89 protein-coding genes and 1 pseudogene (1 of these 90 running past the window's edge) are annotated in these 115,343 nt (G+C 43.7%); 27 read left to right on the top strand and 63 right to left on the bottom strand.

From position 1 onward, the window contains the following. Both AC04NP_RS13160 and AC04NP_RS13155 read left to right on the top strand, forming a co-directional pair. Positions 1–1,561, top strand: the 3' portion of a protein-coding gene (locus AC04NP_RS13160; protein ID WP_482860222.1) for a glycoside hydrolase family 13 protein. It extends 107 nt beyond the left edge of the window; 1,561 of the gene's 1,668 nt are visible here — the last part of the coding sequence; its start codon lies beyond the left edge, outside the window; its stop codon occupies positions 1,559–1,561. Positions 1,562–1,565: 4 nt separating this feature from the next. Beyond that, entirely contained in the window at positions 1,566–2,492 is a 927-nt protein-coding gene (locus AC04NP_RS13155; protein ID WP_482860221.1) for an ROK family protein, read from the top strand. A gap of 213 nt (positions 2,493–2,705) precedes the next feature. Here AC04NP_RS13155 and AC04NP_RS13150 read toward each other — a convergent pair whose 3' ends face one another. Together AC04NP_RS13150 and AC04NP_RS13145 are read right to left on the bottom strand one after the other, a co-directional pair. Continuing rightward, positions 2,706–4,145, bottom strand: coding sequence for an amidohydrolase (locus tag AC04NP_RS13150; RefSeq protein ID WP_482860220.1), 1,440 nt, complete (start codon positions 4,143–4,145; stop codon positions 2,706–2,708). Positions 4,146–4,493: 348 nt separating this feature from the next. Next, the gene (locus AC04NP_RS13145) at positions 4,494–5,690 is read right to left on the bottom strand and encodes an MFS transporter (RefSeq protein ID WP_482860219.1); all 1,197 of its coding nucleotides are present in this window, start codon (positions 5,688–5,690) and stop codon (positions 4,494–4,496) included. Between the two features lie 261 nt (positions 5,691–5,951). On the opposite strand from AC04NP_RS13145, the gene AC04NP_RS13140 reads away from it, so the two are divergent. Both AC04NP_RS13140 and AC04NP_RS13135 read left to right on the top strand, forming a co-directional pair. Beyond that, entirely contained in the window at positions 5,952–6,701 is a 750-nt protein-coding gene (locus tag AC04NP_RS13140; protein ID WP_482860218.1) for a 3-keto-disaccharide hydrolase, read from the top strand. Positions 6,702–6,772: 71 nt separating this feature from the next. Continuing rightward, positions 6,773–10,150, top strand: coding sequence for a ThuA domain-containing protein (locus AC04NP_RS13135; RefSeq protein ID WP_482860217.1), 3,378 nt, complete (start codon positions 6,773–6,775; stop codon positions 10,148–10,150). 100 nt (positions 10,151–10,250) lie between these two features. On the opposite strand, the gene AC04NP_RS13130 is transcribed toward AC04NP_RS13135, so the two are convergent. Together AC04NP_RS13130 and AC04NP_RS13125 are read right to left on the bottom strand one after the other, a co-directional pair. Further along, a complete protein-coding gene (locus AC04NP_RS13130; RefSeq protein WP_482860216.1) occupies positions 10,251–11,456 on the bottom strand; it encodes a DEAD/DEAH box helicase in 1,206 nt (401 codons plus the stop codon). A 29-nt stretch (positions 11,457–11,485) separates the two neighbouring features. Beyond that, complete coding sequence (locus AC04NP_RS13125; protein WP_482860215.1) at positions 11,486–12,457, bottom strand: diacylglycerol/lipid kinase family protein; 972 nt, start codon at positions 12,455–12,457, stop codon at positions 11,486–11,488. Between the two features lie 127 nt (positions 12,458–12,584). Here AC04NP_RS13125 and AC04NP_RS13120 point away from each other — a divergent pair, with 127 nt between their 5' ends. Further along, positions 12,585–14,768: a bifunctional alpha,alpha-trehalose-phosphate synthase (UDP-forming)/trehalose-phosphatase gene (locus tag AC04NP_RS13120; protein ID WP_482860214.1), complete on the top strand. Its 2,184-nt coding sequence runs from the start codon at positions 12,585–12,587 to the stop codon at positions 14,766–14,768. 209 nt (positions 14,769–14,977) lie between these two features. Here AC04NP_RS13120 and AC04NP_RS13115 read toward each other — a convergent pair whose 3' ends face one another. Further along, positions 14,978–16,768, bottom strand: coding sequence for a glycoside hydrolase family 15 protein (locus AC04NP_RS13115; protein ID WP_482860213.1), 1,791 nt, complete (start codon positions 16,766–16,768; stop codon positions 14,978–14,980). An 83-nt stretch (positions 16,769–16,851) separates the two neighbouring features. Beyond that, entirely contained in the window at positions 16,852–18,792 is a 1,941-nt protein-coding gene (locus AC04NP_RS13110; protein ID WP_482860212.1) for a tetratricopeptide repeat protein, read from the bottom strand. A gap of 432 nt (positions 18,793–19,224) precedes the next feature. Between AC04NP_RS13110 and AC04NP_RS13105 the strand changes: the two genes are divergently transcribed. From AC04NP_RS13105 to ggt, 4 genes are all read left to right on the top strand, one after another. Beyond that, positions 19,225–19,929: a tetratricopeptide repeat protein gene (locus AC04NP_RS13105; RefSeq protein WP_482860211.1), complete on the top strand. Its 705-nt coding sequence runs from the start codon at positions 19,225–19,227 to the stop codon at positions 19,927–19,929. Between the two features lie 11 nt (positions 19,930–19,940). Further along, a complete protein-coding gene (locus AC04NP_RS13100; RefSeq protein ID WP_482860210.1) occupies positions 19,941–20,948 on the top strand; it encodes a glycosyltransferase family 2 protein in 1,008 nt (335 codons plus the stop codon). Between the two features lie 93 nt (positions 20,949–21,041). Then, entirely contained in the window at positions 21,042–23,417 is a 2,376-nt protein-coding gene (locus tag AC04NP_RS13095) for a S9 family peptidase (RefSeq protein ID WP_482860209.1), read from the top strand. A 276-nt stretch (positions 23,418–23,693) separates the two neighbouring features. Next, positions 23,694–25,397, top strand: a complete 1,704-nt coding sequence (ggt, locus tag AC04NP_RS13090) for a gamma-glutamyltransferase (protein WP_482860208.1) — start codon at positions 23,694–23,696, stop codon at positions 25,395–25,397. A gap of 21 nt (positions 25,398–25,418) precedes the next feature. Here ggt and AC04NP_RS13085 read toward each other — a convergent pair whose 3' ends face one another. Both AC04NP_RS13085 and AC04NP_RS13080 read right to left on the bottom strand, forming a co-directional pair. Beyond that, the gene (locus AC04NP_RS13085) at positions 25,419–26,729 is read right to left on the bottom strand and encodes an IS701 family transposase (RefSeq protein ID WP_482860276.1); all 1,311 of its coding nucleotides are present in this window, start codon (positions 26,727–26,729) and stop codon (positions 25,419–25,421) included. Between the two features lie 489 nt (positions 26,730–27,218). Then, on the bottom strand, positions 27,219–27,698 hold the full coding sequence (locus tag AC04NP_RS13080; RefSeq protein WP_482860207.1) for an aspartyl protease family protein: 480 nt from the start codon (positions 27,696–27,698) through the stop codon (positions 27,219–27,221). Positions 27,699–27,944: 246 nt separating this feature from the next. Between AC04NP_RS13080 and AC04NP_RS13075 the strand changes: the two genes are divergently transcribed. Next, entirely contained in the window at positions 27,945–28,853 is a 909-nt protein-coding gene (locus tag AC04NP_RS13075) for a LysR family transcriptional regulator (protein WP_482860206.1), read from the top strand. Between the two features lie 138 nt (positions 28,854–28,991). Here AC04NP_RS13075 and AC04NP_RS13070 read toward each other — a convergent pair whose 3' ends face one another. Together AC04NP_RS13070 and AC04NP_RS13065 are read right to left on the bottom strand one after the other, a co-directional pair. Continuing rightward, positions 28,992–29,759 carry a LytR/AlgR family response regulator transcription factor gene (locus tag AC04NP_RS13070; RefSeq protein ID WP_482860205.1) on the bottom strand — a complete coding sequence of 256 codons (768 nt, stop codon included), beginning with the start codon at positions 29,757–29,759 and terminating at the stop codon, positions 28,992–28,994. Then, on the bottom strand, positions 29,740–30,804 hold the full coding sequence (locus AC04NP_RS13065) for a sensor histidine kinase (RefSeq protein WP_482860204.1): 1,065 nt from the start codon (positions 30,802–30,804) through the stop codon (positions 29,740–29,742). The genes AC04NP_RS13070 and AC04NP_RS13065 overlap by 20 nt, the downstream gene beginning before the upstream one ends. 312 nt (positions 30,805–31,116) lie before the next feature. On the opposite strand from AC04NP_RS13065, the gene AC04NP_RS13060 reads away from it, so the two are divergent. Then, complete coding sequence (locus AC04NP_RS13060) at positions 31,117–33,486, top strand: TonB-dependent receptor (protein WP_482860203.1); 2,370 nt, start codon at positions 31,117–31,119, stop codon at positions 33,484–33,486. On the opposite strand, the gene araA is transcribed toward AC04NP_RS13060, so the two are convergent. From araA to AC04NP_RS13030, 6 genes are all read right to left on the bottom strand, one after another. Next, positions 33,483–34,970, bottom strand: coding sequence for an L-arabinose isomerase (araA, locus tag AC04NP_RS13055; protein WP_482860202.1), 1,488 nt, complete (start codon positions 34,968–34,970; stop codon positions 33,483–33,485). The genes AC04NP_RS13060 and araA overlap by 4 nt on opposite strands. Before the next feature lie 50 nt (positions 34,971–35,020). Further along, entirely contained in the window at positions 35,021–35,722 is a 702-nt protein-coding gene (locus tag AC04NP_RS13050; protein WP_482860201.1) for an L-ribulose-5-phosphate 4-epimerase, read from the bottom strand. Further along, a complete protein-coding gene (locus AC04NP_RS13045; RefSeq protein ID WP_482860200.1) occupies positions 35,715–37,415 on the bottom strand; it encodes a ribulokinase in 1,701 nt (566 codons plus the stop codon). Before AC04NP_RS13045 ends, AC04NP_RS13050 begins: the two co-directional genes overlap by 8 nt. 54 nt (positions 37,416–37,469) lie before the next feature. Beyond that, positions 37,470–38,207, bottom strand: a complete 738-nt coding sequence (locus AC04NP_RS13040; protein WP_482860199.1) for a ThuA domain-containing protein — start codon at positions 38,205–38,207, stop codon at positions 37,470–37,472. A gap of 36 nt (positions 38,208–38,243) precedes the next feature. Then, on the bottom strand, positions 38,244–39,395 hold the full coding sequence (locus AC04NP_RS13035) for an aldose epimerase family protein (RefSeq protein WP_482860198.1): 1,152 nt from the start codon (positions 39,393–39,395) through the stop codon (positions 38,244–38,246). Positions 39,396–39,520: 125 nt separating this feature from the next. After that, positions 39,521–41,020: a sulfatase family protein gene (locus tag AC04NP_RS13030; protein ID WP_482860197.1), complete on the bottom strand. Its 1,500-nt coding sequence runs from the start codon at positions 41,018–41,020 to the stop codon at positions 39,521–39,523. A 257-nt stretch (positions 41,021–41,277) separates the two neighbouring features. Between AC04NP_RS13030 and AC04NP_RS13025 the strand changes: the two genes are divergently transcribed. The 4 genes from AC04NP_RS13025 (at position 41,278) to AC04NP_RS13010 (ending at position 47,145) form a co-directional block, all read left to right on the top strand. Further along, a complete protein-coding gene (locus AC04NP_RS13025; RefSeq protein ID WP_482860196.1) occupies positions 41,278–41,583 on the top strand; it encodes a hypothetical protein in 306 nt (101 codons plus the stop codon). A gap of 181 nt (positions 41,584–41,764) precedes the next feature. Next, entirely contained in the window at positions 41,765–42,289 is a 525-nt protein-coding gene (locus AC04NP_RS13020; protein WP_482860195.1) for a response regulator, read from the top strand. A gap of 154 nt (positions 42,290–42,443) precedes the next feature. Next, positions 42,444–46,724 (top strand): PAS domain S-box protein, encoded by a 4,281-nt coding sequence (locus AC04NP_RS13015; protein WP_482860194.1) that lies wholly within the window; start codon positions 42,444–42,446, stop codon positions 46,722–46,724. Continuing rightward, positions 46,705–47,145, top strand: coding sequence for a response regulator (locus tag AC04NP_RS13010; protein WP_482860193.1), 441 nt, complete (start codon positions 46,705–46,707; stop codon positions 47,143–47,145). Before AC04NP_RS13015 ends, AC04NP_RS13010 begins: the two co-directional genes overlap by 20 nt. 12 nt (positions 47,146–47,157) lie before the next feature. Here AC04NP_RS13010 and AC04NP_RS13005 read toward each other — a convergent pair whose 3' ends face one another. The 10 genes from AC04NP_RS13005 to AC04NP_RS12960 form a co-directional block, all read right to left on the bottom strand. Next, positions 47,158–47,856: a LytR/AlgR family response regulator transcription factor gene (locus tag AC04NP_RS13005; protein WP_482860192.1), complete on the bottom strand. Its 699-nt coding sequence runs from the start codon at positions 47,854–47,856 to the stop codon at positions 47,158–47,160. Positions 47,857–47,940: 84 nt separating this feature from the next. Beyond that, on the bottom strand, positions 47,941–50,286 hold the full coding sequence (locus AC04NP_RS13000; protein ID WP_482860191.1) for a hybrid sensor histidine kinase/response regulator: 2,346 nt from the start codon (positions 50,284–50,286) through the stop codon (positions 47,941–47,943). Positions 50,287–50,685: 399 nt separating this feature from the next. After that, the gene (locus AC04NP_RS12995) at positions 50,686–52,314 is read right to left on the bottom strand and encodes a GMC family oxidoreductase (protein WP_482860190.1); all 1,629 of its coding nucleotides are present in this window, start codon (positions 52,312–52,314) and stop codon (positions 50,686–50,688) included. 398 nt (positions 52,315–52,712) lie between these two features. Continuing rightward, complete coding sequence (locus tag AC04NP_RS12990; RefSeq protein ID WP_482860189.1) at positions 52,713–53,618, bottom strand: alpha/beta fold hydrolase; 906 nt, start codon at positions 53,616–53,618, stop codon at positions 52,713–52,715. A 177-nt stretch (positions 53,619–53,795) separates the two neighbouring features. Continuing rightward, on the bottom strand, positions 53,796–54,908 hold the full coding sequence (locus AC04NP_RS12985) for an MBL fold metallo-hydrolase (RefSeq protein ID WP_482860188.1): 1,113 nt from the start codon (positions 54,906–54,908) through the stop codon (positions 53,796–53,798). 105 nt (positions 54,909–55,013) lie between these two features. Further along, entirely contained in the window at positions 55,014–55,907 is an 894-nt protein-coding gene (locus AC04NP_RS12980; protein WP_482860187.1) for a sulfurtransferase, read from the bottom strand. Between the two features lie 82 nt (positions 55,908–55,989). Then, positions 55,990–57,108: a M12 family metallopeptidase gene (locus AC04NP_RS12975; RefSeq protein WP_482860186.1), complete on the bottom strand. Its 1,119-nt coding sequence runs from the start codon at positions 57,106–57,108 to the stop codon at positions 55,990–55,992. A gap of 60 nt (positions 57,109–57,168) precedes the next feature. Next, positions 57,169–58,377 (bottom strand): RNA polymerase sigma factor, encoded by a 1,209-nt coding sequence (locus AC04NP_RS12970; RefSeq protein WP_482860275.1) that lies wholly within the window; start codon positions 58,375–58,377, stop codon positions 57,169–57,171. Positions 58,378–58,630: 253 nt separating this feature from the next. Further along, positions 58,631–58,978, bottom strand: coding sequence for a YciI family protein (locus AC04NP_RS12965; protein WP_482860185.1), 348 nt, complete (start codon positions 58,976–58,978; stop codon positions 58,631–58,633). A gap of 242 nt (positions 58,979–59,220) precedes the next feature. After that, positions 59,221–60,081 carry a M57 family metalloprotease gene (locus AC04NP_RS12960; RefSeq protein WP_482860184.1) on the bottom strand — a complete coding sequence of 287 codons (861 nt, stop codon included), beginning with the start codon at positions 60,079–60,081 and terminating at the stop codon, positions 59,221–59,223. A gap of 283 nt (positions 60,082–60,364) precedes the next feature. On the opposite strand from AC04NP_RS12960, the gene AC04NP_RS12955 reads away from it, so the two are divergent. Beyond that, positions 60,365–63,232 carry a S8 family serine peptidase gene (locus AC04NP_RS12955; protein ID WP_482860183.1) on the top strand — a complete coding sequence of 956 codons (2,868 nt, stop codon included), beginning with the start codon at positions 60,365–60,367 and terminating at the stop codon, positions 63,230–63,232. 44 nt (positions 63,233–63,276) lie between these two features. Here AC04NP_RS12955 and eutC read toward each other — a convergent pair whose 3' ends face one another. From eutC to AC04NP_RS12940, 3 genes are read right to left on the bottom strand one after another with little or no spacing between them, the layout of a single operon-like run. Beyond that, positions 63,277–64,017 (bottom strand): ethanolamine ammonia-lyase subunit EutC, encoded by a 741-nt coding sequence (eutC, locus tag AC04NP_RS12950; protein WP_482860182.1) that lies wholly within the window; start codon positions 64,015–64,017, stop codon positions 63,277–63,279. Position 64,018: 1 nt separating this feature from the next. After that, on the bottom strand, positions 64,019–65,404 hold the full coding sequence (locus tag AC04NP_RS12945; protein ID WP_482860181.1) for an ethanolamine ammonia-lyase subunit EutB: 1,386 nt from the start codon (positions 65,402–65,404) through the stop codon (positions 64,019–64,021). Between the two features lie 33 nt (positions 65,405–65,437). Then, the gene (locus tag AC04NP_RS12940; protein WP_482860180.1) at positions 65,438–67,480 is read right to left on the bottom strand and encodes a prolyl oligopeptidase family serine peptidase; all 2,043 of its coding nucleotides are present in this window, start codon (positions 67,478–67,480) and stop codon (positions 65,438–65,440) included. A gap of 202 nt (positions 67,481–67,682) precedes the next feature. Between AC04NP_RS12940 and AC04NP_RS12935 the strand changes: the two genes are divergently transcribed. The 4 genes from AC04NP_RS12935 (at position 67,683) to AC04NP_RS12920 (ending at position 74,614) form a co-directional block, all read left to right on the top strand. Next, the gene (locus tag AC04NP_RS12935; RefSeq protein ID WP_482860179.1) at positions 67,683–68,288 is read left to right on the top strand and encodes an RNA polymerase sigma-70 factor; all 606 of its coding nucleotides are present in this window, start codon (positions 67,683–67,685) and stop codon (positions 68,286–68,288) included. 100 nt (positions 68,289–68,388) lie between these two features. Further along, complete coding sequence (locus AC04NP_RS12930) at positions 68,389–69,423, top strand: FecR family protein (RefSeq protein WP_482860178.1); 1,035 nt, start codon at positions 68,389–68,391, stop codon at positions 69,421–69,423. A 198-nt stretch (positions 69,424–69,621) separates the two neighbouring features. Then, positions 69,622–73,041 carry a SusC/RagA family TonB-linked outer membrane protein gene (locus AC04NP_RS12925; protein WP_482860177.1) on the top strand — a complete coding sequence of 1,140 codons (3,420 nt, stop codon included), beginning with the start codon at positions 69,622–69,624 and terminating at the stop codon, positions 73,039–73,041. A 46-nt stretch (positions 73,042–73,087) separates the two neighbouring features. Beyond that, on the top strand, positions 73,088–74,614 hold the full coding sequence (locus tag AC04NP_RS12920; RefSeq protein WP_482860176.1) for a RagB/SusD family nutrient uptake outer membrane protein: 1,527 nt from the start codon (positions 73,088–73,090) through the stop codon (positions 74,612–74,614). Positions 74,615–74,848: 234 nt separating this feature from the next. Here the strand turns inward: AC04NP_RS12920 and AC04NP_RS12915 are convergent, their stop codons facing one another. Beyond that, the gene (locus AC04NP_RS12915) at positions 74,849–75,517 is read right to left on the bottom strand and encodes a YceI family protein (protein ID WP_482860175.1); all 669 of its coding nucleotides are present in this window, start codon (positions 75,515–75,517) and stop codon (positions 74,849–74,851) included. A 347-nt stretch (positions 75,518–75,864) separates the two neighbouring features. Between AC04NP_RS12915 and AC04NP_RS12910 the strand changes: the two genes are divergently transcribed. After that, positions 75,865–77,349 (top strand): SLC13 family permease, encoded by a 1,485-nt coding sequence (locus AC04NP_RS12910; RefSeq protein WP_482860174.1) that lies wholly within the window; start codon positions 75,865–75,867, stop codon positions 77,347–77,349. A gap of 52 nt (positions 77,350–77,401) precedes the next feature. On the opposite strand, the gene AC04NP_RS12905 is transcribed toward AC04NP_RS12910, so the two are convergent. From AC04NP_RS12905 to AC04NP_RS12865, 9 genes are all read right to left on the bottom strand, one after another. Further along, complete coding sequence (locus tag AC04NP_RS12905; protein WP_482860173.1) at positions 77,402–78,043, bottom strand: 3'-5' exonuclease; 642 nt, start codon at positions 78,041–78,043, stop codon at positions 77,402–77,404. A 41-nt stretch (positions 78,044–78,084) separates the two neighbouring features. Beyond that, on the bottom strand, positions 78,085–80,004 hold the full coding sequence (locus tag AC04NP_RS12900; protein ID WP_482860172.1) for a DUF294 nucleotidyltransferase-like domain-containing protein: 1,920 nt from the start codon (positions 80,002–80,004) through the stop codon (positions 78,085–78,087). A 7-nt stretch (positions 80,005–80,011) separates the two neighbouring features. After that, positions 80,012–81,916: an acetate--CoA ligase gene (gene acs / locus AC04NP_RS12895; RefSeq protein WP_482860171.1), complete on the bottom strand. Its 1,905-nt coding sequence runs from the start codon at positions 81,914–81,916 to the stop codon at positions 80,012–80,014. Between the two features lie 20 nt (positions 81,917–81,936). Next, positions 81,937–82,296, bottom strand: a complete 360-nt coding sequence (locus tag AC04NP_RS12890) for a response regulator transcription factor (protein ID WP_482860170.1) — start codon at positions 82,294–82,296, stop codon at positions 81,937–81,939. A gap of 35 nt (positions 82,297–82,331) precedes the next feature. Then, positions 82,332–85,046, bottom strand: a complete 2,715-nt coding sequence (locus AC04NP_RS12885) for a sodium:solute symporter family transporter (RefSeq protein ID WP_482860169.1) — start codon at positions 85,044–85,046, stop codon at positions 82,332–82,334. A gap of 295 nt (positions 85,047–85,341) precedes the next feature. Continuing rightward, a complete protein-coding gene (locus tag AC04NP_RS12880; protein ID WP_482860168.1) occupies positions 85,342–87,042 on the bottom strand; it encodes a sodium:solute symporter family protein in 1,701 nt (566 codons plus the stop codon). 25 nt (positions 87,043–87,067) lie between these two features. Continuing rightward, a complete protein-coding gene (locus tag AC04NP_RS12875; protein ID WP_482860167.1) occupies positions 87,068–87,325 on the bottom strand; it encodes a DUF4212 domain-containing protein in 258 nt (85 codons plus the stop codon). A 16-nt stretch (positions 87,326–87,341) separates the two neighbouring features. After that, positions 87,342–88,622, bottom strand: coding sequence for a porin (locus AC04NP_RS12870; RefSeq protein WP_482860166.1), 1,281 nt, complete (start codon positions 88,620–88,622; stop codon positions 87,342–87,344). Positions 88,623–88,748: 126 nt separating this feature from the next. Next, on the bottom strand, positions 88,749–89,168 hold the full coding sequence (locus AC04NP_RS12865; protein ID WP_482860165.1) for an IS1/IS1595 family N-terminal zinc-binding domain-containing protein: 420 nt from the start codon (positions 89,166–89,168) through the stop codon (positions 88,749–88,751). Between the two features lie 159 nt (positions 89,169–89,327). Here AC04NP_RS12865 and AC04NP_RS12860 point away from each other — a divergent pair, with 159 nt between their 5' ends. Then, positions 89,328–90,017 (top strand): membrane or secreted protein, encoded by a 690-nt coding sequence (locus tag AC04NP_RS12860; RefSeq protein WP_482860164.1) that lies wholly within the window; start codon positions 89,328–89,330, stop codon positions 90,015–90,017. 67 nt (positions 90,018–90,084) lie between these two features. On the opposite strand, the gene AC04NP_RS12855 is transcribed toward AC04NP_RS12860, so the two are convergent. The 3 genes from AC04NP_RS12855 to AC04NP_RS12845 form a co-directional block, all read right to left on the bottom strand. Continuing rightward, a complete protein-coding gene (locus AC04NP_RS12855; RefSeq protein WP_482860163.1) occupies positions 90,085–90,549 on the bottom strand; it encodes a hypothetical protein in 465 nt (154 codons plus the stop codon). Between the two features lie 165 nt (positions 90,550–90,714). Next, positions 90,715–93,171, bottom strand: a complete 2,457-nt coding sequence (locus AC04NP_RS12850; RefSeq protein ID WP_482860162.1) for a S9 family peptidase — start codon at positions 93,169–93,171, stop codon at positions 90,715–90,717. Positions 93,172–93,228: 57 nt separating this feature from the next. Then, on the bottom strand, positions 93,229–93,489 hold the full coding sequence (locus tag AC04NP_RS12845; RefSeq protein ID WP_482860161.1) for a hypothetical protein: 261 nt from the start codon (positions 93,487–93,489) through the stop codon (positions 93,229–93,231). A gap of 155 nt (positions 93,490–93,644) precedes the next feature. Between AC04NP_RS12845 and AC04NP_RS12840 the strand changes: the two genes are divergently transcribed. Next, positions 93,645–93,797 (top strand): hypothetical protein, encoded by a 153-nt coding sequence (locus tag AC04NP_RS12840; protein WP_482860160.1) that lies wholly within the window; start codon positions 93,645–93,647, stop codon positions 93,795–93,797. 4 nt (positions 93,798–93,801) lie between these two features. Here AC04NP_RS12840 and AC04NP_RS12835 read toward each other — a convergent pair whose 3' ends face one another. From AC04NP_RS12835 to AC04NP_RS12800, 8 genes are all read right to left on the bottom strand, one after another. Beyond that, a complete protein-coding gene (locus AC04NP_RS12835; protein WP_482860159.1) occupies positions 93,802–94,386 on the bottom strand; it encodes a HupE/UreJ family protein in 585 nt (194 codons plus the stop codon). Position 94,387: 1 nt separating this feature from the next. Then, positions 94,388–94,918: a DUF6702 family protein gene (locus tag AC04NP_RS12830; RefSeq protein WP_482860158.1), complete on the bottom strand. Its 531-nt coding sequence runs from the start codon at positions 94,916–94,918 to the stop codon at positions 94,388–94,390. Further along, on the bottom strand, positions 94,899–96,209 hold the full coding sequence (locus tag AC04NP_RS12825; protein WP_482860157.1) for a dipeptidase: 1,311 nt from the start codon (positions 96,207–96,209) through the stop codon (positions 94,899–94,901). Before AC04NP_RS12825 ends, AC04NP_RS12830 begins: the two co-directional genes overlap by 20 nt. Positions 96,210–96,389: 180 nt before the next feature. Beyond that, positions 96,390–97,607: an ABC transporter permease gene (locus AC04NP_RS12820; RefSeq protein ID WP_482860156.1), complete on the bottom strand. Its 1,218-nt coding sequence runs from the start codon at positions 97,605–97,607 to the stop codon at positions 96,390–96,392. Continuing rightward, a complete protein-coding gene (locus AC04NP_RS12815; protein ID WP_482860155.1) occupies positions 97,604–98,230 on the bottom strand; it encodes an ATP-binding cassette domain-containing protein in 627 nt (208 codons plus the stop codon). Before AC04NP_RS12815 ends, AC04NP_RS12820 begins: the two co-directional genes overlap by 4 nt. A 260-nt stretch (positions 98,231–98,490) precedes the next feature. After that, on the bottom strand, positions 98,491–98,664 hold the full coding sequence (locus AC04NP_RS12810; protein WP_482860154.1) for a hypothetical protein: 174 nt from the start codon (positions 98,662–98,664) through the stop codon (positions 98,491–98,493). Beyond that, a complete protein-coding gene (locus tag AC04NP_RS12805; RefSeq protein ID WP_482860153.1) occupies positions 98,661–99,629 on the bottom strand; it encodes a hypothetical protein in 969 nt (322 codons plus the stop codon). The genes AC04NP_RS12810 and AC04NP_RS12805 overlap by 4 nt, the downstream gene beginning before the upstream one ends. A 359-nt stretch (positions 99,630–99,988) precedes the next feature. Further along, positions 99,989–103,693 (bottom strand): carboxypeptidase-like regulatory domain-containing protein, encoded by a 3,705-nt coding sequence (locus AC04NP_RS12800; protein WP_482860152.1) that lies wholly within the window; start codon positions 103,691–103,693, stop codon positions 99,989–99,991. 410 nt (positions 103,694–104,103) lie between these two features. Between AC04NP_RS12800 and AC04NP_RS12795 the strand changes: the two genes are divergently transcribed. Continuing rightward, complete coding sequence (locus tag AC04NP_RS12795; protein ID WP_482860151.1) at positions 104,104–104,559, top strand: Lrp/AsnC family transcriptional regulator; 456 nt, start codon at positions 104,104–104,106, stop codon at positions 104,557–104,559. Positions 104,560–104,583: 24 nt separating this feature from the next. Here AC04NP_RS12795 and AC04NP_RS12790 read toward each other — a convergent pair whose 3' ends face one another. The 3 genes from AC04NP_RS12790 to AC04NP_RS12780 form a co-directional block, all read right to left on the bottom strand. Then, the gene (locus tag AC04NP_RS12790; protein ID WP_482860150.1) at positions 104,584–104,940 is read right to left on the bottom strand and encodes a nuclear transport factor 2 family protein; all 357 of its coding nucleotides are present in this window, start codon (positions 104,938–104,940) and stop codon (positions 104,584–104,586) included. 133 nt (positions 104,941–105,073) lie between these two features. Beyond that, positions 105,074–105,994, bottom strand: a complete 921-nt coding sequence (locus AC04NP_RS12785) for a DUF4249 domain-containing protein (RefSeq protein ID WP_482860149.1) — start codon at positions 105,992–105,994, stop codon at positions 105,074–105,076. Positions 105,995–106,033: 39 nt separating this feature from the next. Beyond that, positions 106,034–108,424 carry a TonB-dependent receptor gene (locus AC04NP_RS12780; RefSeq protein WP_482860148.1) on the bottom strand — a complete coding sequence of 797 codons (2,391 nt, stop codon included), beginning with the start codon at positions 108,422–108,424 and terminating at the stop codon, positions 106,034–106,036. Between the two features lie 722 nt (positions 108,425–109,146). On the opposite strand from AC04NP_RS12780, the gene AC04NP_RS12775 reads away from it, so the two are divergent. After that, positions 109,147–109,359 carry an addiction module protein gene (locus tag AC04NP_RS12775; protein WP_482860147.1) on the top strand — a complete coding sequence of 71 codons (213 nt, stop codon included), beginning with the start codon at positions 109,147–109,149 and terminating at the stop codon, positions 109,357–109,359. Between the two features lie 223 nt (positions 109,360–109,582). Here AC04NP_RS12775 and AC04NP_RS12770 read toward each other — a convergent pair whose 3' ends face one another. The 3 genes from AC04NP_RS12770 to AC04NP_RS12760 all read right to left on the bottom strand — a co-directional run bounded on the left by AC04NP_RS12770 (position 109,583) and on the right by AC04NP_RS12760 (position 110,377). After that, complete coding sequence (locus tag AC04NP_RS12770) at positions 109,583–109,711, bottom strand: hypothetical protein (protein WP_482860146.1); 129 nt, start codon at positions 109,709–109,711, stop codon at positions 109,583–109,585. Between the two features lie 113 nt (positions 109,712–109,824). Continuing rightward, on the bottom strand, positions 109,825–110,157 hold the full coding sequence (locus AC04NP_RS12765; RefSeq protein ID WP_482860145.1) for a DUF5615 family PIN-like protein: 333 nt from the start codon (positions 110,155–110,157) through the stop codon (positions 109,825–109,827). Then, positions 110,141–110,377, bottom strand: coding sequence for a DUF433 domain-containing protein (locus AC04NP_RS12760; protein ID WP_482860144.1), 237 nt, complete (start codon positions 110,375–110,377; stop codon positions 110,141–110,143). Before AC04NP_RS12760 ends, AC04NP_RS12765 begins: the two co-directional genes overlap by 17 nt. An 80-nt stretch (positions 110,378–110,457) precedes the next feature. Between AC04NP_RS12760 and AC04NP_RS12755 the strand changes: the two genes are divergently transcribed. Then, on the top strand, positions 110,458–110,811 hold the full coding sequence (locus AC04NP_RS12755; RefSeq protein ID WP_482860143.1) for a helix-turn-helix domain-containing protein: 354 nt from the start codon (positions 110,458–110,460) through the stop codon (positions 110,809–110,811). 9 nt (positions 110,812–110,820) lie between these two features. Here AC04NP_RS12755 and AC04NP_RS12750 read toward each other — a convergent pair. The 5 genes and pseudogenes from AC04NP_RS12750 to AC04NP_RS12730 form a co-directional block, all read right to left on the bottom strand. After that, positions 110,821–111,072 (bottom strand): annotated as a pseudogene (locus tag AC04NP_RS12750) (RHS repeat-associated core domain-containing protein); the annotation flags it as partial. A 643-nt stretch (positions 111,073–111,715) separates the two neighbouring features. Beyond that, positions 111,716–111,937 carry a hypothetical protein gene (locus tag AC04NP_RS12745; protein ID WP_482860142.1) on the bottom strand — a complete coding sequence of 74 codons (222 nt, stop codon included), beginning with the start codon at positions 111,935–111,937 and terminating at the stop codon, positions 111,716–111,718. A gap of 281 nt (positions 111,938–112,218) precedes the next feature. Continuing rightward, complete coding sequence (locus AC04NP_RS12740) at positions 112,219–112,425, bottom strand: hypothetical protein (protein ID WP_482860141.1); 207 nt, start codon at positions 112,423–112,425, stop codon at positions 112,219–112,221. A gap of 383 nt (positions 112,426–112,808) precedes the next feature. Continuing rightward, the gene (locus AC04NP_RS12735) at positions 112,809–113,159 is read right to left on the bottom strand and encodes a DUF5615 family PIN-like protein (protein ID WP_482860140.1); all 351 of its coding nucleotides are present in this window, start codon (positions 113,157–113,159) and stop codon (positions 112,809–112,811) included. Next, positions 113,156–113,389 (bottom strand): DUF433 domain-containing protein, encoded by a 234-nt coding sequence (locus AC04NP_RS12730; RefSeq protein WP_482860139.1) that lies wholly within the window; start codon positions 113,387–113,389, stop codon positions 113,156–113,158. The genes AC04NP_RS12735 and AC04NP_RS12730 overlap by 4 nt, the downstream gene beginning before the upstream one ends. 187 nt (positions 113,390–113,576) lie before the next feature. Between AC04NP_RS12730 and AC04NP_RS12725 the strand changes: the two genes are divergently transcribed. Next, positions 113,577–113,915 carry a helix-turn-helix domain-containing protein gene (locus AC04NP_RS12725; RefSeq protein WP_482860138.1) on the top strand — a complete coding sequence of 113 codons (339 nt, stop codon included), beginning with the start codon at positions 113,577–113,579 and terminating at the stop codon, positions 113,913–113,915. A gap of 68 nt (positions 113,916–113,983) precedes the next feature. On the opposite strand, the gene AC04NP_RS12720 is transcribed toward AC04NP_RS12725, so the two are convergent. Further along, on the bottom strand, positions 113,984–114,379 hold the full coding sequence (locus tag AC04NP_RS12720) for a hypothetical protein (protein ID WP_482860137.1): 396 nt from the start codon (positions 114,377–114,379) through the stop codon (positions 113,984–113,986). A gap of 2 nt (positions 114,380–114,381) precedes the next feature. Then, positions 114,382–115,343: RHS repeat-associated core domain-containing protein (locus AC04NP_RS12715; RefSeq protein WP_482860136.1), on the bottom strand; the 962-nt coding region annotated here is incomplete at its 5' end.

Here is a 115,343-nt window from a genome sequence, read left to right as displayed (position 1 = left end):
ACTGGATTATATCAGGGATCTCGGGGTCGATGTTATATGGCTTTGCCCTGTTTACCGGTCCCCTAACGATGACAACGGCTATGACATCAGTGACTACACTGATATCATGGAGGAATTCGGCACCTTGGATGATTTTGATGAATTGTTAAAGGAAGCCCATAGCCGGGATCTGAAAATCATTATGGATCTGGTAGTCAATCATACTTCTGATGAACATCCGTGGTTTGTAGCCTCTCAAAAATCAAAAAACAGTCCATACAGGAATTATTACCACTGGAGAAAAGGCCGTGCAGGCAAGGCACCCAATAACTGGCCATCGTTTTTCAAAGGCTCAGCCTGGGAACGAGGCAAAAACGACAGTGAATACTATCTACACCTTTTCTCCAAAAAACAGCCGGATCTCAACTGGGAGAATCCAGCGGTCAGGAAAGAAGTTCACCGTATCATGAAATTCTGGCTTGACAAGGGGATTGACGGCTTCAGAATGGATGTCATTTCACTGATCTCCAAGGATACCGGATTCCCTGACACTGATTACGAAGATTTTTATGATGTCATAGACCATGTATATGCCAATGGTCCCCGCGTACATGAGTTTATCAGGGAAATGTATGAAGAAGTGCTTTGCCACTATGATGTTATGACCGTAGGCGAAGGCCCGGGCATCACACCCGATACAGCCAATTTGTATGTTGGCCATAGCAGGAAAGCACTAAACATGATTTTCCATTTCGGTCACTTACACCTTGGAAGCAACAAAAACGGCAAGTACGATGTGGTACCCTGGGACCTCAGGGAGTTTAAAAGTGTATTTAATATTTGGGATGAGGCGCTGGCCGGTGAGGGCTGGAATAGCATTTTCCTGGGCAATCACGATTTTGCCAGGATGGTCTCCAGGTTTGGTAATGACGCCCGATACAGAAAAGAATCCGCTAAACTACTGGCCATACTGTTGCTTTCCATGCGTGGCACAGTCTTCCTGTATCAGGGCGATGAAATTGGCATGACCAACGTCGCCTTTCCCTCCATTGAAGATTACAATGATATTGAGACTATCAGCAGTTACCGGGAAGCCGAGCGGGCCGGCAGGGATATGGACGAATTTTTGAAAATCATCCATGATCGAAGCCGCGATAACGCCAGAACCCCTATGCAATGGGACCATAGTGAAAATGGTGGCTTTTCTAAAACAACCCCCTGGCTTAAGTGTAACCCTAATTACAGGCACATCAACGTGGCTGAAAATGAGGGTGATCCCGATTCAATTTTAAATTTTTACAGAAGAATGATCAGGTTTCGTAAAAATCACAGCCTGTTGGTTTACGGTGGGTTCCAACTGCTGATGGAAGACGATCCGGATTTATTCGTTTACAAAAGATTTGATAAAAACCTTGAGATACTAGTGGTTTTAAATTTTTCTAATAAAAAAAGAGAATTAACTTTGGACGCCCATGGGTCTCGGGAGTCGATTTGTCTTTTGTCAAATTACGACAAACCGGTTAGCCAACAAGGTAATACTTTCCTGCTAAGACCCTGGGAAGGTAACATTTACAAAGTTTAAACCTATGAGCAACGGTAACGATTTATTATGGGGCATTGATCTGGGCGGAACCAAAGTGGAGGGAGTGGTCATCAAACAATGTAATCCGCCAGAGGTGATTTTCAGAAAACGGATCGCTTCGGAGTCGGCCAAAGGCTATCATCATATAATGGGGCGAATCCGGACTTTGATTAACCAGATAGCCGAAGAGGTAAATGCCCGCCCTGAAGCCATCGGAATAGGCACGCCAGGCACTTTGGATCCACAGGAAGGGGTGATGAAAAACAGTAACTCCACCAGCCTCAATCAGCAACCACTTAAAAGGGATTTGGAAGATCTGCTGGGCATCCCGGTAAAAATGGCCAACGATGCCAACTGCTTTGCGCTCGCTGAGACCAGAATGGGGATTGTTCCCGAACTAATGCCCGATGCCCGTGTTGTTTTTGGTGTAATCATGGGAACAGGCGTCGGAGGAGGCATTGTAGTTGACAATAAAGTTATCAATGGCAGGCAGGGTATTGCCGGTGAATGGGGGCATATTTTTCTGGACGAATCCGGTGGGAAGTGTTATTGCGGGAAGTCGGGCTGTGTTGAAACAGTGCTGGCAGGGCCATCGTTGGAAAAATATTATCATGAACAAAGCGGTAAAAATACCAGTCTGAAAGATATACTTACAGGCTATGAAGACGGAACTGATCCGGCCGCAAAAAAAACGATGGATAGACTCATTCATTATTTTGGCTTAGGGTTATCGAATGTTGTAAATATCCTCGATCCTGATATCATCGTCATTGGTGGCGGTGTAGGCAATATCGACTTATTGTACAAGGACGGCCCCAAAGCCATTAAGAAGCATGTATTTGATACAAATGAGGGATTTCATACGGTGATTGCCAAGCCTAAGCTGGGAGACAGTGCGGGGGTGTTTGGGGCGGCATTTTTGGTGGAGTGAGAGGGGGTGGCAATTGACAGTGAACAATTGACAATCGGTAAGTGAGATGGGGCATGAGTGTAGGTATATTTTTGGTGACTTTTTGTGGCTTGGTGCCTCTGTGGTGAAAAATGGTTAACCACAGAGGCACCAAGGCACAAAGAGATACCAAGTATTTTGTCGAAAATGTTGTGTAACAGCCATGGGACGCTTGCGCTATTTAAAGCTTCTTTTTTAGTCGGCGGTTGGAGGGGGGCCGTCGGGTAATATGGGGTTGTATTTGTAGTCACCTTTTCTTTCATTGAACTCTGCCCGCATGTCTTTCAGGAGTTGTTCATCTTCAAACAGGTCTACCATGGTCATGGCTAATGCTTTGGAGGCATAGATCATTCCTTTGTGACCGATGGACATTCCTCCACAGGCGACCACTGCCCAGGAGTGCCAGGGGGTATCTTTAGGGGCGGTGGTGACTGACAAGCGTATCTCAGGCACCAGCCAGCTTACATCACCCACATCGGTGGAGCCACCCCGGGGGTGTTCTTTGGTAGCTTCCAATGGTTTGATGGTAGCATCCATGCCTACCTGGGGTTTATTCGTGGCTGCCTGGATTTTTTTACCAAATGCGATTTCCTCATCAGTGTAAGTGATATCCCCCAGGTACTCGAGGTTTTTCTGAAGGGCAGTACCACCTGCACGGTTGACCAGCACTTCGTGCAAACCTGACACCAGGGTGATTTTGTAGTCGACGTTAGCCATGATGGCGGCGCCTTCCGCGATTCTTTCCACCCGTTTCCAAACTGTTTCCATGCCTTCTCTTTTGGTATCTCTGACCCTCGTCCAGATTTTTGTATAATCGGGCACCACATTCACCACATCACCTCCATGCTGGATATGATAATGAATACGTACTGTCGGCTGAATATGCTCGCGGAGGTAGTTAATCCCCGTGGCATAAAGTTCCAGACCATCTGAGGCACTTCTTCCATTCCACGGGTCTGAAGAAGCGTGCGCAGCCTGACCGTAGAATTCCACGACGAAATCGACCAGGGCAAGTGAGCTTTGAACATTACTTTTGGTTTCCGCAGCAGGGTGCCAGTCGAGACAGGCGTCCAGGCCGTCAAACAAGCCTGCCCTGGCCATCCACAACTTGCCAAAATATTTTTCTTCTGCCGGTGTACCATAAAACTTTACGGTACCTTTCAGTTTTCCTGTTGCCATCATCTCTTTGATAGCAACAGCCGCCGCAAGACTCCCCACCCCAAAAAGGTTATGGCCACATCCATGCCCGGCCCCTCCTTCATTGATGGGTCTTTTTTCGGGTACCGCCTGTTGTGAAAGGCCCGGTAAGGCATCGTATTCTCCCAGTATGCCAATAACCGGCCTCCCGGATCCATACGTGGCGACAAAGGCAGTAGGCATATCTGCCACTCCCCGATCGACTTCAAATCCCATTGACTCGGCATAATCCGCCAAAACTTTTGCTGATTCGGTTTCTTCAAAGGCCGTTTCTTCAAACGCCCATATCTGATCACTCATCCTGATCAGCTCCTCTGATTTACTATCCAGCCATGCGATAACCTCTTTCTTCTTGGGTGAAGTTTTTGATTTTTTCTGAGCATAGGTGCCAGTAAGTGATAAGAAGATCAATGTAGTGGAAATCAGGACTTTTTTCATCGTATAACTCAATGTGGTTTATTGTGAATTGGTGTACCGAAAGAGGTGACCCGATCATACGGAACTCTCACCCCGGTAAAGCAAATATAATAAACTTTTACCATATGGATAGGCGCCCACCGGACGTGACTGTTGCGTAACGTTTTCGACAAAATCCTTGGTGTCTCTTTGTGCCTTGGTGCCTCCGTGGTGAAAAATGGTGAACCACAAAGACACCAAGGCACAAAGAGACACGGAGGTTTTCACCTGTAAAACAGAGGCACATGCATAAGTTTTGCAACACCTAAGTCCCGCTTGTGCTATTGTGTATTTTTCTCCGGAAAGCTTGCAGTGTTTTTTATAACAATATCAGGCAGCAGTCTCAGTTTGTTGCTTTACCACTCTTCCTTTTTGTTTTTTACTCCATAAATAGATGCCTAAAAAGATAAATATGAGCAAGCCGGGTAAATAAGCCATCAACCGAAGTATCTGGCTACCTGCCATATCCAGGTCCATAAATACGCCCATCACCGGCAATACGATCGAAGCAGATAACATCCCCAAACCACCCATCACCGACAAGCCTAAGGCCCCGCTTTCAGGCACATTTTCAGCAACAAAGCCTAACATGGTAGGCCAGAAATAACAAATGCCTATGGCGAAAACACCCGCGGCGGCAAAAGTCATGGCGCCTTGTGCATAGCTCAACCATAGCAGCCCCAGGCAGGAAAATATCGCTGAAAACAGCAGTACCCCACTATTACTCAATTTGTGCACCACAGGCCCTGCAAAGGCCCTTCCCAAGGCCATGATACCATTGATAAAAGCTAAAACCAAAATGGCCGAAATACCGGTTTCTACCAGTAGAGAAGATATCCTTTGGTTGGTGGCCAATTCTGTGGATGCTGTCAACAACATACAAAAACCCATCAAAATAAACAAAGGCGTTATAATGGCCTTCCACATATCTGCCGTAGATACACCCATTTGAACCCGTTCTGTTTTGGGCATGTTCTGGCCAAAAAACAGGTAACCGTAAATAATTAAAGGAATAAACAAAATACCCACCAATATTTGCCAGCCTAAGTTCATCACGTCCATCACAAGGTAGGCTACTACACTACCGATAACAATTCCTCCGGGAAACCATACATGGAACCTGTTAAGCATTTTGGTTTTCTCCCGGGGATACATTGTAGCTACCAGCGGATTACACGCAGCTTCCACCATACCGTTGCCCAGGCCGACAAGCAGGGTTCCTATGAATAAAGTAATAAAATCCGTCGCTAAGATTGTTACCAGAATGCCAGCCAGATGGCCGATAAAGGCCAGCCACATGATTTTTTTCATCCCAAATATATCGACCAGCGGTCCTCCGATGACCATAGCCACCGTAAATCCCCAGAAGGCAGGCCCGAACGCAAACCCCAGTTCTTCGCTGGTAAGGCCAAAATCACTGCCAAATACAGTTTCCAGCCTTGCCCGGATCGCAAAGGTCATAGAAGTAACAATCAATGCTATGCAACTTGCATAAAAAAGTCTATTCTTGTTAATTTGGTCTCCCATAATGTTAAAAAGGTTAGTTGCAAAAATTTTTAAGAATTTGAAAAATAAAATTATGAATTTTTACAATTTAAGCAAATATTTGATTTTTACCCCAGCACCAAATAAAATTTTCCCATATTTGTGGATTAAAAATTGAAATAATATTATCCATTATAAAAGAAAATAATAAATTTATCCCGTTTGTTGGTAATGAATGCCATTTTACCTAATCTAAATTCACTTATGAAACCAAAGAAAATACTTCTTCCGAAATTAATTTGCTTGATAATAACTTTGATCTTTGCCAATTGTCAGCAACAGCAAAAAGAAACGAATCAAACTACCGAATCCGATACTTCTACAGAATCAGCAACCTCAGCATCCCCGGTGGATAACACGCTTACTGCCGGGGAGAAAGAACAGGGCTGGAAATTACTGTTCGATGGTCAAACCACTGCCGGATGGCGGAATTTTAAAAGTACCGGGATTGGGCCGGCCTGGAAAGTAGAAGACGGAACATTAACCCTCGTCACCGGGGGTGATGAAAAAGGGGGCGATATCATAACAGATCAGACATACGAAAACTTTGAGTTGTCACTCGAATGGAAAATTGCCGAAGGTGGCAACAGTGGGATTATTTATCACGTGCTTGAAGAGGAACAGTACGACCGGGTCTGGCAAACAGGTCCTGAAATGCAGATACTGGATGATGATGGTCATCCGGACGGTAAAATTGTAAAGCACCGCGCCGGGGATTTATATGACCTGATCGAATGTGAAGTGGTTACCGTAAACCCACCCGGTGAATGGAACAAGATACGCCTGATTTCCGATAACGGCCGTGTAGAGCATTGGCAAAACGGGCGTAAAGTGGTAGAATTCAATATGGATGATCCATCATGGCAAACACTGATAGCCGGTAGTAAATTTAAAGACATGCCGGGGTTTGGAACATCTAAAAAAGGTTATATCTCCCTGCAGGATCATGGCGACAGGGTTTGGTTCAAAAATATCAAGATCAGGCAACTCTAGGTCATAGACAATGTCCCCCGATATTGTGTGACTAAAAATGCTTGGTCGTTTCCTCAATTAAAATCTTGACTATGAGAAATTTTTTTACATCAATAACCTTGGTACTACTGGTTTTGGGCGTATCCTCCTGCGATCAGGCAGTACAAAGAGATAAAAAAGTACTGGTCTTCAGTAAAACCGAAGGCTTCAGGCATTCTTCTATTGAGCCTGGCATTCAGGCAATTACCAGGTTGGGCCAGCAAAATGGTTTCCAGGTAGACACCACCGAAAATGCCGAAAATTTCAATGAAGAAAACCTCCGGCAATATAGCGCCGTGATCTTTTTAAACACTACCGGCGACGTGTTGAATCCTTACCAACAGGCAGATTTTGAGCGGTATATTCAGGCCGGAGGAGGTTATGTGGGTATCCATGCCGCTGCTGACACAGAATACCACTGGCGGTGGTATGGGAAGCTGGTAGGTGCCTATTTCAATGGTCATCCGAACAACCCCAATGTTCGTGACGCCAGGCTTGAGGTGCTGGACAAAAATCACCAGGCCACCGGCATGCTGGAAGATGAATGGAACAGAGCCGATGAATGGTACAATTACAAATCCATTAACCCGGAGATCAATGTGCTGATCAATCTGGATGAAAGCTCATATGAAGGGGGTACCAACGGTGAAAACCACCCTATTGCATGGTATCATGACTATGATGGAGGAAGGGCATTTTATACCGGTCTGGGCCATACCAATGAGTCTTTTAGCGAAGAAAAATACCTCGAACACCTGCTGGGAGGAATCACCTATGCCATGGGAGATCAAAAACCGTTGGATTATGGCAAAGTAACCACTTACCGGTTACCCGAGGAAAACCGGTTCACCAAAGTCGTGTTAACATCCAACCTCAATGAACCGACAGAAATGGCCGTATTAAGTAATGGGAAAGTCTTGTTTACAGAACGTCGCGGGGCTGTAAAAATGTATGACCCGGAGCTGGATACCGTCAAAGTATTAGCTACCATACCGGTCCATACAGCGTTTGAAGATGGACTCATGGGACTGGCCCTAGATCCTGATTATGATGACAACAATTGGATATATTTGTATTACAGCCCGGCCGGTGAAACACCGGTGCAACATCTATCCAGGTTTGAACTGATAGGTGATCACCTGAATATGGACAGTGAAATCATTGTGTTGAAGGTGCCGGTACAAAGGGATGAATGCTGCCATACAGGCGGTTCCATAGAGTTTGGCCCTGACGGAAACCTGTTTTTGTCCACCGGTGATGATACCAATCCTTTTAAAAGTGATGGGTTTGCCCCTATTGACGAAAGGCCGGACAGACGACCCTGGGATGCCCAGAGAAGCTCCGGAAATACGAATGACCTGCGTGGTAAAATACTGCGAATCCGTCCGGAAGCAGACGGCACCTATACCATTCCGGAGGGCAACCTTTTTCCTAAAGACGATCCTTTATCAAAACCTGAAATATATGTGATGGGATGCCGCAACCCCTACCGCATTTCTATCGACCAAAAGACTGGCTATCTTTATTGGGGAGATGTTGGTCCTGACGCCGGAGAAGAAAAGCCTGAAAGGGGCCCGAGGGGCCATGATGAGGTCAACCAGGCCAGGGGGGCCGGATTTTTCGGGTGGCCCTACTTTGTGGGAGACAATAAGGCATATCTCGACTATGACTTTGCCACTGAAAAGTCAGGAGCCCTGTTTGATGTGAATAAACCGGTTAACCTGTCTGTCAATAATACCGGAAGAAAAGAGCTACCTACCGCCCAACCTGCATTTATCTGGTATCCCTATGCGGCCTCCCCGGAGTTTCCCATTGTCGGCGAAGGCGGAAGGAATGCTATGGCCGGGCCTGTTTTTCATAAAGAAGATTTCACAAATCAGGAAAGCAGCTTTCCTGATTATTTCGATAAAAAACTTATCATCTATGATTGGATCAGGGACTGGATAATGATTGTGACTATGGATGAAAATGGGGATCTGCTGAACATCGATCCCTTCATGGCAGGTACCGCATTTAATAATATCATTGATATGCAGTTTGGGCCCGATGGATCGCTTTATGGAATAGAATATGGACAGAAATGGTTTAGTCAAAATGAAGACGCAACACTCTTCCGGATTGATTACAATGGAGGAAACAGGCCACCGGAAGTGAAAATTATGGCCGACAAAACCGTAGGCGCAGCGCCGTTATCAGTAAATTTCACCTCAGAAGTGAAAGATTATGACAATGACGAGGTAACTTACAACTGGAAATTTATGGAGAAAGGGAACAATCCGGTCACTGAAGAAAATCCCTCATTTACCTTCCCCGCTGCAGGTATTTATCAGGTGAAACTAAAGGTCACTGATGCGGCAGGCAATGAAAGTAAGGATCAGCTTGAAATCAAAGTAGGGAATGAAAAGCCGGATGTTCAAATAGCTTTTGACGGCAACCAGACATTTTATTTTGACCGGAGATCGATTGATTATACCGTCAAAGTCAACGACCTGGAAGATGGAAGTACTGAAGATGGAAGCATTTCCGGCGAAGACATCTATTTGACCATAGACTATCTCGATCAGGGATTTGATAAAACCCTGATTGAGCAGGGACACAAATCCGGCCAGGAGTTTTCAAAATTTATGGTTGGAAAAAGGCTCATGGAAGGCAGCGATTGTAAATCATGTCATCAAAAAGATGAAAAGTCTATAGGCCCTTCTTACATGCGAGTGGCCGCCAAATATAAACAAGATGATATGGGCTATCTGGCCGGTAAAATCATTAACGGTGGCGGCGGTGTCTGGGGTGAGCAAGCCATGGCAGCCCATCCACAGATCAGCCAGCCTGATGCAGAACAAATGGTTTCATACATTTTGTCGCTGGATGATAACAAAAACAGGCCTTCGGGATTGCCGTTGTCGGGCAATTTCAGTTTCAAAGAGCACCTGAAAACACCCATGAAGGGAACTTATTTTATCAAGGCCTCCTACACTGATACGGGGGGTGGTAAAATAGGCCCTCTTAGTACAGAGAAGACCCTGGTGTTACGCAGCCCAATGGTTTCTGCTATCAAATATGATGATCAAGCTGAAACAATGACCTTCGAAATTCCGGACACTAAGTTGGAGGTAGTGGTCTTTATGCATGGTTCCTACACAAGGTTTGATGACATAGATCTCACCGGTGTCACAAGCGTCACCCTGATAGCAGGCAAAGACGAAAGACTCAAAGGCGGTGAAATTGAGCTAAGAACCGGTAGCCCTGACGGCTCTCTCCTGGGAAAAGTATCCGTCATGGAAAATAATATGGGTTATCCCGCCACCATCAATCTCGAATCACCCCAGAAGGGGATCCATGACCTTTACTTTGTTGGGAAAAATCAGGATAACACCGGGCCCGTTTGTGTGGTAATCAGTATCCTTTTCAATTTTCAAAACACTGTTAAGTAGGAATTTACAATGAACAATTGACAATGATAACTGAAGTTTGTTACCCAATAACTGTTAGTTCCCCATTGTCAATTGTTCATTGTAAATTATAAATTGTCAATTATTTACTCCGTTTTTTCTTTTTGTAAGTTCTTTTTTTATGGCCGTTTTTAAGAGGTCTGGGGTTGTAAACAGGGCCTTCACCGATGTGGGCGGGTAGTTTTACCTTTCTTATTTCATGGCCGATCAGTTTTTCAATCCTCTTGAATTTACTCTGTTCACTTTCATTGATAAATGTAAAGGCTATACCCGTTGTTTCTGCCCTTGCCGTACGGCCTATGCGGTGGATGTAATCTTCGGCATCGGGTGGTACATCGTAGTTAATAATAAGACTGATGCTTTCAATATCAATACCCCTCGACAGGATATCAGTGGCCACCAATATTTGCAATTCCCGGTTCCTGAATCTCCTTAAAACATCCTCTCTTTCCTCCTGCTCCAGGTCAGAGTGAATTTCTTCAGACCGGAATTTCAGTTTTTTCAGGCTTTTATTGATACGTTTTACATTGGCCTTGGTAGAACAAAATATGATGATGCTTGGCAATGGTTTTGCCGAGATCAGGTGAGTGACCAGGTCAAGTTTTTGGTGATCATAGACTGAAAAAGCCGCATGAAACAATCCTTCAGCCGGTTTGGAAATGGCTATGTCGATTCTGAACGGATCATGTAGTATTTTTTCTGCCAATTGTCTGATTTTCGGAGGCATAGTGGCCGAAAACAACAGGGTTTGCCGCTTTTCAGGAAGTTGTCTGACGATTTTCATCAGATCGTCAAAAAAACCCATATCCAACATCCGGTCCGCCTCATCCAGAATCAAATGTCGCAGATTCCCGAAGTTTACATAACCTAAATTGAGGTGGGTAATAATTCGGCCGGGCGTTGCAATGATGATATCAGCGCCCTGGGTGAGGGCAGCTTTTTCCCGGTTAAAAGTATTTCCATCACCTCCCCCATACACTGCAATGGAACTGATAGGGGTGAAATATGAAAACCCTTCCAACTGCTGATCGATCTGCACCGCCAGTTCCCGTGTCGGTACAATTATAAGGGTACTAATATTATCGGATGCCTGTCTGATAATATCATCCATGACCGGCAACAAAAACGCGGCCGTCTTGCCCGTACCGGTTTGCGCGCAGGCGATCAGATCCTTTTTCTCCATAACGGCCGGGATGGCCTGTTGTTGTATAGGAGTTGGCTGTTTAAACCCCATAGCTGATAGTCCGTCGTACAACTCCTCACTAAAATTAAAATCTTTAAACTCCAATGTCTATCTTGTTATTTTTTACAAATTAACTAACTATTACCAGATATAACCCTCAGTTTTCCCGACAAATTCTCAAATGTAATTAATTTTGTTTCACCTAACAACTCGCCATCCATCTCAACCCCAAACGATTCAGGAGCAACAACAGAAAGTTTTTGGGTATTTACTATTTTCACTTCCTTATTATTTATAAAACTACCGTCAAACAGTTTAAAAAAGTTCCTTATTACGTTTAATTTGTTAATTTTCCCAACTACCGTTAAAGACAAAAGGCCGTCATCGTACCTGGCGTGGGGAGCCATCATCATGCCTCCTCCATTGAATTTGCATATAGCTATACTCATAGCGAAAACTGATAGCCTCCATTCATCTGAAACGCCTGTGTCGATGACTAAATCTACCGGCCGGTAGCGAATCAGCGATATGATCATTGCCAGTAGGTAATAGTATTGGCCATGAAAACTTTTTCCGGAAATCAACCTGGTATTTTTAACCACTGACGCATTAAAACCTATACCGGCGATGTTCAGGTAATAATGTGTAAATGCTCCTTTTTCGGTAGTTATGCTTATTTTTCCTATGTCTTGCAATAACGTCCGGTTGGTACGCAGATTTTTAATAGCTTCTTTGTATTGCTTACTGATATTATGCGACCTAATCCAGTCATTCCCGGTGCCGGCGGGAATCACACCCACTGTTACCTCGCTGGGATCCGGGATAGTTTCATGGCCAAATATGCCATTTACAATTTCATTCAATGTACCATCACCGCCTACCCCTAATATTTTCCGGTAGCCGTTCTGCAAAGCGCTTTTTGTCAGCAAAATGGTGTGACGTTCATAGTTTGAAAAGCAAAAATCGAATTCAATTTCCTGAATAAGTAATTCTTTTTTAATTTTACGCCATCTATTTCTGACCCTGCCACCTGCTGCCACAGGGTTTACAATTACAAACCAGGTCTTCGTTTTTAAACTTTTTGTGTTATATTGGTGGCTTGACAAAAATTTGAAGTATTAAAAACATCTAAAATACTATTTTTTATTAACAATTTATTAAAGAGATTGCATAAAAATTGGTATGACTAATTTCTAAATTAACAAAGATCGACCCAAAAACAAAACTAGATTAATGTCGAGAATAATAATTATTTCTAACCGTCTGCCGGTTTCAATTATTGAAAGTGATGGAGACATTAATTTGAAACCTAGCGCAGGAGGGTTGGCAACCGGTTTAAAATCTTTAAACACGGAAAAGGAAATAATTTGGCTGGGCTGGCCGGGCATTATTACCAGCGACACTTCGCTGCAGTCACAAATCACAGATAAACTAAAAGCGCTTGGCATGTACCCTGTTTTTTTGTCTCAGGAAAAATATGACAAGTATTACAAGGGATTCAGCAATGAAACGCTGTGGCCCTTATTTCATTACTTTCAGCAATATACCATGTACATGACCAGCTACTGGTTGGCATACAAGGAAGTGAACATGATATTTGCCGAGAAATTATTTAAAATTGCCGAGCCCGATGACATATTCTGGGTTCAGGACTATCATTTAATGCTGGTTCCGAGACTCATCCGTGAGAAATACAGGAAAGCTTCCATAGGTTTCTTTTTACACATACCCTTTCCGTCTTATGAGCTATTCAGGACCCTGCCATGGCGAAGTGAAATTCTGGAAGGTGTACTCGGTGCGGATCTTGTCGGTTTTCACACATATGACTATGTCCGGCACTTTTTGAGTGCTGTCAGCAGGATTTTGGACCTCAACCATCACTTTTTGGGACGTGTAACATTGCATGACCGGATCGTTGATGTCGACAGCATGCCTATGGGGATCGATTATGATAAATTTGAGCGGGCAGTCTACGATAGTGAGACACAAAAGGAAATAGCAAGATATAAAAAAACCATCAGCAAGGACGAGAAGGTGATACTCGCTATCGACAGGCTCGACTATTCCAAGGCATTGCCAAAACGGCTCAAGGCCTTTGACCGCTTTCTGGAATGGTACCCGGAATACAAAAGAAAGGTCACCCTGGTCATCATTCTGGTACCTTCACGATCTACCGTACCCCAGTATCAAAGCTTAAAAGACGAGATCGACCTGGCAGTGGGCAAAATCAATGGAAAATGGGGTACTTCCAACTGGACACCAATACATTACTATTACCGTTCATTCCGCTTCTCAAGGCTGGTTGCCTGGTATCATATTTCCCCTATTGCCCTGGTAACCCCTTACCGAGATGGGATGAACCTGGTTTCCAAAGAATACATCGCCACCAAAACCGATGGTAAAGGGGTGCTGATCTTAAGTGAAATGGCAGGCTCGGCCAAGGAGCTGACCAGCGCTTTGCAGGTAAATCCCAACAGTACCGCCAGCATAGTCGATGCCTTGTACAATGCCATTAACATGCCGGAGGAGGAGCAGATTACCCGCAATAAAAGGATGAAAAAAATCATTCAGCGCAATAATATAAATACCTGGGCTAATAATTTTTTAACAAGACTAGAAGATTTGAGAAAGCTTTCGGACAAACTACTTGAAAAGCAATTCGACGATAGTGCGGAGGAATTGCTATTAAAAGACTATAATCTCGCTACTAAAAGGTTAATTTTTCTTGATTATGACGGTACGCTTGTTGGTTTCAAAAATGACCCGATGAAGGCCAAGCCAACGGAAGAGTTACTGGATAACCTTAAAAAACTAACCGGCAACGATAAAAACAACGTGGTTATTATCAGTGGCAGGGATAAGAATACCCTTGAATCCTGGTTTCATCACCTTCCTGTCAACTTAATTGCCGAACATGGGGCCTGGTGCAGAAATATCGAGGATCGATGGTGTCAGATGACAGCGCTGAAAGATGACTGGAAGGCTGGTATTAAAGCATTCCTGGAAGCCATTGTCGATCGAACACCTGGTTCTTTTATAGAGGAAAAAAGCTATTCGATCGCCTGGCACTACAGAAAGCTTGACCCCGGACTGGCTGAGATCAGAAAACATGAGCTAATGGAAAACCTGAACCTGAGGATTTCAGGGACAAACCTGCAACTGATGGAGGGAAATAAGGTGTTGGAGATCAAAGACAACAAGGTAAACAAAGGGCTTGCTTCCACATCCTGGTTGGAAAAAGATGAGTGGGACTTTATCATGGCCGTCGGGGATGACTACACTGACGAGGATACTTTTAAGGCAATGCCTGATAAAGCCTACACATTAAAGGTCGGCTTTACCGCCACCGCGGCTAAGTATAATATCGATACGGTTAGCGATGTTCAGAAGCTTTTGACAAAAATGACCAGCTTGTAAAAACGTTCAAAGTTGGTGATTGCTTTTCTGATGGATACGGAGCGCTTTGTAAAGTCGTACCGCCAGGTATCTGGCTTGAATGCTTTGTGTCTTTGTGCCTCCGTGGTGGAAAATGGTGAACCACAAAGACACCAAGGCACAAAGAGACACCAAGAGTTTTGTCGAAAATGTTGTGCAACAGCTAAGTTTCCTTTATGCTGGTTTAAAAGTCATATCCCGTTGACAAAGTTGGGTAAATCCAGTTTTCTGGAAATCCTGGAGGCCGCATTCATGACACCTACATGGCTATAAGTTTGTGGGAAATTACCCCATTGGCTGCCGGTTTTAGCATGTACATCCTCACTGAGCAATCCGAGATGGTTCGCATATCCCAGCAGGTTGCGGAAAGTGGTATTGGCCTCTTCTACCCTGTCGACACAGGCCAGGGCTTCTACATACCAAAATGAGCATACCAGGAAGGTGTTTTCAGGCGCACCGAAATCATCCTCGTGTTTATAACGGAAAAACAGGCCTTCGGGGGTTTTGAGTTCTTCTTCCAGTTTTTTAAGGTGAAGGGCCGCTTTTTCAGACTTTGGGTCCAGATAGTTCATGGTTATGAGCTGCAGCAAACTGGCATCCATATTCTTTGTGCCAATAGCCTGGGTGTAGGCTTGCAATTCAGGGTTATAACATTGCTCTATTTGTTCGGTAGCCAAAGCCTTTAGCGCTAGTGCCTTTTTAAGCATTTTATCATCATCGATGGCCCTGGCGATTTTTTCAGCCGCACAGGAACCCGCCCAATGAAACAGAAAAGTGTAGCAGTGTTTTTGACTTTTGTTTCTGAACTCCCACAGACCGGCATCCGGTTCATCCATGGTTTTCTCAATAGACGCCAATAGGTTGTAAATCAGACCGGTACTCTTGACATTCCCCTGGTAAATATATCTTTCGTCAGCATAAATAGGTAGCAGGGAAACCAGGATCTGCCCGTAAACGTCATTTTGAATGTGCTCTTTGGCCTGGTTACCTATCCTTACAGGCTGATTTCCAAGATATCCATCGAGTGGAATAATCCTTTCCACAAAATCCTCGTCACCCATTAATGTATAAACCGGGTTGTAACGGTCCGTCTTGGATTTTGACAGATTCTCAATATAGGTGGAGTATACGCCGATTTCCTCAAAGTGCCCGATTTGGTTCAGGGCCTTTAAAGTGTAAAAAGAGTCCCGCATCCAGCAATACCGGTAGTCCCAGTTCCTGCCTGACCGATCATGTTCCGGTAAACTCGTGGTAGCGGAGGCAATGATGGCGCCTGTATCCTCAAACTGATGGATTTTCAAAGTTAAAGCCGACCTTATTACCTCCTCCTGGTATAAATTTTCGATGGTACATAACTGTACCCAGTGTTGCCAGTATGAAATAGTTTTTCGCAAAAAATCTTCGGCCGTGGTTTCAAGGGGACCTTCCAGTGGTACCCCCCAGGTCAGTATCAGGTATTTTGAACCATTGAGGACAAATGACTTTTCCTCAAGAATATAATTCAATGAAATATTGGTGGAAAGTCTCACCGGCTTGTCGAGGCCAATGTACCGTAAATGACTGCTCCCGAAATGCACTTCCGGTACAACGCTGCCGTAATCCCCGACAGGTTTGCACGATATCTTTAAGTTAGGTGTTCCATCGATAGGTTCCAGCTTGCGAATGAGCATCAACGGTTTATAGTTCCGCTCATACTGTTCAAAACGGGGCGCAAAATCCGTTACCCGGAAAGCGCCATTGTTTGAGGTAAACTCTGTGCATAAGACATTTGTATTTTTAACATAAAACTGGTAGGTCTCATAGTGTTCATCGGCACAGGAAATTGAAAAATGCCCCCCCGTTTTCTCATCGAGCAAACTGCCAAAAACAAAACTGCTGTCAAACTTTGGCCAGCAAAGCCATTTGATGACAGCATTTTTATCTATCAGGGCGTTGTATGAACAATTACCGATAATACCGAGATCATATGTGTGTCTTTGCATGTGACAATACTATTTTTAATGGGAATTTTAACTTTAAGAGGGTTCGGATGCTGTCAGCACGCGAATTAACAAATTTAATCGGATTAAATCAACACACCCATGATAAGTATGTCATCGGTTTGCTCATTTTCTCCTTTCCAAAACCTGAATTTCCTGTCTAAAATTTCCCGCTGTGTCAGCAGGCTTTCACCTTGTATCTCACAAATGAGATCCTTAAACCTCCCCGGCAAGAATTTTTTATTGTTTTCACCGCCAAACTGGTCGGTATAACCATCTGAAAAAACATAAAACGTATCATTTTTATCAAGATAAATTTCGTGCTCTTTGTAGGTTCTGTCTTTGGGATAAAATGTGCCTCCTACCGAATGCGGATCGCCTTTGATGACATTCAAATGATTGTTTTTGAAGTAATACAGTGGTCTTTTGGCACCTGCAAATGAAAGTTTCATACTTCCCTTATCAAATCTGCCTATGGCGATATCCATCCCCTCATTGTTGTTCACCTGATAGTTCTCCTGGTTGAGGGTGTTGAGCACGCGGTAATTGAGTTCCGACAGTATCTCTGAAGGATACAAAATCCTTTTTTCATTGACCACCTGGTTCAGCAATGAATTGCCCATCACCGTAATGAGTGCCCCCGGTACACCATGTCCTGTACAATCCACCACCGCGAAAATCAGATAATCCTCTTCATCCGACAACCAGAAAAAATCACCATTGATAACATCCCTGGCCTTGTAATAAATAAATGACTCCGAAAAAAACCTTTCGAGGATCACAGGATCAGGCAATAAAGACTCCTGGATGGATTTGGCATAAGAAATGCTATCCATCATATCTACATTTTTACTTAATATTTCATTGTTTTTCAGCTCTAAATCTTTGTTGGCCTTGATTTTAAACTGATTCCTTTTGTACAGAACAAAAATCAGGGTGCCAAACAGGAATAAACAGGAAATCAAAAGGTAGGCCACCAACCTGGTCTGAGACTGACGTAATCCCTGGATTTCAGATTCCTTTTTTGTGAGATTGATTTCACTTTCCTTTTTCTTAATTTTGTAATCCGACTCAATTTCATTGATTTTCTTCAGGTTTTCTTCATTGAAAAATGAATCTTTAAGAAATTCATATTGTTTATAGTATTCGAGTGATCTTGCGTAATCACTCATGGTGTCATAAACCCTGGAAAGACCTAGATAGCTTTCTTTCAATCTGAGCCTGGCCTTAATTTTCGTTCCAATGCTCACCGACTGGAGATAAAATTTTTCAGCGTGGATGGCCTCCCCTTTTCCGAGATAGGCAGCGGCGATGTTATTCAAAAGATGCGCTTTATCATAGTCATTATCGATACCTACCCCCAAATCCCTTGACCTGTTAAAATATACCAGGGCACTGTCATACATGCCCCTTTTCAGGAAATTCTGGCCGAGGTTGTTCAGAGAAACAAACATGCCCCTGATATTCTGCCTTTTTTTGTCTATGTTAAAAGCCTTCACAAATGTGTTGAAGCCTTTTTCGTACTCACCCAACGCATCGTAAATCAAGCCGATGTTACTCAGTGTATTGGCCACAGCCCCTTGGTTTCCCAATTCTTCTTTAACTGTCAAGGACTTGCTGTAATACTCAAGCGCCTTCTCCAACTGACCGTTTTCGCTATATACAATCCCGATGTTGTTTAATGTAATAGCCTGATTGAAACGGTCGCCTTGTTCTTCGGCAATATGGAGTACCTCAAAAAAGTACTCAAGTGTCCGGCTGTAATTACCGATGTTAAAAAATATTCTTGCCAGGTTTTCCAATGCAATGGCCTCCTTCGCTTTGTTTCTCGACTTTTTGGCCATATCGAGAAACTCCTGTCCCAATTCTAAAGACAATCCGGGGTTTTTGATACGTTGCTCCTTGGACTTTGAATACAAGGAGGCCATTTTTATGCTATCATACTCATAAACCACCTGGTTATTCTGAGCCCTGACCCAACCGACTATCCATACTAAAATGATAAAAAAGCCTATGCTAGCTTTCATTTCGAATCAAAAAACATTGCCAATCTAAAATGACACATAGATAAATACACATCATTTTTCCGCCCACAAAATACAACCTAAAAATGAAAAAAACGATATAACCTCCATGATTATGTACTATTTACCTGAAAATCATTTTTTCCCGTGAAAAGGTTATCCGGGCATCCAATTAATCATTAGATTCGCCGTTTTAATGGCTAGCATGATAAAATATCTGAATAGATTGAAACAACAAAGTAATATATCACTATATTTAATAGTATTGATTCTGGCAATTTCCTGTTCCCAGTCGAGTTGCTCAGGCAGCAAAAGGGTTGCAACCGTAAAAATTACAAAACCCCAAAACCGGAACAGGTTTTACAATCCTAAAAAAGACCGCTGGAAAAAAAGGATCAAAAGGGTAAGAGTAAAGAATTAGTAGCTTTTTGTGGCATGATGAAGTTAACCAAATATTTTGAAAAGGGAAGTTATCTATTTGACAATCAAGACTATAAACAATCGATTGTATGGTTCGACAAGGCACTGAAGATTGACCCTGACCATGTTCGGTGCCTGCATATCAGGGCTTTGGCAAAAGGAAAATTGGCCGAATATACGGGCGCCATGGAAGATTTTGCGAGGGCACTCCTGCTGGAACCTTCCAATGCCGTAATTTTGAGTGACCGCGCTTTGGTTTATCATTTTATGGGGGAAAAGGAAAAATCGATGGCAGATTTTGACAGGGCCGTGATGCTGGAACCTGAAAACGGCTACAGATATGCCAGCCGGGCATTTATCAAAGATCGCATCGGGGATTTAGAAGGGGCTCTGGAGGATTACGACAAAGCCATAGCCCTGGATCCGGAAGATGCTATTTCCATTAACAACCGGGGGATGGTGGAAGAAAAAATGGGCTACGCAAACAAGGCCCAGCAATCATTTATGCAGGCAGATGAGCTGGAATCCATCCTCAAGAGCAATGATATAAAGCATGCCTCGAAGCCTGAGTACAAAAAACCACAATTTCAGCCCCCACCATCCGGTAATGAAAAGAGGCTTTCGGTCCGGAATTATTTTACCATTTTAAAAGGGATTTTCACCAGCAAGGAAGAGTTCAGTGCTTTTATCCGATTCTGTAAAAAGGGCTTTAGAGCCTGAAACAGATACCCGTGAAGCCACTCATTTCCGTCATCATGCCGGTCAGGAATGCCGCCGGCACGGTAAAAAGGGCGTTAAACAGTATCATCGATCAGACTTTTCCACATTTTGAACTGATTGTTGTCAATGATGGGTCGGTGGATAATACCACATCCCTTCTTAATAGTTACCATGATCCCCGGCTTACTGTTATTCATCAGGAACATAAAGGCATTGCAAAATCGCTCAACAAGGCGATCAGGCTGGCAAAATCGCCACTGATTGCCAGGATGGATGCCGATGATATTGCTTCTCCACAACGCCTGCAGATGCAACATGAGTACATGCAAAAACATCCGGGTACGGGCGTGGTCAGTTGCCTGGTAAATTTTCAAGGTGATGTGCAAAGACAAAAGGGCTATTTTTTATATTGCCAATGGATCAACCGACTGATTTCGTGCCATGAAATTTATATCAATCGTTTTGCAGACGCTCCGCTGGCACACCCTACGGTGCTTTTCAGAAAAGCAGTGGTCGACCGATACGGATATTATGACGAGTCTGAACTTCCGGAGGATTATGAGCTTTGGCTAAGATGGATGGAAAAAGGGGTAAGATTTTCCAAGGTCAGAGAGGAACTGCTTACCTGGACCGATAGTCCGAACCGCTTGTCACGGGTACATCCGAATTACAGTCAGGAGGCATTTTATAAGGTGAAAACCAAATACCTGGTTCACTGGATCTGCCGGAAGTTTCCGGCCAAATTGCCGGAAATCTGGATTTGGGGTTGGGGGAAAGCCGTTTTTCAAAAGTCGTCTTATTTGTCATACCATGGTTTGCCAATCACAGGGTACATAGACTTGTCTGTTAATCCTGCCAGACAAAAAAAACGTCGTGTTATTCACTATTCAGCCATCCCCGGTCCTGAAAATACCCTGATTCTAAGTTATGTCGGAGACCGGGTCGGCAAAACCAAAATTTATCAATACCTGGTGTCCAGAGGGTATGTGGCCGGTGTCAGCTTTTACATGATGGCCTGAGATAAAACTAAAAACTTATTTAACTATTTAACTTTATACCTTTCATTTTTAATATATTCGGGCCCTGAATTAAAAGTTATCCCTTATTAATCTATGAATAATATCTGCAAGAGGCTTATCATATCCGTATTTGTGTTTTTACCGGTCACCGGTTTTAGCCAAAATTCCAGTACCCTGTCAATTGAAGAAATCATGCAGGGGCAGGCATGGATCGGACATTCACCCAGTAGCCTGAAATGGTCCCACGACAGCAAGACCCTGTATTTTGACTGGAACCCTGAAAATCTGGCTGCCGATTCATTGTACCTCTTAAAAATGGATAGTCAAACTCCCGAGAAAGTTTCGCCAGCAGTCCGCAGGTCCCTGCCATCTTTTGCCGGAAAAATCAATAAGCGGGGCGATTTAAAGATTTACGAAAAAAACGGGGATCTGTATTTACTCGACCTGCCGGATGGCAAAATCAAACAGTTGACAAATTCAATACAAAGAGAGTCAAATGCTGCATTTCTGAATAATGACAGAAAGATCGTGTATCAACTGGAGAACAACCTGTATTCCTGGGATTTGGAAAACGGACAATTGGTGCAGTTAACCAACTTCAGGAAAGGAAAAGATAGCCGCAAAGACCAGACAGAACTGTCAGGAGCAGACCGGTGGTTAAGGCAGGATCAGCTCAATCATTTTCAAATTTTACGGGAAAGAAAAGAGAAAAAAGAGACTGCCAAAAACATCCGCGAGCAGAATAAGGTCAAGAGGCCAAAAGCTATTTACTACGGGAATAAACTTATAAGTAATATCAGGCTGAGTCCTGATGAACAGTTTGTGACCTTCCGCCTTAGCTGGCGGGTGGGCAAAGCAGGAACTACCAAAGTTCCTGACTACGTCACCGAAGGTGGCTATACCGAAGCAATAAACGCCAGGGCCAAGGTGGGTAATGGACTGTCCTCATACAAAATGGGAATTTACGATCTGAAAAGAGATAGTTGTTACTATTTAAACGTAAAAAACATACCTGGTATCTACGATACGCCGGCCTTTTTGAAGGTTTCCGGAAAAGAGAAAACGAACCATACCAAAATGCGGGAAGTGATCGCTCACGGACCAATATGGGCGGAAAATGGTAAAAATGCCGTCATTGTGGTACGCTCGCTGGATAACAAGGATCGTTGGATCATGTCCCTTGATTTAAGTAATGGGAAACCCACCCTATTAGACCGTCAACACGATGAAGCCTGGATCGGTGGACCGGGCGTAAGTGGATGGAATTTTTCGATGGGCAGCATTGGCTGGATGCCGGATAATGAATCGGTGTGGTACCAGTCTGAAGAAAGCGGATACGCTCATATTTTTGTGGTCAATGTCCGTACAGGAAAGAAGAAAAGGCTAACCAAGGGAAAATTTGAAATCTATAATCCCAAAATTTCCCAAGACAAGAAGTTTTTTTATTTCAGCAGCAATGAAGTGCATTCCGGTGAAAGGCATTTTTATAAAATGGATATTAAAGGTGGAAAGCCTGTGAGGCTAACCACCATGCCCGGCCGGAACGACGTGGTTTTATCCCCTGATGAAAAAACTATGGCCATACTTCATTCCTACGCCAATCAGCCCTGGGAACTCTATGTGGCGGATAACAAAGAAGGCAACTCCCCTGTAAGGATCACCTATTCACAGTCTGATAGTTTCAAAGCTTACAAGTGGAGGGAGCCTGAGTTCGTCACATTCAAGGCTACGGACGGGGCTAAAGTACCTGCCCGCATCTACCGTCCGCAACAACCTGCGGAAGGCGGTCCTGCCGTGATTTTTGTGCATGGGGCAGGGTATTTACAGAACGCTCACAAATGGTGGAGCAGCTATTTCAGGGAGTATATGTTCCACAATTTGCTGGCAGATGCAGGTTACACCGTGCTTGATATTGACTACCGGGGCAGTGCCGGCTACGGTCGTGACTGGCGAACCGGTATTTATCGTTTCATGGGAGGCAAAGATCTGGATGATCAGGTAGATGGCGCGAGGTTTCTTGTGGAAAACTACGGTGTGGATCCAAAAAAGATCGGGATTTACGGAGGATCATATGGAGGGTTTATCACTTTAATGGCTATGTTTACCAAACCGGGGGTGTTTAAAGCCGGTGCCGCGCTACGATCGGTGACCGACTGGGCGCACTACAATCACCCCTATACCGCCAATATTCTCAATACCCCTGAACTGGATAGCATGGCCTATGTCAGAAGCTCTCCCATCTACCACGCCGAAGGTCTCCGGGATGCCTTACTGATTTGTCATGGTATGGTAGATACAAACGTTCATTTTCAGGATGTGGTGCGGCTGGCACAAAGACTGATTGAACTGGGTAAAGAAAATTGGGAATTTGCGGTATACCCTGTTGAGAACCACAGCTTTGTGGAACCTAGTAGCTGGACTGATGAGTATAAGAGGATATTTCGGTTGTTTGAGGAGAATTTGAAGTAAATGCGGGTTGCGGGTTTGTAGGTTTGTACTATTATTAAAGGCACCAAGACACAAAGAATTTTGTCGAAAATGTTGTGCAACAGTCACGGGAGGCTTGTGCGATAGTAATAGCCTAGAGCGACAACAGCACCCGCAATCCGAAACCCGGAACTCGCACACGGTAAGTTATTGGAAGGGTAGAATATTAAGACGAATGATGGCAAGGGAATTTGTTATGTGAAATCTATCAGGTATATTACTGCCATGTATAACTATCGTAGGCTTTCTCTTTAAAAAATGACAAAGACATTTCTTTCCTTCATAGCCGTTGCAATAGCATTTGTTGCATGCAAAAAAACGGCCCTGGACATAAAAATCCAAAAGTCGGGATTAGTGGTTGACAGTGCTATGGTTGTATCTGCGCATCCACTGGCTTCAGAAGCAGGTGCCAAAATTTTAAAGCAAGGTGGTAATGCCGTGGACGCTGCCATAGCAGTACAATTTGCCCTGGCAGTGGTTTATCCGGTAGCCGGAAACATCGGTGGTGGGGGTTTTATGGTGATCAGGGAAAAAAATGGTCAAACAGCCACACTGGATTTCCGGGAAAAAGCTCCTGCCGGGGCGGGAAGGGATATGTACCTGGATGAAAACGGTGAAGTGGTCGAAAACCTTAGCTTACGGGGACACCTGGCCGCTGGTGTTCCGGGTTCCGTTGCAGGTATGGCGGAGGCCTACGAAAAATATGGTTCAATGTCATGGAAAGCCCTGATTCAGCCGGCCATAGATCTTGCCGCCAAGGGCTTTAAGTTAACGGCAAGGGAGGCACGGGCACTCAATCGCAATCAGGAAGCATTCATGCAATATAATACCGTTACACCTGAAAATGTTATCAATACAAAAGGGTGGGAAGAAGGACAAACTATCAAGTACAAGGACCTGGCCAAAACGCTGACTTTAATCAGCGAACAAGGCAGAGACGGATTTTATAAGGGAAGAACCGCCAAAAATATTGTGGAAGAAATGGCACGGGGTGGTGGCATCATTAGCCTGGAAGACCTTGAAAACTACCAGGCAAAATGGCGGCCGGCGTTAACCGGCATTTACAAAGGTTACAAAATAATTTCCATGCCCCCACCATCCAGTGGAGGGGTGGCGTTGTTGCAACTATTGAAAAGTATCGAACCGCATGCTATTGGCGAATTAGGACATAACACAGCCGCTGCGGTACACCTCATGACCGAAGCAGAGAGAAGGGTATATGCCGACCGGGCTACTCATTTAGGCGACCCCGATTACTGGAATGTACCGGTGGCCCAACTGGTAGACTCCGCCTACAACGCCCGCCGTATGCTCAGTTACAACCCGGATAGCGCCACCCGAAGCCAGGAAATAACCGCAGGCCAGCCGCTATTGGCAGAGCGCCTGGAGACCACACATTTTTCAGTGGTAGATAAATATGGCAATGCAGTATCTGTCACCACCACGCTCAACGGTGGGTTCGGAAGTAAAGTGTTTGTCGCCGGTTCCGGCTTTCTGCTCAATAATGAGATGGATGATTTTAGCATTAAACCTGGTTTTCCCAATTACTACGGACTTATCGGAGGGGAGGCCAATGCCATTGAACCCGGCAAAAGAATGTTAAGCTCGATGACACCTACAATTGTGGAAAAGCATGGGGAGTTGTTCATGGTGGTTGGCACCCCCGGTGGATCCACAATCATTACCTCCGTCTTTCAAACAATTCTAAATGTCCTGGATCACGGAATGAACATGCAGCAAGCCGTCGACGCCGGACGTGTACATCATCAATGGAAACCGGATACCATCTTCACAGAAACTGAAGCGCTTGACAGCTCGTCTATACTCCTGCTGCAATCTATGGGACATCACGTGGTCGACCGTGGCAGTATCGGTCTCGTAGATGCCATTCTGATTAGAAAGGATGGGAAACTTGAAGGGGGTGCCGACCGGAGGGGAGACGATACGGCAGCGGGATACTAGTACTACTTTGTCAGATATAATTCATTGATATTGAGATTTATAGTATCTATCTATATCTTTTTGTCTTTGCCAGTGCCTTTTTAGCAATTGTTCTCTTCTCAGGATTATCTTGTTTGGGTTTTCATCCCATAAGCATTGGATGAGTTTTTTGAGATCCAAATAGCTCAACAATGGTATTTGTTCCCGGTTTCGAAGGGTTTCTTTTAGGACAAATAGCATGGCCAGCATAGTTAATGCTTGAAAGTGGTACCAGCTATTGTACTTTCTGATTTGGTAGTCGGACATTCCTAGCTCTTTACTGTTGTCTTTAAAGGCTTTTTCTACCAGGTATCGCTGTGATTGCATGAAAGCAAACCTTTCTATGTTGCATTCATTGATTGAGAAGTTGCTCAAACTGATTTTAATTTTTCCATTTTTACTGCAAGGTTTACGTATGATCAAAGTGCGTTCACGGGCTTGTTTTTCAGCGCCCTTGCCATGATCACCCTGGTCCCAAACCCATACCCTGGCAACATGGATTTTAGCTTTAAGCCATCCTTTTGTAGTCTTTCTTATTTTCATCAGTTGAAAATCCTGCTCTTTAAGCTGGCCAAGATAATCATCTACCTTCATGGGTTGGCTGTCGGCTTTCAACCGTTTATGCCTCGGGCTTGGCAGGCCAATGCCAGGGGCCTTCAAATAAACCCTGGTGCGGACAGCTATATCAAGCACAAAGCGTTGCCCCATATCTTCAATCGCATTGCAGAAATGATGGCTCCTGCCGTAGAGGCTGTCTGCTCCCACCCAGCCAAACTTTATCCCACTGCATAGGCTCTCCCGGAGCATTTCCAAGGCCAATGCCAACTTGGTTTTATATTGCTGTGCCTGTTTAGGTATCCCTGCTTTTTTACAACGATGTGGATCAGTGCACCATTTTTCAGGTAAGAACAGTCTGCAGTTGGCCAGGCAGGCATATTGCTCGTAGGCCAGGGCTCCATAAACACCCACCTGGCAATTCTCGTTCTTGCCCACTATTCCGGCATACTGGTTGCCAACCCCAACTGAACACTTGCCTTTCTTCAAATGAGCTTTTTCGTCAATGCTATAGGCAGTGTCTTGCCAATGGCCCAAAAGCTGGTTGGTTTGTAGCCCTGTGCGTTTCATTAATTCATGGGAGTCCCATGGAGAAGAAGTTATAAAATGTTGCAGGGACTGGTATTCGGCCTGGCTAACTTGAGTGGAGACAGCCTCCAGGATCCTTTCCAAATTGCGTTCGCCCCTGGCTGTTCTAAACAGCCCCTCAAGCAACTGGCGGGCCTTGGCCGAAACATCTTTTTTTGCTAACTTGAAGATGTCTTTAAATCCATCAAAGTGGGAAGCAAAGTTGGCCCGTAGGCCATGGTATAGTTCTTCATGGCGATGTGATTTAATATTAAATAATTGATTGTCAGATAGTTGGTACTTAAAATTAAAAGCCCTCTTCGTGGCAGGGAACTTTTAATTTTGAGTACCCATCTTTCCCTTTAAGGTACCAAATCTTTTAGAATTTTAATAGCCAAAAACCGCATTTTTTCTGCTTAAATTGCTGGTTATTAAATAGTTAAATCTGACAAAGTAGTAATAGTTAGGAGACAGGGGGCGGGTGAGTGGTTATGGGATGGGACCTGACCCCTCTCCCCTGATTGAGCTGAAAGGCACAAGACACTTACCCTATCCGATAGCCTTAATAATCAGAGGATGCGATGATTTCACAATCGCCGGCCCATGGGTGTAAACCCTACAATAATTGTCAATTATCAATTGTCAACTGTCCATTACAATCTGCTCAACGAAGTACGAAGATCATTTTTTTATAGTAAGTATTTTGTTCTTATAATCAATGACTGCCTTGTTTTTAATCAGAAAATCTGCCCCGACAATTCCCAGGACATGAATATTCCTTTTTGCCAGATAATTATGCAGAGGATCAAAATTACTGCCGTAGAACCTAAACTTTCTGAAAGTGAAAAAATCATAGCCCAGCCGTATACCTCCGGTAGGCAGCATTGAATTTATTCCTGCCAAACTGTTTATTTCACCGGCACCATATTCATCAAAGCAGATGAAGTTATACTTCTCAGCCTGTTTTCTGTCAAGTAATGATACACTTGCCCCGGTATCTACAATAAAGTTCGCTGGCCGGTTATTGACCAGCAGCTTTACAAGAATAATATTGGCACGAATGGTTAAAGGAATTTGATGATATTCATCCATTTGACCGAAGACCGGATTAACTGACCATACCAAACTTACCAATGTCGCAAAAGATAACTTTTTTACCATGACCTTTTTGTCAAGATTTTATGAAGATTAGATGCTCGACCCGGGGTTTTGAATTGACAATGGACAATTGATAATTGACAATTATTTGTTGTCTAAAACATATAAATTAATACTATTCGTAATCATTTAATTGTCAATTGCCCACTGTCAATTGTTAATTACTAAATGTAACGACAAAATTTTTAACGCGTTCTATTAATTGGATGAATTTATTTTCTTATATTCATGAATAATTCTAATAGTTAGATGGAAATACGTCACTTACGATTAGTTAAGGAAGTCGCTGAAAAGGGAAGTTTGACCAAGGCGATGGACAAACTATTCCTGTCACAATCTGCACTGAGTCATCAGCTTAAAGAGATTGAAAGTCAGCTCGGGGCACCGCTGTTTCACCGGATCAACAAAAAACTGGTATTGACGGGAGCAGGAAAGATTATCCTGGAATCGGCTGAAAAAATTCTAGAAGAACTGGAGCAGGCCGAAATATCGGTAAAAAGATATATCAGTGGGGATGTTGGAACCATCCGCGTGGCTACGGAGTGTTACACCTGTTATCACTGGTTGCCCTCACTGATGAATAATTTTAACAAGGAGTTTCCAAAGGTTGAAATCGAAATTTTTCCCCAGTTAAATTCAAATCCGGTACAGCATATACTCGATGGTAAACTGGATGTGGCCATTGTCAGTGACAAAGTGGTTAATCCGAATATCACATGCACACCACTTTTCACTAGTGAATTAATGGCCCTGGTGCCGAGCAATCATCCATGGACCCATAAGAAATACGTCACAGCAAAGGATTTTGAAGACAAAACTGTGATTATTCATTCCTATCCCCTCGAGTCGGTAACATTATTCACCGAGGTATTAATCCCGGCGGGTGTTCAGCCCAAAAAAGTCATTCCTATACAGATCACAGATGCGATTGTAGAAATGGTCAAGGCAGGTATGGGTATCAAAGTTATTGCCAGGTGGATTGTGGAACCATACCTGCTGGACCGGCGCCTTGCCCTTGTTCAGGTCACCGGCAAAGGTCTGCATTGTACCTGGTACGTCATCACACTCAACAAACCCGATGCCCCTCAATATCTGAATAACTTCATCCGGCATTTGAAGTGCGATGTGGATTGTGTCTGCCCTACCCGACCTCAATAAAATGCCACACCCCTTATCCGGGGGCTACACGGCAGGTTCCGTTCTTTTGGGAAATGCCTCCCGATGAAACCTGCTCGACAAGTTGGTTGTCTACAGTCAACCCTTCACCAACAAATCAGGTTATTCATTGTGGCCTTTCTACCCCCCTCCTAACCACTGTTTAAACGCTGTCGATTTCTCACTGCTCACTATGATTTGCGCTTCTGCTGAAGGAATCACTTCAAGCAATAATTTCCCCTTGTGATAACGGTGTGTTTTTTTTATCGCACCGAAATGTACAATGAATTGCCTGTTGGCCCGGTAAAAGGTCCGGGGATCCAGTTGCTGAACCAGTTCATCCAGGGTCACATCCATCAAATACTTCCGTCCTTCCCGGTTTACCAGGTGCACTACCCCATGTCTGGTCTGGAAATAAGCAATATCATTGGTTTCAATCGAAATCATCGCATCGGCCATCTTAACCAAAAACCTGGTTTTGAACTGCCTGTCATCAAGCCTGATTTGCTTAACAAGCTCACTGAGATTGGTGTTCAAAGAGCTGCTGAAAATGTTTTTCATGGAATTGTATTTTTGCAGGCTTAACATCAGCGCTTCTTTTTTGATCGGCTTTAAAAGGTAATCTATGCTGTTTACCTTAAAAGCCCGCAGCATATATTCGTCAAACGCAGTAGTGAAAATGACAGGGCATTCAATTTTGACCCTGTCAAAGATTTCAAAGCTTATACCGTCGCTGAGCTGAATATCCATAAAAACAATATCCGGGGCCTGGTGGTTTTTAAACCACTTGGCACTCTCAGCCACGGTATCGATGACATCGATAATGTTTGCATCGGGCCTGACTTCCTCCAAGACGGTTTGCAAACGCCTGAAGGCCGGGGCCTCGTCTTCAATGATTAATACTTTCATAGGCCTTTGTATGGGAGAAGTCCTTTTCCTTCACCAACCTGATCAGCGGAATGGCTACCATGAAATTCCTGGCAGTAGTGATCACATCTATTTTTCTTTGTCCAAGATACTCATAACGTTTACGGATATTCTCCAGGCCGGTTTTAGTGGATTTTTGAATAGAGTTTTTTAACATCAGGTTGTTTTTAACCACCACGGAACGGCCGTTTTCTACATAAATATCAATATTCAGCGGATGAGTACGGGAAATGACGTTATGCTTAATGGCATTCTCAACCAGCATTTGAATAGTTAACGGGGCAATATAAAGCTGTTGATATGCATCAGCTACAGCAATATGGGCATGCAGGTTATCGGGATATCGCATTTGCAACAAGAACATGTAGTCCCTGACAAACTCCAGTTCCTCGCCCAAAGGCACCAATTCCTTGTCTTTATGCTGTAAAATATAGCGGTACACATCAGATAACTTTTGGGTGAATTCTATGGCGATATCATGATTCTCCGCAATCAAAGCTGTCAGGGTATTCAGACTGTTAAACAAAAAATGGGGACTCATTTGGTTTTGCAGTACTTCGAACTGAGTTCTTATCTGTTGTATTTTCAAGGCCTCATTGATCTGAATGGTATTTTTCCAGTTCTCAAAAAAATAAACCGCCTCGTAAACAGCACCTACCCAAAATGCTGCGGTGAAGCTCACTTTTAAAAAATTGAAGTAAACATCGATGCCGGTCAAGTCCTCGAAGGAGGTCAGCCCCAATAATAACCTAATAGGTACGCCACCGAAAACCAGAAAAACCGAAAGGGTTAAAACCGTTATCAGCAATCTCTTCGGCGTCTGTCTGATCTCCGGAAATCTCTTTCGAAAGTAAATAAACATAAAGAAAGCAACATTCCAGTAATAGGCAGTGAATACCAAAGAAATGCACAACTTGTGCATAAAAGTTAAGTCATGCTCATGTCCATGTTTTGCAAAAAGTGTAATAAAAACGGCCACTACCGGAATTCCTATCCATCTTGCATATACTTCTTTGATTTTAAACATAATAAGCTCCTCTCATACAAAAATAGCCATTTCTACGGCCCAAATCCTCTGCATATACCATGAAACCGGGAATTACACGTTTAAAACCTGTAATTCTTGTCTTGAAATGAACAAGCATCTGTCAATCATCAATTTTACCGCTGAAGTTTTTTCAATCTATCATATTAACGGTTAATCAAAAAAATTTCAGGTCTGACCTGAAATGTGCTTCATTGGCATAGGTATCAGACATAATTTGGTGAAAAAACCAAATTATTACAAACTATGCTCAATCTAAAACTTATACGCTTGCGCTCAATATTATGTGCATTCATGTTGATCAACTTAACGGGTTACAGCCAGACTCAGGTAGTTAAAGGAAAAATTATTGACGCAAAAGCCGAATATCCGCTGATAGGGGTAACGGTAACCCTGGTGAATTCGGATCCGGTTGTGGGAGCCATCTCCGATAATAATGGCAATTTCCGCATTGAGCATGTCCCTGTAGGCAGGCAGTTCTTTGCCGTTCAATATGTCGGATATAAACCAGTGACCATGTCAAATGTTCTGGTTACTGCCGGAAAGGAGGTGGTGCTTTCTATCAAAATGGAAGAGTCCATTGAGCGACTCGAAGAAATTGTTGTAACATCCGAGGGTGATAAGGATCTTCCGAACAATGAACTGGCAAAGGTCAGTGCACGGACTTTCAGCCTGGAAGAGGTTACCCGGTTTTCAGGGGGAAGGAATGATGTAGCAAGGCTGGCTGCCTCTTTTGCCGGTGTCAGCGCCCCGGATGATAGCAGAAATGATATTGTAGTTCGCGGCAACTCTCCTATCGGGTTGCTATGGCGCATTGAAGGGATACCCATCGCGACAACCAATCATTTTGCCACATTGGGTACTACAGGGGGGCCTGTTAATGCGCTAAACACCAATTTATTGAGAACTTCCGACTTTCTTACCGGTGCTTTTCCAGCAGAATATGGTAATGCCAATGCCGCCGTGTTTGATGTTAATTTCAGAAATGGTAACCCGGACAAACATGAATTCACCGGTCAGATGGCCGCATTCAGTGGGCTGGAATTCATGGCGGAAGGGCCTCTTAACAAGAAAAAAGAAGCCTCTTACCTGGCTTCCTACCGTTACGGTATAGCCAGTCTCGCAGCTACAGGTACGTCGGCCACGCCATTTTACCAGGACTTCTCTTTCAAAGTTAATTTTGGTGAAGGAAAGCTTGGCAGATTCCAGCTATTTGGACTTGGAGGTTTGAGCAGTATTGATTTTTTGGGTGAAGATATCGACGAAGACGATTTATTCGCTAATCCCAACGAAGATGCTTTTGTTAACAATGAGTTGGGATTAATTGGCCTGAGTCACCTCATCAGGTTAAACAAAACCACCTTTCTAAAATCCGCCATTGGGCTTTCCACCAACCGCAACCAATTCAAGCAGGATAATTTGATCACCGACGAAAATGACGAATTCATCAGAAAATACCGGGCGACGGTTGGTGATAACCGGGAAAGCCGCTACACGCTAAGCACTGTGTTAAACAAAAAATTCAATGCCCGCTGGAGTCTCAGGAGCGGATTGCTGCTGGAGATGTACGATGTGGATTTCCAAACCAGAGACCGTGACAACAGGGCAAACATCCCTGATAACGATGGGGATGGCGTTCCGGACTTTTTCAATACTACCAGAAATGTAGATGACCAATTTTTGCTAAGCCAGGTTTACAGCCAGGCCGAATACAAGTTCAGTGATGTTTTAAGTGCCACTTTCGGTATTCACAGCCAGTACCTCGACCTGACCGAAGACGTATCTTTTGAGCCAAGGGCGGCGTTGAGCTGGCAATTCAGGCCAAACCAAAGGCTGAGCATTGCCTACGGGCATCATGAACAGGTGATTCCCGCGCCGGTATTTTTCTTTGAAGAAACCCTCGAAAACGGGATATCAAAGCGTACCAATGAGAATTTGGGCTTCATGAAAAGCGACCATTTTATATTGGGGTATGACAGGAATATTGGCCGGGACTGGCGATTAAAAGCAGAGGCATACTATCAGAATCTTTATGATATCCCCGTTGAATCGACGCCCGGAAGCTACTCACTTTTGAACGAAGGATCGGACTTTGTTTTTGAGGAAAAGCAAAACCTTGTCAATGAAGGTACAGGCTTCAATTATGGTTTGGAGCTCACGTTGGAGAAGTTTTTCAGCAGGGGTTACTACCTGTTAATGACAACCTCCTTGTACGAGTCAAGATACGAAGGCAGTGATGGTATCGAAAGAAATACGGCCTTCAATAATAACATAGTTTACAATTTATTATTTGGCAAAGAATGGAAATTTGGTCCGGATCAACGCAATGCCTGGACTTTCGACACCAAAGTAACCACCTCGGGCGGCACACCCTTCACACCGGTGGATTTAGAAGCCACCAGGCAGAATGCCGGCAGGGAGGTAAGGATGGATGCAATCGCCTTCAGCGAAAGGTACGACTACTATTTTCGATGGGACGTAAAATTTGGTGTCAGGCTCAACAGCGCCAACAAAAACATCTCCCATCAGTTTTTTATTGACCTTCAAAATGTAACCAACAGGCAAAATGAATTTGTGAGGCGGTATAATGAGGTGACCGATGAGATCAATGTCGTAGAACAAATAGGCTTTTTTCCTGATGTAATGTACCGGATACAATTTTAAAAAGCCGCTTCATTCCATCTCAGTTCATTCTTAAAATGATACAAATCAGTACTTTGATCAATTTTAATAAACTCGATATCCGCCATGTCCGAAAAGTCTTCGAGATACTCGGTTGTCAGATTCTGACTAAAGCAGGTATGATGCGCCCCGCCGGCCAAAATCCAGGCAGTAGCGGCGGTTTTCAGGTCCGGGAGGGGTTTCCATAATACCCTGGCAACGGGAAGTTCCGGCAACTCGTTTTCAGGGGCCACAGCTACCACCTTGTTAACCAACAGCCTGAATCGGTTTCCCAAATCTATCATCGAGGCATTCAGGGCCTCACCCGGGGCTACATTAAAAACCAACCGGACCGGATCTTCCCTGCCCCCGATTCCCAGCGGATGGATTTCACAGGATGGTTTGCCCATGGCGATAGAGCTGCATATCTCCAGCATATGTGCACCTAACACGTTCATATTTTCCGGATGAAAGTGGTAAGTATAATCTTCCATGAATGAATTACCTCCGGGTAAACCGTGAGCCATGACCTTCATAGCCCTGACCAGTGCAGCCGTTTTCCAGTCCCCTTCGGCACCAAAACCATATCCTTCGGCCATAAGCCTTTGGACCGGCAGCCCGGGTAGCTGTCTCAGCCCGTGCAGATTTTCAAAAGTATCGGTAAAGCCTTTAAACCCACCCTCCTTTAAAAATGCTCTTAACCCTATTTCAATCCTGGCGCATTCTTTCAGGGAATTCCGCCCGGGACCATTGGCTGTCATTGCCGGGGAGACGGTATACAGTTCCTCATATTCTTCTACCAGCCGGTTTATATCGTTATCTGCCACCTGGTCAACAAATGAAACGAGGTCCCCTACCCCATAGCCGTTCACCGAATAGCCCAACTTAGTTTCCGCTTCCACCTTGTCGCCTTCCGTCACTGCTACCTGACGCATATTATCACCTAGCCGGGCAAATGCCGCACCCTGCGCATCATGCCAGCCACAGGCAGCCCGCATCCAGACCGCTATTTTTTCCTGCACCTCCGGCTCCTGCCAGTACCCCACCACCACCTTTCTTTTTATTTTCATTCTCGACATCATGTATCCGAATTCCCGTCCTCCATGGGCGGACTGATTCAAATTCATGAAATCCATGTCGATGGAAGACCAGGGAATATCGCGGTTAAATTGTGTATGCAGGTGCAGCAACGGTTTCTGCAGTGCTTTGAGCCCGGCAATCCACATTTTGGCAGGGGAAAAGGTATGCATCCAGGCGATCAATCCAATGCAGGAAACATTGGCATTAGCTTCCAGGATAACCTGGCAGATAGCCTCGCGCGTGGTCAGTACCGGCTTAGAAATCACTTTTACCGGAATCTTTTCGCTGTTATGAAGTGATGAGGCCACCGTAAGGGCGTGTTCCTCTACCTGCCTCAATGTTTTATCTCCGTACAAATGCTGGCTACCGGTTATGAACCATACTTCGAAGCCTTTTAAGTCTATCATGTTTAGCTATGGCTTTTTAAATTGTAAACTTTGAAGATGACGGCTTTTAGCTACTGCTGACCGTAATAGGCATCAGCACCGTGTTTTCTCTGAAAGTGTTTCTCTATAAGCGTTTCCTTTAACTTCGGTGCCTTACCGTTAATTTGCATAGTAATGGCAGCCATCCTGGCAATTTCTTCCAAAACGGCACTGTTGTATACTGCTTTTTGACCACTCTCCCCCCATGAAAACGGGGCATGATTGGCGACCAGTATCATCTCGACTTCAAGGTGTGACAGGTTTTTATTCTTCAGGGCATTAATGATCTGAAAGCCAGTTTCCCGTTCGTAATCTCCTTTAATCATCTCGTCACGCATTACAGGGGCACAGGGAATATCCACGGTGAGATGGTCGGCATGGGTGGTGCCCAATATTGGAATATCCATTTGGGCCTGGGCCCAGGCGGTGGCATAGGTGGAATGGGTATGAACAATGCCTCCAATACCATCCCATTGCCGATACAAAACCGCATGGGTTTTCGTATCGGACGAGGGTCTCAGGTTTCCTTCCACCACATTGTTATCGAAATCCACAATGACCATGTCTTCCGGTTTCAGCGCTTTATAAGGTACACCACTCGGCTTTATGGCAAATACCCTATTTTCCCTGCTTACCACACTGGCATTTCCAAAGGTAAAAATGACCAGGCCCAGTTCAGGAAGCTGCCTGTTGCACTCATAAGCTTCTTCTTTCAGCAACTTGTATTTACTCATTGATAGTCATTTTTTGTATTGAGGTTTTCTTGTTTTCAGCTTCAACAAATTTTCCAAGTGCTCTGTAACGCTGATGTAATAACTTGTATTTCTCTACATTGGCTGGAACAGGATGGTAAACCTTTTCAAAGCCTGCTCCCATATGATTTTTAGCTTCATCGACAGAATTATATATTTTCGCGACGGTTGCGGCAAACATAGCCGCCCCCAATGCGCAGGTCTGCCCGGATCTTGCAACTTTAAGGGGCATGTCAAGCACATCTGCCATGGTTTGCATGATAAAAGGAGACTTTTTGGCCACACCCCCGAGGGCAATGATTCCTTTGATCGGCACCCCCTCAGAAACAAATCTGTCAACAATTTCCCTGGCACCGAAGCAGGTAGCTTCTACCAGGGATTTGAATACGATTACAGGATCGGTTCCCAGATTAAGCCCGGTAATTGCGCCTTTGAGGTTTTGATCGGCATCGGGTGTCCTTCTTCCGTTAAGCCAGTCCAAAGCAACAGGGCCCTCTGTATTAATGGGCAGTTTTTCGGCCTCTGCCGATAGTGCCGGAATCATCTCATCCGTGAACTCGTTAACCAGGCGTTGTTTGTTTTCGTCGCTAAGCCACGCTAACTTTCCGGTCAGTTTGATAAGGGGCCAGGCCAAAAACCTGGAAAACCATGCATAAACGTCTCCAAAGGCAGATTGACCTGCTTCCATGCCAAGGGTATCAGGCATAATAGAACCATCCACCTGCCCGCATATACCGCGGACCAGCTTGTCGCCGATATCGCTATGAGGTGCTATAAGCATGTCGCAGGTGGATGTACCCATCACTTTGCTGAGGTGATAGTTTCCGATCTCCCCACCTACCGCACCCATATGCGCATCGAAAGCCCCCACTCCTACCACCACGTGTTCAGGTAACCCCAGCTTTGAGGCCCATTCTGCCGACAGCACACCTGCGGGTTGATCGTTGGTATACGTTTCCTTATATAGCTTCGGCCTTATACCATCGAGGAGCGGGTCGAGTGCTGCTAAAAAATCTTGTCCCGGAAGTCCACCGAACGCCGGATGCCACATCGCCTTGTGACCCGCAGCACATCTGCTTCTTTTCATGGTATGAATAGCTGTCTGGCCGGTCAATAGGTATGGGATCCAATCACAATGCTCTACCCAACTGTATGCATGTTCCCTGATCGCAGGATCGACCCTCAATGTATGTAAAATTTTTGCCCAAAACCATTCTGAAGAATAGATACCCCCAACATATTTGGTATAGTCTACGTCCCATTGACTGGCCAGTTGATTGATTTCTTCAGCTTCTTTAACAGCGGTATGGTCTTTCCATAAAATAAACATGGCATTGGGGTTCTCCTCAAATCCGGGCAAAAGGGCCAATGGTATCCCTTCTTGATTAACCGCCACAGGTGTTGAACCGGTGGTGTCTACGGATAGACCCGCTATGCGGCGAATCGTTTCAGGCTCTAATTTACCCACTGCCTTTTTTATGGCCTCTTCCAGGCTTTCCAGGTAGTCAAGGGGATGTTGACGAAATTGATTGTTGGCAGGTTCACAATAACGTCTCTGAGACCATCGATGATAGTACGAGACTCCTGCTGCCAACTCTTTGCCGCTTTCCGCATTAACTACCACCGCCCGGACGGAATCTGTGCCAAAGTCAGTGCCAATTACCAGATTATTCATGTATTACCAGTTATCAGTTAAAGGATCTATGCCAAATTTTTGTGGAAATACGAGTCAGTGGGCTTTCTCCACCCCGGCGGCCCACAAAATTGCTCCTTTGATATGTTTTAGGAAGTCCTCTTCCTCATAAGATTCCTCCGTATGGCCCAGCCCGGTGTAAAATGCCCGGCCTCCCTGGAACCGATGGTACCAGGCAATGGGATGGTAGCCATTCATTTCACTCCCCTTATACGATTCCGTATCGAGTTCAGCCAATACGATGCAATGCTTTCTTACAGGCTCCCTGAAATTATACCATTCGTCGGTTCTCGTCCAACGACTTTTTAACGGTTCGGTAGCAGGGTGATTTTTATCTACGATCTTCACAGTCGCCTTTTGGGTCTTGGGGTGGCTTTTAAAGGCGGCACCAACGAGGTCTACATACCATGGCCATGATTTTTCCGTATCAGTCGCCGAATGTATACCGACAAAACCACCTCCATTTTGAATATATTCCTTAAAAGCCTGTTTTTCCTTGTCTCCGAGAATCTTACCGGTTGTGTTGAGGAAGACGATTGCATCCAGATCCTCGAGCCGGTCCGGTGAAAATGCCAGGGAATCTTCCGTAAAAGTTACGGACCACTTTTCGGTATCGCCCATTTTTTTCAGGGCAGCCTTCCCATGCTCAATCGATTTATGCCTGAAACCATTGGTTTTGGAGAATACCATAATTTGCTGGCCGGCTGTGGATTCAATGAATCCCTGTAAAAACAGGCTCAGGCTCAGATAGGTTACTGCTCTTTTAACATTCATACCGGTGGGTTCTAAGATTTTTCATTTCATGGTTTGTCATGGTTCGATAGAAAACCTGTAAATGGTTGACGACAAGTATTCTTCCCCGGGATTCAGTGTTACGGATGGGAAATCCGGTTGGTTGGGCGAGTCCGGGTAGTGCTGTGTTTCCAGACATAACGCGGAACGAAATTTATAAGCCACACCTCCTTTACCTGTAATGGTGCCATCTAAAAAGTTCCCGGTGTAAAACTGCATACCCGGTTCGGTGGTGATGACTTCCATTAGCCTTCCACTTGACGGATCGAACAGTGACACGAGATTTTCCGGATCATTTGAACTTCTGGTGAAGACCCAGCAGTGGTCATAACCCCCACCCCGTAAAATTTGTGTCTGCTCCACATCGATACTATCTCCGATACGCCTGAATTTGGAAAAGTCAAAAGGCGTTCCGGTTACTTTCATAAGTTCACCCATGGGAATCAACGTACTATCGACAGGTAAAAAATAGTCGGATTTTATCATGAGTTCATGATCCAGGATCGTTTGGGCAGGATCACCTGTCAAATTAAAATAGGAATGATTGGTAAGATTGACAATTGTCGGTGCGTCGGTAGTGGCACGGTAGTCGATCCTTACCTGGTTGCGCTCATCGATGATGTAGGTTACCTCCACCTGCAAATTACCCGGATAACCTTCTTCTCCGTCAGGGCTGAGATATTTCAATACCAGTTTAACTGCTTTTTCTTCCCTCACCACCTCTGCCTCCCAAACCACCTTATCGAAACCCTTTACGCCGCCATGCAGATGATTTGTATTATTGTTTTTGGCCAGAACGTAGGTCTTGTCATTCAGGCTAAACTGACCTCCCGCGATGCGATTACCATACCGGCCGATGATAGACCCAAAGTACGGGCTCTTATCGAGATAGCCCTGAAGGTTGTCATAGCCCAACACCACATCTCCGGGTTTTCCCGTTTTGTCCGGAACTATTAAAGAGGTAATAATCCCACCATAGTTGGTTATTTTAACGCTCAGCCCCTGTTGGTTTGAAATGGTAAACAAGGTTACCTTTTTACCGTCTGCTTCTCCAAACGGTTCCTCCTGCACGGTGATTACCTCTGAGGCCTCCTTTTGACCGGATGTTGAACAAGAGGTGAACAACGGTGCAGCTAATAAGCAAAAAATAAATGGTTGGAATTTTTTCATTTTTAAAAAATTATTGACAAAACAAATTTAACAATTTCAATCTATCACAAAAACCCTCCCCCCCACTCCCTCAAAACAATATATCCCCACACCCACACCCACACTCAAACCCAAACTCCACTCACTCATTCGTGTTTCCATTTACTTATCCATGGGTCATTGGTCTTTTCCTGAAAGCTTTTAAGCTTTTCTTTCAGTGTATTAAATATTTCAGCATGCTGATAGTTTTCGGCCAAGTTAGTCGTTTCATGCGGATCGTTGGATAAATCATATAATTCAAATTCGGGTCTGAAGGTGTAGTCGTGGATTGCCTTGAGCCCGTATTGTCGACTTGCTGTTTTTAAAGCACCTTGCCACGTGGCAGACTCCCAAAGGTCCGATGCGTGGGGATAGGGTAACTGGTGTGCGATATTCCAGATCAGCTTATAATCCTTAGTGATAACCGATCGCATGGGATAATACATGGTAATTTCATGAAAAGTATGAGAAGCGTATGTTTCAGCACTTCCGGTTGTTTCTTCGCCCATCAGGAGTGGTTTGAAAGAGGAACCATGAAAATCTTTCAACCTCGTTTTCAGGTTTTGGTTGTTAAGCGGCACGTTGGCAAAAGAAAGCGTCAAGTGCTCCCGCGCCCGGGGAAGGATACCTGCCATGTCCAGTAAGGTCGGGGTAAGATCGGCCCAATTGATCAGGGCGTCGACAACCGTACCTTTCCGGTAGCTACCGGTATTTTTTACCAGGCAGGGTAATCGGATACCGGGTTCATAAATATTGGTTTTGGCCCCGGGAAAGGCAATGCCGTTGTCTGAAATGTACACAATGATGCTATTATCCCACAATTGGTTTTGCTTCAGATGTGCTATTAACCTTCCAACGCCCTGATCGACACGGTTGACCGACTGATAATATTGTTCCAGCTCAGCCCTTGTTTCCGGCAGTTCAGGCAAAAACTCCGGCACAAGGGTTTCTTCAGGAGAAACAGCCAATGGTTCCACGCCCGGATAGCCCTCGTCCTTGTTGCCAAAGCGGTCCGGCTTGTAGGGGTTGCTTGCTACTTTACCGCCGCCGCGGTGCGGATCCTGCGTGCAATAGTACAGGAAAAACGGTTGAGGTCTTTTACTCTTCAGGTAATTTCCCACTGTATCTGCCATAGCCACAGGGTTACGGCCATTGGCTTTTAAAACCCGGTCAAATTTAAAAACCGACTCGGGAGCTACATGATATTTACCTATTCTTAAAGTCTCATAACCTCCTAATTCTGAAAGGTAAACAGGCAGTGATTTCAAATAATCATGAGCGCGAAAATGATGATAACTATGCTCGTGGCCATACAGTCCATTCAGATGATTGTAAAGGCCGGTGAGGATAACCGAGCGACTGGCTGTACAGGAAGGGGCAGTACTGTAGGCCCTGGTAAAACGCAGGCCCTCTGATGCCAGATAGTCAAGATTAGGAGTACTAATGGCTCGGTTCCCATAACAGCCTAAATCATTCATGCCATGATCGTCAGCAACGATCAGTACAATGTTAGGCTTACCGGTTTCTGCCGATTCTTTCTCAACCGGGTCGGGATGGGTGCAGAAAAACACTAAAAAATATATCCCGAGAATAAAAAGCTTTCTCATGGTTCTATTTTATTCAAAATGTACACATAAAATTTACAAAAACATAAAAAGACCGTCGATATTTATGTGCCTATGAAATTAGGTGCATTACCCTAAAAAACCATTTCACCGAATTAAACATCGCTTTCATCGATTAAGGAACGCCTGACAACTAATACTGAATAAATTAGGCTACTTTAATAGGTTTCGACACGAAAAGTATAAGGGGGCAAGCACACGGGATATCATTTTACATGTCCCATCTTCATTTGAATTGCATGAAGCAAAGTTTAACAATAAAAGAAAAATTAGCATTTATAGAGGAACTAAGAGGGAATGTACTCAATGCTTTTGGGGGCAGCTCGGAAGAGCTGGAAGCAGCCCTTGATGAGGTGATGGAAAAGTTGAAAAACCTGACAAAACTCGGTGAAATGACCTCAAAGAAAACCATTGAAAAAACATTCGTAGCACACCTCGCCATGTCGCTCGCCAGTAAAGTAGCCTATCCGAAAGATGCTTTGGATTTGATTTCGGTTTTATCTCCACCCAATGATAAAAACGATCAAATAAACCGGACAATTTAACCACCGATTACTGGCTCACAACTGTTTTTCCTGAAATTAGTCTGCAACAGTTTTTTTCATTTAATGATTTCATTTTTATCTTGCAAAATATAGCTTTCGGCGATCTGAGTAGGCATATCGTCCAAATTCGAAACAACCACCTGTTGGTTGTCGATAAATTTAAGGGGTCAAAAGGTATTTCATGCCAATAATAATTGGCAAACATACCTGTGACAACCTAAGCAAACAATGTGGAAAAGAAACGAAAAAAACCGACCTGATAATGAATAATGACGATCAATCTTTCCGTTTGGTTATGTTGGTGGGCAATAACCAGGAAGCCAATTATATTAACCGTAAAGTAATGGAGATCAGCAAATTTTCTGTAGATATCGTATCAAAAACTTCAGGAAGCAGCGCTATCGAATACCTGAGAAATCATATTACCCATCCTTCTTTACTCCCTGAGCTTATCCTGCTCGATATCAGCAAACCAGTTATAAGGGGATACGAGTTCCTGCATACATTTGAGCAAGATGCCAAAATCAGGAAAAGCAACATTAAGATCATCGTTGTGTCCAATTCTCTGAATACCGAGGAGATTGACGCGATACTAAAAAGGTCTCCGGTGATAGGTTATGTTACCAAACCGTTGCTCGTTGAAAAACTAAATACATTGAAATCTTCTTATTTAAAAGCGCCAAATAAAAAGCAAAGGATTAATTAGTTATATTTGGGTAAAATATGAAAATACCACTTAAGTTTCAGCGATTCCTTTGGTACAGCAGGCTTTAAAACCTGAATTTATACCGGAGAAAGCGTCTGTGTAAATTTGTGAGTGGTAGTTTCAATTAGCGGGTTAACCTTCAAACCATTTGGCCATGAATTTACTTAGGCGCCTTCAACCAAATACTTTGCCCAGGATTGCTATTCTGCTCGGTGTACTGGTGGTCATATCCAGTTGTGCTATAGGATATCTTTCATACGTTTCCAGCAAAAGAATTATCCTTAACAACGTTTTTGACAGTAATTTACAAATTGCCAAAACGCTGAGTGCTGACATTGACTTTTCCAAAGAAGCAGACAGCGATTCCTTGTTGCTGAACAGGTTGGAGCGTATATGGAATTATTTTCACAAGCCCTATCAAGGGAGCTACTTGTGCGTAATTAAGCATGACGGCACCCTGGCCCTGAATACGTTGCTACCTGAGACAAAAGGTACTTATGTAGGAGATATGCCGCTTGCTTCGGAGAAGACAACAGGACCAGGAAAAATTCTGGAGTTGGTGAGTGCGAAAATGGACTGGGTTGGAGAAAGCGTGAACCATGCGGGACAAAATCAGTTTGCTGCCTATGCCTATAACCAAAAACTGGATGCCTTGATTGCCGTTCACGTAATTTCGGACCATCTCAAACACGAAATTTACGATGCTGTACTACCCTGGTCAATTGGATTGGGCCTTATTTCCATTATTTTACTCCCGTTGTCATTAGGCCTGATTTACCGTTCCTTTAAAAGTTCCGAAGCCAGATACCGGGATCTTTATGAAAACGCACCGGACATGTTTCTTTCTGTGGACGCATCTACGAAAGAAGTGATCGCATGTAATCAAACGCTCGCCAAAGCCACGGGCTTTAGCAAAAAGGAGATTATCGGCCGCCCCATATTTGAAATGTACGACCCGGGTTGTTTGCATGATGTGAAGCAGGCTTTTGAATCTTTCGTAAAAACAGGATATGTGAAAAATGCCCGACTTCAGCTAAGAAAAAAAGACGGTGGTAAAATCGACATTAGTTTGAATGTCTCGGCAGTCAGGGATTACAAAGGGGAAATAGTTTACAGCAGATCCATTTTCAGGGATATTGGGGAACAAAAAAGGACAGAAGAAATTGTCAAAAGACACACCGAAATCGTAGAAAATATTCAAATAGGCCTGATGGTTTATAAGTTGGAGGGTTCAGGAGAAAACACCAGCCTCAGGTTAATAACCATCAATCCTATGGCCACCAAACTTCTGGGTGTTTCCAAGGAACAGTTTATCGAGAAAACCATCGATGAAAACTTTCCCGATGCCCGCCGGAAAGGGATCCCGGAACTCTTGACCGAGGTGGTTCGATCCGGAAAAGCAAAAGAGGTGAATGAATTTGCCGATGATGAAAAAGAAACCGAAAAGGTTTGGGCATTTAAAGCTTTCCCTTTACCGGACCATTGTGCTGGCATTGCCTTTGAAGATATCACTGACAAGCAAACGGCCATGGATGCGGTACATGAAAGTGAAGAAAAATACCGTACCTTGGCCGAAAGTGCTTTGGATGGCCTTATATTTTATGATCTGGATTTAAAAAGGGCTACCTCGGTGAATCAAAAAATACTGGAAATGTTTAAGGTAAGCAGAGAGGAATTTTTCAAAAGCCCGAATAAACGATTTTTGCCGGAATTTCAGTCAGACGGCAGAAATTCAATGGTGGAAGTAGAAAAATATACAAAACGGGCACTGGATGGTGAAAAAATTCAGTTTGAATGGGAAAACAAGACGGCCGATGGAACTGTGTTTAATACGGAGATTACACTTTTCCCCATGTTCAGCAAAAATCACCGGTACCTTATTACACTTATCAAAGATATCAGTATCAGGAAAAAAAGTGAACTGGCGCTGAAGGAGTCAGAAACCCGCTACCGAACCCTGGTAGAAAGTTTCACTGACATGATACATATTACTGACCATACTAATGAGATATTGTACATAAATCCGGCAGTTCATGCACTTACCGGATACTCACGCGATGAATTTCAGAAGGCAAACTATGGATTTGTTCATGAGGAAGACAGGGAACGGGTTAAGGGATTTGTATCGGCGTTTCTTAAGAGCAAGAAGAAATACTCCGGTAAACTTGAAAACCGGTTCATCGATAAATCGGGTAATGTACGCTGGCACTCTACGATCATATCCAAAATACATTTTCAGGGAAGGTCGGTCATGCAATTTGTCATTCATGACATTACGGAAATAAAGAAAACAGAAGAAGAGATCCGCAAGCTAAATTCCCAGCTCGAGCAAAGGGTAAAGGAACGAACCCACCAGTTGCAGGAATTGAATGATGAATTAATAGTGATCAACCACAGGTTAGCCGAGACACAGGAGCTTGCCAGATTGGGAAGATGGGAATTTGATCCGATAACCGGTGATAGTGTCTGGTCTGATCAAATTTATAAAATACTGGGTTTTAATCAGGAAGAACCTCCACCGAATTTTGAGGAATACCAAAAGCGCATACATCCGGAAGATTTACCCAACCTGCTTGAAAAAATTGAATTGGCGATAACGGAAGGATTGAATTATGCACTGGAATTCCGGCATGTGCCCCCCGAAGGCCATGTGAAGTATCTTTTGAGCAAGGGACAGCCTGTTTATGAAAACGGAAAGGTGGTTAAGCTACTGGGTACTATTTTGGACATTACCGAAGCTAAACTTACCGAAATCGAATTAACGTCCAAAACCAAAGCCCTGGAGAGCTACAGTGCGAATCTGAAACACTTACACAGGATAAATACGGCAAATTACCAAAGCATCGATCAGTTATTTGAAAATTACCTTCAGGCGGGTTGTGAATTACTTAACCTCGATACGGGGATTATCAGCAAAATCGAAGGAGAAACGTATGAAATCATGGCCATTAAATCTGATATTGATTCTTTGGAAAAAGGTATGAAATTCGATTTAAGCGATACTTATTGCCGGGCCATCGTCAAAAATAAAAAAACCATCTCCTATCACCACATAGGCAATCTTGAAAAAATGCGGGGACACCCTGCCTACAAAAATCTACGTCTTGAAAGTTATTTAGGCACTTATGTTGTTGTCAATAATAAAATATACGGCACCTTGAATTTCTCTTCAAAAAATAAAAAGGTAGCCCCTTTTGAAGATTATAAAATCGAGATATTAGAATTAATGTCACAGAGTCTGGGAAGTTTCCTGTCGACCTACGAAGCCGATCTGGTAAAAGAAAAGGCAAAAAAGGCCCTTCAGGAAAGTGAAAAGCGGTTTCGTAAGTTGACCGAAATTGCGCCGGTTGGAATCTATTTGACAGATGGGCCCGGGGAGGAATGCGAATACGTTAACCGGCGATGGCAGGAGATTACGGGTTGTTCCGCTGAAGAAGCTTTAGACGGTGAATGGGTAAACGCTGTTTATCCGGAGGACTGGGACCGCCTGGTAAAAGAGTGGGAACGTTCGTTGGAGCAAAATATACCTTTTAACCTGGAATACCGTTTCAGTCTACCGGATAATGCCATAAAGTGGGTAAGCGGCATGGCTGTTCCTATTATGGACGACTCGGGGCAAATCACCCAGCACCTTGGAACTATCACCGACATTACAGACCGAAAACTATTTGAAGAAAAGGTTTCAGCACTTAACCAGGAGCTCAAGCAGCAGGTAGCCGAACTCAAAGTCACAAAAAAGGAGCTGGAAGCTTTTACCTATTCAGTGTCTCATGATCTTCGCGCCCCACTGCGCGCGATTGCCGGCTATTCAAAAATGTTGGAGGAAGATTTCGGGGATTCATTAAGCGGAGAAGCCAAAGAAAATTTTGAAGCAGTGATTGACAATACCGTCAGGATGGGACAGTTGATAGATGATCTGCTTGCCTACTCCCGCCTGGGTAAAAAAGAAATGAAATTTACAAAAATTGATATCAGGAGGCTTTCGGAAGATATATTCAAAGAGTTAAGTCAGTTCGAACCTAACCGTAAACTAAACGTTAGACTAAAACGTATGCCGCAGGCTATTGGCGACAGCAGCATGATAAGACAGGTTTTCAGTAATCTTATTTCCAATGCTATAAAGTTTACCAGTACCCGAAAAGAGGCATACATTGAAGTAGGTCATAAAAAAATCGAGGGACAGGACACATACTATGTAAAAGACAACGGCGTTGGTTTTAATATGAAATATGCGGATAAGTTATTTGGGGTTTTTCAAAGACTACACAGCATGGAAGAATTTGAGGGAACGGGAGTAGGATTGGCGATAGTACAGAATATTATTCAAAGACATGGTGGAAAAATATGGGCTCATTCGGAAGTGAATGTGGGAACTATATTTTATTTTACTATATTAACGGAAGAAATTACTGCGTATGAACCGGAAGCATATTGAGGTACTCCTGGTAGAAGACAATCCTTATGACGCCAAGTTGACAATCAGGGCGTTAAAAAAAGCCGGGTTGGAGAAGCATCTGTACACTGTCAAAGATGGTGAACAGGCACTGGATTTTGTATTCTTCGAAGGAAAATATGCTTCCCGCAGACATGAGAAACCGTTAAGACTGATTTTGCTCGACCTTAAGCTTCCGAAGATCAATGGCCTGGAGGTACTGGAAAAAATCAAATCCGACGATCGAAGCAAATCTATTCCGGTTGTCGTACTTACTTCTTCAGACCATGATAAAGATATTCTGAAAAGCTACAGCTTCGGCGCCAATAGTTATATTGTCAAACCGGTAGAACTGGACGATTTTATTTATACTGTCGAAAAAATCGGCCTTTATTTTCTTGAGCTGAACAGAACCCTCCATTAAATGCTCCTTTGCTTAAAGTGTTTTTATTCGTTGCATCAGCGGTTTTCTGTAAGAGTTACTGATAGGAATAATCTTTTTAGCGATTTGAAGATTCGTTTGGTCGATATTTTCAACTTTATCCATTCGTACAATGAATGACCGGTGAACCCTGATAAAATCCTGCTGGGGCAGTTTGTCTTCCATGGATTTTAGGGTAGAAAGTACCGTATGCATTTTTTTGGTGGTATATATTTTTACAAAATCACCGTAAGCTTCCAACCATAGGATATCCTTTAAAAAAATATTGAGCAACAGGGTGCCTTCTTTGATAAATATACTTTCTCCCCCCTTCTTTTCCCCACGAAGTCTCTGAAGATTTTTTCTGGCACGGGTGGCAGCCTTCAAAAATCGTTGGTATTTTACTACTGGCTTAACCAGATAATCTATTACTTCATAATCAAATGCCTCTTGCACATAGTCTTTTTTACTGCTCACAATGATTACCTGAGGGTTACTTTCCAGTGTTTCAATGAGCTCCAGGCCACTCATACCTGGCATTTCTATATCCAAAAAGATCAGATCCACCTCTTTGCGGGGTAGTTGATTAGCCGCTTGTATCGGGTCACTGAACATATCTAGCAATATCAAAAAATCAGTGTGTTTAATGTGTTCTTCCATAAGCCTCAGGGCCATGGGATCATCGTCAATTACAATACAACGTAGTTTGTCCAAAATTAAATGTTTGCGTTATAAGGTGGTTACATAAATGTTTAATATCATAGTTGTTTTTTTAAATACAATTACCATAATACCCGTCTAATAAATGGCAGAATCCATTTCGTTAATTTTATTCTTTAGTTCCACCTGGGACTCAAGCACTAATCTGCCTATACTTTGCAGGATCGATTCTAACGCTGGTTTTGTCATCGGTTTTCCTTTTTTATCCAAAACCTTGTTTAAAAGGCTTGTGAGTTTTGGTATTCCGATAGTGGAAACCGAATTCAGAAACTTATGGGCATCGACCCTTAGGCTCTGCAAGTCTCCGCGAACCTGATTGAGTTTCATACTCTCAACTATTTCCTCTGACATATTTATGTACATTTCTATCAGCTCTTTCATCAGTTCGGGGTTATCACCGGCCACAGCCTCGAGGTTACCGAAGTCACAGATACCCACTTCTCCAATAATTTCACCCGGATTGTCATCACTGTTTATATCAGTTCCGGCAATACGGTCGTCACTTAATATACCCAGTAATTTTTCTTTTAGAATTGCGGGTTTAAAAGGCTTGGAGATGTAATCATTCATACCCATAGCCAGGCACTTCTGCTTTTCTTTTTCAAAAGCATGAGCGGTCATGGCAATAATCGGAATTCCGCTTATTTTGCCACCTTTGGAACGGATTTTCTTTGTTGTTTCAAAGCCATTCATCTCTGGCATACGGATATCCATTAACACCAGATCATATATACCGTTTTCCAGTTTTTCCATGGCCAGTCTCCCGTTTTCAACAACATCCACCAATATATGCCAACTTTCAAGATGTTTTTGAGCCAATACCTGTATCATATCATTGTCTTCCACCAGCAATACCTTCTTGCCATTTAAAGACGACTCGTCCACAAAGCTAGGTAAAGCCGTTTCCACACCTTTATTTTTTTCGGCAACCATTTTGAACATCAATTCAAAAACAAAAGTGGTTCCTTTATTGACTTCACTTTGAACTTCAATATGACCATTCTGCAATTCTATTAATCGCTTTACAATCGTAAGCCCCAGGCCTGTACCCCCATATTCCCGGGAAGGGTCGGTGTTTACCTGGGTAAAGCTTTCAAAAATAACAGCAATTTCCTCCTGTGGAATTCCTATTCCCGTATCAACGATTCTGAAAGACAAAAGCACAGCGTCTTCCTTTTTTTCCTTGCAGGAGACAGCCACCCCAACCCATCCATGGTTGGTGAATTTCAATGCATTTCCAATTAAGTTAAGCAATATCTGATGAAGCCGCACCGGATCCCCCATAATCCAGGCCGGAACTTTTTTATCAATATCGAACAACAAATCGATATGCTTTATTTTCGCCTGTGGTTTTAATACTTTCTTCAGCGAATCCATTAAGTCTGTCAAATTGAAAGAAGTATTCTTTAACGTAAGTTTACCCGCCTCAATTTTACTAAAGTCAAGTATATCATTGACAATAACCAGTAAATTCTCACTGGCCAGCTTAATAGAGTTTACATATTCATATTGCTCCCCGCTCAATTCTTTATCAAACAGCAAATCAGTGAATCCGATAATGGCACTTATCGGGGTACGTATCTCATGGCTCATGTTCGCAAGGAAAGTATCCTTCACCTTGGCAGTTTTTTCTGCCTCCAGTTTGGCTTCAATGAGTTGCTCGATGATTCTCGCCCTTTGCGTAGCGTCTTTTACCACTCCATGAACGCCATGTACCTCATTTTGCCTCTTTATGATAGGTGTACAGTCAATATCAAAAATAGAATCCCCGATTTGAACCGTGTTTTTGACTTTATTTCCAGTCAACGCACACCTTATTACTTCCTTTAAGGACAAATTATCTTTGTAAATCTCAAAGATAGATTTACCCACAACCCCTTTTTGATCGGACCCCAAAAATTTGCTTGCCTCTCCTTCCAGCAATTCAAAAATGCCATGTCTGTTTACCTGAAAAATGATAACCGAAGAACTTTCGATGATGCTTTTAAGATTAATTTCCAGTATCTCAAGATTATCCTGCGCTTTTTGCTTTTCACCGGAAAGCTTATGATACCGCAAGGCACTCCGGATGATCTGAACCAGCCCATCTACTGTCACCAGTGATTTAGGAATATAATCATCTGCCCCTGCCTTTACCATAGACATGGCAAGCGCTTCATCTTCCTGTGATGTAATGATAATGACAGGTTCAGTGATACCTTTTTGCCTGATTTTTTTCAATAACTCAAGGCCATCCTCTCCAGGTAATTTATAGTCGAGAAATATGATGTCATATTTATTCTGCAACAAATTTCTAAGACCATCTTCCGCATTGCTTTCTATACTAAGGTTAGCATTCAACCCGGAGTTTTTAATAGACCTGGCAAAATTCTTTTTGTCAAAAGGCTCATCTTCGATTAACAAAATCTTAATTATCTCGCTCATAACAACCTCGCCATTAAAGATTTGCAAAAAAAAAGTTTTTCTTTCCTACTGATAAAATCAGAAATTCCAAGTTTTAAATAACTTGTATCGATCCCGCTGTCAATTTATAAAAAAAATATCGTTTATAATCAAATTCTGCCAGCTTTCTTTGGCTTTATTATATAAACCGGTCATCACCTGCTATTGTTTAGTTGTTTTATCAATTATATGAGTAAAAATAACCAGATTAGCAACCGAATACAAACAGGCATTTATTGCCATACTATCGACAAACAACCCACAATCGCCCCGCACTACAAATTTCTTCACTTTTTAGATTTGTATGACGACGAAATAATACTGATGGAAATGGATAATTAATCAGTATTGATTACTTTTTCACGGTTAGCATACAATTAATCAACGTGTGATGGGTTCATTCATGATCATATCACTGGCTTTTTCTGCGATCATGTAGACTGGTGCGTTGATGTTGCCGGTAGTGATTACCGGCATGACCGAAGCGTCGACTACCCGCAATGACTCAATTCCATGGACACGCAATTGTGCATCTACCACCGACATCTCGTCCTTACCCATTTTGCATGTACCCACGGGGTGGTAAATGGTCTCCAGGGAATTCCTGATATGTTCGACCAAAGCGTCATCTGAGTTCGTCTCCGGAGGACAGATGACTTCTTTGCGAAACGGATCCAACGAATTTTGATGCATTAATTGAAGTCCTTTTTTCACACCTTTGAGCATGGTTTGCAAATCCTCCGGATGCTGGAGAAAGTTTGGCTGGATCAGTGGCGCCTCTAAGGGATCTGAAGATCGCAAGGTAATATATCCCCTGCTTTTAGGTTGTACCAGACTCGGTAAAACAGAAAAGCCATCCTCTGTGGGAAAAGTTTTCAAATCATACAAATCATAATCATAACCTTTTCCAGGGTGCATGGGGGCAAACTGGAATTGAAAATTGGGGTTTTTATCAGGATCATCGAGGTTGGCAAACGCTACCGCCTCCGTGATGCTAATGGTAAGCGGACCATTTTTACCAAAGGAATACCTGACCAGATTTCTGAGCTGATTAAACGGCCTGATTCCATGATTGATTCCATCTTCACCAGGCGAAACAGCGCTGACAGGACAAAAAAGGTGATCCTGCAGATTTTTGCCAACACCTGGCAGGTGCTTGATCGCCTGTATCTGATGTTTGACCAGCTCATCCGGATCTCCAATGCCTGATAACATCAAGATTTGCGGGGAATTGAAAGCACCGGCGGAAACTATGACTTCCTTACTTGCTTTTACCTGACTGGCGTTGCTTTTCCCCACCCTATACTCCACCCCTATTGCTTTATCATTTTTTATCAACAGTTTTGTCACCGCCGTATTGGTCATAACGGTCAGGTTAATTCTTTTCAGTACCGGTTTCAGAAAAGCAGTCGCCGCGCTGTGTCTTTTTTCTTTTTTGATGGTAAACTGAAAAAGACCTATCCCATTTTGTGACTCCCCATTGTAATCAGGATTATAAGGAAGGCCTAGTTCCTGTCCCGCTTCTACAAAGGCCTTGGCAAAGGGGGTAATGAACTTATTGGCAAAAGTAACATTCAACTCGCCATTTTTTCCGTGATAGCCCCTGTCTACCAGGTAATATTGTTCATGATGCTCGGATTTAATAAAGTAAGGCAGTACTTCCCGATAGCTCCATCCCTTATTTCCCAGTGCGGCCCAATTGTCATAATCTTTTTTATTGCCCCTTACATAAACCATCGCATTAATCGAACTGCTTCCACCCAGGGTTTTCCCCCGGGGGAGATAGATACGGCGGTTGTTTACATGGGGTTGCGGTTCAGTCCAAAAGCCCCAGTCATACTTTTTTTTGAAAAGCTTTGCATAAGCACCCGGAATATGTATGAGCGGATCCCGGTCAGGCCCACCGGCTTCTATGAGCAACACCTTATTGGCCGGATCGGCTGACAAGCGATTGGCAAGCACACACCCCGCGGAACCAGCCCCAATGATGATGTAATCAAATTCTGTCATTAATCAATTTGTACGTAATTACACAACAAGGCCCCGTTTAACGATTGAAGGGGGCATGTATTGGCCAAATATAATGAACAAACTGAATGGGAGTGACTTAATTTTTCATTTTTTGGATTACCCTACTCACATCCTGTGGATACTGTCCCCTGTAATCCATTGTACCTCGTTGGAGTTTGTGCCTTTATCCGGTGATAAAAACGGGCAACCACAAAGGCCCGAAACCCGTCAGGTAGTTCCAGATCGCCTCGCCTCTCGACACTCAAGCAGCACAACCAAGCCACTTCCCCTATCCTCAATAATAAAAGAATAAAATGATTTCACTATTACCACACCCAAGGTGTACACCATAAAATAATTGTCAATTATCAACTGTCAATTGTAAATTGTCAATAGCCTTAACATAAAGATTCTTTACTTAGCCTGGCCTCGCGATCCGGGTTGACAAATTGAAAATAATGTTTCAACACCAAATCGGGGGCCTCGATGTGAGGGTAATGCCCTATATCTTTTAGCAGTATTATATCGGGATGTGGAATCAATTCATTATATCTGTTGACCATTTCCTTTCCGGACACAGGATCGGCCTCGCCTGCAATCAGTCTTAGCGGTATACCGGCCTTTTGCAACGCACCCAGCCATCGTTCCCTGTATTTTACCCGTTCATCCATGTATCTGATCAACCGGGGTAACATCCTTTTTCCACTTCGGTGGGTTAATAAATCCCAGCATTCATCGAGCTCATTTTGGGAAAGTTGTGTGTTTTGGCCAAAAATGGCTTCAAAACTTTTACGAAACCGGCTTTTCCCCATGAATGGTACCAAAAACCTTCCTATTGGCTTCTTTAATAGTTTTTGAATGCGTAAAGGCCGGTGTGTTTCAGGAAACAAGCCCCCATTGAGTAAACACAGGGAATGTATGTTAAGTCCCTCCTGACCCGTGCCTTTCCTGTCAATATACCTTGCCATCAGCTCCTGGGCCACTGTATCGCCATAGTCATGCGCCAGAATATGTACATCTTTTACACCTAAATCCAACATAATTGTCTCGAACAAACTGGCCTGATTATGAATTGTATACTTGTATTTCAAAGGTTTATCGGAGAATCCAAACCCCATCATATCGAGGGTAACCACATGAAATCTGCTTGTTAATGATGGCCACAGCTTATGCCAGTCCCAGGAGGCGGTCGGAAAACCATGAATCAGTACGATTACCTCCCCCCTTCCCTCATCGAGGTAGAAAATATTATGATCTTTGTACTTATAGTACCAGCCTTTATTTCTCCAAACCTTTAATGCCATTAATCCTTTACAGTCTGCATTTATAAATTTTATTCTTTACCCAAGCCCATTCAGCACGTAGAAGGAGAGGTATTGAAATTAACTTTTTTTTAATGTAGGTATTAGCCTCGGTTGTCGGTTACTTAATAATATTGTACGAAATTAGCAACCCTCATCTACATTTGCAAATGGTTGTCATTATTCATGACTTACCCACCAGTAATTGGCTGTTGCCGGGGGTGATTCTATGTCGAGTGGCTGCCCGATTATCGGAAAGCAGGCAGTCACATTTTCCTCTCCGGCCTTTTTGAGTAGTCTTTCTACCGGTTCTTTCCAGCTATGCAGGGACAGGCTAAAGGCTCCCCAATGGATTGGCATCATTACTTTGCCCTGTACATCTAAATGGGCCTGAACCGATTGCTCGGGCATCATATGAATGGCTGCCCAGTTTTCATTGTATTGCCCACACTCGATCATGGTAAAATCAAAGGGTCCATACTTGGCCCCTATTTCTTTGAAACCATTGAAATAACCACCATCCCCGCTAAAAAAGATTTTATGCTTGTTTCCGCGAATTACCCAGGAGGCCCATAGGGTTTTGTTACGGTCGTTGAATTTTCTTCCCGAGAAATGCCTGGCCGGAGTAGCTACCAATTCCAGCCCCTCAAAGGAAAAGGACTGCCACCAATCCAATTCATTGATTTTACTGACTTCAACCCCCCACTCTTTCAGGTGTGACCCCACACCCAGGGGTACAAAAAAATGGTTGGTTTTATCTTTTAGATACCTGATGGAAGGATAGTCCAGGTGGTCGTAGTGGTCATGTGAAATAATAATGGCATCTATTTCGGGCAGGTTTTCCAGGTCGATGGCCTGTTGATACGGAAACCGCTTGCTGAGAAAGGATACCGGGGCAGCGGCCGGGCCAAACATCGGGTCGATTAGCAGGTTTTTGCCATCTATTTCCAAAAGAATCGCCGAATGCCCGAACCAGGTAACCTGGGTGATGGAGTCGTGATCCTCCTGATGAGGTGCCGCCAACCGGGTAGGCAATGGCTTTTTGGGGGCTTTTCCATTATCCTCAAAAAGCCATTGGTACATAGTGCCAGTCATTTGACCGATACTCATGTTCATTTCGGTTGTAACCAGATTTTTGAATCGGTCGCTACCGTAATTTTGTGATTTTTTAAGCTGCTCCAGATGTTGGCCTGCAGGAGGAGCACCGAATTGGGGGGCAAATTGCATGAATAAAACCGCCGAGCCGGTCAGGAGACCAACTGTTAACAACAGAAATAATAGCATTTTCATCATGTTTGATAAGTAAGTAATCACTCAGGTTAATTTACAGGAAGAAAGCAATAAAATAGCAGCAGCGATAACTTACCACATTTCGAAGAATTTTGTAGCGCAGCGCGGCTAATTTCCTGTTTCTACCTGATAGGAAGCATCGAGTTTATCCCATTCACTAAATGAACCGTCGTACAACCGGGTTTCATGCCCCAGGGCTTTGGCAATGGTGTAAAGCACAGTGGCGCTCAACCCCACATGGCAATAAGTAATGACTTTTTTTTGATCGTCAACCCCGGCTTCATCAAAGTATTTTCGTAAATCTTCTTTACTTCTCACAAATTTGTTTTCATCCAACAGGTCACGCCAGGTAATGTTAACGGCCCCGGCGATATGTCCCGATCTTCGATAGCGCCCGTCGCCATCTTTTTCTCCACGATAGTAATCGGATTTTCTTGCATCGATTATACTGGTTGAAGATTGCTTTGATCTGGCTAAAACTTCGTCTTTCATCGCTAACAGGTGTTTACGGGGCGTCAGTAACAATTTACCTTGGCCAGTTTGAGTAACATTGGTCAATTCCGTGGTGACAGGAAGCTTTTGGGCCAGCCAGCCCGGCAAACCACCATTCAGGATAAAAGTATTATCACCTAAACCCAGGTAATCCAATGTAAAATACAATCTAAAGGTGGGAGCAAACAGGTCGCCCGCATAATATAGCACATTGACAGTTTCATGGGTTATGCCTTTTGAACGTAAGGTGGCTTCGAGTTGTTTTAAATCGGGTAACTCCCACCTCAGGTTACCCCTTGTGACGGTGTATTCATCCGGTACAATCAGTTGGGCATTTTCTATGTGGCCTTTTTTATACTGATCAGCTTCCGCCACATGTAACAACACAAGATTTCTATCATTTTGATGCTCCAGCAGCCAGGACTGGTCGACAAAGATTTTATCAAACAGGTCCTGTGCGCCTGCGAAATGCGCTAAGAAAAGTAACAGCAATGTTCCCGGTTTTTTCATGGTTATGGGGTCATAAAGTTTCTGATAAAGATAATCGAGTAGCTGCATTATCGTCCAAATTACCCTGCCATTTTTTTAAATATTACCAAATCATCACAGCAGTTTCTCCTGCCCTGTCCCTGTAATATAACCTGATTCTTAAGACATACTTCCTGCCTTTGTATAGCTTAATTCTAAAAGACGCGTTGTAATCTTCACCGCTGTCGTCATCGCCGGTTCTGTATCTGAGCTCGCCATGCACATCTTCAAACAATACCATAACCGTATCGGATATACCGAATGTCCGTATATCATATTTTCTGGTAGCGCCGGGAGTAATGGTAAAGTTTCTTTGTTGTCCCTCTTCAATTTCCAGTGGGATCGACTCAAAAGGCTTCAGCGCTGTATAGTCTGTTTTTTTCAAGGGGGCGTAGAAATTCTTTACCCATGCTTTGTCCCTGGCAGAAAGGCCCGGTTTGGGAAGGATACCGTCTTGAAATTCCTCCGGAGAAATTATCAGGCCCGGGCCAAACGGGTAGTGCATAATAGAGTCGGGATCCCAGTTGGAGCCCTGCACCGAATCGGGATCGATCTTGCGTATGATATTATGGATTGTTGTTTCCCGGCTCCAGTTGTTAGGCGGCTTTGCAAGCTCATTGATCACCGCTTCTTCATCCCAGACAATACCTGCGTTGGGGTTTTGATGTTCATGAGGAAAGCCCAGGGTATGACCAATTTCATGCAGGGCCGTATCGATCTCACCGGAACGGGTCAGGTCCCAGCCAAAGTTCATAGTCCGCTTATTACGTCCTATACTGAGAATATCCCTTCCGACATAAGACCAGGCGCCATCCCCCTTCATAAATCCAATTCTTATTTCCGCCTCATCCCTGTTGTCGACCTCTTTGAATTCGAGGCCTATTCCCACTTTTTTCCAGGTTTCAAAGGCTTTTCTAACCACGTTCTTTTCATCTTCAGTACCACTCCAACTGACAAACGTCGATGTACCGTCATTGAAGAATACCTGCTCACCGTCGGTAGATTTATCAAAAAAATAGTAATGCAGGATGGTGCCATTAGCCCACTTCTTGTCTGATCTGAGTATCAGACTGGCTCGGTTAGGATTAACAGAAGGAGGAAACTTTCTGACCGGTACTACCGGCATAGAACAATAATTGTGTCGATCGTTTTTCTTTTTGACAGATTTTTTGGTTGTTGCCATATAATATTTCGTTGGGTCGATTGGTTTTTCAAAGGATAAACGCCTGAAAACAGGGGTATATTACAGACTTTCTAATTTGTTCGTGATAAACTGCTTTTCCAGTTGATTTTGGGTCTGTTCCAGGGCCCGATGATAAGCATGCCTGGCTAACTCCGGATGATTGAGTTTTTCATATAATCCTCCGACAAAAACCTTGGTGATGTGATTGTCAGGCAAGTGCTTTTCATTGGTTTTTACCATTTTCAAAGCTTCTGCCGGTGAGTGGATTTGGGAAAATGCAATGATACGATTGAGCAGGTAAACCGGGTTACGGCTGTCGGCCAACAATAGATCATAGAGGTCGACGATGGCCTCCCAGTTTGTTTCTCTGAAACTTTTGTCAGTGGCATGATAGCCGGCAATGGCAGCTTCGAGATGATAAGTGCTAAGTTTATTTCCTACCGAGGCCCTGCCCAGATAGATATTTCCCTGCAGTATGAGTTTATGATTCCATTGACTGCGGGGTTGCTGTTCCAGGGTTAGCAGGCGGTTATTGTTGTCCAGGCGGGTGTGGAACCTGGATGCCTGAAAATACATCAGTGCCAGCAAGGCATTGGTTTCAGGTGTGTTAAAATGCTTGTGCGTGGTGATAAGCTCAGCCAGTTTAATGGCATCCCAGCAAAGATCTTTATTGATCAACTGATCTCCGTGCGATACTTTGTATCCTTCATTGAATTGAAGGTATACAACTTTCAGAACATTGGCTAATCTGGGTTTTAAGGCCTCGATGCCAGGAACTGAAAAATCACTGACTTTTTCCCTGAACTTTTGTTTGGCCCGGGTCAATGCCTTGGCTACAGCATCGGTTTTTTTTAGAAGGGCCCTTGAAATCTGCTCATTGCCAAAACCACATAAAAATTTCAGACTTAATATCAGTTGATCCACCTGCCTGATTTCAGGGTGACAACAGGCGAAGATCATACGCAACTGGCTGTCGACAATCTCACTTTCTCCTGGCATTTCGTCTGTTGCCATCTGGTTTGCATCAGCTTCCGAAACTTTATTTCCTAACTTTTTACTGGTCTTTTTCAGTTGATCCAGTAAATGATTTCGGGCCACAAGCATGATCCATCCGGAGGGGTTTTCCGGCTTTCTGGTTGGCCATAATTTCACCGCTTTGAAAAAAGCTTCCTGTACAGCGTCTTCAATCAAATCAATGTGCTGACTTCCAAATTTTTTAACCAAAATGGCAATGAGCCTTGTGTATTCTTTTTTGAAGACAAAATCTATCTTGATATTCCATACCTTGTAAAGGTAAAAGACTCAATCCTTATGATTGAGTCTTTTAATCAGGTAATTTGCTTCATGAAGCATCATTCCGAAAGGCACAAGCGGAAGATGGCTGTTGCACAACGCAAGAATGTGCCTGTATTTGTATTTTATCGGCGAAAACCTCCGTGTCTCTTTGTGTCTTGGTGCCTCCGTGGTGAAAAATGGTGAACCACCAAGACACCAAGAGGCACAAAGAATTTTGTCGAGACGGCTACATATCCATGTTCATGATTTCCCTCACCTCGGTGGTACCGTCATTTTCGTAAATCGGGCATTCTTTGCTTATCTCCACGGCTTCTTCGAAGGAGTCCGCATTGATAATCATGTACCCCCCGACCACTTCCGTACCTTCTGCAAAAGGGCCATCATGAATGACCTCCCCACTCTTTTGAACCACCTTTCCAGGCCTGGCCAGAGGCAGGCCATCCACCAGTTTTCCCCTTTGTGCCAGATCCTGCGTCCATACCTCCCATTTTTGCATGTGCTCCTGGGTTTCTTCCGGTGATGCCTCCGCCATTTTTTCATCACCGCCTCTGAATAGATAAAGGTATTTTGCCATTTTTGTAAAAGTTTAAGTTGAAAAATTAAGTTATCAACTAATTGACGAATATGCTATCAATTACAGGACAAAAATTCTTTTTTATTTTGTAAAGTATCCACTCATCCATAAAACTTTTAACTATCTACCCAACATATATGACCTAAAAAACCGCCTGACTGTTCAGGCGGTAAATGCTATCGAGGTGAATTGCGTTACCTTGATTTAATCTTCTCTATACAGCATCGGTTTTCCGAAGGGCATCAATAAAGGAATTGCAAGGCTTCCCTGTCAAAGCGGCCAAACTCTCCATCTTCATCCGCGCTAAAACAAGACAGCATGACAGAGTTTGCATCAAAACCAGTAGGGGTTCCGGGAATATGAATGGCCCCTACACTACCGGCCCCTTCATTACCGCCTCTTCCACAGGAAAGCGAACGGTCAAAGAAATCGGTATGACGCAGGCCAAGGCAGTGACCAATTTCATGTGTGATGACATGTTCTACCACGTCAGTGCTGAAGTTACTGGTTCCTGACTGAATTTGAACAAACTGATAGGGATCGCCATCCCTTGGAAAACCGGCTGATCCTCCTCCTCCACCGCTTACCCTGTAGACAACAATATCATAAACCTGATAGTTGGTTCCAAATGTGAGCGTAAAGTTAAGGCGGGTGTTTAGGTTGTTATAGTTGTTGATAGCCCGTTGCAGCCCTGTACGCATTTTTGAATCCAAAGCATTGCCGCCGCCTGTATAACCAATGACACTAATCGTTCGAGGCAAACCACGAACCAGATTGTTGGTACGATACTGTTCACCGACTACGCCGGTGTGTTGAATATCGCTTTGAAGCATTTTATCTAAGTTATCAGGCGTAATGATAATATCGCCCTCCAACAAATAATTCCCGCTTTCCAATGCAGGATCCAGCAGGTCATAACCTTGGGTGATCGCAATATCACTGACGTCAAATCCCAGGTCCTTGAATTGCGCCATTATTTCATCGGAAATTTTTGCAGGCTGATCGACAATGTCGACGTCTTCTTCCGGTGAACAAGCTGTAAATAATAGAGAAATTACTGCGATTGCCATGACAATCGCCTGGGTGAATCCGTAGGTTTTCATGATCGTTTTTGTTTAGGTTGACTGATAATTCAAAATATGAATATTTTAAGTTATTTACAAAATTTATCACATGATTTTTTTATTCGGGCATTTCAATTTCAATCATAAAAGGATTTAATATTTTATCGTTAAAGTATTTTCTACATTATAAATATTCTGTGAGCAATCGATTACAAAAAACTTTTAATTTAAATTATTCGAATTTTACTAAATATAATTTTGTCATAAAAAGTTGAAATTTTATTGCTAACTTTATCGCTAACGGTACCAAAACATAAACACGTTGAAAAACCTGGCATTTGTCCTGTTAATCCTGCTGGCAGACGTCACTGACAACTATGGCCAGCCTGCTACTTCGGTCAATGACTGGCATCAATTTATTGACCGAACGGTCTCCATGGAATATGCTGCTTCCAGGTTATTGAATTTATCACCCGGCCACTATGTTGTCAAGCTCAACAAACACATAAAAATCAGTGATGTAACGACAAATAGTGTTCAAATACTCAGAAAATTATCTTCCGACTTTCTGGTCATAGAAATCTTACCGGCAAACGATAAAAAACACCTCCCTGTTCTTTTTCAACAGGCATGGCACGCCAATAACCTTTGGAAGCTCTCCCCTGATTTGTTATCCAAGGTGGAGCAAGGCATGGATGAAAGGGCCTCATACATTGTAAGGATGAAGCCAGGCTTTAACCATCGGCTATTACCGGCATTTATTCAAAATCTTATTGAAAAAACAGGTAAAAATGGGTATTTAACGCTAAAAACAGATATCAGGACCATTATTAAAGCTATCATGGTGACTGACGAGATAATGTACATTGGTTTCGAATCAAACCGGCCGGTAGAAGAAAGTCCCGTTTTAGACCTGAATTTAAATCCTAACGCTATCAATAAAATCCATCACGAATTTCCCTTATTGAATGGAAACGGTATGACGATCTCTATCAAGGAACTAGCATACAATGAAACGGATATCGATCTGAATAACCGGCATGTACCATCTTCTTTGCGTGCTGTGGAAATCAGTAATCATGCTACTGAGATGGCTACGATTGCAGCAGGAGCGGGAAATTCATTCATTACAGGCAAAGGTGTGGCATGGTCATCAAATATTACCTCCTCTGATTTCTCAGAACAACTGCCAGATGATGACAAGGACTATAAGGACCTGAACATATCAGTACAAAACCATTCATACGGTACTGTAATTGAAAATTTTTACGGATCGAAAGCAGCGGCTTTTGACATAAGTGCCCATCGAAACCCATGGTTGCTCCACATATTTTCATCTGGTAATCAGGGCTTGGAAACGGCATCAGGGGGAGTCTATCAGCATCTTACAGGTTATGCGAATCTCACTGGGAATTTTAAAATGGCAAAAAATATACTTACTGTCGGAGCGGTGGATACATTGGGGCGAGTCATGCCTTTTTCGTCGAGAGGGCCAGCATACGACGGAAGGGTTAAACCTGAATTGGTCGCTTATAGTACCGTCGGGTCATCCAATTCTGCGGCCTTGGTATCCGGGTTATCTATCTTACTCCAGCAAAAATATCTGGAAATGGCACAAAACCTCCCACCTTCCGCCTTGCTAAAAGCCCTGCTGATTAACAGTGCCAGGGATGTCGGAGATAAAGGAATTGATTATGCTACAGGCTATGGGAATGTGGATGCCTACCATACATTGAAAAATTTAATGGAAAAACGGTTCATTTCAGGAGAGGTAAGCCATGGTGAAAAGCGATCATTTAATCTGACCGTACCTGAATATATTGAAAATCTGAAAGTAACGATAGTCTGGACCGATCCGGCAGCCCTGCCCAATGCTAACAGGGCCCTCGTCAACGACCTCGATATGACATTAAAAGGTAATCATGAGGTCTGGTTTCCCTGGATACTGAACCCGGCCCCGGACCTTTTCAGTTTATCGCAGCCAGCAACCAGGGGTGAAGATCACCTTAATAACATCGAGCAAATCAGCCTGCAAAATCCAAAGGCCGGAAATTATATGATTGAAGTTAATGGATTTGATGTCCCGGCCGGATCGCAATCATTTTACATTGCCTATCAATTTGAACAGAAGGATCAATTTACCTGGTTATTTCCCACTGCCAGTGATAACATGCCCTACAATGGAGAGACCGGTAGCTATTTCAGGTGGCATAGTACACTCGATCAACCGGTCGGTAAACTGGAATACAGCCTGGACCATGGAAAAAACTGGGAAACATTGGCGGCCCATGTCAACCTGGAAAAAGGGTTTTATCGATGGGAACCAGGTCAGCGATCCGGACTGGCAAGGGTAAGAATGATGGTGGAAGGAGTTAATTACGAATCGGATGCTTTTACCCTGGGCAGTGCTCCAAAAGTATCCATTGGCTTTAACTGCGAAGATTCCGTATTGATTCAATGGGGCGGAGAGAAACAAGCCATGAAATATGAGCTTTTCACAATGGAAGAAGGCCAGGCATTTTTAACTCCTCGACTGGTTACCTCAGATACCGCTTTGATTCTGAAAAAAAGTGATTATGCTGCCACAAAATTGGCCGTTCAACCTGTTATCTCCCATCAATTAAGAAATCTAAGGAGTAGTGCTTTTGACTATGAATCACTGGGAAGCGGATGTTATTTGCGTTCCTTTTTCACAGAAACCCTGCCGGATGAAGGAATCAGGCTTTTTGTGGATGTTGGCACCGCTTATGGGATAGATGAGATGGTTTTCGAACGGAAAGAAAACGGAAGCTTCATAGGATTGGAAAGTATCCAACCAAAATCGGTATTTACCGAGTACCTCGATAGCCAGCCAAAACAAGGATTAAATACCCACAGGGTCAAAATAAAGCTGATCAATGGTGAAACCGTAACTACCCATGCCATCCATTCTTATTTTCTCACCGATATGCCTTTTTTGGTCTTTCCTAATCCTGTCGTCAAACCCGCTGTTATGCGTATCTTTTCCAAGGACTTTGAAGGTCAGGAAGTAATATTCAGATTAATTAACAGCTCCGGTCAATTGGTTTTGCGCAAAAAAATGACTACTGAAATCGAGTCGGTTCAAACGACAGGCTTATCCCCGGGCTTGTATTTTTATTCATTTGAAGTCAATGGTGTGATTTACAAAGACAAAATTGTTATTAACTGAAAGATGACACTGAGCCTCGATGAATGTACAGCTTCTGCCAACGATTACTCAGACAGCAAATCCGTGTCTTCTTTTAAATAAACTCCTGATAACTTTAATCTCAGCGATTGTTCAATGAGGAACATTAACTTCCGCGCGGCGATTTTTGTACTTAAACCCTGCGCCCGTATATTAGAAATACAATTCCTGCTTTCATCGGTTTTGCCGGTTTGGGGATGGTAAGTCATATAGATTCCCATACTATGTGGAGAACTTAATCCCGGTCGCTCACCAATACATATAAATATGAGTCGAGCACCCAATTGTGCTCCGATCTCATCTGCGATGGCCACCCTTCCCTGTTCGACCAGGCAAATAGGAGAAAAGCTCATTTGTTTACTTTTTAACAGCGGAATCATTTCATGGATAAAAGGAATAAACTGTGCGTCTATGGCCGCTGCCGATAAGCCGTCGGTAACCACTATTCCGATATCTGATCCTGCGCGTTTATCCTGACTTAAGATGGTTTTGGACTGATTGTTTAACCGCCTTCCCAAATCCGGTCTTTTTAAGTATTCTGCCCTATCCCGTGCCTGACTGTTTAGTTTGATAAAGGGGAGATTCATTGTGTTGAGCTGGTTTTCAAGGCTAAATATATTCAACGCAGACGCCACAGCATCCCTCGCCCTGGCGTGATCGAGCTGGAATTTCAACAATGGCCGGGTAGGCAGGCTGCCACCCGCCCGGCCCAGGGCAATGCGGGCTTCTGTATATTTGCTTAGTATGTACCAGGGATCAGAAGTCATTTCACTCCAGGTTATATGATAATAATATATTGTTTTTCAGATAATTATGATTTGTAATTTCAAGTTTTTGATTAAATATATTCATCGCTTTTAACCAGGCTTCGAATTCAGGTGCCGGCCGATGACCGGTAATTTGTCTCACGTACAACGCATCGTGATAGGAAGTGCTTTGATAATTCAACATGATATCATCTGCCCCGGGCACCCCCATGATGTAGTTACATCCACTTAAGGCCAACAATGACAACAGGTTATCCATGTCGTCCTGATCCGCATTGGCGTGATTGGTGTAACAAACATCGCAACCCATAGGAAGCCCCATCAGTTTACCACAAAAATGATCTTCCAATCCGGCACGGATGATTTGTTTACCGTTGTATAAATATTCCGGACCGATAAACCCTACCACTGTATTCACCAACAAAGGCTTAAATTTCCTGGCCACCGCATGAGCCCGGGCCTCACAGGTTTGCTGATCAATGCCAAAATGAGCATCGGCCGACAGGGCACTCCCCTGTCCTGTTTCAAAATACATCACATTTTGTCCTACGGTACCTCTGTTCAGGCTAAGACCTGCTTCATAGGCCTCGGTCAGCAGGTTTAAGTCAATGCCAAAGCTTTTATTGGTAGCTTCCGTACCACCGATGGACTGGAATATCAAATCTACCGGTATCTGCCGGTTAATGACATCCAGCATAGTGGTAATGTGACTTAAAACACAGGATTGTGTGGGTATATTGAACTTATTCCTTATGTCTTCCATAAGGTTTAGCAGGGCAATAACATTTTTAGTATTGTCAGATACCGGGTTAATCCCGATCACTGCGTCACCAATACCATAAAACAACCCATCGATGATGGCGGCTGCCACCCCTTTGAGGTCATCGGTGGGATGGTTAGGTTGCAGGCGTGTGGAAAAATGTCCTTTCAAGCCCAGGGTATTTCTGAATTTTGTCACCACTTCACATTTTCCTGCCACCAAAATCAAATCCTGGTTACTCATAATTTTGCTGACTGCCGCTACCATCTCCGGCGTCAATCCAGGCGAAAGCGCTGCCAGTTTTTTCCCATCGGTATCGTAGGCCAGCAACCATTCCCTGAATTCGCCAACGGTTAAGTGCGCCACGGGTTGAAAAGCCGATGCATCCCATTCATCCATGATTAACCTTGTTACCTCATCCTTTTCGTAGGGAATTAACATTTCCTTCAGAAAATAATTCAGTGGCAGATCCGCCAGCACCAGTTTTGCGGCCACTCTTTCAATAGCCGATTTCGCCGCCAAACCTGCCAGTTCGTCCCCTGACCTCGCCGGTGTGGCCCTGGCCATCAGCGTTTTCAGATCCTTGAAGGCGTATACACGGTGCTCTATGGTGGTTTTGAAATTCATTACAATTACATCAATGTATCATCGCTACCCCACTTACCCACCTTTCCTGTACTTCCTAAACCACGCCAGCACATGATCCACCTTGGTAATCAACTGGCTGGGCCTGGCCGCTATATGATGAAAAGCACCCGGAATCTCCACCAATGCCGTTTCTATTTTTCTGATTTTGAGGGCATGATATAATTGTTTGGCTTCGGAAACCGGCGTTCTCAAATCAGCCGAACCGACCATCACCAGGGTAGGTGTCTGAATATTACCCACCAGCGAAACCGGCGAAAACTTCATGTAGGTTTCCATGTTCTCCCAGGGCCAACCTTCATAGCGGTAATGGGAATAATAAAAATAATTATCTGCCACGAGGGTTTTACTGATCCAGTTCATCACCGGTTTAACAACCGCCGATGCCCGGAACCGGTTATTTTTTCCTATGATCCACGCAGTCATAATCCCGCCGGCACTTCCACCGGTAACAAACAGGCTATCACGATGTATATACCCCTGTTTCAGCAATGCATCCACACCATCCATCACATCATCGTAATCATTGCCCGGATAATTGCGATACAGCAAGTTGCCAAAAGCTTCGCCATAGCCGGTACTTCCCCTGGGGTTGGGATAAAAAACCACGTAGCCATCGGCGGCGTACAGTTGCATTTCGGCTGAAAACCTGTCTCCATAATTAGCTATTGGCCCTCCATGGTTTTCTACCAGAAGGGGATACTGTTTTTGCGGGTCAAAATCAGGAGGCTTCATGATCCATCCCTGTATGTCTCGCTGGTCGACAGAAGAATTATACCAGATCTCCTCAACCCTGGCGAGGTTGCGGTAAGGTAAAATCTCATTGTTAAGGTCAGTCACCATCTTAATCTGACCGGCGGGTTTGGTGAGATAAGCCAGCGCTGCCGGATGATAGGGCGTGGTATAGGTATAAATGATTTCATCCTGCCGAGAGAGCGAAAATGAACCACCTCCATAAGGCCGACCGATGCTGGCGCCACCCAGGTTATCCGCTACTTTTCTTACCTTCCCTCCCAGCGATACATATCCGATTTTGGTATTACCACGGTCATCATACTGAAAATACAACCCGGCTCCCGTATTGCTCCAGAATATATCGCTCACGCTGCGATCCAGCTCCGTTTCCAACTCCCTTTTGGCAGATCCGTCCAAATTCATGATGTAAAGTCTTGTAAGTTGATAGGTTTGTACTTTATCATCATATCCTAACCAGGCTATCTTTCGACCATCAGGCGAAATCACCGCATCGAAATCCGGCCCGTTTCTATCTGTAAGCTGGGTGATCTGTCCATTTTCAACACCTACCCTGTAAATTTCGGAGTTTTTAAACTCATACTCCCAGTTTTCATTTCTGTTAGAGGTGAAAACCAGGTTTTTCCCGTCTTTGGTCCATTCCGGGTTTCCCTCCTGGTGAAAATCCCCCGACGTGATTTGCCTTGGCGAACCACCATCGGCAGGAATTACAAACAGGTGCCGGAAGCCAGGATCGATGTAGCCAGTTCCATCTGCTTCGTGCTTCAACCGGGTGGTCACCCTGGGCTTATCTGCCCATTTTGCTCCTTTCGGTGCATCCGGTGGAGTGACCAGAACAGGTGGTTTTTCAGGGACGGTCATACAAAAAGCAATCCTTTGGCCGTCAGGTGACCAACGGAGCCCTGATGGTGACTTTTCCAGTTGTGTCAACCGGGCGGTTTTGCCCGAACTTACCCAGTAAACATAGATTTCAGCGCCATTATCCGTGACACTGACAAAGGCAATTCTGTCACCGTCAGGTGACCACCTCGGGGAAGTTTCCCCCGACTCCCGGCTGGTCAGTTTCCTGTGGTTGCTTCCATCTGCATCAACCATCCAAAGTCGGGCTGCCTTACGATCTTTCATGATATCCATGCTATTTCTCACATAAACCACCCTGTCACCATCCGGTGAGATTTGTGGATCGGAGGCATATTCCAGGGCAAAAATATCGAGACGGCTAAAATTCTTTTTGTCCTCTTGCCCGTAACTGTTTCCGGCAATGAATACCAGCCAAAATAAAAAATGTAAAAACCGTATAGCCATGATGTTCCGGATTGATTTTATTGTATTTGAAGATAAATGATTCCTTCCAAATCATGGCAATTTTTAGCAGAAATCTTTGCGATGGTGTGGCTGCCGGTTTTCAAATTCGCTTTATAAAAAATTAATGTATCCTTAATCTCGATTTTTTTCTCTGCTAGCCATTAGTCCTTAATTTCGATGATCATCATTTGTCATATTTATTATGGATAATAAAAGTGCCATAAATGATCAGAGGCTATTAGACGCCATCAGGCATGGCAACAAAGAAGCACTGGCCGGCTTGTTTGACAGGTATTACCACAGACTCTGTGATTTTGCATTGCTGTATGTCAAAAGTGCCGACCTGGCACAGGAAGTGGTTTCGAATGTATTTTTTAATCTTTGGATGAAAAGAAATGACCTGTCTGTTTGTAAAAATCCGAAGTCCTATCTTTTTATCTGTACAAGAAACCAATGCATAAATTTTTTAAAAAAAGAAAGGTTATCATTGACAGAACCTTTATCAGACCAGGAAAATATCCGCTGGGAAAATCAAACCGAGTCAGCCATTTATTACAAAGAGTTATTGGGCACGGTTAACCATCTGATCGACAAGATGCCGGACCAGATGCAAATCGTTTTCAAGCTCCATAAATTTGAAAACCTTAAGTACAAAGAAATCGCCTTAATACTTTCCATTTCCCCAAACACGGTTCAGAATCACATGGTAAAAGCCAACAGATTCATCACAAAAAGGCTTTTGGAAGTAAACCAGCAAAACCTGCTTATATTTATCCTGACGACCACTTTCTTTAACTTTTTGTTTTAGTCATTCCGGTATTTCAGGCAGGCACACAAATTTTTTCAGGTTCATAAGTAGTAGATTTTGTGCTGTTTTTTTGTCTATCTTCTGAAACAGAAGATAAAAAATGGACCAGGAGCAAATTTGGCTATTAACCACCAAATACCTTTCAAAAGAAGCCACTGAGGAGGAAATAGATCAATTGATGAAAATAATGGAAGAGGATGAAAGTGCGGCTTCGCTGTTTCATCAGATGAGTTTGATTTGGGATCAGCATAAAAAATGGCCCAGTGTTCACTCATTTAACGCTGAAATGGATAAACAACGGCTGTTTGAAAGGATAAAAATGGCAGAAAAAAGTGAATCTCCTTCCACCGGCCGTCAGGTGACTTTTACAAACTTTCATCTTAAGCGGTTGGCAGCCGCCATCATTTTTATAGTGGTATGTGCCGGCATTTTATTTTGGTCACAGCGGCAGGAGCCTGAGGAGGTAGGTATCGTCTGGGAATTACATGAAAACCCCAGGGGCAGACGCACAGTACAGACGCTTTCAGATGGCACCGTTGTTCACTTAAACGCTGCCAGCCGTATTAAATATGCCAAATCGTTTGAGGGCGACACACGGGAAGTGTTTCTGGATGGAGAAGCCTATTTTGAAGTGGCCAAAAATCCCGAAAAGCCTTTCCTGGTACATACGCGGCAGATTTCCACTAAGGTGCTGGGAACTTCCTTCAACATCAGGGCATTTCAGCATGAATCGGATATCGAAGTGTCTTTGCTCGAAGGAAAGGTGGAGGTCACCGGACCAGGTCAATCTTCCATGGCTCCCGGTCACTTCCTCAGTCCTGCGGAACAATATATTTTTCACAAGCATAACAGTACTTTCAATATTCATCATGATGTAGATCTTACCACAGTCATTGCCTGGAAAGAAAACCGCCTGATCATAGATAACGAATCCCTGGAACAGGTGGCAAGTAAACTCGAAACGTGGTTTGGCGTGACCATTGAAATTGAAAACACAGCCATCAAAGATTGTGTGTTAAGCGCCAGTTTCGAGAACGAAGCCCTGGATACAGCTTTAAAAGTATTAAAACATGCGTTGGATATCACCTACAAATATGAGGAAGGTAAAATCATGCTGAACGGAGAAGGATGTTGAAGAGAATGATATTGAATTATGTTAAATCAAAATCCTGTGCCCATGAATTAGAATCCGGTACCATATTATAAAAAGAAGTGCCTGACAGGCACTTCAAAAATTGGTTTTAAGCGTCTTCGTGCCTCTATGCGTCACCATAGTTGGCCCGGATTAAAACCTGTTTAAAAAAGTATTGAAACTGTTTAAACGCTCAAATTTATGAAAAAAAGATCTATTAATCTTTTGATTAAGATGTCAAGAAATCTTCTACTCGGAATTTTACTTCAAACCTTGTTGGTATCACTGGTGTTTAGCTCAGATTTTGCTAATGCACAAAAGCTAAAATCGGTTTACCTGAGCATCGATGCCGGGGACATTTCATTGCAGGAGTCCTTCCGGCTTATAGAGGAAAAAACTGAATTCAGGTTTTCCTTTAACCCCAAAAAAATTCCTGTAAAAAGAAAAGTAAACATTGACACGCCAAAAGAAAGCCTGGAGGGTATGCTTTTGAAACTTTCAAAGGCGTTAAAAATCAAATTTATAAGAATAAACCACCAGATTGTAGTAAGTAAAACCGAAAAGGGGCAAAAACCGGTTCAGGAAATCAGCAGGCCCGTTGATCAGCATGTCGAAGGAAAAGTAGCAGACTCGGAGACCGGAGAACCCATACCCGGGGCCAATGTATTGATCAAGGGTACGAATGTGGGCACAGTAACGGATTTAGCGGGTGGCTTTTCCCTTGAAGTGGCCAATCGTGATGCTGTCCTGATTATAAGTTATGTGGGATTTGTATCGGCCGAGCTTACTGTGGGTGCTCAAACATTCATTGAGGTAAACCTGGTACCCGATCTGGATCAATTGGAAGAAATAGTGGTGGTGGGATATGGCAATACAAAAAAGAAAGATTTGACAGGGGCTGTGGAGGAAGTTGAAGCGGTAAGGGACATTACCAGCAGACCTATCAACAGCACTCAGCAGATATTGCAGGGTAATGTAGCAGGTGTAACCGTTGTGAATGACGGCGGTGACCCGACCCAGGCACCCATTGTCCGGGTGCGGGGTATTGGCACGCTTTCTAATGAAGAGCCACTGTACGTTGTCGATGGTGTCCCGGGTGCCCCGTTGCCTAACCCGGTGGATATCGCGTCCATATCCGTACTCAAAGATGCTTCAGCGGCTGCTATTTACGGCGTCAGGGCCGCGGCCGGTGTGATATTGGTCGAGACCAAGCAAGGGGAATCCGGAAAACCCAAAGTAGCCATTAACAGCTATTATGGATTTCAGGAAGCCTGGAAAACCCTTGACCCGCTCAATGCCAGGGAATATGCGGATGTCATGAACCTGGCATTCGACAATGCCGGATTTGCGGCTGATGACCCTCGCCGGGATTATATCGATGAGACCAAAAACCCTTACGGATTCGTCACCCGTACCGATTGGATGGATGAAATATTCCGGAAAGCCACCATGCAGAACTATGATTTGTCAGTAAGTGGGGGAAGTGATCATGGCGTCTTCCTGGCCTCGCTGGGTTACAGGGAGATAGAAGGTACTTTGGTTAATACGGAAGCCGAAAGATATTCTTTAAGGCTCAACAGTTCTTTTACACTTAATGACAAAATAACGGTTGGAGAAAACTTTTCTTTGTTTTTCACAGATGGAAACTATGGTGTAGAGACAAACTCCGCCTACACCGGGGCTATCATCTCGGCCGTATACTATCCTCCCAGCGCGGTGGTGTGGGAAGACGAAGCCGGTAACCTGTATGGTGGGGTGACCCCCCGTGATAACTTGGCTTATGCCGGGTCTTATGGTGATTTAATCAATCCTGTAGCTTATCTTAATCGGTTGGATAACCGGCGCCCTACTACCACCTTATCTGGTAACATCTTTGCCGACTACGAGATGATCGAGGGCCTGAAATACCGGTTAAACGTTGGGTTGACAAGAGCAAACACCACTGCCAAACGCTTCATCTCCAAAGTCACAGAACCAGGTAAGATATTCAATTTTAATGAGTTAACCCAATCCAATGAAATAACCAATTCATATGTGGTAGAAAATACGCTGAGCTTTGAAAGATTCATCAGTGACCATCATTACATCAATATTCTTGGCGGGTATATGGTACAGGAAAACAGGGTTGAGTTTTTTAGAATGACCGCGAGGGGTTTTGAGGATGAACACCCGGACAGAAGATTCTTTCCCAATGCCAGCGGTCCTTATGACGAACCTGAAGGTGGCAGAACCGAAAATCGGTTGATTTCATTATTAGGAAGGATTAATTATGCATACAAAGATAAATACCTTTTGACAGGAACGGTACGCAGAGATGGCACTTCTAAATTAACCAGAGATAACCGACACGGTGTTTTCCCTTCCATTTCGGCAGCTTGGAAAATCTCCAATGAGCCTTTTTTAGGGAATACTGACTTCATCGACGATCTTAAGCTAAGAGCTAGCTGGGGAGAAATCGGTAACCTGGGCGTTTTGGGAGATTATGCTACTTCGGTGAACCTGACCCGCACCCGGGCTTTGTTAGGGGATCCTGCATCCTATGAATATTATGGTTTTGCTATCAACGGAATAGCCAACCCTGACTTACGTTGGGAAACTACCACACAAACAGACATCGGTATCGATGCCAGTTTCCTGGATGACAAGGTGAGGATCAGTGCTGACTATTTTATTAAAGAAACCGACGACATGCTTCTTAGAATTCCAATAAGTGGCTCCGCTGGCGTGGGAAATGCCCCTTTTGAAAATGTGGGGTCTGTCAAAAACACAGGTTTTGAACTTACGTTAGGTTATCATCAGCATAAGGCAGATTTCCGCTATGATATATCAGCCAATATATCCTCTATTAAAAACGAGGTGACAAGCCTTGGAAACAATCAAGATTACATTCAGCATAACAACGCCGTAAGAGGCATATTAAATCCCCTGAGAACGGAAGTGGGCCATGCACTTTATTCTTTTTACGTGTTTGAAACCGATGGTATTTTTCAAAGCACCGAAGAAGTGAATGCCCACCAGGGACCGGACGGCGATTTGATCCAACCCCTGGCGCAGGCCGGCGATTTGAGGTTTGTCGATCAAAATGGTGATGGCAGGCTCAATGAGGATGACCGGGTGTTCAAAGGAGATGCTTTTCCCGATTTTACATACGCAGTAAACGCCCGCTTTGAATATAAGGGTTTTGATTTGACGCTTTTCTTTCAGGGGGTAGAAAATGTGAAGGTTTTTAACGGTTTAAAATTCAGCACCCTGAAACCCACTCAGGGATATAACATGCTGTCGGACATTCAGGATGCCTGGTCCCCGGCCAATCCGGGATCTGCTATCCCCGGAATCTCATTGAACGATGATAACAATAACTTTGGGACCGTATCGGATTGGTATCTTGAAGATGCTTCTTATCTAAGGCTGAAAAATCTCACTTTAGGTTATTCACTGCCGATGCCACTGATGGATAATGCCGGCATCGGCCATCTTAGAATTTATCTTACTGCTACCAACCTGTTTACAATTACTGAATATACAGGGCTGGATCCGGAAGTAATCGTAGGCAACGGCATAGATGTTGGAAGATACCCGCAATCCCGCAGTTTCATAGCCGGAATCAATCTTCAGTTTTAAGAGATAAATTCATATCTCACTATCCATGTATTAAAACACATATGCAATGAAAAAAATAATAACCATCCTGCTCAGCCTGATAATAATGGCATTTTGTGGCTGTGAAGAAGACTTTTTAGAATTGACCCCCTACGGTGAACCATCATCTGCCAGTTTCTGGAAAACCGAGGCAGATGTCTTGGCAGCAGTCAATTCCATGTACGAACCACTAACCTGGGATGATATGTATGGCAGGGGGTTCTTTTGGTACATCAACGCCAGCGACGATATGGTCACCGGCAGGGTAAAATCAGATCCGGACAGAATAAAAAATTTCATTTGTACCGGCAATGAAGGGTACACCCGGAATATCTGGGCTAACAAATTTAAAATTATCAAAAGGGCCAATGATATTATCATCAATGTTCCTGAGATGGAGAACATCAGCCAGGTCTTGAAAGACCAGGCCATGGGCGAAGCTTATTTCTTTTCCGGTCTCATGTACCTGGACCTTGCGTACCGGTACGGTGATTCCAGGGCGGGTATTCCAATCATTGACAGGGAAAAACCGCTGGAGTTTAATCTGCCCCGGGCGGCCAATGTTATGGAAAACTATGAATACATCGTTGGTGAATTTGAAAAGGCCGCTCAGTTGCTTCCGGTATTCTCCGGCTATGAGGCGGCAGATCGAGGAAGGGCCCATAAAAGCGCTGCCAATGCCTTTATGGCCAAAACGTATCTGTATTGGGCCCAATTCGATCCTTCCAAATATGCCAGGGCTGTGGAAGCTGCGGACAGGGTCATCGAATCGGGTGAACATGGGCTGATCGATACAAGTAATCCTGCTGAAGATTTCAGGGCTGTTTTTTCGGCTGCCAATAACTGGAGCCGTGAGTATATCTGGTCGGTAGTATCCAATACCGAAACCGGCAGCATTTTGCCCGGTGTTATGTTTGAAAACAAAGGATGGGGCAAATATAACGGCTGGGGGTATTATCAACCGACAAAGGAATTGTTCGATGAATATTCCGAAGAGGACGCAAGAAGGGATGTGACCATTTTCCGGGAAGGCACTGTATTCAGGTACATGGGTGAAGATTTCACATGGTATCAGTCCTCGAACAATGTAACAGGCTATATGTTTGGGAAATATACCGAACCTTTTGAGGATGCGGCAAGGCTGAACCCAAACGGGGATAAACCAACCTGTGACCTGAATGTGCCATTGATGCGTTATGCCGAAGTATTGCTCATTAAGGCGGAAGCACTTATTGCTGATGGTAAAAACGGCGATGCACCATTAAATGAGGTAAGGACACGGGCGGGGCTCAATCCACTGACAGGTGCTACCATGAAGGATTTGAAACATGAACGAAGGTGTGAGCTGGCAGGTGAATGGAGTGACAGGCATTTTGATTTGGTAAGGTGGGGAGACGCCAACGATGTTTACGCACAACCCCTTCACAGCCATGATAACAGTGAAGCATGGCCGGCCCGGCCCCGGTTCGACCCTGCGGTTCATCATGTATGGCCGCTACCGCCCCATGAAATTGAGGCCAGTAATGGGGTATTGATGCAAAATGCCGGGTGGTAGTGTCTGAAAAAAAAGATAAAAGTGCCAGCGTCTGTGGTTTGGCTGTTGCACAACTTAACAAGGTACCTGTATTTTTATTTTATCGGTGAAAAGCGCTGTATTTCTTCGTGTCTTGGTGCCTTTGTGGTGCCCCTTTTTTAACCACAAAGGCACCAAGACACGAAGAGACACTAAGAACTTTGCTGAAAACATTGTACAACAACCACGGACGCTGGCGCTATTTGGGTTAAAATCCTAGCTACTGCTGCTGCTTGCCAGTAATTCTATGTTCAGTTGCACCTCATCGGAGATGACCATTTCCTGAACCGGATGGTCAAAAGCAACATCGTAATTCTTACGGTTGAATTTTAACGTACCAGTGAGTTTAACCTTATCCCCTTCCCTGGTAATGGAAAGGTTTTCAACTGTTTCCTCCCCTGTTTTTCCTCTTACCGTCAAAGTTCCTTTGGCAGTATTGCCACTGATCTCGTTGATGGTAAAAGATGCTGTAGGATTATCGGTAACGGCAAAAAAGTCATCTGAAGACAGGTGCCCAACGAGTTTTTCCTTGGTTTTTCCTTCTTCGGGGTTGAAATTGTCGTCAGTAGGCACCATAGAGGTCATGTCTACGACAAAATTTCCACCGGTAACTTCACCGTCACTTACTGTGACAGTACCTTCGGAAAATTTTAAGGTGCCCTCATGAGCATACACCCCTAACATTTCCCCTTTCCAGGCCACCAAGCTCTGAGCCAGATCAATCGGGGCATTGGCAATATTAATTTTCTCTTCCGCAGGCGCAGCAGCTTCCTCCGCAGCTTCGGTAGTGGCAGTGTCTGATTTCGTACCTGTGTTACATGCCGTAAACATTAAAGCCAGGCTTAAAAAAGACAGGGCCTTTAAAAAAGAACTTAAATTTTTCATGGTAACTGATTAATTAGTTTATAAATAGAATTAAATGATATTCATGATTTTATAACCGGGACATTGCTGATTATCTTGTTGGCAAATATAGATGTTTAAACATGTATTCCTGTTAGTTGTCAGAAATATTTAATCGTTTATTACTTGCTTCTGGTCGTATTCATACGCTTGTAACAACAAAAGTACTGAATTATTTTAGTACTTAAAGCTGTCATCTTCTTATTAATCACTTCAAATTAACTATTTTTTTTTCAATCTAAAAGATTTTAGCCACTATTGATATTTTGAGAATTAAATAAGTAAGCATAGATTAGCCTGTTTAAACAGGCAACCTTTATCCTACTATCATGAAAATCAGCAGCAAACAAATCGGACTTATTTCCGGGCCACTGGCCTTCGCAATCACTCTCTGGCTCTTCCATCCCGAAGGATTGAGCTATGAAGCAAGGGCCATACTGGCGTCCACCCTGTGGGTGGCTATCTGGTGGATCACCGAGGCCATTCCTATTGCGGTAACCTCTCTGTTGCCTATTATACTTTTTCCGTTAACCGGTGGGTTGGATGTAAAAAGCACCGCCGCATCATTCGGGCATAAATATATTTTTCTTTACGCGGGCGGTTTTATCATCGCCATAGCCATTGAAAAATGGAACTTACATAAACGGATTGCCCTTAACATCATCAATGCCATTGGTACCGATATCTCTTACATTATTCTGGGTTTTATGGTCGCCACAGCATTTTTATCCATGTGGATTTCCAATACAGCTACCTCTGTGATGATGCTGCCTATCGGTATGGCCATTATTTCCCAATTGGACAACAACCAGCACACCCCCAAGGATGACCGTTCACTTTTTGGCAAAGCCCTGATGCTGTCCATCGCCTACAGCGCATCCATTGGTGGAATAGCCACATTAGTAGGTACACCTCCCAACCTGGTGCTGGCCGGAGTGGTTTCTGAAATATATGGGGTGGAGATCACCTTTTCCATGTGGATGACTTTTGGCCTTCCAATTTCCCTGCTGCTGTTGTTTATCTGCTGGCAGTACCTGGTCAGATTTGCTTTTCAACTGCGCCACAAAAAATTTCCCGGCGGACGACAAGAGATCAGGCAACAACTGGTCTCTCTGGGCAGCATTACCTTTGAGGAAAAACTGGTTTTGACCGTTTTTGGTTTTACAGCTACAGCCTGGATAAGCCGTTCTTTTTTGTTAAGTAAAATTATTAAAGGTATCGATGATACCATCATTGCCATCTGTGGGGCAATTATCTTGTTTTTATTGCCCTCCCGCGTTAGGAAGGAAGGGATTCTCACCTGGGACGAGGCGGTGAAGCTGCCGTGGGGAATTCTGCTGCTTTTCGGTAGCGGACTGGCCCTGGCAGAAGGATTTAAGACAAGCGGGCTGGCCGTATGGATTGCCAGTCAAATGACCTTGTTGCAAGGCATTACTATCCTGTTGGTTTTGTTGATTTTAATTGCTGCTGTCAACTTTCTAACCGAAATCACCTCCAACCTCGCCACCACCTCCATGCTGCTTCCTATTTTGGCACCGATGGCTTTGTCCATGAATGTGCACCCATACACCCTGATGGTAGCTGCCACTGTGGCCGCCTCCTGCGCCTTCATGCTTCCGGTGGCCACGCCGCCCAATGCGGTGGTGTTTGGTTCGGGATATTTGAGAATCCCGGATATGGTAAAGGTTGGTATCTGGATGAATGTCTTATCGATTCTACTTGTTACCGCGATTGTATATACCCTGCTGCCCCTTTTCTGGGGATTTGATCTGAAAGAATATCCTGCAGTGTTTAAAGAGGTGACCGGTCAGTGAATTAAACCGGCAAAAGCTGACAATAAAACCCTGCTCCAAGGTCTGCACCTTGCTAAAACCCAGGTTTTTTGAGTAGTTCATTCAGTGAACCTATTTTTCTTGTCTTACATTGGCTTAATAGCTTAAGTAACAACTGCCCTGTCATAAAGGCATCTCCTGCTGCCGTATGTCTGTCATTTAAGGGTATCCGGTATCTGTCACAAAGTGCATCCAGCGTGTAGTCTTCCGGTTTATAAATGTAGCCGTCATTAAAATGTTCTAACCGCAGGGCAAGGCTGGCAGTATCCAACATTTTATTCTTGATTTTTGAACTGGGAAAGCTGTTTTGCAGGGTTTTCTCAAGAATTTTTTTGTCAAAATCCATATGATGGCCTACCAATACCGAATCTTTAATAAAATCAAGGATGTCACGTAATGCAGGACCGGGAGCCATGCCTCTTTCGACATGGGATTTTAAAATACCATGGATTCGGGCTGTTTCACTGACCACCACATGCGGATGGCGAAAAACAATTTCCAGGCTATCGGCCAGGTTCAGGGTCATACCGGTTGCCGCTATTCCGCCAAAAGACAAAAGTTGTGCCCTGGTCAGGTTCAGGCCGGTAGTTTCCGTATCTATAACCACAAATCGCAACGCCTCCAAAGCAGTATTTCCAGGTATTTTCCGGCTAAAGCGTTTTTCATACTTTTCCAAAAAAAGCGGCTTTTTATTCTTTTTAGTCAGAAAATCAAACATCAGGATGGAAAGTAATCAAGCTGAAACCTTACCTCCATCAATTGCTGCAATTCCTTGATGGGTACAAAAGCATTTCTTAGCATTTGCTTTTCTATTTTGTTGAGTGAAGCGATTGGCAAAAACCGGCCTGAGTCGTTATTCATGAGCCCAAACCGGGTTCTAAGCCCCATCAGCCATTCATAGGCCATGCCGGCTTCCTCAAAAAGCTTCCCTTTTTGCGGTTCCAGATGCATCAATTTTTTGAACCGTTCCGCAGTGTGATGCACAGCCAGTTGCCGATGGCTCAGTATCAACACCCTGGCCGCATCCGCAAGGGGCATCATGGCTCTCTTTTTCAGGTCAAATTCATCTTTGTGCTCACCCCCCCTTTCTACTATGAAATTTTTGAAAAAAGTAAGCGGGGGTGGGTTGCCCAGGGCATTTTTTGCCAGGTGGTTGATGAAGGTGCCACCCTGGCCAATGGCTTCTATCAGAAAATCCCGGAGGGCTGCCTCCAAGGCCATGTCTCCATAAACGGCCCGAAAATCGAAAAATATGGTGCTGTTCATCAATGCCTGTGGTTCCGGAACTTTAATCCAATGCCCGAATTTTTTCTTCCATTCACTAAGGGAAAGACAATAATCCGGATTACTGGCCATAATGTCTGCCGGGCACTTTTCAAAACCACATTGCATCAAAATGTCGTTGGCACAACGGCCGATATGCAAAAAATACGTTTTGGCCTTGGCTATTGCCTGTTGTTCATCAGGTGGATCTTCATATAAAATTGCGTTGTCTATGTCAGTGCGCAGCAATTGCTCTTCACGTCCCTCGCTCCCCAGGGAAAGCCAGCAAAACCCCAGTTTCGGGTCTTCGAACTGCTGGCCCGCGGTACGAAGGGCGAGGGTGATAGCCTTTTTTATCAGCGCGTCATTCACAATAGTAAGCACACGAGCGATAAAAGTAATGCCTGCCCCCTGATCCAGGTAGGCTTCCAGCAATTTTTCCGCTTTGTCGCGGAGGTAAGACAGTTGGGCAATGTCATGGGTCTTCGCAATCTTCTTAACAATGATGGCGGGGTGATTTCCCTGCTCCAGCAACATGTCCTTGCCAGAAAAAATACCAATAGCCTTGCTCTCTGCAGAACCATCTTCCGTAACGCAAAGATGGTGGATGTTTTGGGTCATCATGGTGATCATCATCTCAATAAATGACGCCCCCTTTCTGACGGTCACCACAGGATGGTTCATGATGCTTTCAACCGGGATATTTACATCAAAAGCACCTGTCGCTATTTTTTTTCTTAAATCAGTATCGGTAATAATGCCTACCGGATAGCCTGAATCGTTTGTAATCACCATGGAGCCAATGTCATGCCTGCTCATAAGTTGTGCTACCGTTTTGACAGCGTCAGTTTTTTGGCAGGCAATGAGCGGTGTAGTTGCAGGAATTGCTCCCAGCATCTCAGGGCCGGATTTCCACTGGTATTTATCCCGGATATTCAATAGTTGCTCCTCATCCCTTAACACTGCCTGACCACCTGCGAGACCGGCAGCAAAATAGAGGGCTACCTCGGGATTGTTTTCAAAAACCGGTCTGAAAGCGTCGACCGGAATCAGGTAAAGCAAAGTTTCCGCCATCGTAATGGCAGTAAGCACATATGGTTTCCGGCTTAACATAGACCGCACACCGAAAAGGTCACCCTCATCGCAGATGTCAACCATATCACCGTTATGGGAAAGCTTTACCGAACCTTCCCTCACGAGGTAGATGAACTCACCGGGTGGATCCCGCTCATTAAAAATCAGTTGGTCGGGCTCGACATATTTGATCTTTATCAGGGCAGCAATTTCCAGCAACCTGCCATCATCCACCAGGGAAAAGGGAGGGTTTTTCCTGATAAAATCAAATACCCGGTGAACAATGGTATTGGCCGGCATAGGCGTTTCAAGAGGGTGTTAAAGCCTTTTCTTTAATTTGCTCGACTACAGCAGGATTAAGAAGGGTCGACGTATCCCCCATGTTGGCCATATCGCCTGAAGCAATTTTTCTGAGAATGCGACGCATGATTTTACCGGATCGCGTTTTAGGAAGTCCGGGAACAATCTGTATTTTGTCAGGCTTGGCAATAGGGCCGATAATTTTTATTACGGTTTCCCTGATTTCATTGATCAGGTTTTCCTCAGACCTGCCTTCCATATCACAAATTACGTAAGCATAAATGCCCTGCCCTTTGATTTCATGCGGATAACCTACCACTGCCGATTCGATAACTTTGGGATGTTCGTTAATGGCATTTTCAACTTCAGCAGTACCCATGCGGTGGCCTGAAACGTTGATGACATCATCCACACGACCAAGAATACGGTAGTAGCCGTCTTCGTCTCTTTTCACGCCATCTCCCGTAAAGTAGTAGCCCTTAAAGCTCGAAAAGTAGGTCTGCCGGCACCGCTCATGGTCCCCGTAAGTGGTTCGCAACATGGAAGGCCAGGGAAATTTTATACAGAGATTGCCCTCTACCGTATTGCCGGTCAGTTCTTTACCGTTGTTATCGACAATAACAGGCTGAATTCCAGGCAATGGCAGGGTGGCGTAAGCAGGTTTTGTAGGGGTAACACCGGCAATAGGAGAAATCATAATTCCCCCTGTTTCGGTCTGCCACCAGGTATCTACCACCGGGCATTTCCCTTTGCCTACATGGTCATGATACCAGTGCCAGGCCTCTTCGTTGATAGGTTCACCCACAGAACCAATCACCTTCAGCGAATCCAGTCGATAAGGTTCGATGGGCTCCGTACCGAATACCTGAAGGGCTCTGATAGCGGTCGGGGCTGTATAAAACTGATTTACCCGGTGCTTATCGCATATGTTCCAGAAACGCCCCGGATCAGGATAGGTGGGTACTCCCTCGAACATCAGGGTGGTGGCGCCCGCCAGCAATGGCCCGTAAACAATGTAGGAGTGACCGGTTATCCACCCAATATCGGCCGTACACCAATACACATCTCCTATACTATACTGAAATGCATTCTGAAAAGAATAACAGGTGTAGACCATATATCCACCACATGTATGCACTACCCCTTTGGGCTTGCCGGTTGAGCCGGAGGTGTACAGGATAAACAGCATGTCTTCCGAATCCATGATTTCGGCTTTGTTCTCTTTGGCCATACCTGTAATGGCATCGTGCCACCAGATATCCCTGCCATCCTGCATATCGACCCGTTGCCCTGTACGCTGCAGCACAATCACTTTCTCAGCTGAAGGAGCCGACTTCAGGGCCTCGTCTACAATTTCTTTTATGGGAATAGTCTTATTGCCTCTGAAGTTGCCATCGGAAGTAAGCACCATTTTAGCCTGGCAGTCGTTAATACGGTCGCTCAGTGACTGGGCAGAAAAACCGGCAAAAACCACGGAGTGAACCGCACCTATCCGCGCACAGGCCAACATAGCCACGGCGGCTTCGGGCACCATGGGCATGTAAATAATCACCCTGTCACCTTTACCGATGCCATGGGCTTTCATGGCATTCGAAAACTGACATACCATTTCATAGAGCTCACGATAAGTGATGATTCTTCCGGCTTCTTCGGGATCATTGGGCTCCCATATGATTGCCGGCTTATCACCAAGAATAAAAAGGTGCCGTTCCAGAATATTCTCCGAAATGTTAAGCTTTGCATTGACAAACCAGTTGATGTTCGGTTCTTCAAAATTCCATTCCACCACGCTGTCCCAACGCCGTTGCCAATGGAAGGAATCGGCTATTCTGGACCAAAAATTCTCCGGATCCTGAATACTTTTCGAATATTCATGAATGTAGCCGCTTAATGTTTGTATTTTATTACTCATATGCCACCAATATTTAGGATTTAATTTGTTAGTTCATCTACCTTTTGCATCAGGTTTTTTGTAGAAAAGGGTTTGGTCATGTAAAAATCTGCTCCTGAATCATATCCTTTCTGAATATCACTTTCTTTTCCTTTGGCAGACAGAAATATAACCTTTGTACTGAGCCCTTTCTGTTTTTTTATATATTCACATACTTTGTAGCCATCTACCTTTGGCATCATAATATCCAAAACCACGACGTGGGGCGTTTCATTATCAACAATGGAAATGGCCTCTGAACCATCCCTCGCAATAAACACCTCAAAACCACTTTTTTTCATCAGAAATTCTAATGACATAATGATATTGGGTTCGTCATCGACAATAAGTACTTTTTTCATAGGTATCTAATATGTTATCATCTCCCCTCGTCATTTCACTGCAAATTACCCAGAGGGATGCTAAAAGTAAATATTGATCCCTTATTTTTACTACTTTCTACCCATATTTTGCCACGATGCCTTTCAATTATCTTTTTACAGATAGTCAATCCCAGCCCACTTCCTTCCGATTTTTTAAGGTTTTGATCCCTGCCCTGATAAAATGCTTCAAATATCAGCTCCTGACTTTCAGCCGGAATACCGTGGCCATTGTCCTGCACCGTCAGTTTAACAGCGTCATGCCCACTGTTCGTGGAAATCTCAATAACCCCCTGTTCAATAGCACAAAATTTAATAGCGTTAGAGATGAGATTGATCACTACCTGCATCAATCTATCTTTATTTCCCTTTACAAGGGGCAAACCGGGTAACAGGTTGAGCGAAATTTTTATACCCTTATCCCTGGCGATCTGCCTGACCGTATTTACCGCATCATTTACAATATCATTGAGTTGTACCGGCAAGAGATCCATTTTCAACTTGCCTGATTCCATTTTCTCTATATCCAGCACCTGGTTGATGAGTCTTTCCATCCGCTTTGTTTCGCTCGTAATGGTTTCAAGAAAATTTAAACGTTCCTCGAGGCCCAGTGCCGGGTTGTCTGATAATATTTCCGAAAACGCCCTGATGGAAGTAATAGGGGTTCTCATCTCGTGAGTTACCGTAGAGATGAATTCGTCTTTAAGCTTATCCAGCCGTTTTAACTCTTCATTGGCTTTACGCAGCTTTTTACTGGCAATTTTAAGTTCTTTGGATTTTTGTTTCAATTCTTTGTTATCTGATATCACCTGCCGTGATTCCTGCAGGATGTTAAACACATCGCTCAGGTCTATGTGATCTTCTTTCACCACTGTGGCAATAAGTGCATGGGCAGAAGCCGAGCCTACAGCTCCGGAGAGTAGCTTTTCGGCGTAATTTACCACTCTGAAATCCGCTTCAGCCGATTGTGTGTCCAGGTTGTTGTCAGCGATGAACCGGCCAAAGGCTTTTTCAGTCCGTTCCTTACCTAAAAAAGCGCTTACTAATGATTTTATATCTTCGACATATGCCGTGCCTTTCCAGACAATGGAGCTTTCATACACTGTCGAATATTTGAAGATGTCCACAAAAACCTCGGCCTGATTGGTTTCACTTGTAGAGCGTACGGAAAAAAAAGAAGCCACAAAGAAGGTAACGAGGTTAAAAAACAAACTCCAGAAAAATCCATTGTTAATGTAGCTCAGGGAAGTCAGGCCAAGAAACTGCTGGGGTTTCAAAAGTGATATGCCAAATGGTCCTTCAGTTAAAATGGATTGACCTAAAATATTCGAACTTACCATCGCCGGCACAGTTAACGTATAAAACCATATGACAAAACCGGCGATTATGCCGGCGACAGCCCCGCGACGGGTAGCCCCTTTCCAATAAATCCCCAACAAAGCAGCGGGGGCAAACTGGGCCACTGCGGCAAAAGATATAAGCCCTACCGAAACCAGTGAAAACTGCCCACTGATGTACTTGAAATAGAGGTAAGAAAACAACAATACCAACACGATCATCGTCTGGCGACTTCGCACCAGGATCATACTCAGGTTATCTGTAGAGGTGGCAGACAACCTCTTGCTACGCAAAATGACCGGCATAAAAACACTGTTACTTAACATCACTGCCAGTGCAGTGGCAGAGACAATGATCATACTGGTAGCAGCCGACAAACCTCCGAGATAAGTAAGCATAGCCAATAAAGCGTTATGGTTGCTCACCGGAATGGCCAGCAGATAGGTATCGGGATCAATCATTTCGTCCTGGAAAAGTAAGTTACCACCCAGGGCTACGGGAATTACAAAAATGTTGATCAGTAACAGGTAAAGGGGAAAGAGCCACATGGCCTTTTTCAAGTGCCCTTCCTGACAGTTCTCCTTCACAGAAACATGAAATTGCCTGGGAAGCAGCAAAATAGCGATCATGGAAAGCAGGTTTAGCCACATCCAGTTACTATAACCGTTTTCTTTGTTTATGGTAACAAGTTCTGCGTAGCCCGGCAGCGCTGAGGCCTGTGTAAAAACATCAGAGAAGCCATTGAAAATGTAGAAAGTCACGTACGCCCCGGTCACGAGAAAGGCGATTAGTTTGAAAACAGATTCAAAAGCTATGGCAGCGATCAGCCCCGTATTTTTCTGGTTGGCATCGACCTTCCGGGCACCGAAAAGAATGGTGAAGACCACCAGGAAGAGTGTGATATAGAAAGCCGTATCATTAAAAAAAGAAAACTCATCATTATGGTATATCGCGGTGCCCATCAACGTGGAAAAGCTTACAGAGATGGCCTTGATTTGTATGGAAATGTAAGGTAAAACGCCTATTACGCATACCATGGTGACCAGGCCGCCCAGGAAAGGTTCTTTTCCATACCGGGTGGAAATAAAATCGGCAATCGTTGTAATGCGCTGAACTTTACAGATTCGAATAATTTTTCTCAGTATCACCCACATCAAAGGGGCCATCAGAATCGGCCCGATGTAAGTGGTTAAGAAATCAAGTCCTTCATTTGCCGCCCTTCCGACGCTGCCATAATAGGTCCAGGCTGTGCAATATACTGCCAGGGACAATGCATAAATATAAGGATTATTGACCCACCGGCTATGCCTGTTTTTCTCTGCCCAATAGGCTATTGCGAACAACAAGCCGAGGTATAAGAATGAAAAAAGTATAACAAGCCATTTAAATTCCATGGTCTTTGTCTTTTAACTTGCGGGTAACAAACCAAGTACAAAGAATAAGCGCCAGCCACGACAGTATAAAGTAAAAGAACAGAACAGGGATCCCCAGAACCAAAGCAACATTGTTGAAAACCTCGACCACGGGGGCGTGAAAAAGGATTGAAAAAATAACAAAAATAACGATCAATGCCTGTGTCCCTCTGGAAATCATATGCAAATCTGTTTGAGATAAATGATGTAACGATGACGATGACAAAATGCTATTGTCTACGCCATCGCTTTAATAAATTTAACGATTTCTTTTTAATTAATGATCAATGGCATCGCCTGATCCTTTGGGAAACCTTATTTCTTCTACCAAATGCTGTACGCTATCCGGAGGATGGGAAGTAAATCGTGATACCACTATGGATACTACGAGGTTGACCATCATCGCTATCGTACCAAAACCCTCCGGAGAAATGCCCAGCCACCAGGAAGATTCAGGGGGTTTTTCATCCACAAACCAGCCCAACTTAAAAACTGCCATATAGAAAAACATCAGGGTGATACCAACGATCATTCCGGTAGTGGCGCCCTCGCGGTTCATCCTTTTATCAAATATCCCCAAAATAATCGCCGGAAAGAAAGAGGCTGCAGCCAGGCCAAAAGCCAAAGCCACGGTAGCTGCCACAAAATCCGGTGGATTGATCCCAAAATAGCCTGCGATCAGAACCGCCAGTCCCGCACCGATTCTGGCCCAAACCAACTCTCCTTTTTCAGAAATGTCCGGCTTAATTTGTTTTTTGATCAAATCGTGGGAAAGACTGGTCGATATAACCAGCAACAACCCTGCGGCCGTTGAAAGTGCCGCTGCCAGGCCACCGGCAGCTACCAGGGCAATCACCCAATCGGGCAGGTTCGCAATCTCAGGGTTGGCCAGTACCATGATATCCCGGTCGATGGTCAATTCATTTTTTTCTGTATCTGCGACGTATTGTATTTTACCATCGCCGTTTTTATCGTCAAAACCTATCAGTCCGGTATTTTCCCAGTTGATAAACCATTCGGGAACCGATGAATAACTTTGGCCCGATACAGTCTCGATCAGGTTGGTCCTGGCAAAAGCGCCGATCGCAGGAGCAGTAGTGTAAAGGATAGCGATGAATGCGAGGGCGTAACCGGCTGATTTCCGGGCATCCCTTACCTTTGGCACAGTGAAAAACCGGACAATTACATGGGGCAGGCCAGCAGTACCAGCCATCAGGGCAAAAGTAATGGCAAACACATCTATCATAGATTTGGAACCGGACGTGTATTCTGCAAATCCAAGTTCGACATGCAACTGGTCCAGCTTATCCAGCAGGTAGGTGCCCGAACCATCTGCCAGGGTTCCTCCAAATCCGATTTGGGGTAAAAAACTACCAGTCAACTGTATCGATATAAAAAAAGCGGGAACCATATAGGCAAAAATCAACACACAGTATTGAGCCACCTGGGTGTAGGTAATTCCCTTCATACCTCCAAGCACCGCGTAAAAAAACACAATGGCCATGCCGATATAGACACCTGTATTAACAGGCACTTCCAGGAACCTTGCGAAAACTACACCTACCCCCCGCATCTGACCGGCCACGTAAGTAAAAGATACCACAATGGCACAGATTACCGCCACCGTTCTCGCCACATTGGAATAATACCTGTCACCAATGAAATCGGGTACGGTAAACTTACCGAACTTACGGAGATAGGGTGCCAGCAGTAACGCCAGCAACACATAGCCCCCTGTCCATCCCATCAGATACACCCCCCCGTCGTACCCCATAAATGAAATCAGCCCTGCCATGGAAATAAATGAAGCGGCCGACATCCAGTCTGCAGCAGTGGCCAGGCCATTAGCCAACGGTGGCACCCCGCCACCTGCTACGTAAAATTCTTTGGTAGAACCCACCCTCGACCATATGGCAATGCCAATATACAATGCGAAGGTAATGCCCACAATGATGTATGTCCATACTTGAATATTCATAGTTACAGTGATTTACAGGTTTAGATTAATCTTCATGAACGTCGTACTCCTTGTCCAGCTTGTTCATCAGGCGTACATAAACAAATATCAATATCACAAACGTGTATATGGAACCTTGTTGGGCAAACCAGAAACCCAGTTTGAACCCTCCAATCCTTATGGCATTCATGGGTTCGACAAGCAGAATGCCCAGTACATAAGAGACCAAAAACCAAATGGCGAGTAAAACAATAAGATACGTTAAGTTTCTTTTCCAGTATTCTTTTAACTTTTGTTTGTTCATGTTAATGAATGGTTTACTATAAAAATATATGCGTTTGCAGTACCAATCCGTTTATCCTGTCAGGTTCCTGCTGATCGTGATTCAAAAGCGTAGATCTGAATTCCAAAGTAATCTTGGCATGGTGGCCATTGATGAACCAATTCGCTCCCAGTTGAATGGTGTTTCCCGGGTTGTCAAAAGCTTCGTAATCCCGGTTGCTGTATGCCGCGTACGGCATTAAACGGCCTTTTTCAGAGAATGCTGGGAAAAGATAGCCCAGTTGTCCATAAAACGAAGTACCTGTACCGTAGGTAGTGCCCAACGAGTAATCAGGGCCGTAGTCAAAATTGTAATACGAGGCATAGGCGTTGATGGCACCCTCTCCCACCGGCGCATCGTAGAAAGCATCCACAGCATAGTGAAAGACATCTTCTCCCTGTGGCAAGCCATCTTCAATCCTTACTGTGCCATTGGCATGAGAAAGGAATCCCGCCCCAATATTAAATACTTTCTTTTTTCCCAGATAAGTACCTACCCGGTAAGGCAGCTTTTTGGATTCCTGATCCAAAAACTGATATTCAAAATACCCCTCGGTGACAAGCCCCGCCTCATCTCCCAAAATTCTTCTGCCCGAGTAAGAAATGGAACCTTCCGAAAGATCGGCAATATCGGCCGACCCAAGAGCATTTTCAATAGGCTCATTAAAGGCTATGGTGTAATGAAATTTGCCTAAAGTACCTTTGGCATAAACACCCAAATGGCGGGCAAACTGATCCGATAAACCCAAAGTCGCCCATGCCTGACGGTAATTATCCTGAGTCATAAAGTTAAGGGTACTGGCACTTGTTAACCGGCTTAGTCCATTCCAGTAATGCAAGCCGGCCCCGATAAATAATTCTTCCCCTGCCGATACCCTGAATTCCGTCCAGGCACCATGCATAAATAGCTGTGGGCCGTTAATGGTCTCATCTGAGGTGTTTCTGTTGCCAATAGGGTCAGCATTGGAGCCTGTCAGGGTGTTGAGGCCAAAGTGGGTCAGGATCATAAACCGGGAAGAGATTTGCGCGTAGGTAAGAAACCTCGACCGGCGAAGGACCATCCTGACTCCCGGATCTTCACTTAAATTCTCCTCAGAAGCCCATATCTGATGCCAGGTAATAAACCGGATATATTTCTTGCCTTCATCATCCAGTTTCAATATCAAGGGTTGGTAGGAATGGTCTTCTTCTCCTTTTACTTCCGATTCTTGTCCGTATGCCCTGGAAATCAGTAAAGGTATTAACAATATTAGTTGATAGTTTCTCAAAGTTGCTTTCATAAAGTTGAAATTTTAGCTTATTCTATTTTAGTTAAAAGACGGCCGCCTAAAATTTCAATAAGTACAAGGTGGGGAATTAAAATCGAAAACTATGAATCTTTTACATAGTTTTGCTAATTCTATAGTTTAAACTTTAAATCGTTCCCATTTGATGAGCATGAATTTATCTCCCAACTCGGTGATAACCATACCGGAACCTTTCAGATTTCCGGGATCAGCAAGAAAATCCTGCAACTCACCGTGGTTAAAAATCTTATAGGTGGGCCGGTAGTCATATTTTTCCGGAGCCTTGATATGATATTTTTTTACCCAGTTCATGACTGACACATGACTCACACCCAGCAACCTCTCTATCTCGCGATAACTCAGTCCCTCCAGGTAAAGCTGAAGGGCCTTAATCACATAGTAATCATCAATTTGCTTTCCTAACTTATTGACAGTAAAGTGATAACGACATTTTTTGCAATGGAATCGCTGCCGGTTGCCAACAATGCCGCTTTTGATAACCTGCATGGACGAACACTTAGGACAAAGGGGAATTTGCATAACTATATTAAATTACCATATATATAGTAAATTAGCAAAATAATCGTATAAATGAACTGATTTTGGCAGCTCATTGAAGTTATAAGCCTTCAAGACTTTGAATGGCACTTTAAGATTTGTTATTTTTAGTTTTTCCAACGAAGCAACGAACCATTCGACATGAAACAAATCATCACTGCCTTTTTTCTTTTTTACCTGCTGTCTGTATCAGTTTACAGCCAAAACAAGAACAAATTACTAGGGGCCTGGAAAAATCAGGAATCGGTCATCACGATTGTCGACGGTTTCTATTCCTACGCCAAATTTGATAAAGCCTCTAAAACCTTCGCCGGCACCTCAGGCGGACCATGGGAAATTGAAAACAAGCAAATGGTACAACTTGTAGAATTTAATACCTTTTCCCCGGAAAAAGTCGGCACTACGTTGAAGAAAAATTTTTCATTGAACGGTAAAAACCTGGTTTTAGGAGACAAGACTTTTACCAGGATTGACAACAATAAACCGGGGGCCCTGGCCGGTGCTTGGCTTATTACCGGAAGAAAACGTGGGGAGGAGATGGGAGAAATCAAGGAAGGACCCAGAAAGACCATGAAAATTCTCTCAGGTACCCGTTTTCAATGGATCGCCTACAATACAGCAACCAAACAATTTATGGGAACCGGAGGGGGCACGTACACCTCTGAAAAGGGCAAGTACATAGAAAACATCGATTTTTTCTCCCGCGATAACACGCGCGTAGGGGCTTCTCTTGACTTTAAGTTTGAGCTAAAAGACGGTGACTGGCATCATTCCGGTAAAAGCAGCAAGGGTGACCCTATATATGAGATATGGCGTTTAAGGAAAAAGTGATAAAATACTAAATATCTGAAAAAAACTAACCGCCCACCAACAATTGTCCATTGTCAATCTTCCATTGTCAATTATCAATCAACTCCGCTTCTTCCAGGATGAAATTAAGATGATCCGCATCATTGGTGTTGAGTTTCAGGATGCCGGAAACCGTTAATAGCTGGTCGGGAAGGAATTTTCCCTGCTGCTGTTTAAAATAAACCTCGGCAACTGACTCAGGTCCGGCATTACCACAGAAAAAACACTGCGCATAAGGGTATCGTGACAAAATCACCGCACCGTCTTCCAGGTCAAACGGCACATAATAGCCTGTTAGTTCTATGACTGTTCCCTCTTTGGCCAGGATTTCATCACTAAACTCGGGCAACAATTGATAGTCGTCGATACGCTCATCATATTGTGATTCAAATTTAACTCCTTCAAACAACTCCCAGCCCCGTGATCCCTGGGCGGAAACCTGAACTGACGACAGAAAAATACCTGTGATGAGGGTGATCAATAGCCGTTTGCACCTAACATACCTGTGAATCATACTGTTTGCCTGTTACCTAATGAAAGCTTTGATTTCCCTTTAGTAACGTGGATTAGCTTTAGATGTTACCATCATATAGCCTCATCCCGCTCATACCGGCAATGACAAAAGTATGAGCGGGATGTACCAGTTTCAATAAGTTGTTATTTCGGTCGGCCAGCTTTGTTATTTCTCCCCTCCTTCCAGATTAATCGAGGTATCCATCTCTTTTTCACCTCCATTTTTGACGTACTTCTCGAGCAGTTGGTTCATTTCCCACAACATATGAAGGATTGACTCTTTTGCCCGGTAACCATGACTTTCATGAGGCAACATCACCAACCTTGCTTTACCTCCCAGACCTTTCATGGCCGCAAACATCCGCTTACTTTGCAAAGGATATGTACCAGAGTTATTGTCAACTTCTCCATGAATCATTAACATCGGCTCATTAATCTTATCGGCATGCATGAAAGGAGACATCGTATAGTAAACCTCCGGCGCCTCCCAATAAGTTCTTTCCTCAGCCTGAAAACCGAAGGGAGTTAAAGTTCTGTTGTATGCTCCGCTCCGGGCTATTCCGGCAGCAAATAAATCGGAGTGGGCTAGTAAATTCGCTGTCATGAAGGCACCGTAACTATGCCCCCCAATAGCTACTTTATCTTTATCCGCTATACCCATCTCCACCAATTTATCAATGGCAGCGGCTGCGTTGTTAACCAGTTGGGTTCTGAAATTATCATTGGGTTCTTCATCTCCTTCGCCAATGACGGGCATACTTGGGTCGTCAAAAACCGCGTAGCCCCTGGTAAGAAAGTAAAGCGGAGACCACCAGCCTAACCTTATAAATTCATAAGGCGAACCTTCAACCTGGCCGGCAGCATCGGCGCTTTTGTACTCATTGGGATAGGCCCACATGATAACCGGTAGCGGACCTTCCTCCTTTTTATAGCCTAAAGGCAGGTACAGGTCTCCTTTCAGATCAACCCCGTCATTTCTTTTATATTTAACGACTTGTTTTTCTATGCCCTTTAACTGCGGATAAGGATCCCCGATATCAGTTAAAGCACTGATTTTATTCCGTTTCAAATCTCTCAGAAAAAAATTTGGCGGTTCTTCCTTAGACTCCCTTCGTGTTAATATAATGCTCTTGTTAACATCCAGCACGCGTATTGGAAACTCATAATAAGGTGCTTTCGAACGCCATAACCCGGTAGTTTTTCCGGTAGCTACCTCAAACTCATGCACAAAAGGTTGATTGCCTTCCGGCGACGCACCCTGACCGGTCAGATACAACTTTGTACCTCTTTTATTAGTGAGTAATACCCGTTTACCAAATTGATTGACTGTAGTTTGAAAAGTACCGGGATCGTTGTACCGGTCCTCAAAGGAACGATCGAATATCACCTGCTTGCTACCAGCCTTGCCGGGTAAAAAGGATGAAGTAACTTGCTTTCGGGAAGTCCACCACCATTCATAAACAATCGCCAGGTTATCATCTCCCCAGGTAACACCTCCATAACGTAGATTCATGGATATGTCTGGTTGCTTAGCTTTGTTGAAAGGGGCTTCCATGTAAAATAACTGGTCCCTGACTTCCACTTCTTTAGCCGGATCCCCTTCATCCTGCGCCTCTGCCCAATACAGGGTGGCAGGAAGATCATGTCTCCACATAAACGCCCTTGGACCTGTTCGGACGGCTCCAAAGCCTTTGGGAATGCTTTCAGCCAATGGTATATCTGCTATTTTCCTGACCAAATTGCCCTGGTCATCTACCACAGTTGCCTTCAATGGAAACCTGCTGAACGGAACCAGGTAGGAATAAGGCTTGTTAACAACCGTTGTCAGAACATATTTCCCATCAGGTGACGGTGACATTTGGGTATAAATGCCAGGTTCACCGAAAGGGGTTAAGGATTTTGTTTCAAGATTAATGACTTCGAGTTGCCCGCTTGCATAATATTCGAATAGTTCTTCGTCATGTTTGTTTTTCAATAAATCCTGATAGGTTCTCACTGGTGCTTTTCTCCCGGAAGTCTCCTGAATAGTCGGACCCGAGGGCACGATGGAACTGGCGGGTGCATCTCCCCTGTTTTCCAGTACGGATCGAAAAATTATCCTTTTGCTATCGGAAAACCATTGATAGGGCGTGCCACCGAGGGCATCATTGATCACCGGTCCGGTGAGCTGTTGTGCCCTGCCGTCGTTAAAATCAGCCATCCATAGCTCCAAACCCTGATCTTTCATGAGGGTAAAGGCTATTTTCTGACCATCCGGTGACCAGCTTACATTCTGTATGAGGGGATGGGCAGGCAATCCCTGAATCTGACGTTCCTGGTCACCCTGAACACTTTTTATCTTCAGGTTTACAAAGTTACTGCCACGGCTCGGCCCATTGGTACGGGGATTGATCCGTAGTCCTGCCAGTCTTAACTCAGGCTGGGCCAGTTCCTCTATCGAGATGTAGCCCGGCCTTTCCATCAACAGCATCCAGTCACCTCTGGCGTTGACAGTGACGGCCGGCGTTTGTGGTGCATTTACCAGATCGGCAATTTCCCTGGGTGGTACCTGATAGCCGGTATTTACCTGGCCAAAAATCAGGAACGGCGTTAGCATAAAAATGGTAAGGGTTAATTTTTTCATATTTTATGGCTTTAAATTGTTATAATTTTAGCTGGTTAAACAATTATCAGTCCGGAATTAAAATACCGGTTTCCACTGTTTTTCCCTTTTATCAAGGTTTAATGCCCTGTGATTATCCCTAATATGAACATTGACAACATCGACCTGATCATCATATAATTCTGTCAGGAGTTTTGTGTTGATTACAAAGGTTTTAACACCGGAACATCCTCTATTTCGAAATGGCAGGGGGTAGTTTCCGTTATACCGGAACTCTTCCAACCCTTCCTCCTTCCATATAAGGTGATAGAAAATTAATGCTTTCGATTTACTATTCAAAATAATTTTAGTTTTTTGTACAATATAATTAACAATTTTTTCTGGCCTTTATATCAACCACCCTTACATAAAAAGCATGCCCTTCCGCAAAGTCAGAAAAAGCCAGAGCACAGAGCAACAGGAACCATCGTTTGATGTGTCTGTTAAAAGCCATAATGATCAATCAAGATACCAATGCTGCCAAAGATGCTGTCCCCAACACCAGCCAGCACGGCTGGATATCCCCGCCAAATAACCGTAACAACACCATCACATGGGAAAAACCCGATTTTGCTCTCAACGAATTATTACTCATCCTTTCCCCATAAAAAATTACCAAAATCTGTTTTCAATCATTGAAATCAGTGACATACCAGCCGCCGCTCCTGAAATGAATAAATTCCACTCCCTGGGTTTAAACCTCAGCAGGGTCAAGGCTACAAAAGCTAGTATAAATATACCGATCACCACTAATATTTGTCCTAATTCTATACCAAGATTAAAGGCCAGAAGCGGTTGAAAAATGCTTCCGAATTCACCAATCAGTGCTTTAAAATAATTCGAAAAATCCATTCCATGGATAAATCCGAAAAAAAGGGCCATAAAATAATTCCTCCGGATTTTAGGACTGGTGGTATCCGGTGGAGGGGAGACTACATTGTTTAAGGCGGTAAGAAAAATGGTGACAGGAATCAGAAATTTTATGATGGCCGACGGAATAGTCAAAATATCAAATGTGGCCAACGATAACGTGACCGAATGCCCGATGGTAAAGGCTGTAACTAAAATTAATACATGGCGCCATTGGCTTACATTGTAAACGGCACACAACGCTACCAAAAACATAATGTGATCGTAGCCTGCCAAATTTGATATGTGTTCAAAACCGAGTTTTAAGTAAAAATGAAACGGTAACATTTTAAAAGATTAAGGTATGTACTGGTGATTTTTTATTGAGCATAAGGCTCCTGGGCTCTCCATCGATATGCAGATAAACTAAGTTTGACTGGTCAAAAAACAAATCCGTAAAAACATCATCACGGATTTCGAGTTCATTGATGGGCCCAACCTGTTCGTATTGGAAAAATAACCATAAAGCCGTATTGTCGCCCTCCCCACTGAGTTTTTTATGCCTGATTTCAAGGGGCAGCTTTTTTCCATTGATTTTAATATAAAAATATTGGTTCAGGTAATTTACTAATAAAGTCTCAGCGCGGGGGCTTTCATTGGGCTTGCAAAAAGCCAGTTCTTTGCTATAAGGGTCAAAAACCAGGGCCTCATTCACATCTGTCAAAAAAAGCTTTAAATTAACTTTCAGCAGTTTTTTGTCAGAAGTGTATTCAATTTCGCACAAAGAAAGTCTTAACGGATGGGCCTTTAGGGGTAAATCAACTGGCAAGGCACCGGCCAGAAACAGCAACAATAACCTTTTAATTAGCGGCCAGTTCACCCGATTGAATTTTTTCCGCGGTGGTCTGCACTTCCCTGAACACCCTCATGATGTTACCTCCCCAAATTTTCCTGATTTCTTCTTCGGTATACCCGCGTTCTACCAGTTCTATCGTTATGTTCTTCACCTCACTAACATCAAATACCCCCTCGATTCCTCCTCCTCCGTCAAAATCACAACCGATGCCGACATGGTCGATTCCTGCTACTTTTGCAATATGGTCGATATGGTCAGCCACATGTTCCACATTGGCTAAGGGTTCCGGGTATTTTTCATTGATCGCCTGAAATTCTTTTCTGACTTTTTGTCTTTCCTCAGCAGTCAGTGCAGCCATATCAGGGTATTTTTCACGAAGCGCCGCTATTGCCGCATCGCGTTCAGTATTTTCGGGTATATCCATCAGGTAACTACTCAACATGGTCAACTGTACTACCCCACCATTTTCAGCCATTAATTTCAACATCTCATCGGTCATATTTCTGGGGCTGTCTGTCACGCTCCTGGCATTGGAATGTGAAGCAATAATAGGGGCCTGCGATATTTTTATAGCATCGTAAAAAACGCTGTCGTTACCATGGGAAATGTCCACCATAATACCTAAACGATTCATTTCGCGTACCACACGCATGCCTAACTCGCTGATTCCGCCGTGCTCATGTCCCTTTTCATCGGTAGCGGAATCCGCTAAATCATTGTTGGATGAATGCACCAGGGTAATATACCTCACCCCCTTGTTAAAATATACTTCCACATTCGATACGTCGCCTCCGATGGGGTATCCATTTTCTATGCCTATATATATAGCCCTTTTACCTTCCTTTTCCAACCTGTAGGCATCATCGGGCGTCAGGGCCAACCCGGCAAGGTCACTGTATTTTTCGGTAGAGGCTACAATGGAGTCAATCATTTGCAGGCATAATGTCTTGGCGCCTACGTTGCCTGCATCATCTCTGGCACCCTGGGCAACAAAGGCAGCGAAAAAGATACCATCCAGGCCTCCTTCGATCATTCTCGGATAATCGACTTTGGAACCGGTTTCGTTGGGGTCATGTCTTTCGCCCATGTCAAATCCCGGCTGTATCATCCTTAACGGTGTATCGGCATGGGTATCAATGGTAAGTACCCTGTCGTGAATAGCCATCGCATTTTTCCTGATCTGATCATTATCTCCTGCTGAAGCAGCATTTTCAGATTCACCGGAGTTTGTTTGGGTAGTACAGGCCGACAACATGGTCATTGCCATCAAAAAAGCAATTTGATTTACATTGATTTTTTTAATTCCAAAATGCATGATTTACTATTGTTTAAATGATAGTTAAAAAAGTAAAATAAAAACCATTCCTCATACTGTCATGAAGATAATCAAAAACACCCAATAAATAAAGTTTGAGTTTGAGGGTGAGTGTGGGTGTGAGCATAATCTTTTATGTTTCGGAGGGACAGGATATGGGTAGCATGGGTGTTCAGAAACCTAAAATTTTGAAAGGGTACGGGAGATGTTGAGCCTGATGGCTTGAAGCACAGGGATCAATGAGGCGAGGAGGCCGATGGACAGCATAATGACTAACAGATAAAATTCAGGCATGGTGAAGGACAAGGGGAGAGATTGCAAGGTCAAGCCCTGGGGAAAAAAGCGGACGATGACTGTGAGGCCTGCTTTACTTAGTAGTAAACCCAATAGATAGCCGGAAAAAGTAATAAACAAGCCCTCCAGTAAAATAGTGACAGCAAGCTGATTTCTTGAGGCTCCATAAGACCGCATCAGGGCGAGCTCGGGTTGTCTTTCTTTTAAACTATTGAAAAGACTGATAAAAACACTTATTCCAGCGACAATCATTATGACTACTGCCACGCTATTGATAGTGTCGATACCGACACCCATCAGATTGATCAGTCTTTTCAACTCATAAGACGGCACAGCGGCCTGCATGTTGGTCTGTGTATTGACCCACCTGGGCAATTGCACCACTCCCATAGGGCTGCGAAACTTTATCAACAGGGCTGTGATTTCCAGGTCAGGAAGTTTATGATCCGGGTGGTCTTCCGATGTTTCTTCATGGGAATCGACTTTTTTATGATTGTGCACCTCCCAAACACTTTGCAGGTTTGTCAGAATTAGCTGATCCAACACGGTATTGGTCGTTTCAAAAATACCCACCACTATATATTGCGTATCGTCATGGGCTTCTCCACCTTCTACGAGGCCATGAGCGCCGGAAAATTTGTCTCCTATCTTTAATTTCAGGTTTTCGGCAACCTCGCTACCCAGGTTGGCTTCGAAGTTAGCTTTCCTGAGGTCACCTGTCTTTAAACCGGCATTGTACAATCGGTCATAGGTTGTATCCGTACCGACAATCCTATAGCCGTTGTAACTATCACCATACGATAAAGGTATGGCTGATTTTACAAAGCGGTTTTTACGAAGTTTTTCAGCCTCTGCCAATTTGATGTTTCCTGTTGGGGCATCGATGTGGAATACTGCTGAAAGAATAAGTTGCAGTGGGCTGCCCTTGGCCCCTACTACCATATCGATTCCTTTAATATTTTTGTCCATCTGGCTTTCAAAATCCTGCTTCATCTGAAGGACAAAGGTGATCAACCCCACACCCAGCATGATTAAAATAAGGCTTAACAGGGTCGATAGGGGCCTGGCCAACAGGTTTTTCCAGGTTAGTTTAAACAAATTCATAGCTGGAGATAGTTTTTAAATTCAGACTTCAGTCGTTGATCGTGTGTAATGACCACCAGATTAGCTCCCGTTTCTTTAGCGCGGGATTTTAGCAAGGTGGCTACTGCGTGGCAGTTTTTATCATCCAGACTGGAGGTTGGTTCGTCGGCCAGGATTACTTTAGGGTCGTTGATGACGGCCAGCGCAATGGAAGCTCGCTGCTGTTCGCCCTGGCTGAGGTGATAGGTTTTACGATGGCCCTTGTCTTTTATTCCAAGGCTGTCCAGTACCTGGTCTATTTTTTTCCGGTCAGCCTTGATCCCCGCCAGATATTGCAGGAGCAGCAGGTTTTCAATCAGTGAGAGGGAGCGGACAAAATAGGATCTTTGGAAAACAAAACCCACATTGTTACCGCGAAAATGGTCTAATTCACGCGGATTAAGGCGTGTGATTTCTTTGTTGTTGATAATAATTTGTCCGGATTCCGGGGTTAACAACCCTGCCAGCAAATGCAAGAGGGTGGTTTTTCCAATACCGGATTCCCCTAAAATTATGAGGTTTTCAAAGTCGGGCAGGTCAATGTCCGGAAACCTGAAGGCAGTGTGGGCGTTGTATGCGTATGCTAATCCAGTGGTTTGAATCATTTGTTTTTCTGAAAAATCACATGCCACTAATTCCTGTCTGAGTCAGCCCGCATGTGGGTCAAGTATAAAAGCTCCGTAAAAGTATAAGAAAAATAAAATAAAAAAGTTTATTCCTGTGCGAAACCTTTTGTGACAATGGTATAAAAAAACCCCGGCACTGTGCCGGGGCTGGATTCATTACAAACATATGGTTTGTAACTTTCGCTACTTAAACAAAAGCATAAAAGAGATTATCGACTAAGTCAACTTACAATTAACCCTTAATTGGCATTTATCAATTTGCCAACCAATCCCACATCACTTGTAATCCCGGGATTACCTTTGTAATACACGGCACCTGCTCCTTTGATCGTAACGGCAAGCTTAACACTCACATTCACTTCAGCCAACACCGCTCCGTTCGATACAATCACCGGCATGATCGTCGTGATCATGCCCCCCGAAAATTAAAACCAAAAGCGAAAGCAATATCTTTGTACGCCTCACTGATGTCCATGACGGTCGTTTCACCATTTTGTATAATCTCTACGAGGTAGTCGCAATCGCCATGGCCGTAGTCGATGACCATTGAATCATTGTTTACCGAATCATTGTTAACAACAAGTGTCTCCACCCCTTCCACAGGTGCATAAATTCCCTCTTCTATGCAAGCCAAAGTATAAATTAAGGCCTCGTTAATAGTAACCTGATAACGGTCACCATTGGAAGAAGACAGGTCGGTAAACCCTGTTAAAACTATTTCCTCACCGTCCAAGCTACTGGTCATATCTGTCTCCAGGGAGTAGGATCTTCCATCGTCCCAGGAGACTTGCAGGTTCTCGGACCAGCTAACGACAAAGCGCTCCGAATTCAATGTGTTCAGGGCAAAACTGGCGGACCTGGTGCCATCGATGCTTACATCATTAAAAGAAAAGAAATCATAAACGGTCTCCTGCACCAACGAATCACCGGTGAACGTAAATGTTTCGGAAATCTTCCCTTTCAAGAGGTTTCCATGTTCCTCACATCCGGTTTCACCGTGATCAATAGTAATCGCTATCGTGCCACCGTTCAAAGATATGTCAACGGCGGCACAGGATTCAAACCACAGCGAATCGGTCAAGTTTCTGGCATTTTCCAGGTTTGTTAACCCTTGTCTGAAAGCCCTGCCATTCAGCCCGTTTCCGCCCTCAAATGGCATGATTCCCGAACCCATATTTCTGGCGGCCTGTAAATGGGCATTGATCTTTACGTAATCCATGACCACCGCCTCCGACTGTTCCGTACCAAGCGACAAGCTATCATTACTGCCGGGACTATCATCATCGTCGCATGCGGCAAGCAGTATTAGAAAAACTCCATAAATCAAAAAGTATGTTAAGCAGCGAAATACATAATTGACAGATGGTTGCTTTTTCATGTCTTAAATGATTTAAATGTTTGTTCGATTGGTTTTGGTCTTCAATTAATGATACACCTGATCATTTATTTACCCTCCTGTCAATTAATAATTAAAAAGTAAACCCATCTTAAGTGGGGGTTGCACAACGTTTTTTTCAAAAATAATGAAAGCCGGCGCACTCCACTCCGCTAAACAAGCGCCAGCTTCTTTCGTTTCTTTTGTTATACGATGTGCAACCCCCACGTCCGCTCGCACTACTGGGATAAGAATGTGCTTGTATTTTTATTTATTGGCGAACCCCTCTGTGTCTCTTTGTGTCTTGGTGCTACGATAACGTACGCATTCAAGACGTATGAAAGAATGGTTTGTGGCAAGGTTTAATCTTTGATAACCTCAAACGCCACTCCGGGTTTTCCGTTTTGGGAAATGCCTTCAACGACAACCTGCATGGATGTCTCGGCGGGCAGGTAAAAAGAGACATCGGCATTTCCGTTTTTGTCGGTGGTAATGGAGGGTAGCCAGTAAATCAGGGCGGAATGTTTTACAGCCCTTTTCGGGGAATCTTTCACAACGTATTTAGGTTGATAAAATGTTTTGACCGGCTCAAATCCCTTTTCCTGGATGTATACCACATTGCGATCCCGTAATTTGGGTCTTTTTCCTTCTTTGTTATCTTTTGTGTTAATGATAATAACACCATTCCTGCCTTTTGATCCATAGGCGGCGGCATTGAACCGCTTCAGCACTTCAATACTTTCAACATCAGCAGGTTTAATCCATCCCACCAACTCACCGATACTTATCGGGCCATTGATATTGTCAACAGATAAGCCAACATTGTCATTTAACCTGCCGGTGGCCTGGTTACCGGCTACATTGGCAGGCCTGCCGGAAGTAGCACCGTTTAACTCCAGGCCATTGACAATCACAAGGGGCGTTCCCCTTCCGTCGATGCTAAGCGCGGTATTAGCACCGGTACCAATGGCCCTTATGCCCGGAACATTGTCGGCAATCATCCTGAGAACATTTGTATACGCATGACTGATCTTTTCCGGGCTTATGACAACTGCATTGGTCAGCCCCGAACTATTGTCATTAATTCTGCTACCTTGCACCGTCACCTCCTCAAGCAGATATTCCGCGTTAATGACATCATCATTTTGTTGCCTGATTAATTCGTTGCCAAGAACGCTTTTCACTTCTTTATCAGCATAAACCCTGCCACCGTTAAAATTGCTCAAAGGCCTCTTCTCCTGTTCCCAAACCACATGGGCCGGCACTACCCTGCCCCTTTCATCCACGACTTTAAAAATCAGGTTGTCGTACATATTAAATAGCAACCCTTCAACAGAAAATATTCCAAAATTATCGGTCCTGGACACCGCCGAGAAATTGGAATTTTCATTAATACTCAGCAGTACCACTTCATGATCCACCATCGGTTCCTTCGTATAAGGGTCACTGATCGCCCCTTTAATGCTAATACCTTTTTCAGGTGCCCAGTAATTGGAAAGTGCCCCCTTTTTTAACACCTCCAGCCATGGAAATTTCCGCCAGCCGTGTGTCATCATCACCAGATCCAGGGAATACCGCTTCGATTTGCTGGGATCGACAAAAAAATAGCCCGGATTTTCAATAAAACCTTTCAGATCGGACTCAAGCAATAACTGGCTCAATAAATGACTTTGATTTTTGTCCCGCAAAACCTGGCCGGCATCTGTCACTGCCAACGAGATATTGGCCTTCACCGGCCTACCTTCCTCATCCTGGGTAAATATCCTCATCCGGACCTCATCCTGCCCTTTCATCGGTATCTTTTCCAATTGAAAATCAACGTTAAACTCTGATTCCGTATTAACAAAAACCACCCTTTCGGCCCTGGGTTTTTTATCAATATCAAACAGGGTGAGGGTAAAAATACCGGAGGGCAATTGATTTTTAGGGATCTCCAGGTTAACCATACCGTTCTCCATATGGTATTTCTGGCGGAAATAAACATTGTTTCTGGATTGTCCCACCAGGTAAAACGGCGCCTGGTGAAGTTCGGGGCTGGCCTGGACCCTGACCTTGATGCTTTTTTGATGGTTGTTTTTGACCAGCAAGGTATATCCACTGTCCAGGGGAACGGGCAGGTCGTAGGTGATTGCCGAGCCCTTAAGTAAGGCCTGGTAACGGTGGCCTTTTTCAGGTTTCAGGTAAAATAACCCCATACCTTTGTAAGCACTTTTGAAAAAAGTGAGTGCCTTTCCGGTTTCGTCGATGATGGTTCCTTCTATGGCCCTTGCCTTGCCATCTTTGCCAATGGCCTTGAAGGCAATCTGGGAAGTGATTCCATATACGGCATGCCCTCCTTCAGGAAAAAACTGAAGATCGATTTCAGGATCCGGTAGTACAGTATTGTTTTCCGGTTTTGACTGCGCACTAAGCTCCTCCCGGGCATTATAAATGTTTATTTTTTTGTTGAAATAAAAGTCTCTCGGGTGATTTCTCATCCATTGGGTATAAGCCCGGATCAGATAGGTGCCGGAAGGGAGGTCTTTAGGGATTACAAGCTGTCCGGTGGCCAGCCCCTGCGAAAGTTCGATTTTCTGCGTTTCTATAGATTTTCCTCTTGGTCCCAGAAAATCAACGTGCAACACCCTGTTTATGCCTGAAAGGTACAAGCCATTTGCATGCACAGCGTAAGCGGCAAACCACATTTTTTGGCCTGAGGCATAATATGGTTTGTCAAAATGAAGATAAACTTTTTCGACCGGACTGTTGTACTGATAATTTTTTACTTTTAGTAACATGTTCTGCAAAAAAAGCTCATTGCCAATATCTGTTTCATTCAGGGCTATTTGTTCAAGACTATTCAGATAAATGGTGCCAAATGCCTCATCCTTTTCAAAAGAATTAATAACCGCTTCCTCTACAGGAGTTCTTTTAACAATAGGATTATCCTGCCAAAACCTGGGGTCATAGCCTACCAGGTCAAGAATATCCCTGTCGTTGTTTTTATACTTCAGCCTGCCCCCGAGCTTTTTGTTTTTCCGTAACGGTTTGTAATATTCATAAAAAGTCAAAAAAGATTGTGAATGCACCGGATACATGAAAACCCCATCTATGTAATAGTCAAATTTCTGATCAAATTTCACATAGTCCAGCAGTATGTTGTCAAGGGAATCACGCTTAAATGCCGTTTCATATTTTATGTTGAGGTTTTTAAAGCTACCCTTTTTATCCGTGAGCCGGATGATTGGTAAGTGATCGTCCCGGAAACTGCCGTCTACCTTTAAAACATCGTGTGTATCGATATCGATATACAAGTCACCGGTGAAACAGGGCCTGCTGATACCCTCTTTGGGTGTAAAGGTAACGATACCGATTTTATGGTCATCCACTTCAATGATATCTGATAAATATAGATCAAAGATTGTCTCGGTATCCTTGAGTAAAGGCAAATAAAGATCCGTAGTCAATGGCTGAATTACCGGGAATATTCTCGATAGCAGGGTAAAGTTTCTGTTCAGCAACTGATCCTCCCGCTGGGCGTATCGGCCTTCCTGCACCTCCCAGTCCAGAATGCCATTGCTGTTGAATTTTACATCGTAGAAGATCTCCATCAATTCTACGTATGCGCTGTCATTTTGGGATTTTTGTCTGTAAAAAGCCTTTCCAAAGTGAGGTTTAACGGAAGACCTTATGGTCCTGTCCAGGGCACCTTTCACCAATTCAATGGCGAACTTGTCCATCTTTTTGTCTTTAATGACAATTTCCTGAAGCACCGTCGACGCCGGTTCTAAGTGAAAGATCAGCCTGCCTTGTGACAGGATCTGGACGGTTTTTGGCTTGTAGGCTATGTTGGAGATGATCAGATTGACGGGGAGTGAATCCACTTTCAGCAGAAATTCTCCTTCTTCATTGGTAAAAGTGCCTTTATCTATTGCTGAAGTCAGAACATTACAAAAAGGCACCGGTTCATTGGTAACTTCGTCAAGTACTTTACCGGTTAAAATGATGTCCTGTGCTGTGGTGCAAAAAACTATTAGCGAGACAACAGAAAGCGCTGTCAGGAATTTCCAAATGGATTTATTCAACATGGGTTTGTTGCAATGCTTTTAACCTCCCTACCTAAAATAGTAAATTTTTGAAAGAAAAAGATTGAAATGACAGTTTTTATAATAAAAACAAAAAAAATAATAAAAAAGCACTGAAGTTACCTACAGTGCCATAGACAGGTTTGTTGTTCAAATATTAATCTGGGATATCTATTTGACCTATTCAAATACTATATCAGCCAGTGGGGTACCTTTGATACTTATCCCATGAAAGTTACCAAAAGTCAAGGCCATCGACGAGTACGGCCTCACTACAAATTAAATTAATTTAACCCTATTTAAATCAAATTACAAGCCTAAAATTATGATTTCCTCATTAATAATGTCAATTTTGCTTTTTAAGAATAAAAAATAAAGAAGTTTGACATTGAGTATGTTTTAATTCAGGTCATATGGAAAAAATTGACACCATCGATAAAACCATTATCAAAAAATTGATTACCAATGCACGCATAGCCTATTCTCAACTGGCAAAAGAAATCGGGGTTTCCAATACACTGGTACATAAGAAAGTTAACCGGCTCAGGCAACTGGGGATTCTGAAATTTCCCGCGTTTATACTCGATGCAAAAAAGCTGGGCTTTTCGACCGAAGCCTACACCACCATTAAACTGAATAATCCTAAAAATGTGAAACCTGTCATCAGGGAGCTGGAGAAAATCCCGGAAGTCATCAGTTGCTCGAATATAACGGGTGAATATACGTTGATCATCCGAATTTTCGCCCGGGATAATAATAAACTGAGAGAGGTGCTTTATAATAAGATTCACCTGATTTCAGGCGTTATCAGCACCGATACGGTGATATCTTTTGAGACATCATTTGAAAAACAGGTTCCGATCGAGTAGCCCGGACCGGAAGCCCCGGATTTGCTAAGCGTTCTGGTAATAAAACCTTTCGTGCACAATTTTGTCATCTTTCCACTGCTGGACAGCCACCTGTTCCATATTGACACGGTTGCCGTCTTTGAAGGTAGCGTCCATGGAGACTTCCAGAAATACAATGCCATTATCCTCATCAGAGGCCAGTTTTTTCACTTCCATGCCGTGAAACTCCTGTACAGAGTTTAGAAATTGTTCTTCATGGGCACGGCAGGCTTCTTTGCCTTCCCTGGTTCCCATGGGTTCGGTCATTACTACGTTTTCGTCATAATATTGGTCAAAAGCGCCCAATAAATTCCCTTGCAGGATCTGGTTGTAGATGTCTTGTGCTTTTTCTTTGTAAGTCATGGCACTTTATTTTAGGGGTTTAAGCATGTATGTATATACATGATTTGTAATAAAAGGTTTCAAGACTCAAGATTTTATTTTTTGCACCCGGCCAACACCCTGAGCAGCTTATTCCCCTACCACCGTTTCACCATTATTCCAGCCTCTTTCCGTTTCCCTGCACAGCAGCCACATTAAAGAAGCCTACAACACCCTTATCTCCGTTGGTATGAGTAAGGTTAGCAGGCACATTGGCCAATGGATCGGCAAAGAGTTCGGCAAAACCACCAGGACGATTGGTTTGTATGGATACCTCGTTGAGAAAATCAAAAGCAACAGAAGTAATTGAATGGATCTCGACAAATACCGAATCGCCCGGCCAGTAAGGTGACAGTTCATCGCCATCCTCATTTTCGTCATCAGGATTGATACCCGCCCGTATAGGCGGCAGGAAAGTCACCCCATCAAAATCACCCTCAGAAAAACCGGCATCAAAGGCAATATTGATATCACCGGGTAAATTGAGGAGCTCACCGTTTTTGTAGGCTCTGATCCAGTAAGCATCACCCGGTCCTTCGAAGTCCCTCGCCCAGAACTCCGCAATGTATGCATCGGGTTGGAAGATTGTTTCTTCCTCGAAGGTAAAGGTAACACTATCTATGACAGGCACACGATTCATCCTGGAAACAGCCTGATAGATATCCCCACCGGTTTCTACGGTTAGGGTATAATCATTACCTATTTGCCCGAATGTGGGCGTATCAACAGTAGGTGACCAGACATACTCACCATTACCACGTTCGGTAAAAGTGTAAATGGTGCCAGCATTGTCCCTGATACTTACCGAGGCTCCTGTAATCTGCGGTGCATCTTCCCTCGCAAAGTAAGACTGCGTCACCGAAAGTAAAATTACCTGATCTTCAGGCTTATCATTGATCCAGGCATCCACTACCAGCAGCGGTTCACCCTCTCTCAAATCCACATCGATTTCATCCTCACAACCCATCCACACACCACTCAAAACCATCAAAAATATCACCCCAACCTTCATTCCAACGCCTCTTTTCATTGTCATTTTAATTGTCATTTTCATTTTAATTTAATTACCCCAAGATCAGAACTGAAAATTATACGATATCGCCGGTATAATACTACCAATTACGGCAAGCCTTGTAGCGCTGCCTGTCCACGGCTGATTAGGATTATTCCTTTCATTGCTTTGCGAAAAATAAATCGAAAAGGCATTACGCCGGGCATAAACATTGTATAATGAGATGGTAAGATAGTCTTTATTCCTCCGCTCTTTGCCACGTCTTACCCGTCTCATATCATACCTCAGCCCCAGATCGAGCCGATGAAAATCAGGCAGCCTTACATTATTCCGGGAGTTGTCATTGTTATGGGGGATCAGCATATCCTGAATAACAAAACCCGAGGTGGGAAAAGTTACCGGAGTTCCGGTAGTGTAGGTAAAATTGGCGGAAAAAGACAATCTTTCTGTAAGCTCATAAAAACCAACGAGCTTCAGGTTGTGGGTTTGGTCAAAACGAGTGGGATACCATTCGCCTTCATTGATACCCTCTACCTGTAGTTCTGTCCTTCCCAGTGTGTAGCTCATCCAGCCGTTAAATTTTCCTTTGTTCTTTTTCAGGTACAGTTCCAGTCCGTAGGCCCTGCCATCGCCACTTAACAGATCACCTTCCAAAAACTCATTCAAAAGCAAATCCGCCCCATCGATGTATTCAACCTGGTTTTGAGTGTTTCTGTAATAAACTTCGGCCGAGGCCTCATAGGTATTGTTTTTGAAATTCCTGAAATAACCCAGCGTAAATTGGTCGCCAAGCTGCGGCTCCAGGTTATTGGATGATGGCACCCAAACGTCCAGCGGATTGCTGGCAGTCGTGTTTGAAATCAGGTGAATATATTGCACCATCCGGTTGTAACTACCTTTGACAGAGCTGGTGGTATTGAGTTGGTATTTAAAAGAAAATCGCGGCTCCAGGTTGTTAAAAGACTCCACCACTTCACCGCTGTCAAAAACCTGCGGGCTTACGGGTTGTCTTCTCTGCCCTGGCGGCGCCTCGTCATAATTGTAGATGGTGCCAGGTCCAAAGTAATGAAACGTTGAGAATCTCAGGCCATACTCGAGGGAGAGCTGTGGGTTAATTTCCTGCTTATTGCCAATGTAAACCGCTGACTCCAGGTTATACTTATCCTCAATACTAATATCAACCGCATCGCCGTTACTTACTCCCAATGCCTCGGCCGGCTTAAAATTGTAATAGATAAACTGGGCGCCAAAATTCACCTCATTGAAATTGTTGATAAAGTAGGTGAGGTCGGATTTCAAAATATAATTCTGCACATTTGATTGCCAGGTAAACTTGTCGAGCTCATCGTCCCCGAACTGCAGCTCATAATCATAATTGCTGTAAACGGCAGAAAAATTGGAAAACAACCGGTCATTAAACAAATGGTTCCATCTTAGTGTGGCTGTTTGGCTTCCCCAGTTGATGCCCTGTTCAGCATCAAAGGAAAAATTGTCCCTTCCCAGATAGCCTGACAGGTACAGCCTGTTGTTTTCATTCAGGTCATAATTTGTTTTGAAGGTGACATCATAAAAGTTCAAAGAGGCATCATCTTCCAGAAAGGGCCTGGCGAGTACATCGATGTAAGACCTCCTGGCTGCCAGGATAAACGATGATTTATCCTGCACAATAGGCGCTTCGAGGGCCAGGCGACTAAAAACGGTGCCGATACCTCCTGAAGCTGAAAAGCGTTTACTGTTGCCTTCCTTCATCCTGACATCCAGCAGGGAGGCCAGCCTTCCTCCGAATTGCGCCGGAATAGCGCCCTTATACAGTTTCGTGTCTTTTACTGCATCGGGATTAAACACGGAGAAAAACCCAAGCAGGTGCGAGGAATTATAGACCGGGGCTTCATCCAGGAGCACCAGGTTCTGGCCAATATTTCCACCCCTGACATTAAAACCGGCGGCCCCCTCTCCCACTGTACTTACACCGGGCAGCAACTGTATGCTTTTCAACACATCTACTTCACCTAAAAAGGCCGGTAACTTTTTAATAGTCTGGATATCCAGCTTGTTTGTGCTCATCTCCACACTTGAAATGTTGGCATCATCCGCTTCCTCGGTTACTACAATCTCCTCAAGCTGTTTACTGTCAGACCTTAGCTCTACGTCTTCGCGCACATTGGCATTGAGCGATATACTTTTTGCCAGGGATTCATAGCCAACAAAGCGGTACTCGAGGGAGTAGTCACCCGGTGGTAACGTAATTGAATAAAAACCATAAACATTGGTGGTGGTGCCTCCTGCAATTTCGGTTACATAGACGGTAGCGCCGATCAGGGCTTCCCCATTGGCAGCATCTTTTATATAACCATTCAAAGTAAACTTCTGCTGCGCAAAGGCAACAGTGCTATGTAAAAGTGGGAAACATGCAAGCAGCAAAACAAGTTTTTGCTTCAAAAGAAATTGTATCATAAAATAAATTTTGAAAATTTGAAAAGAACTGGAATTGTTACATGTCAACAAAGCAAGAGTTTATCTCCCCACTATAAAATAAACTCCGGATTAAACCTGGGTTCTAGGTAATCAATACTTATTGACCTTGTTTAAACGACGGCCAAATATAGTTATTGTATAACAACGAAACAAAAGAATTGTTGAGTAGGAAATAATAATGTGAGATAGTCACAGATAGGAAGTCCTTGCCACCAAACAGGTTTTTAACCGTAACTCTGGTACCGTAAAATATTGACATTAAGGTTTCCAATACCTGCCGGGCACAGCTTATAAAAGAACATCCTGTGCTGCAATAGCACCTTCAGGCAAGATAACATTTTTCTTTCAGTTGGTTTTCTATTGAAAAAGAAAAGCTAAACCAAGTTCCTGAGGACCACGCTAACCTTTCCCACGGACTAAAGCTATTTTACATAAGGCTGCGTTATATAACTCTTAAATTATCATCAGCCTTTAATCCCGGATATAAGATCATGCATTCTAGCCATACACTGATGGCTTTGCTATATGCACTTTAATTGACTATTTTTGTATGAAATGGTAGATTTAAATACCCTGAAGTGGATTACGATGAACTCAGAAAGTCTTATAAAGGAGTTGGGAAAACAGAAAGATGATTTATGTTTTTCTTGATTCTTCTATCATCAAAAACAAATTGCAAGGCCTTTTAAATAGCATTAAATATGAAAGAAATAACCCTTAAAATACCAGACAATAAGTTTGACTTCTTTATGGAGCTTATCAGGCAATTGGGTATTGAGGTGTCCCAGAAAATAGAAATCCCCGAAGAACATAAAACCATCGTAAACCAACGTATTGAAAAATCCAACCAAAACCCCGAACGGCTCTCTGACTGGGACGAGGTGCAGGATAATTTCAGGCAACTTATTTACTAAATCTGTGAAATTATCGAGACTACTGGGGGGAACTAAAAAATCAATATTACTTTTAGTCCCTTTTTCTTTACCAATAGGTAATTTAGATCCTGGATTTCGTCTGCTTCCCTTAGCTGCTGATCCAACTACCTCCAATGGTCTACCGGCTTCATCTACTACATTTTGTATTTTGCGAACTTCAGATTTGGTTAGATCACCAGATTTATTTACTGCTTTTGCAACTTCATAGGTCTTTCAGGACGGGGAACTCCTGTTTAGCCCTGGCTACTTCCTGATCGGTAAGTTTGCGGCTATGACCGTTGTCGTCGTTGTGGATGGCCGAGCAGTCTTTGTACCTGCTGATGTAATACATAATGGATTGATTTTAAAAGGTTGAACAACATATTTTAAAAGAAAAAACAGAAAAAAGAAAGCACTCAGCGCAGGCGGGCGCGGATAAACGTTGGTGGCTTTAAAAGTACAAGATTATTGTGGAAGGCTTATTTCAATAACGCCCCGCTTAATTTGCGGCGGTAAATGGCTTTCTATTGCTGGAACATAATTCACCAGTGTCTGGTAGCGGTTATCACTGCTTAACAAAACCATTACCACCACATCAAAGTTATCCAGGTTCTGTTGATAAGGTAAATGCCTGTCAGCAGTGACCAAAATAGTATAACCCCGGGAGGACATAGTGGCCAGTAATTCCTTATCCTTCAAGGAACCCCAACCTTCATCGGTTACTGTACCTACACTAACAGAAGAAGAAAAACGGTATTTTAAACGGATGGGAAGGTTTTCGTCAAGCAGCAGTTTCATTACCGGTTCCAGGTGCAGTTATGGTTAAAATCGACTCAGCTATGGATAAAACTTTCAGGGCATGCTCCCTGGATACCGAAGGAAAGTCCTTCAAAAAATCTTCTATGCTTTCCCCTGCTTTCAGGTAATCAAACAGGTTTTTAACCGGAACCCGGGTACCATAAAATACAGGCGTTCCCCCTAATATGTCTGGCGATATGGTAATTAACTGATCTTTCATGATTAATACTGCTTCGCTAAGATAAACATTTTTGCCTTTTTTAGCGAATACGCGGAGTTTATCTTAGCTGTCCATTGAAAATGGCAGACAGATCAAAGTGCAGAGAAGAAAAGGGATTTTCTCAGGCCGAACTTGCTAAGCAAATTGACGCTTATCATTCCATTATTGGAAAGTATGAAAGGGATGAAGTAAAGCCCGCTATTGACGTGGTTAAAAAACCAGCTGATGTGTTGGATACTACCGTGGGGTATCTCTTGGGGGAGACCGAAGAACGCGAGCTTTTAATCGGAACTTCCTCTTGTCCCGCCGAACTGATCAACTATTTCTCCTTTACGTTCACCCTTCCTTTGTTGTCTTTGTGCTTTTTTTGCTCTCCTTTCTTCTTTTCGCTGCGCCCTACGTCTTTTTCTTTCTTCCTTTCCTTCACCCATTAACCCTAATAGATCGACAAAGTCTATTGGGTTATTAAAACTAAAATTATACGAGTTAATACCCGGAATTAAACCCGTCAAAGGATCAACTTGCATGAACCTACCCAAAGCAGGGTCATAACCCCTGAAAACCATTTCATAATTACCAGTTACATCGTTTAGTTCAACACCATTGAACTTATAGTCTTGACTTACAGCACTTTCTCTCTGATAACTATTCTGCTGGATAGCCAGCCCGAACGGATAATAGTCATCAGCACTGATGATCGGGCTTTTGGTATGCGTTACCTTAAAATCATCAAAGAACGTTTCTATTAAACCTACTCGGGTTTTTTAGCTTCACCAAAGCTACCGGCACAGCTTGTATAAGAACTTTCAGTGCCTTTATAGCACGTGGTAACAAGATAACATTTTTCTTTCAGTTGGTTTTCTATTGAAAAAGAAAAGCTAAACCAAGTTCCTGAGGACCACGCTAACCTTTCCCACGGACTAAAGCTATTTTACATAAGGCTTTGTTATATAACTATTTGAAAAGTGGATTGATTTTGAGCCGTTGGTTATATAATCATTATCTATTCACAGCCATGGGTACATGGGGCTTGAATAGCTTGCAATTATTTTTTTAGTTTATCGGGATCTTGGCGTGTATCAAACAAAGTCACCACCTCTATTTCTTCTGGCGTAATTCTATAAAATAAGCTCGCCTGTTTGGTTACTACACATTTATACAAGCCCCTGACCTTCATTGATTCGGGGCAGCTTTGAGGGTAAAGAGATATTTTCGCAATACTTCTGTCCAGCTTTTTGATAAAATCATTTTTAACTCTTGCTGACTAATTGTCTTCCAAATATTCCAATAAATCCGATAGCTTTTCTTTCGCAGTAGAGGATAATACTACTTTCTTACTCATTTTCTGTGTTTGGACATTACTTTTTCATAATCATGTTTCTGGCCATTGTCCAGCTCCTTCATCCCTTGCTTAAGTTCTTGCCTCTGATCCTCGGTAAGATCGTTCCAAAAATCATTTTCCGTTGCTTCAACAAACTGCTTAAGCTTTTCTATCAATCGAATGTCCTTTATCTGGGTGATATATTCTATGAGCGAGTATTTTTCTGCTTGTATGTCCATGACCTCATTTTTTCACTTTGTACTATTCAAAGATAGCAATTTTTTTAGATTTTTTGGTTTTAAAATGGGTATGGTACCACCAAAAATATTTAGACTAAAAAGGCAAGGGCAGATAAAACCATATCAAAAGCAGCTTACCAAACGGTTAGTATTCAATAAACCAAGTTTGGGTGTCATGAAAAGGAATCATTTACTCTATACCCGTATTTTTGCAAATATTCTCTCGAAAAAGGTTTTTTGTGTCATAAATATTGCAACACATGACATCCTTTGGCGAAAAATCAAGAGAATGCAGAGAAGAAAAGGGATTTTCTCAAGCCGAACTTGCTAAGCAAATTGACGCTTATCATTCCATTGGCCGCATCATACATCCTCGCCCCGTAATCATGCCAGTTTAAACCAAGCTCCGGCTGCAGTTCCTTACCATTATACTTGTACCGTTGATCAACACCACTCTCCCTCTGATAAGCATTCTGCGCAATCTGCAACCCAAACGGGTAATAATCATCCGCTGAGATAATAGGAGACTTGGTATGGGTTATCTTAAAATCATCAAAGAACGTTTCTACTAAACCTACACGGAGTTTTTAGCCCGGGCAGACGCTGACGCGCACAACCTGTAAAAGAACGTTCGGTGAGCTCATAGCACCTGACAGCAAGATAACATTTTTCTTGCAGTTGGTTTTCAATTGAAAAAGAAAAAGGTCAACATTCCGCATCCCGAAGGAAGCCTGTCGGTGAGTAGCCGGCAGAAGAGTAGGCAAAAAGCAAGGGCGTGGCGCGGCTGACAGCGCAAAGCCTGGAATGCAGCCACACCGCTTTACCTGCGTGATATGGAAAAAGGACGGCTAGCTTAGCGGGATCGCTTGCGTCATTTCAGCGAACGAATGCGTATTTTTTTAGCGGTTATCGTCGTAAATTTACTGTATAAATCCTCATTACGACTCTCCATTAACATTAGTAAATGATTTAGTATTAAACTTCTATCCTGGTATTGATAACGTAACAAAATAACACTGATGTGCTTTTCATTATGGGCATAAACCCATTCCCCAAAATCCTTGTCCTCTGTTAAAATAATCCTGGGTGGGTCTTTGGATAACGCTATTACTTGCTCGTCCGCAATGCCTGGATGATTTTCTCTCACCGAATATACTTCTTTACCCTTCGAGCGAAGATAATCGATAATATGAGCATCAATGTTCTCGTCTGCCAGGATCACGAGGCTTTGGGTATGATCACCTCCTCATTAGCTATTAAATCAGAAGCAAATGTCAAGGCCGCATATATATCTTCTTTTGATAATTGGGGATAAGCCTTAATTACCTGCTCAATAGACAGCCCTTCGGACAACTTTCTTAGTATCAACTCAACTGTAATCCTGGTGCCTTTTATCACCGGCTTGCCTAACATGATCCCCGGGTCTATAACTATTCTATCTGTGTAATTCATAAACTTGTTTCGTTATAATTGCTTAACGCAACTAATTTAATCATTTTTAAAGTTTTTTTAATTCATTTCACCAGCCCCGCATTTAAATGAACTTGTAACAGGTGGAAGCAATTTCGCAAGATAACATTTTTCCCTCATGTGAAATTTCTGTGAAAAAAGGTTTTTTGTACCATAAATATTACAACACATGACATCCTTTGGTAAAAAATTAAGAGAATGCAGAGAAGAAAAAGGGTTTTCTCAGGCCGAACTCGCCAAGCAAATTGACGCTTATCATTCCATTATTGGAAAGTATGAAAGGGATGAAGTAAAACCCACTATTGATGTGGTTAAAAAACTGGCTGAGGTGTTGGATACCACCGTAGGATACCTTTTGGGGGTAACCGAAGAGCGCGAGCTTTTAAAAGACCCTTCCATGCTCAGGCGATTAAATGACATTGCCAGGTTCCCCGAAAAAGATAAAGCTTGCATCCTCTACGCCCTCGATGCAATGATCAATAATGTAAAGCTTAAGGCTATTCAATGAAAAAAACCTGGCCAATGAGACCAGGCTTTTTGCCTTATATTGTTGTTTTTTTTAAAACACCTTCGTATTTAACCAAACAAATATGGCTCCTGTAAGTCTGGAGAATGAGAGGGGCGTCTTTTATAAATCTCCCCCCATCCAATTGTTTCTAATTCTTTTGATCTCATTGTTGTTTCTGTAACAGGAGGCAAATGATTAGATAATATGCGAGCGATATGTACGAAACACGGAAATTTTGGAAGAGGGTGCATGTTTTCACCTTTATGTCTTGGTGTCAAAATCAAATAATTAATATCCTCACCTCCTAACCCAAAGTTTTGCCCAATTACAGAAGGATTTACTTTAACTAACCACGCCTCTTTAGATTTAGGTTCTATGACAATTTCTCTTAAAACTTCAAGTTCACGTATTTCCGTAAATTGATAACTATCTAAAGATGATAAATAATACTTTTTGTACTCCATAACTAAAACTCTGGGTTTACTCCTGAAACTCTCTGTATTTTCACATTCTCAGGGTCTATGATAAATTCACGAACCCCTTTTCCAGCATTACCGTCTAGTGGATCTGCTAACTTCCTTTTGATAATATGCTTATTTTTAACCGTCCCCTCAATAACAAAGCGACCTGTATTAGTAACTCCACTTGCTCCTCCGGATGGTAGACCTGCTGCATCTCTAAAATTAGCTACACTTTTTGGATTATCTGGAGTAAAAGAAAAACCTTTGGCTTTAGCATCACCTCCAAAAACTCGAAATACCTTAACTGTTTTATTAGCTTTTATAGCTGTGGAAACAGCCTTTGTAGCAGCCGTCGTACCTTTTGCACCAATAACAGCCCCTGCTATTTCTCCAATCACTTCACCACGCTCGAGTCCATCTCCGCTAATCAGGTTATCGACTCCTTGTTCTATGGCATTTCCAAGTGCTGCGCCCGTTTCAAAAGAGTTCGTACCAAGAGCATTATCTATTGCCAAAGAAGTGGCCGCATTACCTTGCGAAGCTCCTAATAACGCCAAATTACCCAAACCTTTCGCCGTCTCAATAGGATGCGTAACAGCATCTATTAAACCCGTCACATTATTCTCAAGTCCTTTTAATATCCCCAATGAATGAGCTCCAACTCCACTAGGATTTACAACAGCATCTGCTGCTAGCCAAGGAAATAAATTCAACTCGGCTCCTTCAAGTTCAGTACCAAGTCCTAGTTTATTTTCTGCAAAAGCATAAGGGCTGTTATAAACATAATCGTCAGAAAGCGGATCAACCTGTAGGAATCTTGCAATAGCTGGATCATGGGTTCGGAACCTAAACATATCCCAGTCTAAATCAAGATCAAACTGCCTTTCTTGACCTTGGTACTTGTAGTTCTGATCGGTCGCTCCTTCCCTCTGATAAGCATTCTGTGCTATCTGCAACCCAAAGGGAT

The sequence above is a fragment of the Agaribacillus sp. DX54 genome, assembly GCF_056858335.1.
This window is presented reverse-complemented; position numbering and strand designations above follow the sequence as displayed.

Excerpts from the sequence above, each read along its gene's own strand:
- AC04NP_RS13110 (WP_482860212.1), bottom strand. The coding sequence starts at position 18,792 with ATGAAAGCTAGCATAGGCTTTTTTATCATTTTAGTATGGATAGTCGGT.
- AC04NP_RS12935 (WP_482860179.1), top strand. The coding sequence starts at position 67,683 with ATGGATAATAAAAGTGCCATAAATGATCAGAGGCTATTAGACGCCATC.
- AC04NP_RS12835 (WP_482860159.1), bottom strand. The coding sequence starts at position 94,386 with ATGTTACCGTTTCATTTTTACTTAAAACTCGGTTTTGAACACATATCA.
- AC04NP_RS12725 (WP_482860138.1), top strand. The coding sequence starts at position 113,577 with ATGACATCCTTTGGTAAAAAATTAAGAGAATGCAGAGAAGAAAAAGGG.
- AC04NP_RS12965 (WP_482860185.1), bottom strand. The coding sequence starts at position 58,978 with ATGGCAAAATACCTTTATCTATTCAGAGGCGGTGATGAAAAAATGGCG.
- AC04NP_RS13030 (WP_482860197.1), bottom strand. The coding sequence starts at position 41,020 with ATGAGAAAGCTTTTTATTCTCGGGATATATTTTTTAGTGTTTTTCTGC.
- AC04NP_RS12760 (WP_482860144.1), bottom strand. The coding sequence starts at position 110,377 with ATGAAAGATCAGTTAATTACCATATCGCCAGACATATTAGGGGGAACG.
- AC04NP_RS13080 (WP_482860207.1), bottom strand. The coding sequence starts at position 27,698 with ATGGTAAAAAAGTTATCTTTTGCGACATTGGTAAGTTTGGTATGGTCA.
- AC04NP_RS12985 (WP_482860188.1), bottom strand. The coding sequence starts at position 54,908 with ATGATGAAAATGCTATTATTTCTGTTGTTAACAGTTGGTCTCCTGACC.
- AC04NP_RS12910 (WP_482860174.1), top strand. The coding sequence starts at position 75,865 with ATGAAAATCAGCAGCAAACAAATCGGACTTATTTCCGGGCCACTGGCC.
- AC04NP_RS12930 (WP_482860178.1), top strand. The coding sequence starts at position 68,389 with ATGGACCAGGAGCAAATTTGGCTATTAACCACCAAATACCTTTCAAAA.
- AC04NP_RS13060 (WP_482860203.1), top strand. The coding sequence starts at position 31,117 with ATGTTGATCAACTTAACGGGTTACAGCCAGACTCAGGTAGTTAAAGGA.
- AC04NP_RS13095 (WP_482860209.1), top strand. The coding sequence starts at position 21,042 with ATGAATAATATCTGCAAGAGGCTTATCATATCCGTATTTGTGTTTTTA.
- AC04NP_RS13120 (WP_482860214.1), top strand. The coding sequence starts at position 12,585 with ATGTCGAGAATAATAATTATTTCTAACCGTCTGCCGGTTTCAATTATT.
- AC04NP_RS12875 (WP_482860167.1), bottom strand. The coding sequence starts at position 87,325 with ATGAACAAACAAAAGTTAAAAGAATACTGGAAAAGAAACTTAACGTAT.
- AC04NP_RS13070 (WP_482860205.1), bottom strand. The coding sequence starts at position 29,759 with ATGAAAGTATTAATCATTGAAGACGAGGCCCCGGCCTTCAGGCGTTTG.
- AC04NP_RS13105 (WP_482860211.1), top strand. The coding sequence starts at position 19,225 with ATGATGAAGTTAACCAAATATTTTGAAAAGGGAAGTTATCTATTTGAC.
- AC04NP_RS12855 (WP_482860163.1), bottom strand. The coding sequence starts at position 90,549 with ATGATTCACAGGTATGTTAGGTGCAAACGGCTATTGATCACCCTCATC.
- acs (WP_482860171.1), bottom strand. The coding sequence starts at position 81,916 with ATGAGTAATAAAATACAAACATTAAGCGGCTACATTCATGAATATTCG.
- AC04NP_RS12840 (WP_482860160.1), top strand. The coding sequence starts at position 93,645 with ATGATCAATCAAGATACCAATGCTGCCAAAGATGCTGTCCCCAACACC.
- AC04NP_RS12785 (WP_482860149.1), bottom strand. The coding sequence starts at position 105,994 with ATGACAATGAAAAGAGGCGTTGGAATGAAGGTTGGGGTGATATTTTTG.
- AC04NP_RS12795 (WP_482860151.1), top strand. The coding sequence starts at position 104,104 with ATGGAAAAAATTGACACCATCGATAAAACCATTATCAAAAAATTGATT.
- AC04NP_RS13015 (WP_482860194.1), top strand. The coding sequence starts at position 42,444 with ATGAATTTACTTAGGCGCCTTCAACCAAATACTTTGCCCAGGATTGCT.
- AC04NP_RS12790 (WP_482860150.1), bottom strand. The coding sequence starts at position 104,940 with ATGACTTACAAAGAAAAAGCACAAGACATCTACAACCAGATCCTGCAA.
- AC04NP_RS12960 (WP_482860184.1), bottom strand. The coding sequence starts at position 60,081 with ATGAAAACCTACGGATTCACCCAGGCGATTGTCATGGCAATCGCAGTA.
- AC04NP_RS12815 (WP_482860155.1), bottom strand. The coding sequence starts at position 98,230 with ATGATTCAAACCACTGGATTAGCATACGCATACAACGCCCACACTGCC.
- AC04NP_RS12755 (WP_482860143.1), top strand. The coding sequence starts at position 110,458 with ATGGCAGACAGATCAAAGTGCAGAGAAGAAAAGGGATTTTCTCAGGCC.
- AC04NP_RS13045 (WP_482860200.1), bottom strand. The coding sequence starts at position 37,415 with ATGAATAATCTGGTAATTGGCACTGACTTTGGCACAGATTCCGTCCGG.
- AC04NP_RS12800 (WP_482860152.1), bottom strand. The coding sequence starts at position 103,693 with ATGTTGAATAAATCCATTTGGAAATTCCTGACAGCGCTTTCTGTTGTC.
- AC04NP_RS13040 (WP_482860199.1), bottom strand. The coding sequence starts at position 38,207 with ATGAATGTTAAAAGAGCAGTAACCTATCTGAGCCTGAGCCTGTTTTTA.
- AC04NP_RS12770 (WP_482860146.1), bottom strand. The coding sequence starts at position 109,711 with ATGTATTACATCAGCAGGTACAAAGACTGCTCGGCCATCCACAACGAC.
- AC04NP_RS12805 (WP_482860153.1), bottom strand. The coding sequence starts at position 99,629 with ATGAAAAAGCAACCATCTGTCAATTATGTATTTCGCTGCTTAACATAC.
- AC04NP_RS12940 (WP_482860180.1), bottom strand. The coding sequence starts at position 67,480 with ATGGCTATACGGTTTTTACATTTTTTATTTTGGCTGGTATTCATTGCC.
- AC04NP_RS12995 (WP_482860190.1), bottom strand. The coding sequence starts at position 52,314 with ATGACAGAATTTGATTACATCATCATTGGGGCTGGTTCCGCGGGGTGT.
- AC04NP_RS13135 (WP_482860217.1), top strand. The coding sequence starts at position 6,773 with ATGAGAAATTTTTTTACATCAATAACCTTGGTACTACTGGTTTTGGGC.
- AC04NP_RS12885 (WP_482860169.1), bottom strand. The coding sequence starts at position 85,046 with ATGGAATTTAAATGGCTTGTTATACTTTTTTCATTCTTATACCTCGGC.
- AC04NP_RS13150 (WP_482860220.1), bottom strand. The coding sequence starts at position 4,145 with ATGAAAAAAGTCCTGATTTCCACTACATTGATCTTCTTATCACTTACT.
- AC04NP_RS12880 (WP_482860168.1), bottom strand. The coding sequence starts at position 87,042 with ATGAATATTCAAGTATGGACATACATCATTGTGGGCATTACCTTCGCA.
- AC04NP_RS12890 (WP_482860170.1), bottom strand. The coding sequence starts at position 82,296 with ATGAAAAAAGTACTTATTGTCGATGACGAACCCAATATCATTATGTCA.
- AC04NP_RS13115 (WP_482860213.1), bottom strand. The coding sequence starts at position 16,768 with ATGCAAAGACACACATATGATCTCGGTATTATCGGTAATTGTTCATAC.
- AC04NP_RS12990 (WP_482860189.1), bottom strand. The coding sequence starts at position 53,618 with ATGGCATTAAAGGTTTGGAGAAATAAAGGCTGGTACTATAAGTACAAA.
- AC04NP_RS13010 (WP_482860193.1), top strand. The coding sequence starts at position 46,705 with ATGAACCGGAAGCATATTGAGGTACTCCTGGTAGAAGACAATCCTTAT.
- AC04NP_RS12945 (WP_482860181.1), bottom strand. The coding sequence starts at position 65,404 with ATGAATTTCAAAACCACCATAGAGCACCGTGTATACGCCTTCAAGGAT.
- AC04NP_RS12745 (WP_482860142.1), bottom strand. The coding sequence starts at position 111,937 with ATGGACATACAAGCAGAAAAATACTCGCTCATAGAATATATCACCCAG.
- AC04NP_RS12925 (WP_482860177.1), top strand. The coding sequence starts at position 69,622 with ATGAAAAAAAGATCTATTAATCTTTTGATTAAGATGTCAAGAAATCTT.
- AC04NP_RS12775 (WP_482860147.1), top strand. The coding sequence starts at position 109,147 with ATGAAAGAAATAACCCTTAAAATACCAGACAATAAGTTTGACTTCTTT.
- AC04NP_RS12860 (WP_482860164.1), top strand. The coding sequence starts at position 89,328 with ATGAAACAAATCATCACTGCCTTTTTTCTTTTTTACCTGCTGTCTGTA.
- AC04NP_RS13065 (WP_482860204.1), bottom strand. The coding sequence starts at position 30,804 with ATGTTTAAAATCAAAGAAGTATATGCAAGATGGATAGGAATTCCGGTA.
- AC04NP_RS12825 (WP_482860157.1), bottom strand. The coding sequence starts at position 96,209 with ATGCATTTTGGAATTAAAAAAATCAATGTAAATCAAATTGCTTTTTTG.
- AC04NP_RS12975 (WP_482860186.1), bottom strand. The coding sequence starts at position 57,108 with ATGGCAACAACCAAAAAATCTGTCAAAAAGAAAAACGATCGACACAAT.
- ggt (WP_482860208.1), top strand. The coding sequence starts at position 23,694 with ATGACAAAGACATTTCTTTCCTTCATAGCCGTTGCAATAGCATTTGTT.
- eutC (WP_482860182.1), bottom strand. The coding sequence starts at position 64,017 with ATGACTTCTGATCCCTGGTACATACTAAGCAAATATACAGAAGCCCGC.
- AC04NP_RS13000 (WP_482860191.1), bottom strand. The coding sequence starts at position 50,286 with ATGAGCGAGATAATTAAGATTTTGTTAATCGAAGATGAGCCTTTTGAC.
- AC04NP_RS12780 (WP_482860148.1), bottom strand. The coding sequence starts at position 108,424 with ATGATACAATTTCTTTTGAAGCAAAAACTTGTTTTGCTGCTTGCATGT.
- AC04NP_RS12850 (WP_482860162.1), bottom strand. The coding sequence starts at position 93,171 with ATGAAAAAATTAACCCTTACCATTTTTATGCTAACGCCGTTCCTGATT.
- AC04NP_RS12865 (WP_482860165.1), bottom strand. The coding sequence starts at position 89,168 with ATGCAAATTCCCCTTTGTCCTAAGTGTTCGTCCATGCAGGTTATCAAA.
- AC04NP_RS12915 (WP_482860175.1), bottom strand. The coding sequence starts at position 75,517 with ATGAAAAATTTAAGTTCTTTTTTAAAGGCCCTGTCTTTTTTAAGCCTG.
- AC04NP_RS13145 (WP_482860219.1), bottom strand. The coding sequence starts at position 5,690 with ATGGGAGACCAAATTAACAAGAATAGACTTTTTTATGCAAGTTGCATA.
- AC04NP_RS13050 (WP_482860201.1), bottom strand. The coding sequence starts at position 35,722 with ATGAGTAAATACAAGTTGCTGAAAGAAGAAGCTTATGAGTGCAACAGG.
- AC04NP_RS12920 (WP_482860176.1), top strand. The coding sequence starts at position 73,088 with ATGAAAAAAATAATAACCATCCTGCTCAGCCTGATAATAATGGCATTT.
- AC04NP_RS13025 (WP_482860196.1), top strand. The coding sequence starts at position 41,278 with ATGAAGCAAAGTTTAACAATAAAAGAAAAATTAGCATTTATAGAGGAA.
- AC04NP_RS12820 (WP_482860156.1), bottom strand. The coding sequence starts at position 97,607 with ATGAATTTGTTTAAACTAACCTGGAAAAACCTGTTGGCCAGGCCCCTA.
- AC04NP_RS12980 (WP_482860187.1), bottom strand. The coding sequence starts at position 55,907 with ATGAAAAAACCGGGAACATTGCTGTTACTTTTCTTAGCGCATTTCGCA.
- AC04NP_RS13020 (WP_482860195.1), top strand. The coding sequence starts at position 41,765 with ATGCCAATAATAATTGGCAAACATACCTGTGACAACCTAAGCAAACAA.
- AC04NP_RS12720 (WP_482860137.1), bottom strand. The coding sequence starts at position 114,379 with ATGGAGTACAAAAAGTATTATTTATCATCTTTAGATAGTTATCAATTT.
- AC04NP_RS12765 (WP_482860145.1), bottom strand. The coding sequence starts at position 110,157 with ATGAAACTGCTGCTTGACGAAAACCTTCCCATCCGTTTAAAATACCGT.
- AC04NP_RS12870 (WP_482860166.1), bottom strand. The coding sequence starts at position 88,622 with ATGAAAGCAACTTTGAGAAACTATCAACTAATATTGTTAATACCTTTA.
- AC04NP_RS12900 (WP_482860172.1), bottom strand. The coding sequence starts at position 80,004 with ATGCCGGCCAATACCATTGTTCACCGGGTATTTGATTTTATCAGGAAA.
- AC04NP_RS13075 (WP_482860206.1), top strand. The coding sequence starts at position 27,945 with ATGGAAATACGTCACTTACGATTAGTTAAGGAAGTCGCTGAAAAGGGA.
- araA (WP_482860202.1), bottom strand. The coding sequence starts at position 34,970 with ATGATAGACTTAAAAGGCTTCGAAGTATGGTTCATAACCGGTAGCCAG.
- AC04NP_RS12730 (WP_482860139.1), bottom strand. The coding sequence starts at position 113,389 with ATGAATTACACAGATAGAATAGTTATAGACCCGGGGATCATGTTAGGC.
- AC04NP_RS13035 (WP_482860198.1), bottom strand. The coding sequence starts at position 39,395 with ATGAAAAAATTCCAACCATTTATTTTTTGCTTATTAGCTGCACCGTTG.
- AC04NP_RS12810 (WP_482860154.1), bottom strand. The coding sequence starts at position 98,664 with ATGATCACGACGATCATGCCGGTGATTGTATCGAACGGAGCGGTGTTG.
- AC04NP_RS13155 (WP_482860221.1), top strand. The coding sequence starts at position 1,566 with ATGAGCAACGGTAACGATTTATTATGGGGCATTGATCTGGGCGGAACC.